The 110,274-nt window shown below is 67.9% G+C and carries 112 protein-coding genes, 1 tRNA gene and 1 pseudogene (1 of these 114 only partly in view); 50 read left to right on the forward strand and 64 right to left on the reverse strand.

Going from position 1 to position 110,274, the window contains the following annotated elements; translation table 11 throughout:
- Nucleotides 1–247: 247 nt before the first annotated feature.
- Genes AC3A6R_RS20250 through cysM form a run of 3 tightly spaced genes read right to left on the reverse strand, consistent with a single transcriptional unit; the run spans nt 248 to nt 1,954 of the window.
- A complete protein-coding gene (locus tag AC3A6R_RS20250; protein WP_487865378.1) occupies nt 248–475 on the reverse strand; it encodes a sulfurtransferase TusA family protein in 228 nt (75 codons plus the stop codon).
- Complete coding sequence (locus tag AC3A6R_RS20255; RefSeq protein ID WP_487858463.1) at nt 465–1,046, reverse strand: NUDIX hydrolase; 582 nt, start codon at nt 1,044–1,046, stop codon at nt 465–467. The genes AC3A6R_RS20250 and AC3A6R_RS20255 overlap by 11 nt, the downstream gene beginning before the upstream one ends.
- A 5-nt stretch (nt 1,047–1,051) precedes the next feature.
- Nucleotides 1,052–1,954: a cysteine synthase CysM gene (cysM, locus tag AC3A6R_RS20260; RefSeq protein WP_487865379.1), complete on the reverse strand. Its 903-nt coding sequence runs from the start codon at nt 1,952–1,954 to the stop codon at nt 1,052–1,054.
- Between the two features lie 41 nt (nt 1,955–1,995).
- On the opposite strand from cysM, the gene AC3A6R_RS20265 reads away from it, so the two are divergent.
- Nucleotides 1,996–2,080: transfer RNA gene (locus tag AC3A6R_RS20265), tRNA-Leu, on the forward strand.
- A gap of 27 nt (nt 2,081–2,107) precedes the next feature.
- Nucleotides 2,108–2,653, forward strand: a complete 546-nt coding sequence (locus AC3A6R_RS20270; RefSeq protein WP_487865380.1) for a DUF1579 domain-containing protein — start codon at nt 2,108–2,110, stop codon at nt 2,651–2,653.
- Here AC3A6R_RS20270 and AC3A6R_RS20275 read toward each other — a convergent pair.
- The gene (locus AC3A6R_RS20275; protein WP_487865381.1) at nt 2,574–3,518 is read right to left on the reverse strand and encodes an NAD-dependent epimerase/dehydratase family protein; all 945 of its coding nucleotides are present in this window, start codon (nt 3,516–3,518) and stop codon (nt 2,574–2,576) included. The genes AC3A6R_RS20270 and AC3A6R_RS20275 overlap by 80 nt on opposite strands.
- 56 nt (nt 3,519–3,574) lie before the next feature.
- Between AC3A6R_RS20275 and AC3A6R_RS20280 the strand changes: the two genes are divergently transcribed.
- Nucleotides 3,575–4,639 (forward strand): CDP-6-deoxy-delta-3,4-glucoseen reductase, encoded by a 1,065-nt coding sequence (locus tag AC3A6R_RS20280; protein WP_487865382.1) that lies wholly within the window; start codon nt 3,575–3,577, stop codon nt 4,637–4,639.
- 62 nt (nt 4,640–4,701) lie between these two features.
- Nucleotides 4,702–5,676, forward strand: a complete 975-nt coding sequence (locus tag AC3A6R_RS20285; RefSeq protein ID WP_487858468.1) for a Bug family tripartite tricarboxylate transporter substrate binding protein — start codon at nt 4,702–4,704, stop codon at nt 5,674–5,676.
- A 52-nt stretch (nt 5,677–5,728) separates the two neighbouring features.
- Here AC3A6R_RS20285 and AC3A6R_RS20290 read toward each other — a convergent pair whose 3' ends face one another.
- The 8 genes from AC3A6R_RS20290 to AC3A6R_RS20325 form a co-directional block, all read right to left on the reverse strand.
- A complete protein-coding gene (locus tag AC3A6R_RS20290) occupies nt 5,729–6,505 on the reverse strand; it encodes an ABC transporter ATP-binding protein (protein ID WP_487858631.1) in 777 nt (258 codons plus the stop codon).
- 19 nt (nt 6,506–6,524) lie between these two features.
- Nucleotides 6,525–7,298: an ABC transporter ATP-binding protein gene (locus AC3A6R_RS20295; protein WP_487858469.1), complete on the reverse strand. Its 774-nt coding sequence runs from the start codon at nt 7,296–7,298 to the stop codon at nt 6,525–6,527.
- A 16-nt stretch (nt 7,299–7,314) separates the two neighbouring features.
- Nucleotides 7,315–8,523 (reverse strand): branched-chain amino acid ABC transporter permease, encoded by a 1,209-nt coding sequence (locus AC3A6R_RS20300; RefSeq protein WP_487865383.1) that lies wholly within the window; start codon nt 8,521–8,523, stop codon nt 7,315–7,317.
- A gap of 13 nt (nt 8,524–8,536) precedes the next feature.
- Nucleotides 8,537–9,466 carry a branched-chain amino acid ABC transporter permease gene (locus AC3A6R_RS20305; RefSeq protein ID WP_487858471.1) on the reverse strand — a complete coding sequence of 310 codons (930 nt, stop codon included), beginning with the start codon at nt 9,464–9,466 and terminating at the stop codon, nt 8,537–8,539.
- 240 nt (nt 9,467–9,706) lie between these two features.
- On the reverse strand, nt 9,707–10,999 hold the full coding sequence (locus tag AC3A6R_RS20310; RefSeq protein WP_487858472.1) for a replication-associated recombination protein A: 1,293 nt from the start codon (nt 10,997–10,999) through the stop codon (nt 9,707–9,709).
- Nucleotides 11,000–11,035: 36 nt separating this feature from the next.
- Nucleotides 11,036–11,668, reverse strand: a complete 633-nt coding sequence (gene lolA, locus AC3A6R_RS20315) for an outer membrane lipoprotein periplasmic chaperone LolA (protein WP_487865384.1) — start codon at nt 11,666–11,668, stop codon at nt 11,036–11,038.
- A gap of 153 nt (nt 11,669–11,821) precedes the next feature.
- Complete coding sequence (locus tag AC3A6R_RS20320; RefSeq protein ID WP_487858474.1) at nt 11,822–14,224, reverse strand: DNA translocase FtsK; 2,403 nt, start codon at nt 14,222–14,224, stop codon at nt 11,822–11,824.
- A gap of 79 nt (nt 14,225–14,303) precedes the next feature.
- Nucleotides 14,304–14,978 carry a Crp/Fnr family transcriptional regulator gene (locus tag AC3A6R_RS20325; protein WP_487865385.1) on the reverse strand — a complete coding sequence of 225 codons (675 nt, stop codon included), beginning with the start codon at nt 14,976–14,978 and terminating at the stop codon, nt 14,304–14,306.
- Between the two features lie 192 nt (nt 14,979–15,170).
- On the opposite strand from AC3A6R_RS20325, the gene trxB reads away from it, so the two are divergent.
- From trxB to rpmG, 3 genes are all read left to right on the forward strand, one after another.
- Nucleotides 15,171–16,130 carry a thioredoxin-disulfide reductase gene (gene trxB / locus AC3A6R_RS20330; RefSeq protein WP_487858476.1) on the forward strand — a complete coding sequence of 320 codons (960 nt, stop codon included), beginning with the start codon at nt 15,171–15,173 and terminating at the stop codon, nt 16,128–16,130.
- A 230-nt stretch (nt 16,131–16,360) separates the two neighbouring features.
- Nucleotides 16,361–16,594, forward strand: a complete 234-nt coding sequence (rpmB, locus tag AC3A6R_RS20335; RefSeq protein WP_487858477.1) for a large ribosomal subunit protein bL28 — start codon at nt 16,361–16,363, stop codon at nt 16,592–16,594.
- Between the two features lie 11 nt (nt 16,595–16,605).
- Nucleotides 16,606–16,779, forward strand: a complete 174-nt coding sequence (rpmG, locus tag AC3A6R_RS20340) for a 50S ribosomal protein L33 (protein ID WP_007830291.1) — start codon at nt 16,606–16,608, stop codon at nt 16,777–16,779.
- A gap of 140 nt (nt 16,780–16,919) precedes the next feature.
- Here rpmG and AC3A6R_RS20345 read toward each other — a convergent pair whose 3' ends face one another.
- Both AC3A6R_RS20345 and AC3A6R_RS20350 read right to left on the reverse strand, forming a co-directional pair.
- Entirely contained in the window at nt 16,920–18,134 is a 1,215-nt protein-coding gene (locus AC3A6R_RS20345) for a DesA family fatty acid desaturase (RefSeq protein WP_487858478.1), read from the reverse strand.
- Nucleotides 18,135–18,267: 133 nt separating this feature from the next.
- Complete coding sequence (locus tag AC3A6R_RS20350) at nt 18,268–19,539, reverse strand: RsmB/NOP family class I SAM-dependent RNA methyltransferase (RefSeq protein WP_487865386.1); 1,272 nt, start codon at nt 19,537–19,539, stop codon at nt 18,268–18,270.
- An 84-nt stretch (nt 19,540–19,623) separates the two neighbouring features.
- Between AC3A6R_RS20350 and AC3A6R_RS20355 the strand changes: the two genes are divergently transcribed.
- Complete coding sequence (locus AC3A6R_RS20355; RefSeq protein ID WP_487865461.1) at nt 19,624–19,860, forward strand: DUF1653 domain-containing protein; 237 nt, start codon at nt 19,624–19,626, stop codon at nt 19,858–19,860.
- 29 nt (nt 19,861–19,889) lie between these two features.
- On the opposite strand, the gene AC3A6R_RS20360 is transcribed toward AC3A6R_RS20355, so the two are convergent.
- Both AC3A6R_RS20360 and purN read right to left on the reverse strand, forming a co-directional pair.
- Nucleotides 19,890–20,204, reverse strand: coding sequence for an I78 family peptidase inhibitor (locus AC3A6R_RS20360; RefSeq protein ID WP_487858480.1), 315 nt, complete (start codon nt 20,202–20,204; stop codon nt 19,890–19,892).
- A gap of 35 nt (nt 20,205–20,239) precedes the next feature.
- Complete coding sequence (gene purN, locus AC3A6R_RS20365) at nt 20,240–20,836, reverse strand: phosphoribosylglycinamide formyltransferase (protein ID WP_487865387.1); 597 nt, start codon at nt 20,834–20,836, stop codon at nt 20,240–20,242.
- A 161-nt stretch (nt 20,837–20,997) separates the two neighbouring features.
- On the opposite strand from purN, the gene AC3A6R_RS20370 reads away from it, so the two are divergent.
- From AC3A6R_RS20370 to AC3A6R_RS20385, 4 genes are all read left to right on the forward strand, one after another.
- Nucleotides 20,998–22,179, forward strand: coding sequence for an acyl-CoA dehydrogenase family protein (locus tag AC3A6R_RS20370; protein ID WP_487865388.1), 1,182 nt, complete (start codon nt 20,998–21,000; stop codon nt 22,177–22,179).
- Nucleotides 22,180–22,191: 12 nt separating this feature from the next.
- The gene (locus AC3A6R_RS20375) at nt 22,192–23,307 is read left to right on the forward strand and encodes an acyl-CoA dehydrogenase family protein (protein WP_487865389.1); all 1,116 of its coding nucleotides are present in this window, start codon (nt 22,192–22,194) and stop codon (nt 23,305–23,307) included.
- 81 nt (nt 23,308–23,388) lie between these two features.
- On the forward strand, nt 23,389–24,741 hold the full coding sequence (locus AC3A6R_RS20380) for an alpha/beta fold hydrolase (protein WP_487865390.1): 1,353 nt from the start codon (nt 23,389–23,391) through the stop codon (nt 24,739–24,741).
- A 16-nt stretch (nt 24,742–24,757) separates the two neighbouring features.
- Nucleotides 24,758–25,552 (forward strand): enoyl-CoA hydratase, encoded by a 795-nt coding sequence (locus AC3A6R_RS20385; protein ID WP_487858485.1) that lies wholly within the window; start codon nt 24,758–24,760, stop codon nt 25,550–25,552.
- Nucleotides 25,553–25,561: 9 nt separating this feature from the next.
- On the opposite strand, the gene AC3A6R_RS20390 is transcribed toward AC3A6R_RS20385, so the two are convergent.
- Nucleotides 25,562–26,122 carry an HNH endonuclease gene (locus AC3A6R_RS20390; protein WP_487858486.1) on the reverse strand — a complete coding sequence of 187 codons (561 nt, stop codon included), beginning with the start codon at nt 26,120–26,122 and terminating at the stop codon, nt 25,562–25,564.
- Nucleotides 26,123–26,288: 166 nt separating this feature from the next.
- Here AC3A6R_RS20390 and AC3A6R_RS20395 point away from each other — a divergent pair, with 166 nt between their 5' ends.
- From AC3A6R_RS20395 to AC3A6R_RS20440, 10 genes are all read left to right on the forward strand, one after another.
- The gene (locus AC3A6R_RS20395) at nt 26,289–27,326 is read left to right on the forward strand and encodes a bifunctional riboflavin kinase/FAD synthetase (RefSeq protein WP_487858487.1); all 1,038 of its coding nucleotides are present in this window, start codon (nt 26,289–26,291) and stop codon (nt 27,324–27,326) included.
- Between the two features lie 121 nt (nt 27,327–27,447).
- Complete coding sequence (gene ileS, locus AC3A6R_RS20400; RefSeq protein WP_487865391.1) at nt 27,448–30,303, forward strand: isoleucine--tRNA ligase; 2,856 nt, start codon at nt 27,448–27,450, stop codon at nt 30,301–30,303.
- A 1-nt stretch (nt 30,304) separates the two neighbouring features.
- Nucleotides 30,305–30,817, forward strand: coding sequence for a signal peptidase II (gene lspA, locus AC3A6R_RS20405; RefSeq protein WP_487865392.1), 513 nt, complete (start codon nt 30,305–30,307; stop codon nt 30,815–30,817).
- A gap of 169 nt (nt 30,818–30,986) precedes the next feature.
- Nucleotides 30,987–31,988 (forward strand): LacI family DNA-binding transcriptional regulator, encoded by a 1,002-nt coding sequence (locus AC3A6R_RS20410; protein WP_487865393.1) that lies wholly within the window; start codon nt 30,987–30,989, stop codon nt 31,986–31,988.
- Nucleotides 31,989–32,026: 38 nt separating this feature from the next.
- The gene (locus AC3A6R_RS20415) at nt 32,027–33,049 is read left to right on the forward strand and encodes an ABC transporter substrate-binding protein (RefSeq protein WP_487858491.1); all 1,023 of its coding nucleotides are present in this window, start codon (nt 32,027–32,029) and stop codon (nt 33,047–33,049) included.
- A 13-nt stretch (nt 33,050–33,062) separates the two neighbouring features.
- On the forward strand, nt 33,063–33,887 hold the full coding sequence (locus tag AC3A6R_RS20420; RefSeq protein ID WP_487865394.1) for an ABC transporter permease: 825 nt from the start codon (nt 33,063–33,065) through the stop codon (nt 33,885–33,887).
- Nucleotides 33,888–33,906: 19 nt separating this feature from the next.
- Nucleotides 33,907–34,707 (forward strand): ABC transporter permease, encoded by an 801-nt coding sequence (locus tag AC3A6R_RS20425; protein WP_487858493.1) that lies wholly within the window; start codon nt 33,907–33,909, stop codon nt 34,705–34,707.
- Nucleotides 34,697–35,758 carry an ABC transporter ATP-binding protein gene (locus tag AC3A6R_RS20430; RefSeq protein WP_487865395.1) on the forward strand — a complete coding sequence of 354 codons (1,062 nt, stop codon included), beginning with the start codon at nt 34,697–34,699 and terminating at the stop codon, nt 35,756–35,758. The genes AC3A6R_RS20425 and AC3A6R_RS20430 overlap by 11 nt, the downstream gene beginning before the upstream one ends.
- Nucleotides 35,755–36,621, forward strand: coding sequence for a phosphodiesterase (locus AC3A6R_RS20435; protein WP_487865396.1), 867 nt, complete (start codon nt 35,755–35,757; stop codon nt 36,619–36,621). Before AC3A6R_RS20430 ends, AC3A6R_RS20435 begins: the two co-directional genes overlap by 4 nt.
- A 330-nt stretch (nt 36,622–36,951) precedes the next feature.
- Nucleotides 36,952–38,592, forward strand: coding sequence for a Na/Pi cotransporter family protein (locus AC3A6R_RS20440; protein ID WP_487858496.1), 1,641 nt, complete (start codon nt 36,952–36,954; stop codon nt 38,590–38,592).
- Nucleotides 38,593–38,605: 13 nt separating this feature from the next.
- On the opposite strand, the gene AC3A6R_RS20445 is transcribed toward AC3A6R_RS20440, so the two are convergent.
- The gene (locus tag AC3A6R_RS20445; RefSeq protein ID WP_487858497.1) at nt 38,606–39,016 is read right to left on the reverse strand and encodes a response regulator; all 411 of its coding nucleotides are present in this window, start codon (nt 39,014–39,016) and stop codon (nt 38,606–38,608) included.
- 109 nt (nt 39,017–39,125) lie between these two features.
- A complete protein-coding gene (locus tag AC3A6R_RS20450; protein ID WP_487858498.1) occupies nt 39,126–40,109 on the reverse strand; it encodes a quinone oxidoreductase family protein in 984 nt (327 codons plus the stop codon).
- Nucleotides 40,110–40,216: 107 nt separating this feature from the next.
- Here AC3A6R_RS20450 and AC3A6R_RS20455 point away from each other — a divergent pair, with 107 nt between their 5' ends.
- Nucleotides 40,217–41,119, forward strand: a complete 903-nt coding sequence (locus tag AC3A6R_RS20455) for a DMT family transporter (protein WP_487865397.1) — start codon at nt 40,217–40,219, stop codon at nt 41,117–41,119.
- A gap of 24 nt (nt 41,120–41,143) precedes the next feature.
- On the opposite strand, the gene AC3A6R_RS20460 is transcribed toward AC3A6R_RS20455, so the two are convergent.
- From AC3A6R_RS20460 to AC3A6R_RS20470, 3 genes and pseudogenes are all read right to left on the reverse strand, one after another.
- Nucleotides 41,144–41,371, reverse strand: coding sequence for a SlyX family protein (locus tag AC3A6R_RS20460; protein WP_487865398.1), 228 nt, complete (start codon nt 41,369–41,371; stop codon nt 41,144–41,146).
- 91 nt (nt 41,372–41,462) lie between these two features.
- Nucleotides 41,463–41,756 (reverse strand): annotated as a pseudogene (locus tag AC3A6R_RS20465) (LysR family transcriptional regulator); the annotation flags it as partial.
- Nucleotides 41,753–44,269, reverse strand: coding sequence for an ABC transporter permease (locus tag AC3A6R_RS20470; protein WP_487865399.1), 2,517 nt, complete (start codon nt 44,267–44,269; stop codon nt 41,753–41,755). The pseudogene AC3A6R_RS20465 and the gene AC3A6R_RS20470, both read right to left, overlap by 4 nt.
- 133 nt (nt 44,270–44,402) lie before the next feature.
- Between AC3A6R_RS20470 and AC3A6R_RS20475 the strand changes: the two genes are divergently transcribed.
- The 6 genes from AC3A6R_RS20475 (at nt 44,403) to AC3A6R_RS20500 (ending at nt 51,262) form a co-directional block, all read left to right on the forward strand.
- Entirely contained in the window at nt 44,403–45,788 is a 1,386-nt protein-coding gene (locus AC3A6R_RS20475; protein WP_487865400.1) for a leucyl aminopeptidase family protein, read from the forward strand.
- Between the two features lie 159 nt (nt 45,789–45,947).
- On the forward strand, nt 45,948–47,546 hold the full coding sequence (locus AC3A6R_RS20480; RefSeq protein WP_487865401.1) for an ABC transporter substrate-binding protein: 1,599 nt from the start codon (nt 45,948–45,950) through the stop codon (nt 47,544–47,546).
- A 38-nt stretch (nt 47,547–47,584) separates the two neighbouring features.
- On the forward strand, nt 47,585–48,634 hold the full coding sequence (locus tag AC3A6R_RS20485; RefSeq protein ID WP_487865402.1) for an ABC transporter permease: 1,050 nt from the start codon (nt 47,585–47,587) through the stop codon (nt 48,632–48,634).
- Complete coding sequence (gene nikC / locus AC3A6R_RS20490) at nt 48,631–49,572, forward strand: nickel transporter permease (RefSeq protein WP_487865403.1); 942 nt, start codon at nt 48,631–48,633, stop codon at nt 49,570–49,572. Before AC3A6R_RS20485 ends, nikC begins: the two co-directional genes overlap by 4 nt.
- Complete coding sequence (locus AC3A6R_RS20495) at nt 49,569–50,429, forward strand: ABC transporter ATP-binding protein (protein WP_487865404.1); 861 nt, start codon at nt 49,569–49,571, stop codon at nt 50,427–50,429. Before nikC ends, AC3A6R_RS20495 begins: the two co-directional genes overlap by 4 nt.
- 8 nt (nt 50,430–50,437) lie before the next feature.
- Complete coding sequence (locus AC3A6R_RS20500; RefSeq protein ID WP_487865462.1) at nt 50,438–51,262, forward strand: ABC transporter ATP-binding protein; 825 nt, start codon at nt 50,438–50,440, stop codon at nt 51,260–51,262.
- Here the strand turns inward: AC3A6R_RS20500 and AC3A6R_RS20505 are convergent.
- The 21 genes from AC3A6R_RS20505 to AC3A6R_RS20605 form a co-directional block, all read right to left on the reverse strand.
- Nucleotides 51,178–52,080 carry a formate dehydrogenase accessory sulfurtransferase FdhD gene (locus AC3A6R_RS20505; RefSeq protein ID WP_487865405.1) on the reverse strand — a complete coding sequence of 301 codons (903 nt, stop codon included), beginning with the start codon at nt 52,078–52,080 and terminating at the stop codon, nt 51,178–51,180. The two genes, AC3A6R_RS20500 and AC3A6R_RS20505, sit on opposite strands and share 85 nt — an antisense overlap.
- Nucleotides 52,077–52,496 (reverse strand): hypothetical protein, encoded by a 420-nt coding sequence (locus AC3A6R_RS20510; protein WP_487865406.1) that lies wholly within the window; start codon nt 52,494–52,496, stop codon nt 52,077–52,079. Before AC3A6R_RS20510 ends, AC3A6R_RS20505 begins: the two co-directional genes overlap by 4 nt.
- Nucleotides 52,493–53,695, reverse strand: coding sequence for a formate dehydrogenase subunit gamma (locus AC3A6R_RS20515; protein WP_487858504.1), 1,203 nt, complete (start codon nt 53,693–53,695; stop codon nt 52,493–52,495). The genes AC3A6R_RS20510 and AC3A6R_RS20515 overlap by 4 nt, the downstream gene beginning before the upstream one ends.
- 11 nt (nt 53,696–53,706) lie before the next feature.
- A complete protein-coding gene (locus AC3A6R_RS20520; RefSeq protein ID WP_487865407.1) occupies nt 53,707–53,964 on the reverse strand; it encodes a hypothetical protein in 258 nt (85 codons plus the stop codon).
- Nucleotides 53,961–54,584 (reverse strand): formate dehydrogenase FDH3 subunit beta, encoded by a 624-nt coding sequence (fdh3B, locus tag AC3A6R_RS20525; RefSeq protein WP_487858506.1) that lies wholly within the window; start codon nt 54,582–54,584, stop codon nt 53,961–53,963. Before fdh3B ends, AC3A6R_RS20520 begins: the two co-directional genes overlap by 4 nt.
- Before the next feature lie 9 nt (nt 54,585–54,593).
- Nucleotides 54,594–57,578: a formate dehydrogenase subunit alpha gene (locus tag AC3A6R_RS20530; protein WP_487865408.1), complete on the reverse strand. Its 2,985-nt coding sequence runs from the start codon at nt 57,576–57,578 to the stop codon at nt 54,594–54,596.
- A 14-nt stretch (nt 57,579–57,592) separates the two neighbouring features.
- Nucleotides 57,593–57,823 (reverse strand): formate dehydrogenase, encoded by a 231-nt coding sequence (locus AC3A6R_RS20535; protein ID WP_487865409.1) that lies wholly within the window; start codon nt 57,821–57,823, stop codon nt 57,593–57,595.
- A gap of 100 nt (nt 57,824–57,923) precedes the next feature.
- Nucleotides 57,924–58,541, reverse strand: coding sequence for a TorD/DmsD family molecular chaperone (locus AC3A6R_RS20540; protein ID WP_487858509.1), 618 nt, complete (start codon nt 58,539–58,541; stop codon nt 57,924–57,926).
- Complete coding sequence (locus tag AC3A6R_RS20545; RefSeq protein WP_487865410.1) at nt 58,538–60,670, reverse strand: 4Fe-4S binding protein; 2,133 nt, start codon at nt 60,668–60,670, stop codon at nt 58,538–58,540. The genes AC3A6R_RS20540 and AC3A6R_RS20545 overlap by 4 nt, the downstream gene beginning before the upstream one ends.
- Complete coding sequence (locus tag AC3A6R_RS20550; RefSeq protein ID WP_487865411.1) at nt 60,594–61,229, reverse strand: DUF3306 domain-containing protein; 636 nt, start codon at nt 61,227–61,229, stop codon at nt 60,594–60,596. The genes AC3A6R_RS20545 and AC3A6R_RS20550 overlap by 77 nt, the downstream gene beginning before the upstream one ends.
- A complete protein-coding gene (locus AC3A6R_RS20555) occupies nt 61,222–61,767 on the reverse strand; it encodes a DUF3305 domain-containing protein (protein WP_487858512.1) in 546 nt (181 codons plus the stop codon). Before AC3A6R_RS20555 ends, AC3A6R_RS20550 begins: the two co-directional genes overlap by 8 nt.
- Nucleotides 61,768–61,813: 46 nt before the next feature.
- The gene (locus AC3A6R_RS20560; RefSeq protein ID WP_487865412.1) at nt 61,814–62,617 is read right to left on the reverse strand and encodes an ABC transporter ATP-binding protein; all 804 of its coding nucleotides are present in this window, start codon (nt 62,615–62,617) and stop codon (nt 61,814–61,816) included.
- Nucleotides 62,614–63,369 carry a molybdate ABC transporter substrate-binding protein gene (modA, locus tag AC3A6R_RS20565; protein WP_487865413.1) on the reverse strand — a complete coding sequence of 252 codons (756 nt, stop codon included), beginning with the start codon at nt 63,367–63,369 and terminating at the stop codon, nt 62,614–62,616. Before modA ends, AC3A6R_RS20560 begins: the two co-directional genes overlap by 4 nt.
- 18 nt (nt 63,370–63,387) lie before the next feature.
- Entirely contained in the window at nt 63,388–64,071 is a 684-nt protein-coding gene (modB, locus tag AC3A6R_RS20570; RefSeq protein ID WP_487858515.1) for a molybdate ABC transporter permease subunit, read from the reverse strand.
- A 124-nt stretch (nt 64,072–64,195) separates the two neighbouring features.
- The gene (locus AC3A6R_RS20575) at nt 64,196–64,546 is read right to left on the reverse strand and encodes a winged helix-turn-helix domain-containing protein (protein WP_487858516.1); all 351 of its coding nucleotides are present in this window, start codon (nt 64,544–64,546) and stop codon (nt 64,196–64,198) included.
- An 88-nt stretch (nt 64,547–64,634) separates the two neighbouring features.
- Complete coding sequence (gene fdhF / locus AC3A6R_RS20580) at nt 64,635–67,505, reverse strand: formate dehydrogenase subunit alpha (protein WP_487865414.1); 2,871 nt, start codon at nt 67,503–67,505, stop codon at nt 64,635–64,637.
- Nucleotides 67,502–69,340: an NAD(P)H-dependent oxidoreductase subunit E gene (locus AC3A6R_RS20585; protein WP_487865415.1), complete on the reverse strand. Its 1,839-nt coding sequence runs from the start codon at nt 69,338–69,340 to the stop codon at nt 67,502–67,504. Before AC3A6R_RS20585 ends, fdhF begins: the two co-directional genes overlap by 4 nt.
- Nucleotides 69,341–69,526: 186 nt before the next feature.
- On the reverse strand, nt 69,527–70,471 hold the full coding sequence (locus AC3A6R_RS20590) for a LysR substrate-binding domain-containing protein (RefSeq protein WP_487858519.1): 945 nt from the start codon (nt 70,469–70,471) through the stop codon (nt 69,527–69,529).
- Between the two features lie 13 nt (nt 70,472–70,484).
- Nucleotides 70,485–71,576, reverse strand: coding sequence for an iron-sulfur cluster carrier protein ApbC (gene apbC / locus AC3A6R_RS20595; protein WP_487858520.1), 1,092 nt, complete (start codon nt 71,574–71,576; stop codon nt 70,485–70,487).
- Between the two features lie 114 nt (nt 71,577–71,690).
- Nucleotides 71,691–72,371, reverse strand: a complete 681-nt coding sequence (locus AC3A6R_RS20600; protein ID WP_487865416.1) for a YceH family protein — start codon at nt 72,369–72,371, stop codon at nt 71,691–71,693.
- Nucleotides 72,372–72,395: 24 nt separating this feature from the next.
- On the reverse strand, nt 72,396–73,430 hold the full coding sequence (locus AC3A6R_RS20605; RefSeq protein WP_487865417.1) for an isocitrate/isopropylmalate dehydrogenase family protein: 1,035 nt from the start codon (nt 73,428–73,430) through the stop codon (nt 72,396–72,398).
- Between the two features lie 170 nt (nt 73,431–73,600).
- On the opposite strand from AC3A6R_RS20605, the gene metG reads away from it, so the two are divergent.
- The 4 genes from metG to AC3A6R_RS20625 all read left to right on the forward strand — a co-directional run bounded on the left by metG (nt 73,601) and on the right by AC3A6R_RS20625 (nt 78,550).
- Nucleotides 73,601–75,730: a methionine--tRNA ligase gene (gene metG, locus AC3A6R_RS20610; RefSeq protein WP_487865418.1), complete on the forward strand. Its 2,130-nt coding sequence runs from the start codon at nt 73,601–73,603 to the stop codon at nt 75,728–75,730.
- Nucleotides 75,731–75,744: 14 nt separating this feature from the next.
- Complete coding sequence (locus AC3A6R_RS20615) at nt 75,745–76,500, forward strand: enoyl-CoA hydratase/isomerase family protein (protein WP_487865419.1); 756 nt, start codon at nt 75,745–75,747, stop codon at nt 76,498–76,500.
- Nucleotides 76,501–76,556: 56 nt separating this feature from the next.
- Nucleotides 76,557–76,781, forward strand: coding sequence for a hypothetical protein (locus AC3A6R_RS20620; RefSeq protein WP_487858525.1), 225 nt, complete (start codon nt 76,557–76,559; stop codon nt 76,779–76,781).
- Nucleotides 76,782–76,846: 65 nt separating this feature from the next.
- Nucleotides 76,847–78,550: a SulP family inorganic anion transporter gene (locus tag AC3A6R_RS20625; RefSeq protein WP_487865420.1), complete on the forward strand. Its 1,704-nt coding sequence runs from the start codon at nt 76,847–76,849 to the stop codon at nt 78,548–78,550.
- An 11-nt stretch (nt 78,551–78,561) separates the two neighbouring features.
- Here AC3A6R_RS20625 and AC3A6R_RS20630 read toward each other — a convergent pair whose 3' ends face one another.
- Complete coding sequence (locus tag AC3A6R_RS20630) at nt 78,562–79,068, reverse strand: outer membrane protein assembly factor BamE (RefSeq protein ID WP_487865421.1); 507 nt, start codon at nt 79,066–79,068, stop codon at nt 78,562–78,564.
- 40 nt (nt 79,069–79,108) lie between these two features.
- Here AC3A6R_RS20630 and AC3A6R_RS20635 point away from each other — a divergent pair, with 40 nt between their 5' ends.
- The 7 genes from AC3A6R_RS20635 (at nt 79,109) to AC3A6R_RS20665 (ending at nt 84,700) form a co-directional block, all read left to right on the forward strand.
- Nucleotides 79,109–79,315 (forward strand): DUF3460 family protein, encoded by a 207-nt coding sequence (locus AC3A6R_RS20635; RefSeq protein WP_487858528.1) that lies wholly within the window; start codon nt 79,109–79,111, stop codon nt 79,313–79,315.
- A gap of 69 nt (nt 79,316–79,384) precedes the next feature.
- Nucleotides 79,385–80,221, forward strand: coding sequence for a segregation and condensation protein A (locus AC3A6R_RS20640; protein WP_487858529.1), 837 nt, complete (start codon nt 79,385–79,387; stop codon nt 80,219–80,221).
- A 33-nt stretch (nt 80,222–80,254) separates the two neighbouring features.
- A complete protein-coding gene (gene nadB / locus AC3A6R_RS20645; protein WP_487865422.1) occupies nt 80,255–81,838 on the forward strand; it encodes an L-aspartate oxidase in 1,584 nt (527 codons plus the stop codon).
- Between the two features lie 73 nt (nt 81,839–81,911).
- Nucleotides 81,912–82,805 carry a 3-methyl-2-oxobutanoate hydroxymethyltransferase gene (gene panB, locus AC3A6R_RS20650; RefSeq protein WP_487865423.1) on the forward strand — a complete coding sequence of 298 codons (894 nt, stop codon included), beginning with the start codon at nt 81,912–81,914 and terminating at the stop codon, nt 82,803–82,805.
- A 19-nt stretch (nt 82,806–82,824) separates the two neighbouring features.
- Nucleotides 82,825–83,670 (forward strand): pantoate--beta-alanine ligase, encoded by an 846-nt coding sequence (gene panC / locus AC3A6R_RS20655; protein WP_487865424.1) that lies wholly within the window; start codon nt 82,825–82,827, stop codon nt 83,668–83,670.
- Entirely contained in the window at nt 83,667–84,305 is a 639-nt protein-coding gene (gene queE / locus AC3A6R_RS20660) for a 7-carboxy-7-deazaguanine synthase (RefSeq protein ID WP_487865425.1), read from the forward strand. Before panC ends, queE begins: the two co-directional genes overlap by 4 nt.
- Nucleotides 84,306–84,337: 32 nt before the next feature.
- Nucleotides 84,338–84,700, forward strand: coding sequence for a 6-pyruvoyl trahydropterin synthase family protein (locus tag AC3A6R_RS20665; RefSeq protein ID WP_487865426.1), 363 nt, complete (start codon nt 84,338–84,340; stop codon nt 84,698–84,700).
- A gap of 124 nt (nt 84,701–84,824) precedes the next feature.
- Here the strand turns inward: AC3A6R_RS20665 and nadA are convergent, their stop codons facing one another.
- From nadA to AC3A6R_RS20695, 6 genes are all read right to left on the reverse strand, one after another.
- Nucleotides 84,825–85,943, reverse strand: coding sequence for a quinolinate synthase NadA (nadA, locus tag AC3A6R_RS20670; protein ID WP_487865427.1), 1,119 nt, complete (start codon nt 85,941–85,943; stop codon nt 84,825–84,827).
- A 7-nt stretch (nt 85,944–85,950) separates the two neighbouring features.
- Nucleotides 85,951–86,901 carry a carboxylating nicotinate-nucleotide diphosphorylase gene (gene nadC, locus AC3A6R_RS20675; protein WP_487865428.1) on the reverse strand — a complete coding sequence of 317 codons (951 nt, stop codon included), beginning with the start codon at nt 86,899–86,901 and terminating at the stop codon, nt 85,951–85,953.
- Nucleotides 86,902–86,966: 65 nt separating this feature from the next.
- Complete coding sequence (locus AC3A6R_RS20680; protein ID WP_487865429.1) at nt 86,967–87,983, reverse strand: NAD(P)H-dependent glycerol-3-phosphate dehydrogenase; 1,017 nt, start codon at nt 87,981–87,983, stop codon at nt 86,967–86,969.
- Nucleotides 87,984–88,007: 24 nt separating this feature from the next.
- Nucleotides 88,008–88,472, reverse strand: coding sequence for a protein-export chaperone SecB (secB, locus tag AC3A6R_RS20685; RefSeq protein WP_487858536.1), 465 nt, complete (start codon nt 88,470–88,472; stop codon nt 88,008–88,010).
- 170 nt (nt 88,473–88,642) lie between these two features.
- Nucleotides 88,643–88,903: a glutaredoxin 3 gene (gene grxC, locus AC3A6R_RS20690; protein WP_487858537.1), complete on the reverse strand. Its 261-nt coding sequence runs from the start codon at nt 88,901–88,903 to the stop codon at nt 88,643–88,645.
- A 70-nt stretch (nt 88,904–88,973) separates the two neighbouring features.
- Complete coding sequence (locus tag AC3A6R_RS20695) at nt 88,974–89,357, reverse strand: rhodanese-like domain-containing protein (RefSeq protein WP_487858633.1); 384 nt, start codon at nt 89,355–89,357, stop codon at nt 88,974–88,976.
- Between the two features lie 105 nt (nt 89,358–89,462).
- Here AC3A6R_RS20695 and gpmA point away from each other — a divergent pair, with 105 nt between their 5' ends.
- From gpmA to AC3A6R_RS20710, 3 genes are all read left to right on the forward strand, one after another.
- Nucleotides 89,463–90,206, forward strand: coding sequence for a 2,3-diphosphoglycerate-dependent phosphoglycerate mutase (gene gpmA / locus AC3A6R_RS20700; protein ID WP_487858538.1), 744 nt, complete (start codon nt 89,463–89,465; stop codon nt 90,204–90,206).
- Nucleotides 90,207–90,309: 103 nt separating this feature from the next.
- Entirely contained in the window at nt 90,310–91,752 is a 1,443-nt protein-coding gene (locus AC3A6R_RS20705) for a S41 family peptidase (RefSeq protein ID WP_487858634.1), read from the forward strand.
- Between the two features lie 35 nt (nt 91,753–91,787).
- Nucleotides 91,788–92,546, forward strand: a complete 759-nt coding sequence (locus tag AC3A6R_RS20710; protein ID WP_487865430.1) for a HesA/MoeB/ThiF family protein — start codon at nt 91,788–91,790, stop codon at nt 92,544–92,546.
- A 3-nt stretch (nt 92,547–92,549) separates the two neighbouring features.
- On the opposite strand, the gene AC3A6R_RS20715 is transcribed toward AC3A6R_RS20710, so the two are convergent.
- Nucleotides 92,550–94,583 (reverse strand): AsmA family protein, encoded by a 2,034-nt coding sequence (locus AC3A6R_RS20715; RefSeq protein ID WP_487865431.1) that lies wholly within the window; start codon nt 94,581–94,583, stop codon nt 92,550–92,552.
- Between the two features lie 238 nt (nt 94,584–94,821).
- Between AC3A6R_RS20715 and AC3A6R_RS20720 the strand changes: the two genes are divergently transcribed.
- A complete protein-coding gene (locus tag AC3A6R_RS20720; protein ID WP_487858541.1) occupies nt 94,822–95,229 on the forward strand; it encodes a response regulator in 408 nt (135 codons plus the stop codon).
- Nucleotides 95,230–95,290: 61 nt separating this feature from the next.
- Here the strand turns inward: AC3A6R_RS20720 and AC3A6R_RS20725 are convergent, their stop codons facing one another.
- Nucleotides 95,291–95,923 (reverse strand): response regulator, encoded by a 633-nt coding sequence (locus AC3A6R_RS20725; protein ID WP_015866882.1) that lies wholly within the window; start codon nt 95,921–95,923, stop codon nt 95,291–95,293.
- 130 nt (nt 95,924–96,053) lie between these two features.
- Between AC3A6R_RS20725 and AC3A6R_RS20730 the strand changes: the two genes are divergently transcribed.
- The 6 genes from AC3A6R_RS20730 (at nt 96,054) to AC3A6R_RS20755 (ending at nt 99,872) form a co-directional block, all read left to right on the forward strand.
- Complete coding sequence (locus tag AC3A6R_RS20730; protein ID WP_487858542.1) at nt 96,054–97,373, forward strand: CHASE3 domain-containing protein; 1,320 nt, start codon at nt 96,054–96,056, stop codon at nt 97,371–97,373.
- A 418-nt stretch (nt 97,374–97,791) separates the two neighbouring features.
- Complete coding sequence (locus AC3A6R_RS20735; protein ID WP_487858543.1) at nt 97,792–97,956, forward strand: DUF1328 domain-containing protein; 165 nt, start codon at nt 97,792–97,794, stop codon at nt 97,954–97,956.
- A gap of 56 nt (nt 97,957–98,012) precedes the next feature.
- Nucleotides 98,013–98,387, forward strand: coding sequence for a hypothetical protein (locus tag AC3A6R_RS20740; RefSeq protein ID WP_487858544.1), 375 nt, complete (start codon nt 98,013–98,015; stop codon nt 98,385–98,387).
- Between the two features lie 39 nt (nt 98,388–98,426).
- Nucleotides 98,427–98,810, forward strand: a complete 384-nt coding sequence (locus tag AC3A6R_RS20745) for a hypothetical protein (protein ID WP_487858545.1) — start codon at nt 98,427–98,429, stop codon at nt 98,808–98,810.
- Nucleotides 98,797–99,312 carry a hypothetical protein gene (locus tag AC3A6R_RS20750; RefSeq protein WP_487865432.1) on the forward strand — a complete coding sequence of 172 codons (516 nt, stop codon included), beginning with the start codon at nt 98,797–98,799 and terminating at the stop codon, nt 99,310–99,312. The genes AC3A6R_RS20745 and AC3A6R_RS20750 overlap by 14 nt, the downstream gene beginning before the upstream one ends.
- A complete protein-coding gene (locus AC3A6R_RS20755; RefSeq protein WP_487865433.1) occupies nt 99,309–99,872 on the forward strand; it encodes a ferritin-like domain-containing protein in 564 nt (187 codons plus the stop codon). The genes AC3A6R_RS20750 and AC3A6R_RS20755 overlap by 4 nt, the downstream gene beginning before the upstream one ends.
- Before the next feature lie 66 nt (nt 99,873–99,938).
- Here AC3A6R_RS20755 and AC3A6R_RS20760 read toward each other — a convergent pair whose 3' ends face one another.
- From AC3A6R_RS20760 to AC3A6R_RS20815, 12 genes are all read right to left on the reverse strand, one after another.
- Complete coding sequence (locus AC3A6R_RS20760; protein WP_487858548.1) at nt 99,939–100,412, reverse strand: BON domain-containing protein; 474 nt, start codon at nt 100,410–100,412, stop codon at nt 99,939–99,941.
- Nucleotides 100,413–100,549: 137 nt separating this feature from the next.
- Nucleotides 100,550–101,374: a DUF429 domain-containing protein gene (locus tag AC3A6R_RS20765; protein ID WP_487865434.1), complete on the reverse strand. Its 825-nt coding sequence runs from the start codon at nt 101,372–101,374 to the stop codon at nt 100,550–100,552.
- A 31-nt stretch (nt 101,375–101,405) separates the two neighbouring features.
- Nucleotides 101,406–101,828 (reverse strand): BLUF domain-containing protein, encoded by a 423-nt coding sequence (locus AC3A6R_RS20770; protein WP_487858550.1) that lies wholly within the window; start codon nt 101,826–101,828, stop codon nt 101,406–101,408.
- A gap of 2 nt (nt 101,829–101,830) precedes the next feature.
- On the reverse strand, nt 101,831–102,562 hold the full coding sequence (gene folE / locus AC3A6R_RS20775; RefSeq protein WP_487865435.1) for a GTP cyclohydrolase I: 732 nt from the start codon (nt 102,560–102,562) through the stop codon (nt 101,831–101,833).
- A gap of 73 nt (nt 102,563–102,635) precedes the next feature.
- The gene (locus AC3A6R_RS20780) at nt 102,636–103,391 is read right to left on the reverse strand and encodes an endonuclease/exonuclease/phosphatase family protein (protein ID WP_487865436.1); all 756 of its coding nucleotides are present in this window, start codon (nt 103,389–103,391) and stop codon (nt 102,636–102,638) included.
- Entirely contained in the window at nt 103,388–103,861 is a 474-nt protein-coding gene (gene nudB / locus AC3A6R_RS20785) for a dihydroneopterin triphosphate diphosphatase (protein WP_487865437.1), read from the reverse strand. Before nudB ends, AC3A6R_RS20780 begins: the two co-directional genes overlap by 4 nt.
- Nucleotides 103,862–103,868: 7 nt before the next feature.
- Nucleotides 103,869–105,677, reverse strand: coding sequence for an aspartate--tRNA ligase (gene aspS, locus AC3A6R_RS20790; protein ID WP_487865438.1), 1,809 nt, complete (start codon nt 105,675–105,677; stop codon nt 103,869–103,871).
- 34 nt (nt 105,678–105,711) lie between these two features.
- Nucleotides 105,712–106,332, reverse strand: a complete 621-nt coding sequence (locus AC3A6R_RS20795) for a DUF502 domain-containing protein (protein ID WP_487858555.1) — start codon at nt 106,330–106,332, stop codon at nt 105,712–105,714.
- 13 nt (nt 106,333–106,345) lie between these two features.
- Complete coding sequence (locus AC3A6R_RS20800; RefSeq protein ID WP_487865439.1) at nt 106,346–106,708, reverse strand: FmdB family zinc ribbon protein; 363 nt, start codon at nt 106,706–106,708, stop codon at nt 106,346–106,348.
- A 92-nt stretch (nt 106,709–106,800) separates the two neighbouring features.
- Complete coding sequence (locus tag AC3A6R_RS20805) at nt 106,801–108,249, reverse strand: high affinity choline transporter 1 (RefSeq protein ID WP_487858557.1); 1,449 nt, start codon at nt 108,247–108,249, stop codon at nt 106,801–106,803.
- A 13-nt stretch (nt 108,250–108,262) separates the two neighbouring features.
- The gene (gene ubiB, locus AC3A6R_RS20810; RefSeq protein WP_487858558.1) at nt 108,263–109,828 is read right to left on the reverse strand and encodes a ubiquinone biosynthesis regulatory protein kinase UbiB; all 1,566 of its coding nucleotides are present in this window, start codon (nt 109,826–109,828) and stop codon (nt 108,263–108,265) included.
- Nucleotides 109,825–110,274 carry the 3' portion of a ubiquinone biosynthesis accessory factor UbiJ gene (locus AC3A6R_RS20815; RefSeq protein WP_487858559.1) on the reverse strand. It continues 102 nt past the right edge of the window, so only the last 450 of its 552 coding nucleotides appear in the window; its start codon lies off the right edge, out of view; it ends in the stop codon at nt 109,825–109,827. The genes ubiB and AC3A6R_RS20815 overlap by 4 nt, the downstream gene beginning before the upstream one ends.

Here is a 110,274-nt window from a genome sequence, read left to right on the forward strand (position 1 = left end):
AAGCCCAGCGCCTTCAGGTCCAGCGCCTGCACCCAGGCGTCCACCACCCGAACCAGTGCTTCCTGACCTACCAGCTCGTCGAGCATCAGTGGGAACAACGTCGCCTGTCCCCGCGCCTGTCCGTGTCGATGTCCCATTGGTCAGCCTCCAATGAAAAATGCCCTCCAGACAACGCCTGGAGGGCACTTCTCGCGGACTCAACGCCGACTATTTACACAGACTGCGCGGGGCCCCTTCTCTTTGGCGGTCAGCGCCGCTTCAGCACGTGGATGAAGTCGCTGCCGACCGACTGCTGCTCGACCAGCTCGTTGCCGGTCTGCCGCGCAAAGGCCTGGAAGTCGCGCAGGGAACCTGGGTCGGTCGACACGACCTTGAGCAACTGGCCGCTCGCCATGTCGTTGAGCGACTTCTTGGCCTTGAGGATGGGCAGCGGGCAGTTCAGGCCCCGCGTGTCGAGTTCGCGATCAATCTGCATGGGTCTTGGGCTCCTCGGGCGGCAGGACGAGGCCGCGCCGCCGCTCTTCGTTCTCGGCCGCGGTAAAAAACACCGGCTCGTGCCCGCGCGTGCGCAGCCAGTCGGCCAGCGCGTAGCCGGTGCCTGCAGGCCAGCACTTGAGCGCCGGCAGGTCGTAGAGGCGGTAGTCCACGAGTTCGGGCGAGAGCTTCACCTCGCCGTCGGCCACCACGTGGTAGGCAATGATGATCTGGTTCATGCGCTGGAAGTCATAGGCGCCCACGAGCTTCGTCGCACTGACGTCGAGGTTGGTTTCTTCCTTGACCTCGCGCGAGATGCCTTCTTCAGGCGTCTCGCCGGCTTCCATGAAGCCCGTGATCAGCGCATACATCTTCGCGGGCCAGGCGGCGTTGCGAGCCAGCAGCACCTGGCCGCGGTACTCGACGATGGCCGCGAGCACCGGCGTCGGGTTGTTCCAGTGCGTGTGGCCGCACGACGGGCAGCGCAGCCGCTCCTTCGGGCCGCCGTCTTCCATCAGCGCGATCCATTCGAGCGGGGTGGCGCAGGCCTGGCAGAACTTGGGGTGGACCATCGGGTTCAGGCCGGGAACACGCCGGTGGACAGATAGCGGTCGCCGCGGTCGCACACCACGAAGACGATGGTGGCGTTCTCGACGGTCTTGGCCACCTCGAGCGCCACCCATAGCGCGCCTGCCGCGGAGATGCCGCCGAAGATGCCCTCCTCGCGCGCGAAGCGCCGGCACAACTCTTCGGCGTTGTCCTGGCTCACGCTGATTTCCTCGTCGACCCGGCTCGCGTCGTAGATCTTGGGCAGGTATTCGGTCGGCCACTTGCGGATGCCCGGAATGCGCGACCCCTCGGCCGGCTGCGCGCCGACGATGCGCACCGCGGGGTTCTTTTCCTTCAGGAAACGGGAGACGCCGGTGATGGTGCCCGTGGTGCCCATCGCGCTCACGAAATGGGTGACCTTGCCCTGGGTGTCGGCCCAGATCTCGGGGCCTGTGGTCTCGTAGTGGATGCGCGGGTTGTCGGGGTTGGCGAACTGGTCGAGCACCCGGCCCTTGCCCTGCGCGACCATCTGCTCGGCGAGGTCGCGCGCGTATTCCATGCCGCCGCTCTTGGGCGTGAGCAGCAGCTCGGCGCCGAACGCCTTCATGGTCTGGGCGCGCTCGACGGAGAGGTCTTCCGGCATGATCAGCACCATGCGATAGCCCTTGATGGCCGCGGCCATGGCCAGCGCGATGCCCGTGTTGCCCGACGTGGCCTCGATCAGCGTGTCGCCGGGCTTGATCTCGCCGCGCTCCTCGGCGCGCTTGATCATCGAGAGGGCCGGACGGTCCTTGACCGACCCTGCGGGGTTGTTGCCTTCGAGCTTGGCGAGAATCACATTGCCGCGCCTGGCGTTCTCGGCCGCGTCGATGCGCTGCAATGCCACCAACGGCGTCTTGCCGATGGCGTCTTCGATCGTCGGATAGTTCATGGCAGGCACTGTGCCATAATTTTGGGCTTCCTTCCGGATGTGCCCGGGTGGTGAAATTGGTAGACGCAGGGGACTCAAAATCCCCCACCGAAAGGTGTGCCGGTTCGATTCCGGCCCCGGGCACCAACCAAGCGAGGTTCCGTGAGCAAGGAAATGTTCGAACGTTCCGCTGCCCCCGGCGGCGTGCACCACCGTCTCGCTGCGATGGTCGGCGAGTGGGAAGGCCGTTTCCGGTTGTGGTACGAGCCCGAAAAGCCGGCCGAGGAATCGGTGCAGCGCGGGCGTATCCGGCTGGTCGGCCGCGGCAGGTTCCTGCTGCACGAATACGAGGGCCATTGCAGTGGCGCGCCTTTCGAGGGCGTCGCACTGTGGGCCTACCATCTCGACGACAACGCCTTCGAGTGCGCCTGGGGCGAGAGCTTCGGCACCGGCACATCGATCATGTTCAGCACTGGCCGCGTCGACGACGAACGGTTTGGCGCGCTGGGCAGCTACGGCGAGGGCCCTGGAGGCCCGCGCTGGGGCTGGCGCACCGAGCTGTCGCAGCCCGACCCGGAGCACCTGAACATCCGCATGTTCAACATCACGCCCGCGGGAGACGAAGCGCTTGCCGTGGAGGTCAACTACACCCGGACGCCCGTGCAATCAGCCCGGTATGCACCGTCGGATGCGCAAGCCGCACCCGCAGCTCGCGCTTGAGCCGCGTGTTGTCGAGCCGGCGCGATTCCCCCATGAAGCTCAAGAGCTGCAACGGCAGCTGCCGTTCGGCCTCGTCGCGCGCCACGCGCGGCGGGCGCGGCAGGCCGTAGAGATCGGCCGCGAGGTCGATGTAGTCGCCCATGCGCAGCTCGGTGTCGTCGGCGGTGTGCACCACGCGCTGCGGCCGGCCACGATAGAGCGCCGCCACACAGGCGCGCGCCAGGTCGTCGGCGTGGATGTGGCTCGTGTAGACGTCGTCCTCGCGCCGCAACACGGGCGTGCCGCGTTCGAGCCGCTGGCGCGGCGTGCCGCCCACGCGGTCGGGCGCATAGATGCCGGGAATGCGCAGGATGCTCGCACGCACGCCCGCACTGCGGCCGAACCAGCGCACGGCCCGTTCGGCGTCCACGCGGCGGTGGGCGCGCGGCGTGTCGGGCTGCACGGCGCGCGTCTCGCTCACGCGGGCGCCGCCGCAGTCGCCATACACGCCGCTGGTGGAACCGTAGACCAGCGCCCGCGGCGTCGTGCGCAGCCGCAGCGCACGCACGAGCGCGGTGGTCCGCAGGTCGCGCCACCAGGCCGCCCCGCCGTCGCGCGCGGGCGGGGCCAAGTGCAGCACACGGGTAGCGATGCCGGCCAGGCGGCGCAGGCTCGCGGGATCGTCGAGGTTGCCCTGCAGCGGTCGAATGCCCGCGGCACGCAGCGCGGGCACCCGGTCGGCCGATGAAGTGAGCGCTACCAGCTGCAGGCGCCCAGCGAGGCGGCCCGCCACGCGCTGGCCCACGTCGCCGCAACCGACGATCAGCAGGCGCTCACGCCGGAAGCGCGCCGGCAGCGCGCCGGAAGGGCTATTGATTGAAGGCAAAATCCGGGTTCCTTTCCCTTTTTCAGACCCAGGCTGAAAGAAGCCGAAGAATACCGATGACTGTTGCAGCGCCGCACGATGCGGGCTTTTCCATCACCGTCGAGCCCAGTGGGCGTCACTTCGTGGTGCATGGCGACGAAACCATTCTCGCTGCGGGCATCCGCCAGGGCATCGGCCTGCCGTATGGCTGCAAGGACGGCGCCTGCGGCTCGTGCAAGTGCCGCAAGCTCTCGGGCGAGGTCGAGCTCGGTCCGCACCAGAGCAAGGCGCTGAGCGCCGAGGAGCAGCTTGCGGGTTACGTGCTGACCTGCTGCGCCCATCCGAAGAGCGACGTGGTGCTCGAGTCGCGCCAGGTCACGGAAGCCGGCGCGCTGCCGATCCGCAAGATGCCGGTGCGGGTGCTCGCGCTCACGCGGCTGTCGCACGACGTGATGAAGCTCCGCCTGCAATTGCCGGCTGGCGAGCCGCTGCAGTTCCATGCCGGCCAGTACGTCGAGTTCATCCTGCGCGACGGCGTGCGCCGCAGCTATTCGATGGCGAATGCCCCGCACACGCTGGCCGAACCCGGCACGGGGATCGAGCTGCACCTGCGGCACCTGCCGGGCGGCAAGTTCACCGACCACGTGTTCAATACGATGAAGGAGAAGGAGATCCTTCGCATCGAAGGCCCCTACGGCAGCTTCTTCCTGCGCGAGGACTCCGACAAGCCGATCGTGCTGCTGGCCTCGGGCACGGGCTTCGCGCCGATCAAGGCGCTGCTCGAGCACATGAAGTTCAAGCGCATCGAGCGGCCCGCCACGCTGTATTGGGGCGGCCGCCGGCCCGAGGACCTCTACATGGACGACTGGATGCGCGCGCAGCTGGCCGAGATGCCGAACCTGCGCTACGTGCCCGTGGTGTCCAATGCGACCCCCGACGACAACTGGACCGGCCGCACCGGCTTCGTCCACCGCGCGGTGCTCGAAGATTTCTCCGACCTGTCGGGCCACCAGGTGTATGCCTGCGGCGCACCGATCGTGGTCGAATCGGCCAAGCACGACTACGTCGGGATGGCCGGCCTCCCCGAGGACGAGTTCTTCGCAGACGCGTTCACCACCGAAGCCGACAAGGCCCTGCCCTGAGCGTCTTCGGCTTGCCCTGCCCTGGTCTGCCGGGGAATTCGAATCATCCGAAACGAGAAAAAATGAAGACGAGACACTTCCTCCTTGCGCTGTGCGCAACCGCCACGCTCCTTGCCGCCGGCCAGTCCACGGCGCAACAGCAGCGCCCCATCCGCCTCGTGGTGCCCTATGCACCGGGCGGCCCGATCGACATCACGGCGCGCGTGCTCGCCGAGCGCGTGAAGGACAGCCTGGGCACGGTCATCATCGACAACAAGCCGGGTGCAGGCGGCAACATCGGCGCCGACGCGGTGGCCAAGGCGGCGCCCGACGGGCTCACGATCGGCATCGCCGCCACGGCCACGCATGCGGTCAACCCGTGGCTCTACAGCAAGATGCCGTTCAATGCGGCGACCGATTTCGCACCGGTCACGCAGATGGTGCGGGTGCCGAACGTGCTGGTGATGAATGCCGACACCGCCAAGCGCCTGAACATCAATTCCGTGGCCGACCTGATCCGCTACGCCAAGGCCAACCCTGCCAAGCTCAACTACGGCAGCGGCGGCAACGGCAGCGCAGGGCACCTCGCGGGCGAGCTGTTCAAGAAGCAGGCCGGCATCTTCGCGCTGCACATCCCTTACAACGGCGGCAATCCGGCGCAGCTGGCGCTGCTCTCGGGACAGGTCGATTTCAACTTCGACAACCTCGCGACGGCGGCACCGAACATCCGCTCGGGCAAGCTCAAGGCCATCGCTGTCACGAGCCTGCAGCGCAGCAGCGCGATGCCCGATGTGCCGCCGGTGTCGGACACGCTCAAGGGCTTCTCGATCGACACCTGGTGGGGCCTGGTCGCACCGGCCGGCACGCCGCAGGATGTGCTCGCCAAGCTCAACCAGGCATTCGTGGCCGCGCTCAATTCGCCCGAGACGAAAACCCGCTTCGCCTCGCTGCTGGCCGAACCGGTCGCCAACACGCCCGAGCAGTTCGGGGCGTTCATGAAGAGCGAACTCTCGAAATACGAAGGCGTCGTGAAGGCAACCGGCGCAAAGGTGGACTGACGCCCCAAAGAAAACGGCCGCCCGGAGGCGGCCGCCTGGCGCTGGAACCGGTCTATTCGCCCAGGTACGCGGCGCGCACGCGCGGGTCGCGCAGCAGCGCCTTGGCATCACCGTCCATGGTGATGAGCCCCGACTCCATCACGTAGCCTCGGTCGGCCAGTTGCAGCGCGCGATTGGCGTTCTGCTCGACCAGCAGGATGGTCACGCCCTGCGCCGAGACGGTCTGCACCACCTCGAAGATCTTGTCGCACATGATCGGCGACAGGCCCATGGTGGGCTCGTCGAGCAGCAGCACCTTGGGCCTGGCCATGAGCGCGCGGCCCATGGCGAGCATCTGCTGCTCGCCGCCCGACATGGTGCCCGCGAGCTGGTCCTTGCGCTCGCGCAGGCGCGGGAAGGTGACGAAGACGCGCTCCATGTCGGCGGCGATCTCGGCCTTGTCGTTGCGGATGTAGGCGCCGATCTGGAGGTTCTCGGTGATCGTCATGCGCGTGAAGACGCCGCGGCCTTCGGGCACCATCACCAGGCCCTCGCCGACCAGGTCCCACGCGCCGCGGCCCTTGATGCTGCGGCCCAGGAACTCGATGCTGCCGGCGCCCGCGGGCAGCGTGCCCGTGATGGCCTTCATGGTCGTGGTCTTGCCGGCGCCGTTCGAGCCGATCAGCGAGACCAGCTCGCCCTCGCGGACTTCGAAGTCGACTCCCTTCACGGCCTGGATGCCGCCGTAGCCCACGCGCAGGCCCGAGACCTTCAGCAGGGTCTTGCCCGCCGCCTTGGCTTGCGCCGCGGCGCTCGTGGTCGAGGGCGTGGTGGTCGTGGCGTCGCTCATGCTTGCAGTCGTGCTCATGTCAGTGGGCTCCCGTCCCGAGATAGGCCTCGATGACCTTTTCGTTCTTCTGCACTTCGTAGGGCGTGCCTTCGGCGATCTGCTTGCCGTAGTCGAGCACGGTGACGCGGTCGCACAGGCCCATGATGAGCTTCACGTCGTGTTCGATGATCAGGATGGTCCGGTCGTCCTTGCGGATGCGGTCGATCAGCTCGCGCAGCAGCACCTTCTCGGTCGAGTTCATGCCGGCGGCCGGTTCGTCGAGCGCGATGAGCTGCGGATCGGTGGCCAGCGCACGTGCAATTTCCAGCCGGCGCTGGTCGCCGTACGACAGCGTACGCGCCTTGTAGTCGGCGAACTTGCCGATGCCGACATAGTCGAGCAGCTGCTGCGCGCGTTCGGCGATGGCCTTTTCCTCGGCCTTGAACGAGCGGGTGCGCAGCATGGCGCCGAACACACCCGAATGGGTGCGGATATGGCGCCCGACCATCACGTTCTCGATCGCCGTCATCTCGGCGAACAGGCGGATGTTCTGGAAGGTGCGCGCAATGCCGGCCTTGGCGACCTCGTGCACCGCCGTGGGCTGGTAGGGCTTGCCGGCCAGCTCGAAGCTGCCGCTGTCGGGCGTGTAGAGCCCGGTGATCACGTTGAAGAAGGTCGTCTTGCCGGCGCCATTGGGACCGATCAGGCCGTAGACCTGGCCGCGCTTGATCGTGATGCCCACGTCCGAAAGCGCCTGCAGGCCGCCGAAGCGCTTGGAGATGCCGCGGACTTCGAGGATGGTGTCTGTCGTCATGTCTTTTCCTCGTCGTTCACGGATTGATCGACATGGGACGCGAAGCATCGCCGGGCACTTCGTCGGCTGGCGTGTCGATGCCGGGTGCGTGCGTCTGGAGCGAGCCGGGGGCCACCGTGGCGTGCGCCGGGTCGACCGGCACGCCGCCCTTCTTCTTCAGCGTCTTGCCGTGCTCGGGCGAGGGCCACAAGCCGCGCGGCCGCACGAGCATGATGCCGATCATCGCGAGCGCGATGAACAGCTGGCGCAGGATGGAGGCATCGAGCCGCCCGTCGGTCATCGTCTGCAGCGGACCGGCCACGTAGCGCAGCACCTCGGGCAGTGCCGCCAGCAGCACCGCGCCGAGGATCACGCCCGGCAGGTGGCCGATGCCGCCCAGCACCACCATGGCGACGATCATCACCGACTCCATGAGGCTGAACGATTCGGGGGAAACGAAGCTCTGGAACGACGCGAACATCGCGCCCGACACGCCACCGAAGCTCGCGCCCATGCCGAAGGCCAGCAGTTTCATGTTGCGGGTGTTGATGCCCATGGCCTTGGCCGCGATCTCGTCCTCGCGGATGGCCATCCAGGCGCGCCCGATGCGCGACACCTGCAACCGATGCGAAATGATCACGGTGGCGACGACCAGGGCCAGGAACAAGTAGTAGTACAGCGTGACCGACGAGATCGTGAAGCCCTCGAACTTCAACGACTTGCCGAGGTCGAGCCCCCAGAACTTGATCGAGTCGATCGAGGTGATGCCCTTCGGGCCGTTGGTGATGTTGACCGGGTGGTCCAGGTTGTTCAGGAACACCCGGATGATCTCGCCGAAACCCAGCGTCACGATGGCAAGGTAGTCGCCGCGCAGCTTCAGCGTGGGCGCACCGAGCAGCACCCCGAGCACGCCGGCCACGAGCAGCGCCAGGGGTATCACGATGAGCAGCGAGGTGTGCAGCCCGTTCGGGAACATGGCCTTGAACCACGGGAAGGTGTCGGACAGGTGGCTCGAGCCCATCAGCGCGAAGAGGTACGCGCCGACCGCAAAAAAGGCGACGTAGCCAAGGTCGAGCAGGCCGGCATAGCCCACCACGATGTTCAGGCCCAGCGCGAGCAGCACGTAGAGCAACGCGATGTCGGCGATGCGCACCCAGGCATTGCCCTGGGTTTGCAGGAGGATCGGCAGTGCGAGCACCGCGACGACGCCCAGGATGTAGAGCGCGAGGTTTTTGCTGTTCTTCATGGTGTGCTGCTCCTCAGGCCCGGTCCGCCACGCGCTCGCCGAGCAGCCCCGAGGGTCGCAGCGTGAGCATGACGATCAACACGATGAAGGCGAAGATGTCGCTGTAGTGGCTGCCGAGCACACCGCCAGTCAGCGTACCGATATAGCCCGAGCCGATGGCTTCGATCAGCCCCAGCAGGATGCCGCCGACGACCGCCCCGGCCAGGTTGCCGATGCCTCCGAACACCGCCGCCGTGAAGGCCTTGAGGCCGGGCAGGAAGCCCATCGAATGCTGTGCAATGCCGTAGTTGGACGCATACATGACGCCCGCGATGGCCGCGAGCACCGCGCCGATGATGAAGGTGGCCGAGATGACCATGTCGGGCCGGATGCCCATGAGCGCCGCGACGCGCGGGTTCTCGGCCGTGGCGCGCATCGCGCGGCCGAGCTTGGTGTAGTTGACGAGCCACATCAGCACCACGAGCGAGAAGGCCGTGACGCTGAGGATCATGACCTGCGTGGGCGAGATCACCGCGCCGCCCACATGGATGGGGTCGGTCGACAGCAGGTTGGGATAGGCCTTGTTGGTGGGCTTCCAGATGATCATTGCCAACGTCTGCAGCAGGATCGACATGCCGATGGCGGTGATCAGCGGCGCGAGCTTGGGGCTGTTGCGAAGCGGTCGGTAGGCGACCTTCTCGATCACGAAATTCAGCGTGGCGGCCACCACGCAGGCGATGACCAGCGCGATGATCAGGACGAGCCAGCCGGGCGCGCCGGGCATCGATTCCTGCATCAGGCCGATGATGGTCCAGCTGGTGAGCGCGCCCACCATCAGCACCTCGCCGTGCGCAAAGTTGATCAGGTTGATGATGCCGTACACCATGGTGTAGCCCAAGGCTATCAAGGCATACATGCTGCCGAGGACCAGACCGTTGATGATCTGCTGCAGCAATATTTCCATAACGCGTTCCCTTTTTGTCGCACCCGTCGCGGATGCAGTTCACCCACCGTGGCACCGGTTGGGCGCCTTGGCCTGATAAGCAAAAAACCAGCCAGCATGTGCCGCTGGCTGATTTGTGGGCGGGATTGTAAGCATCCACCAGCTTCGTTCTGGTGCACGCCGTACGGGGTTTACCCGCTCACGCCATGCTGTATGCGTGTGAAGTCATGCATGGCGCGGCGCGCCGTTGACGAACGCGTATCAGTCTTCGCGCCCGGCGTTGCGCCGGCGCAGTTCGCGCAGCTTTTCTGCGATGCGGATCTCGAGGCCGCGCTCGACGGGCTGGTAGAAGACCTGGCCCTCGAGGCCGTCGGGCAGGTAGCGCTCGCCGGCGGCGAAACCACCCTCCTCGTCATGCGCATAGCGGTAGCCCTTGCCATAGTCGAGCTCTTTCATGAGCTTGGTCGGCGCATTGCGCAGGTGCATCGGCACCGGGCGCGTGCTGTCTTTCTTGACCAGCGCGCGCACCGCGTTGTACGCGCTGTAGACCGCGTTCGACTTGGGCGCGATCGCCAGATAGACCACGCATTCGGCCAGCGCGAGTTCGCCCTCTGGCGTGCCGAGCCGCTCGTAGACCTCGGCCGCGTCGAGCGCCAGCCGGAGCGCGCGCGGGTCGGCCAGGCCTATGTCTTCGCTCGCCATGCGGATCAGCCGCCGCGCCATGTAGCGCGGATCGGCGCCGCCGTCGAGCATGCGCACGAACCAGTAGAGCGAGGCATCGGGATCGCTGCCGCGCACCGACTTGTGCAGCGCGCTGATGGTGTCGTAGAACTGCTCGCCGCCCTTGTCGTAACGCCGCATGCGCTCGCCGAGCACGCGCAACAGCCATTCGTCGTTGATCTGGACCAGTTTCTCGGCGCGCGCCGCTACAGCCAGCGTCTCGAGCGTGTTGAGCAGGCGCCGCGCATCGCCGTCGGCGTAGGCGATCAGCCGGTCGACTGCGGCGTCTTCGATCGCAGGCACCGCCCCGATCGCCTGTGCCTTGCCCACGATCTGCTTGAGGTCGGCCTCCGTCAGCGGCTGCAGCACGTACACCGCGGCGCGCGAAAGCAGTGCCGAGTTGACTTCGAAGGACGGGTTCTCGGTGGTGGCGCCGATGAAGGTGAAAAGGCCCGACTCCACATGCGGCAGGAAGGCGTCTTGCTGGCTCTTGTTGAAGCGGTGCACCTCGTCGACGAAGACGATGGTGCGCCGCTGCTCGAGACCGTCGCGCACCGCCGTGGCGCGATCGACAGCCTCGCGGATGTCCTTGACGCCGCCGAGCACGGCACTGATGCTGAGGAACTGCGCATCGAAGGCGTCGGCCATGAGCCGCGCGATCGTCGTCTTGCCGGTGCCGGGCGGCCCCCAGAGGATGCACGAGTGCGGCTGGCCCGATTCGAACGCAATGCGCAGCGACATGCCTGGGCCGAGCAGGTGCTGCTGGCCGATCACTTCGCCGAGCGTCTTCGGACGCAGGCGCTCGGCGAGGGGTTGGTGCGACGAGGTGGCCAAACCTGCTTGCTGGATCGGTGGGTTGCGCTTCGACTGCTACTGCTTGAGAACGTCGGCCCCCGCGGGCGCCTTGAAGTCGAACACGTTCGCGGCGAGCGCCGGGTTCACCTCGACCTTGCTGAACTTGAGCACCGAACGCTGGCCGAAGCTGTCGAGAATTTCGAGCGCGGCAAGCGCATCGCCCAGGAAGCCGACCTGCACGTGCTGCAGCTGGCCGTCCTTGTTCTTGGGCGTGGCCTTGACCCACTGGAGGCCGTCGCGTTCGGGCGCGGCTTCGAGCGTGAAGTCGGCCTGCAGTGCACGCAGGTCGGGCGCCGCGGCGATCAGCGCAGCGGGCGTGGAGCCCAGCGCCTGCGACTGCGCGCGCTGCGTGACCTGATTGAGGTCGGCGTCGTAGAGCCAGAGCGTCTTGCCGTCGGCCACGATGGTCTGGGCGAAAGGCTTCTGGTAGTCGAACTTGAACTTGCCGGGACGCTGGAATTCGAAGGTGCCGTTCGAGGTCTTGGCGCGGCCCGGCTGGCCGTCGCGCGGCGGTGCGGTGACGGTCTGGGTGAAATCGGCGCGGCCCGATTTCACCGTCTTGACGAAGGTCTCGAGGCTTTCGAGGCCGCCGGCCCAGGCATTGGCGGAACAGAGAAGGCCGATCAACAGCCAGTGACGAATTTTCATTTGGGATTCCTCAGCACGCGAACCGCGTTGGCATGACCATACCCCGCGGCGCGTGGCGCCATGTGCGGGGTTCGATGAAGTTTTGCAACGCTAGCGCGGAGTTTGCAACCGGCATGTCAGCGCGTAACGGCGGGACGAGCAGGCCTTTGCTGGCTATTCGGCGCGCGCCGGCACCAGTATCTCGCGCTGCCCGCTGCCGCTCATTGCGCTCACCAGGCCGGCTTTCTCCATGTCCTCGACGAGCCGCGCGGCGCGGTTGTAGCCGATCTTCAGGTGGCGTTGCACGAGCGAGATGCTGGCCTTGCGGTTCTTCAGCACCACCTCCACCGCCTGGTCGTACATCGGGTCCTTCTCGGCATCGCCGCCGTCGCCGAGCATGTCGCCGTCGCCGTCCACCGTGCCGCCTTCGAGCACACCCTCGATGTAGTCGGGCTCGCCCTGGCTCTTCAGGTAAGCCACGACGCGGTGCACTTCGTCGTCGCTCACGAAGGCGCCATGCACACGAATCGGCAGGCCGGTGCCGCTGGGCATGTAGAGCATGTCGCCCATGCCGAGCAGCGCCTCGGCCCCCATCTGGTCGAGGATGGTGCGGCTGTCGATCTTGCTCGACACTTGAAACGCGATGCGCGTGGGAATGTTCGCCTTGATGAGGCCGGTGATAACGTCCACGCTGGGCCGCTGCGTGGCAAGGATCAGGTGGATGCCCGCCGCGCGTGCCTTTTGCGCCAGCCGGGCAATGAGCTCCTCGATCTTCTTGCCGACGACCATCATCAGGTCGGCCAGCTCGTCGATCACGACCACGATGTGCGGCTCGCGCTTGAGCGGCTCGGGATCGTCGGGCGTGAGGCTGAACGGGTTGTAGATGAACTCCTCGCGCGCCTTGGCCTCGTCGATCTTGGTGTTGTAGCCGGCCAGGTTGCGCACGCCGAGCTTGCTCATGAGCTTGTAGCGGCGCTCCATCTCGGCCACGCACCAGTTGAGGCCGTGGGCGGCCTGGCGCATGTCGGTGACCACGGGCGCGAGCAGGTGCGGAATGCCTTCATAGACCGACATCTCGAGCATCTTCGGGTCGATCATGAGCAGGCGCACGTCGCGCGCCTCGGCCTTGTAGAGCAGCGACAGGATCATCGCGTTGATGCCGACCGACTTGCCCGAACCGGTGGTACCGGCCACGAGCACGTGCGGCATCTTCGCGAGGTCGGCCACCACGGGGTTGCCGATGATGTCCTTGCCGAGGCCCATCGTGAGCATCGACTTGCCTTCGTTGTAGACCTGCGAGCCGAGGATCTCGCTGAGCTTGATCGACTGGCGCTTGGCGTTGGGCAACTCGAGCGCCATGTAGTTCTTGCCGGGGATCGTTTCGACCACGCGGATCGACACCAGCGAGAGCGAACGCGCAAGGTCCTTGGCGAGGCCGAGGATCTGCGAGCCCTTGACGCCCGTGGCGGGCTCGATCTCGTAGCGCGTGATGACGGGGCCCGGCGAGGCCAGCACCACGCGCACCTCGACGCCGAAGTCCTTGAGCTTCTTCTCGATCATGCGCGACGTCATCTCGAGCGTGTCGGCGGACACCGTTTCCTGGCGCACCTGCGCGGCATCGAGCAGGTCGACCTGCGGCAGCTTGCTGTCGGGCAGTTCCTTGAAGAGCGGCTTCTGGCGCTCCTTGGCGACGCGGTCGCTCCTGGGCACCTCGGCGAGCGCGGGTTCGATCTGCACCGGCGGCGAGGCCGCGCGGCGCTTCGGACGCGGCTCGATGCGCAGTTCTTCGTCGCCGACCAGTGGCTCGGGTTCGTCCGCGTCGGAGCCCGTGCGCGAGAACGGCAGGTCTTCGGCCTCTTCGCGTTCGCGCGCGGCCCGCTTGCCCATCGCGATGTCGGCAGCGAGCTCGCGCTTCTCGCGGCGCCACTCGAAAAGCGAATAGGCCCGCGCGCCGATGCGCTCGGCGATCTGGGTCCAGGAGAAGCGGAACACCAGCGCCGAGCCGATCACGCCCGCCGCGATGGCCACCAGCGCCGAGCCGGTGAAACCCATCCAGCGCACGCTGGTGGGCCCGACGAGGTAGCCGAGCACGCCGCCGCCCGACCCCGGAAGATGGGATTCGAGCCGGTACAGCCGCGACCATTCGAGCACCGCGCTCGCGGACAGCAGCAGCAGCAGGCCAAACCAGAACGCGATGCGGCTGCGGTTGAAGCGGCCGCGCACCGGCTGGTCGCCGGCTGCGGGTTCACCGCCCCGCAGCCAATGGGCCAGCGACGACAGCCATGCGCGAAGGCCTGCCGCAAGACACCACCAGACCGAATACCCCGCGAGGAAGTAGCTGCCATCGGCCAGCCAGGCACCGATGCGGCCGCCCCAGTTCTTGACCTCGCCCCCCGTGCCCGATGTGGACCAGGCTGCATCGGACGGCGTGAAGCTCAGCATCGCCAGCAGCCAGAACAGCAACGCGGCGAAGCCCGCGACCAGCGTGATCTCGTGTGCGAAGCGCAGGGCGCGCATGCGCACGGGTTGCCCTTCGTCGGCGGAAGAAGATTGAAGCGTATTGAGCGAATAGGTCATGAAAAACGCGGCACCCGGCCCGACAAGCGGCAGCTGGATGCCTGAACACTACAACAAAAGGCCCCGGCCGGGCCGCGGCTCACGCCAGCGACAGCAGCCGCTCCTTGACGATCATGGATCCGTCGTCCTGGGTCTGGACGAAGCCGCGCTCCTCCAGGTCCTTCATCACGCGGCTCACCATCTCGCGCGAGGCACCCACCATTTTCGCGAGATCCTGGCGCGAGATCTTGTCGCGCACCTTGAGATTGCCGGCGCCGTCTGCCGTGGCGAACTCGAGCAGCGACCGTGCCACGCGTCCGTAGACATCCATGAGCGCCAGCGACTCGATCTTGCGGTCGGCATGGCGCAGGCGCTGCACCAGCCCGCGCATGATGTTGTAGGCCATCGAGGAGTTCTCGGGCAGGCAGCGTGCGAAGGCCTCCCGGTCGAGCATGAGCACGTCGCACTGGATCTCGGCACGCACCGTGGCCGAATGCGGCTCGTCGTCGATCAGGCTCATCTCGCCGATGTGGTCGCCGGTGTGCAGCGTCGCGAGAATGACTTCCCGGCCGCGGTTGTCGGCGCTGGTCACGCGCGCGCGACCCGTCAGGATGATGTAGAGCGCATCGGACTTCTTGCCCTGCTCAACGATCATCTCCGCGCGCTTGAAGCGCTTCTTGATGATCGTGTCCGCAATGCTCGCTGACTGTGAAGGTGTCAGCGAAGCGAACAGCGGAACGCGTCTGAGCAGCTCAAGATTGGACAGCATTGACATCGATCGATCCCTGATACGGCGCCTGCAGCCCCATCGCTATTTGTGAGATTGATGGATTACTACAATCGCGCCCATTGAAAACACCGTGCACCCGGTGTTGAACCGGGCGGTGATACTCCCTACCTAACGGTACCACCCTGAAAATGTACACGCTGACGCAGCGCAAATCCTAGGTTTTCTACTCATCACCCTATGTCCGCCACCCAACACGCCAAGGTCCTGATCCTGGGCTCCGGCCCTGCCGGCTACACCGCCGCGGTCTACGCAGCACGCGCGAACCTGCAGCCCCTTCTCATCACGGGCATCGCCCAGGGCGGCCAGCTGATGACCACCACCGAGGTCGACAACTGGCCGGCCGACGTGCACGGCGTGCAGGGCCCCGAGCTGATGCAGCGCTTCCTGGAGCATGCCGAACGCTTCAAGACGCAGATCGTCTTCGACCACATCAACAAGGTCGACCTGAGCAAGCGCCCCTTTACCCTCACGGGCGACAGCGGCACCTACACCTGCGACTCGCTGATCATCGCCACGGGCGCCTCGGCGAAGTACCTGGGCCTCGAATCAGAGCAGAAGTTCATGGGCCGCGGGGTTTCCGCCTGCGCCACCTGCGACGGCTTCTTCTACCGCGAGCAGGAGGTCTGCGTGATCGGCGGCGGCAACACGGCCGTCGAAGAGGCGCTGTACCTCGCCAACATCGCAAACAAGGTCACGCTCGTGCATCGCCGCGACAAGTTCCGCGCCGAGCCGATCCTGATCGACAAGGTCAAGGAAAAGGTTGCCGAAGGCAAGATCGTGCTCAAGCTGCACAGCGAACTCGACCAGGTGCTCGGCGACGACTCGGGCGTGACGGGCATCCGCATCAAGAACACGCAGACCGGGGCGACCGAGCAGATCGACCTCAAGGGCTGCTTCATCGCGATCGGGCACCACCCCAACACCGACATCTTCCAGGGCCAGCTGGAAATGAAGGACAACTACATCCTGACCCGCTCCGGCCTGCAGGGCTTTGCCACGATGACCAGCATCCCCGGCGTCTTCGCCGCTGGCGACGTGCAGGACAACATCTACCGCCAGGCCATCACCAGCGCCGGCACGGGCTGCATGGCCGCGCTCGACGCCCAGCGCTTCCTGGAGCAGGACGGCACGCTCTGAGAGCGGTGCCGTGCGCCGCGCTGGTGGCGCTGAGCCCAAAAGGGCTATAATCCAAGGCTTTGCCGAATCAGGCCCACAGTCTCCCGGAAGGGGCTGTTGTGGGCCTGTAGTGATTTTTACGGCAAGCCGGGGTACCGCCACCCGTTTCTGGCGAGGTCAAGCTGCAAAACACCTGAGTCTGCAATCGCCCTGATTGCGCCGGTGCCAGCTGTTCAAGAAAGAGTGTCCTCATGGCACGCGTATGCGATATCACGGGCAAGGGCCCGATGGTCGGAAACAACGTTTCCCACGCCAACAACAAAACCAAGCGCCGGTTCCTGCCGAACCTGCAATACCGCCGTTTCTGGGTCGAGACTGAAAACCGCTGGGTTCGCCTGCGTGTTTCGAGCGCCGCGCTGCGCCTGATCGACAAGAACGGCATCGACGCCGTGCTCGCAGACCTGCGTGCACGCGGCCAAGCTTAAGGAGCTGAATCATGGCAACGAGCAAAGGCGGACGCGAAAAGATCAAGCTGGAATCCACCGCGGGTACCGGCCACTTCTACACGACCAGCAAGAACAAGAAGACGATGCCTGAAAAGATGTCGATCATGAAGTTCGACCCGAAGGCACGCAAGCACGTCGAATACAAGGAAATCAAGCTGAAGTAATTCGGCCTGGTCTCCCCTCACGAAGAACCCGCTGCTCACCCAGCGGGTTTTTTGTTGCCTGTGTGTGCTGCGGGCGCAAAAAAAGCCGACCCAAGGTCGGCTTCTTTGATCAACGGCGGTATCGAAACCGTGCCGCGCGATCAGGCGTGCGCAGAGCGCAGACGGGTCGAGAACTCGCGCAAGCCCGCGATCCCGCTGGCTTCGGCCCTGTGACACCAGGCTGCCAGGTCGGCCGCCAGTTGCTCGCGCGACTGCGAGGTGTTGAGCCACAGCTGGCGCAGCTCTTCGCGCATCGTGACCATCTTGTCGATCACCGGGTGGGCGGCGCGCGCCTGGACCAGGTGGGTGCGGGCTGACGGCGGCACCTTGTCGTCGTCGCGATGGAGCCAGTTCTTGGCCGCCTTGAGCACCGAGATGTCGCCGCCCTTGGTCTTGAGCGCCGCGAGTTCGGCCTTGGTCACACGGCGCATTTCACGCGCATAGCCGGCCATCACTTCGTAGCGGTTGGCGATGACCGCCTCGAGCGTCTTCTCGTCGGCCACGGGGCGGATATCGCCGAGCTGCATTTTCGGCGGCAGCTTCTTGACCTTGGCCCAGCCGATCGCCTGCATCATCTGGATGTAGACCCAGCCGATGTCGAACTCGTACTTCTTGACCGAGAACTTGGCCGCGGTGGGATAGGTGTGGTGATTGTTGTGCAGCTCTTCGCCGCCGATGATCACGCCCCACGGGAACACGTTGCGGCTGGCGTCGGGCGCCTCGAAGTTGCGGTAGCCCCAGTAGTGGCCGATGCCGTTGATGATGCCGGCCGCAGTGATCGGGATCCAGAGCATCTGGACGGCCCAGACGGACAGGCCCACCACGCCGAACAGCGCCAAGTTGAGCACGAGCATCAGGCCGACACCCTGCCAGCTGTAGCGCGTATAGAGGTTGCGCTCGATCCAGTCATCGGGCGTGCCGTGGCCGTAGCGCTCGACCGTGTCCTTGTTCTTCGATTCGGCACGGTACAGCTCGGCGCCGCGCCAGAGCACTTCGTCGATGCCCTTGACCTGCGGGCTGTGGGGATCGTCCACGGTCTCGCACTTGGCGTGGTGCTTGCGGTGGATGGCCACCCACTGCTTGGTCACCATGCCGGTGCCGAGCCACAGCCAGAAGCGGAAGAAATGCGAAGGGATCGGCCCCAGGTCCATGGCCCGGTGGGTCTGCGTGCGGTGCAGGAAGATCGTGACCGCGGCGATCGTGATGTGCGTGGTGACGAGCGTGTACAACACGATCTGCCACCATGTCAGGTTCCACAAGCCGTGTCCGAGCCAGTCGATGGCCGCGCTCACAACGGCAGAGTCAGGAATCCACATTGAGTTTGGTGCTCCATGGCCGCACGAAGGTGCCGCCTATTCAGTTAAACGCAATTTTAAGGCGCCAGGGCCAAAACGAGGCCTTTTGTCCTTCTGCAATTGCGCAGATTTACCCTGATTTGGAGTGCAACACCTATTTACGGTTCCATACGGCGGCAAAAAAACCGTCGGTGGCGTGGCGGTGGGGCCACAGTCGAAGGTACCGATGGCCGTCGGGCCCGCCGGCGCAGAGGCCCTCGGCCCCTTCGACCTTCAATCCCTGCAGCAGCGTGGCGGCGTCCTGGGGCACGAAATCGGGATTGGCGGCACCGAAAGCCTCGGCAATGGCCTCGTTTTCCTCGGGCAGCACGCTGCAGGTCGCGTAGACCAGCCGCCCGCCGGGTTTCACGAGGCGGGCGGCGCTCTGCAGGATGGCGGTCTGCTTGGCCGTCAGTTCCTCGACCGATTTTGGCGACTGGCGCCATTTCAGGTCGGGATTGCGGCGCAGCGTGCCAAGCCCCGAGCAGGGCGCATCCACCAGCACGCGGTCGATCTTGCCTGCCAAGCGCTTGACACGGTCGTCGCGCTCGTGGGCGATGGCGGCGGGGTGCACGTTGGACAGCTTGCTGCGCGCCAGCCGGGGCTTGAGTGCGTCGAGCCGGTGGGCCGAGGTGTCGAAAGCATAGAGCCGGCCGGTGCTGCGCATCGTGGCGCCGATCGCCAGCGTCTTGCCGCCCGCGCCGGCGCAGAAGTCGACCACCATCTCGCCGCGCTTGGCGTCGAGCAGCAGTGCCAGCAGCTGGGATCCTTCGTCCTGCACCTCGATGGCGCCGCGGGCAAAGGCCTCCAGCTTGGTCAGGGCCGGCTTGCCGTCGATGCGCAGCCCCCAGGGAGAGAACGGCGTGGCCTGCGAGGGAACGCCGGCCTTGGCCAGTTCCGCCTTCACCTCCGCGCGCTTGTCGGTCAGGGCGTTGACCCGCAGGTCGAGCGGCGCGGGCTGCTGCAGGCTTTCGGCCAACGCCCAGAAGCCGTCGCCGGCCTGGGCCTTGAGCGGCGCGACCAGCCATTCGGGCAGGTTGTGGCGGTGGCGCTCGAGCAGGTCGTCGGGCTTGACGGTGTCGCAGTTGTCGAGCCAGCGCTTCTCGACCTCGTTGAGCGCGCTTTTCACGAAATCGCGCGGGCCATGGAAACCCAGGATCGCCATGCGGCGCTCCTTCGAGCCGCTGCCCGAAGGCGAGAGGTGGTCGAACAGGAGCTTCTTGCGCAGCACCGTGTAAACCGTCTCAGCGAGCGTGGCGCGCTCGCGCGGGCCGAGTTCGCGGTGGTCGCGGAAGAAGCGCGAGACGACCTGGTCGGCGGGGTGATCGAATTTCAGGACGAGGCCCACCAGATCGGCGGCGGCCTCTAACAGGGCTTTGGGGTGCATGCCTCCATTGTCTCAGCCGCGCCGTCGAAAGCCGGCCGAGTGCCATGGAGAATCGCCCACCATCCGAAGAAAGAAAGCAACGCAGTGACCCACGACGACAACCTGCCCCCGCTGATCGAGACGCCTCCGGGCCGCTACCGCCACTACAAGGGCGGCGAATACGAGGTGCTGGGCACCGTCCGGCACAGCGAGACACTGGAGCCGATGACGCTCTACCGTGCACTCTATGGTGCCGGCGGGCTCTGGGTCCGGCCCGCGGCGATGTTCGGCGAGACCGTCGAAATCGACGGTGTCCGCCGCCCCCGCTTCGCCCCCGCCTAAGTGGCTCGGCCCCGGAGCGCTGCGCTGCTTCAGCCGCAGCGAACGTCGGTCACGCGGCCGCGCGCATCCACATCGAGGTTGAGGCGTCCGCCGTTGAGTTCCATCGTCACCACCTCACCCGGCTTCAGCGCCCGCGAGGTGCCGGCACCGGCGCGCACACGGGCCGCGGCTTCCAGTTGGGGCGACAGCTGCTGGCCCACCGCAAAGCGGGCCCCGTCGGCGTTGCATTGAAAGACCGGCTCGGGTGGTGCTGCGGACGCAGGCGCCGTCGCAGAGCCGGGCGCGGCGCAGGCGGTGAGCAGAATGGCGCCCGTGGCGGCCAGCAGTAGCGATGGAGTTTTCAAGTGGGGCTCCCGAAAACCGCGAATATAAACAATTCTTAACGAATGCGTCTCGATGTATCTGCCAGCCACCCGGCAATGGCGCGTGGATACAACTGATGCTCCTGGGCCAGAACGCGGTCTGCCAGATCGCCGGCGGTGTCGCCGGGCAACACCGGCACCGCCGCCTGCGCCAGGATCGGGCCGTGGTCGAGTTCGCTCGTGACCTGGTGCACCGTCACGCCCGCCACCTTGCAGCCGGCATCGATCGCGCGCTGGTGCGTGTTGAGCCCCGGAAACGCCGGCAGCAGCGAGGGATGGATGTTGACCAGCCGGCCGGCATAGCGGTCGACGAAGCCCGGCGTCAGGATGCGCATGAAGCCCGCGAGCACCACCAGCGCCGGCGAATGCGCATCGACCTCACTGGCCAGGGCCGCGTCGAAAGCCTCGCGGCTGGCGAATGCCTGGTGCGGCACGACGGCAGTGGCGATGCCGTGCGCCCGGGCAAGCGCGAGCCCGCCCGCATCGGCCTTGTTGCTCACGACCGCCGCCACGCGGGCGCCGAAGCGTTCGGTCCAGCGGTCGCGTTCCGCGGCGCGCGCGATGGCCGCCATGTTGGAGCCGCCGCCGGAGATCAGGATCACGATGTTCTTCATGGGAGGGCGGGATTATCTGTGTTCGGCGCTCACCGCCCGCGGCACACAACTTGTCGCCGCGCGGACACCAGTTCACAGCACGACCGTGCTAAAACTCCGGGTTCCGGAGACAGGCCGCCATCGCCGCGATGGCGCCGACCGTTCAACACAGCGAGGCACGCATGGATTTGAGCTTCACGCCCGAAGAACAGAAGTTCCGCGAAGAAATTCGCGCATGGGTCAAAGAGAACCTTCCCAAAGAGATTTCGCACAAGGTGCACAACGCGCTCGAACTCACGCGCGACGATCTGCAGGGCTGGGCCAAGATCCTCGGCAAGAAGGGCTGGCTCGGCTACGGCTGGCCGAAGGAATTCGGCGGCCCGGGCTGGACCGCCATCCAGCGCCACCTGTTCGAGGAAGAAACCGCGCTGGCCGGCGCGCCGCGCATCATCCCGTTCGGCCCCGTCATGGTGGCGCCCGTCATCATGGCTTTCGGCAATGCCGAGCAGCAGAAGCGCTTTTTGCCCGGCATCGCCAGCGGCGAGGTCTGGTGGAGCCAGGGCTACAGCGAGCCGGGCTCGGGCTCCGACCTCGCCTCGGTCAAGACCAAGGCCGAGCGCCAGGGCGACAAGTACATCGTCAATGGACAAAAGACCTGGACAACGCTAGGTCAGTACGGCGACTGGATGTTCAACCTCGTGCGCACCAGCAACGAGGGCAAGCCCCAGACCGGCATCAGCTTCCTGCTGCTCGACATGAAGTCGCCCGGCGTGACGGTGCGACCGATCAAGCTGATCGACGGCAGCCACGAAGTGAACGAGGTGTTCTTCGACAACGTCGAGGTGCCCGCGGAGAACCTGATCGGCGAGGAGAACAAGGGCTGGACCTATGCCAAGCACCTGCTCTCGCACGAGCGCACCAACATCGCCGACGTGAACCGCGCCAAGCGCGAACTCGAGCGCCTGAAGCGGATCGCCAAGAGCGAAGGCGTCTACGACGACATGCGCTTCCGCGACGAGATCGCCAAGCTCGAAGTGGACATCGTCGCGCTCGAGATGATGGTGCTGCGTGTGCTGTCGGCCGCCACGTCGGGCAAGAACTCGCTCGACGTCGCGGGCCTGCTCAAGATCCGCGGCAGCGAGATCCAGCAGCGCTACAGCGAATTGATGATGCTCGCGGGCGGCGCCTACTCGCTGCCGCTGATCCGAGAGGCGATGGAGGCCGGCTGGCAGGGCGACTTCCCCGGCGGCAACCCGGCCCTGGCGCCGCTCGCATCGACCTTCTTCAACATGCGCAAGACCACCATCTACGGCGGTTCCAACGAAGTTCAGCGCAACATCGTCGCCCAGACGGTGCTGGGCTGAGGAGACAAGAATATGGACTTCAATTTCACCGACGACCAGGAACAACTGCGCGACGCCGTTCGCAAGTGGGTCGACAAGGGCTACGACTTCGAACGCCGCCGCGGCATCGAGGCCAAGGGCGGCTTCTCGCGCGAGGCCTGGGACGAACTCGCCGAGCTGGGCCTCGGCGGCCTCTACATCCCCGAAGACGACGGCGGCCTGGGCATGGGCCCGGTGGCCGGCATGGTGGTGATGGAAGAACTGGGCCGCGGCATCGTGCTGGAGCCCTTCGTGCAGACGCTGATCGCCGGCGCCGTGCTCGGCGGCCACGCCCCAGCGGAGCTCAAGGACAACTGGCTGCCGCGCATCGCCGGCGGCCAGGCCATCGTGGTGCTGGCCTACCAGGAGCGCAAGGCGCGCTACCGCCTCGACGTGTGCGAGACCAAGGCCGTGAAGGCCGGCGACGGCTGGTCGCTGAGCGGCGCCAAGAGCGTGGTGCCCGTGGGCGACGAAGCCGACGCCTACATCGTGCCGGCGCAGGCCGACGGTCGCATCGCCCTGTTCCTGGTCGAGCGCAGCGCAAGCGGCGTCGAAGCGCGCGGCTACGGCACGCAGGACGGCAGCCGCGCCGCCGAAGTGGTGTTCGACAAGGCCGATGCCACGCTGATCGCGGCCGATGGCCTGCCGGTGCTCGAATACGCGGTCGATGTCGGCATCGCCGCCACCTGCGCGGAAGCGGTTGGCATCATGGACAAGACCGTGGCGCTCACGGTCGAATACATGAACCAGCGCAAGCAGTTCGGCGTCGTCATCGCGAGCTTCCAGGCGCTGCGCCACCGGCTGGCCGACATGAAGATGCAGCTCGAGCTCGCACGCTCCATGAGCTACTACGCCACGCTCAAGCTCGAAGCCCCAGCCGACGAGCGCCGGCAGGCGATGGCGCGCGCGAAGTACCAGCTCGGTGTGTCGATGCGCTTCGTGGCGGCCAATGCGGTGCAGCTGCATGGCGGTATCGGCGTGACCGACGAATACATCGGCAGCCACTACTTCCGCAAGCTCACCCAGCTCGAGATGACCTTCGGCGACTCGCTGCACCACTTGGGCGAAGTCTCCGCGCGCATGCAGGACACGGCCGGGGTCTTCGCCTGAAGGTATTTCTCTCATAGCATCGACGCCCGCCCGCCCTGCGCCGGCGGGCGTTTTCACTTGGACCTGCCAGGAACGCAAAACATGCCATCCCGCCGCACCCTCCTTGCCCTCGGGCTCGTCGCCACTGCCATGCTGACCGCCTGCGCCACTACGCCCTCGCCTTCGCATGCCGAACGCCCACCGATCGTCTTCATGCACGGCAACGGCGACTCGGCCGCGCTGTGGCAGACCACCCTCTGGCGCTTCGAATCGAACGGCTGGCCGCGCGAGCGCCTCTTTGCGCTCGACCAGCCCTACCCCCTCGCGCGCGACGACGATGCCGTGGCGCAGCCGGGCCGCAGTTCGACCACCGATTCGGCCACCTTCCTCAAGGCCCAGGTCGAGCGGGTCCTGAAAGCCACCGGCGCGGCCAAGGTGGTGTTGATCGGCAATTCGCGCGGCGGCAACACCATCCGCAACTACGTGCAGAACGGCGGCGGCGCAGCCGTGGTGAGCCACGTGGTGCTCGGCGGCAATCCCGCGCACGGAATCTGGGCCGTGAAGGGCCTGCGCGAGAACAACGAGTTCTCGGGACTCTCGGGCTTCATGCAGCAGCTCAATGCGCCGAAGGGGCCGAACGGAGAAGAGGTCACGCCGGGCGTCCAGTGGCTCACGCTGCGCTCCGACAACAACGACAAATACGCGCAGCCCGATGGCCTCTGGATCGGCGCGCCGGGCCAGCCGACGAACATCGGCTTCGATGGTCCCGCGCTCAAGGGCGCGACCAACGTGGTGCTGCCGCGCGTCGATCACCGCGAAACCTCGTTCTCGCCGGCGGCCTTCGCGGCCACTTGGCAGTTTCTTACCGGCGAGGCGCCGCGCAGCACGGCGGTGGCGCCTGAGGCGCAGGTCGTGCTCGACGGCCGCGCCATCGGGGCGGAGAACATCGCGCTCAACGGCGCGCAGGTCACGGTGCATGCCGTCGATCCGGCCACGGGCGCACGGCGCGGCGAGGCCGTGCACAGCAAGAACATCGGCGCCGACGGCCGCTGGGGCCCTTTCAGGGCGCGCGGCGACACGGCCTACGAGTTCGTTCTCGCAGCACCGGGCTACGGCACCACGCACATCTACCGCAGTCCGTTCCCGCGCAGCAGCCTGGTCGTGAACCTGCGCCCGGAGCGCCTCACGCCGGCCGATTCCAACGCCAAGGCGGTCGTGGTCTTCACGCGGCCTCGCGGCTATTTCGACGCCCAGCGCGACACCATGCGCTTCGACGGCCAGAGCCCGCCACCGGGCGTGCCGCCCCGAGGTTCGGGCGTGTCGTCGTCGAGACTGCGGCTCGCCGCGGCCGAGCCCCAGCGCGCCGTGACCGGCGAGTTCAATGGCGAGCGCATCACCGGCCTCAGCTGGCCCGCCGCGCAGGCGCATGTGACCGTGCTCGAGTTGACCTATTGAGACGAGGCACGAGGCCATGAACGACATCACCGCTCCCTCCCCCTGCGTGCTCAGCGTGCGCGATGCGCGCGGCGTGGTCACGCTGACGCTCAACCGGCCGGCGGCGTTCAACGCGCTGTCCGAAGATATGCTCGCAGCACTCGAGCAGGCGATCGCCGCCACCGCGGCCGACGACACCGTGCGCGCCGTGGTGATCGCGGCCACCGGCAAGGCCTTCTGTGCCGGCCACGACCTGAAGGAAATGCGCGCCGAACCTTCGCTCGGCTACTACGAGCGGCTCTTCGCGCGCTGCGGCGCCATGATGCTGTCGCTGCAGCGGCTTCCGGTGCCCGTGATCGCACGCGTGCATGGCATCGCGACGGCCGCCGGCTGCCAGCTGGTGGCGGTGTGCGATCTGGCGGTGGCCTCGAGCGAGGCGCGCTTCGCAGTCAGCGGCGTCAACGTGGGCCTGTTCTGCGCCACGCCGAGCGTCACGCTGTCGCGCAACCTCGGGCGCAAGGAAGCCTTCGAGATGCTCGTGACCGGCGAGTTCATCGGTGCCGACGAGGCGCGCGACAAGGGTCTCGTCAACCGCGTCGCGGCCCCAACGGAGTTGGACGCGGCGGTCGAGGCGCTGGTGGCCAGCATCGTCGCCAAGCCGCGCCGGGCGCTGGCGCTCGGCAAGGCCCTGTTCTATCGGCAGCTCGAGACCGGCATCGAGGCCGCGCTGGCCGATGCGAGCCAGACCATGGCCTGCAACATGATGGACGAGAGCGCGCTCGAAGGGGTGCAGGCGTTCATCGAGAAGCGGCCGCCCGGCTGGAAGCGTTGAAGCGCCGGCTCAGCTGTCGTGCAACCGGGAGGACTGTGGCAGGTGCGCCATCAGGAACTCCATCTGGTCCGTCAGGATGCGCCGGTTGCGCAGGATGAAGTCTTCCCAGAGGCTCGGCACATAGGGCGCGTACAGCAGCGGCATGTTCGCCTGCTCGGGCGTGCGGCTGCTCTTGCGGTGGTTGCAGGGCTTGCAGGCCGTGACCACGTTCATCCAGTTGTCGATGCCCTTCTGGGCGAACGGGATGATGTGCTCGCGCGTGAGCTCGTCCTCGTGGAAATGGCCGCCGCAATAGGCGCAGACGTTGCGGTCGCGCGCAAACAGCTTGCTGTTGGTCAGGCCCGGGCGCTGGTGGAAGGGGTTGATGCGCGGCACGCCCTTGGTGCCGATGATGCTGTTGATCGCGATCTGCGACTGCTCGCCGGTGATGGCGTTGTGCCCGCCACGGAACACAGCGACCTGCGCGCCCACCTCCCAGCGGACTTCGTCCGCCGCATAGTGGATCACCGCCTGTTCGAGCGATATCCATGACTGGGGCAGCCCCTGGGCCGACAGCTTCAAGACCTTCACCACACGCCTCCTCGAAAACGAAAGAAACACGGAAAAAGACCAGCGACACGGAGCGGGTCGGAGACCCTTGCGGCGACGCACTGAGTCACAATATACCGGCTTTGTGACAAAACGGCCTGATCCGCCCATTCGACGGGCAAAAGGCGCTATCAAAAAGATACTACAGATGCAGGTTTTCCGCGGCTTCCGGCATCCGGGCGTGGCTCCGGCCTGCGCCCTCACGATCGGCAATTTCGACGGCGTCCACCGCGGCCACCAGGCCATGCTGGCGCTGCTGCAGACTGAGGCGCGCCAGCGCGGCCTGCCGAGCTGCGTGCTCACTTTCGAGCCGCATCCGCGCGACTATTTCGCCGCGCTGACCAAGAAGCCCGAACTGGCGCCGGCGCGCATCGGCACCTTGCGCGACAAGCTTGGTGAGCTCGCCGCCTGCGGCGTTACGCAGACCATCGTGCTGCCCTTCGACCAGCGGCTCGCGAGCCAGTCGCCCGAGGAATTCATCCAGAACGTGCTGGTCGACGGTCTGGGCGCGCGCTATGTGCTGGTGGGCGACGACTTCCGCTTCGGCGCCAAACGGGCGGGCGACTACGCCATGCTCGATGCGGCCGGCGAGGCGCGCGGCTTCGACGTCGCGCGCATGAACAGCTACGAGGTGCACGGCCTGCGGGTCTCGAGTTCGGCCGTGCGCGATGCACTGGCCGAAGGCCGCATGGCCGACGCCCAGATGCTGCTCGGTCGCCCCTACGCGATCTCGGGCCACGTGGTCCACGGCCGCAAGCTCGGCCGCGCGCTCGGCGCCTCGGCCCCGGGCCAGGACGACGGCTTTCGCACGCTCAACATGCGCTTCAAGCACTGGAAACCGGCCGCCAGCGGCATCTTCGCGGTGCTGGTCCACGGACTGGCCGACCGGCCGCTGCCCGGCGTGGCCAACCTCGGCGTGCGCCCCTCGCTCGACGCCAACGACGTCAACGCGGGCCGGGTGCTGCTCGAGACGCACTGCCTCGAGTGGCCCTCGCATCTGGGGTCCGAAGGGGCCTACGGTAAAATCGTGCGCGTGGAACTGCTGCACAAACTGCACGACGAATTGCGCTACACCAGCCTCGAGGCCCTGACTGCGGGCATCGCCAAGGATGGGCGCGACGCACGTGCGTTCTTCGCATCGACCCACGCCGAAACCCACCGCCAGACCACGCGCGACCGAATTTAGCCCTGCACGCACCGTGCTGCCGCCCTTCGACAAGCTCAGGGCGAACGGCTTTTCTTCCGCACCGACCGCTTCGTGCAGTTCGGGCTGAGCCTGTCGAAGCCCCTCTGTTTCGCACCCCAACATGTCTGACGCTGCCGCTCCCTCCCCCACCGACTACCGCGCCACCCTCAACCTGCCCGACACCCCCTTCCCGATGCGCGGCGACCTGCCCAAGCGCGAGCCGGGCTGGGTCAAGGAATGGAACGACGAAGGTCGCTACCATCGCCTGCGCGACGCGCGTCACGGCGCGCCCAAGTTCATCCTGCACGACGGCCCGCCCTATGCCAACGGCCAGATCCACATGGGCCACGCGGTCAACAAGATCCTGAAGGACATGATCACCAAGGCGCGCCAGCTCGAGGGCTACGACGCGCTCTACGTGCCGGGCTGGGACTGCCACGGCCTGCCGATCGAGAACGCCATCGAGAAGCAGTTCGGCCGCAACCTGAGCCGCGACGAGATGCAGGCCAAGAGCCGCGCCTACGCCACGGAACAGATCGCCCAGCAGATGGCCGACTTCCAGCGCCTCGGCGTGCTGGGCGAATGGGACCATCCCTACAAGACGATGGATTTCGCCAACGAGGCCGGCGAGCTGCGCGCCTTCAAGCGCGTGATCGAGCGCGGCTTCGTCTATCGCGGCCTGAAGCCCGTGTACTGGTGCTTCGACTGCGGCTCGTCGCTGGCCGAGTTCGAGATCGAGTACGCCGACAAGAAGAGCCAGACCCTCGATGTCGCCTTCAAGGCGCACGACCGCGCGAAGGTGCTCGCGGCCTTCGAAACCGACCACCAGATCCTCGGCGACATCTTCGCCGTGATCTGGACCACCACTGCGTGGACGATCCCGGCCAACCAGGCGATCAACCTGAACCCCGAGATCGAGTATTCGCTCGTCGACACCGAGCGCGGCCTGCTGATCCTCGCCAACTCGCTGGTCGAGATGTGCATGACGCGCTATGCGCTCGACGGCAAGGTGCTGGCCACGGTCAAGGGCGAGAAGCTCGGCGGGCTCGAATTCGAGCACCCGCTGTACGACGTGGATGCGGGCTACCAGCGCCTGTCGCCCGTGTACCTGGCCGACTACGCCACGGCCACCGACGGCACGGGCCTCGTGCACTCGTCGCCTGCCTACGGCGTGGACGACTTCAACTCCTGCATTGCACACGGCGTGGCGTACGACGACATCCTGAACCCGGTGCAGGGCAACGGCAGCTACGCGCCCGACTTCCCGCTGTTCGGCGGCCAGAACATCTGGAAGGCCGTGCCGGTGATCATCGCCGCGCTGCGCGATGCCAACCGCCTGCTGACCACCGAGACCATCACCCACAGCTACCCGCACTGCTGGCGCCACAAGACGCCGGTGATCTACCGCGCGGCCGCGCAGTGGTTCGTGCGCATGGACGAAGGCGAAGGCGTGTTCACCAAGGACAAGGCGCCCAAGACGCTGCGCCAGACGGCGCTCGAAGCCATCGAACAGACCAGCTTCTACCCCGAGAACGGCAAGGCGCGGCTGCACGACATGATCGCCAATCGTCCCGACTGGTGCATCAGCCGCCAGCGCAGCTGGGGCGTGCCGATCCCGTTCTTCCTGCACAAGGATTCGGGCGAGCTGCATCCGCGCACCATGGATATCCTCGACCAGGCCGCCGACATCGTCGAGAAAGGCGGCATCGAGGCCTGGAGCCGCGTCACCGTCGAAGAGATCCTGGGCGCCGAGGACGCGCCGCACTACACCAAGAGCACCGACATCCTCGAGGTGTGGTTCGACTCGGGCTCGACCTTCTCGCACGTGCTGCGCGGCACGCACCCCAACGTGCACCACGAGACCGGGCCCGAGGCCGACCTGTACCTCGAGGGCCACGACCAGCACCGCGGGTGGTTCCACTCGTCGCTGCTGATCGCCTGCATGCTCGAAGACCGGGCGCCGTACAAGGGCCTGCTCACGCACGGCTTCACGGTCGATGCCAAGGGCATCAAGATGAGCAAGTCGCTCAAGAACGGCATCGACCCGCAAGAGATCAGCAGCAAGCTTGGCTCCGAGATCATCCGGCTGTGGGTGGCCGCGAGCGACTACTCGGGCGACATCGCGGGCGACGACAAGATCCTCGCGCGCGTCGTCGATTCGTACCGCCGCATCCGCAATACGCTGCGCTTCCTTCTTGCGAACACCAGCGACTTCGACATCGCGAAGGACGCGGTGCCGCTCGGCGAGCTGCTCGAGATCGACCGCTACGCGCTCTCGCGCGCGGCGCAGTTCCAGGCCGAGATCCTCGCGCACTACAAGGTGTACGAGTTCCATCCGGTGGTGGCCAAGCTGCAGATCTACTGCTCGGAAGACCTCGGCGGCTTCTACCTCGACATCCTGAAGGACCGTCTCTACACCACCGCGCCCGGTTCTCGCGCGCGCCGCAGCGCGCAGACCGCGCTGTGGCACATCTCGCAGGCGATGCTGCGCTGGATGGCGCCGTTCCTGAGCTTCACGGCCGAGGAAGCCTGGAAGTTCGTGAGCACCGGCCAGCCGGGCGAGTCGATCTTTGCGCAGACCTACAGCCGCTTCGATGCACCCGACGAGGCCCTGCTCACCAAGTGGGGCCGCATCCGCGAGATCCGCGACGGGGTGAACAAGGACATCGAGGCCGTGCGTGCCGAAGGCAAGGTCGGCTCGTCGCTGCAGGCGAACCTGAAGCTCAGCGCACCGTCCGACGACCATGCGCTGCTGGCGTCGCTGGGCAACGACCTGAAGTTCGTCTTCATCGCCTCGGCGATCGAGCTCGCCGCGAGCGATGCGCTCTCCACGCAGGTCGTGCCGAGCAGCGCGCCCAAATGCGAACGCTGCTGGCACTACCGCGACGATGTCGGTCACGATGCCGCGCATCCGACCATCTGCGGGCGTTGCACGAGCAACCTGTTCGGCGCCGGCGAGTCGCGGAGCTTTGCCTGAGATGGCGGCCGCACGCTCCATGACCGCATCGCCCTCGCGCAGCGGCAGCATCTGGCCGTGGCTCGCGCTCGCGACCGCCATCCTGGCCATCGACCAGATCACCAAGACGCTGATCCTGGGCGCCTACAAGCTCGGCGACGCAACCTACGTGACGAGCTTCTTCAACGTGGTGCGGGCCCACAACACGGGCGCCGCGTTCTCGTTCCTGGCCGACCACTCCGGCTGGCAGCGCTGGTTCTTCACGGCGATCGGCATTGCCGCCGCGGTGTTCATCGTGTGGATGCTGAGGTCGCACGCGGGGCAGAAGCTCTTCTCGTTCGCCATGGCCTGCATCCTCGGCGGTGCGGTCGGCAACGTGATCGACCGGCTGATGCACGGCTACGTGGTGGACTTCCTGAGCTTCCACATGAACAACTGGTATTTTCCGGCGTTCAACGTGGCCGACAGCGCGATCACGCTCGGCGCGATCTGCCTGATCCTCGACGAGATCCGGCGGGTCAGGCGCGCCAAATAGCCGCGCCCCCGGTCCAGGCCGCCCGCCCTGCGCGCGCGGCCTGAGGCTCCGCAAAGCAATTCAATAGTCAACGAAAAGGAGAGGGTTACTCCCCTCTTCGCGCGCTGTCACGGCGGGGTCATACTGGCGCGGTGAAATGTAATCGATTACATCGCATCAGCCGCCACCCATGAGCATCCAAGCCGTCGCCGCCAAAGCCGGGGTCTCCGTCGCCACCGTCTCGCGCGTCTTCAACTTTCCCGACAAGGTCACGCCGGCCACACGGGCGCTGGTGGAGCGCGTGGCGCACGAACTCGACTACTTGCCGAATGCCAGCGCACGCACCCTGCGCACGCAGCGCAGCCGCGCCCTCGGCGTGGTGCTTCCCACGCTGCTGAACCCCACCTTCGCCGAATGCCTTCAGGGCATCGCACGCGCGTCGATCGCGGGCGGCTACGCCATCGTTCCCATCACCACCGGCTACCGGTTCGAGGAAGAAGAGCGTGCGGTGCAGTTGCTGCTCGCGGGCAACGTCGACGGGCTGATCCTGGTGGTCTCCAATCCGTCGACGTCGGCCGCGCTCGCGCGGCTGCGCGGCGTCGGCACGCCCTATGTGCTCGCCTACAACCGCCACGCCGACCATCCCTGCGTGACGGTCGATGGCGAGGCGGCCGTGGCCGACGCGGTGGCGCGGCTCGTGCTGCTCGGCCATCGCCGCATCGCCATGGTGAGCGGCACGCTGGCCGCCTCCGACCGGGCACAGCAGCGCTTTCGCGGCTATCGCCAGGGCATGCGCGATGCCGGCCTCAAGGCGCTGCCGCTGATCGAGGTGCCCTTCGTCGAAAGCGCGGTGGATGCGCTCGCGCGCGTGCTGCAGGCGGGCGACAGGCCCTCCGCACTGGTCTGCTCGAACGACCTGCTCGCGATCCGCAGCATCCGCGCCGCGCACCTCAGTGGCCTTCGCGTGCCCGAGGCGCTCAGCGTGGTCGGCTTCGACGGCATTGCGCTCGGCGAAGACCTCACGCCGGCCCTGAGCACCATCGAGCAGCCCAACAGCGACATCGGCCGCCACAGCGTCGAGCTGCTGATCCAGGCCATCGCCGGCGGGGCGCCGCTCGGGCCCGATGCAAGCCTGCTGCTGCCCCACGTCTTTCGCGACGGCGAATCGTGCGCCGCCGCGGCCATTTCCTGATCCCTTCGTTCCCGACCCATCCCACAAGGAGTTCCTGCATGTTGTCCTTCCAGACCTTCCGCTTCTCGCGCCTCGCGCGCCTGGGCCTGCTCGCCGCCGCACTGGCCGGCGGCAGCGCCATGGCCCAGAACGCCATCTGCTACAACTGCCCCACCGAATGGGCCGACTGGGGCACCCAGCTCAAGGCCATCAAGGCCAAGACCGGCATCACGGTTCCGGCCGACAACAAGAACTCGGGCCAGTCCCTCGCGCAGCTCGTCGCCGAAAAGGGCAGCCCCGTCGCCGACGTCACCTACCTCGGCGTGACCTTCGCCGTGCAGGCGCAGAAGGAAGGCGTGGTCCAGCCCTACAAGCCGGCCGCCTGGAACGACATTCCCGACGGCCTCAAGGACCCGGCCGGCAACTGGTTCACCATCCATTCGGGCACGCTCGGCTTCATGGTCAACGTCGACGCGCTCAAGGGCAAGCCGATCCCGAAGTCGTGGGCCGATCTGCTCAAGCCTGAATACAAGGGCCTCATCGGCTATCTCGATCCCGCATCGGCCTTCGTCGGCTACGTCGGCGCGGTGGCGGTGAACGAGGCGCGCGGCGGCACGCTCGACAACTTCGGCCCGGCCATCGACTACTTCAAGGCGCTGCAGAAGAACGAGCCGATCGTGCCCAAGCAGACCTCGTACGCACGCGTGCTGTCGGGCGAGATCGCGATCCTGCTCGACTACGACTTCAACGCCTACCGCGCCAAGTACAAGGACAAGGCCAACGTCGCCTTCGTGATCCCGAGCGAAGGCACGCTCGCCGTGCCCTACGTGATGAGCCTGGTCGCCAAGGCACCGCATGCCGCCGAGGGCAAGAAGGTGCTCGACTTCGTGCTGTCCGACGAAGGCCAGGCGATCTGGGCCAAGGCCTACCTGCGGCCGGTGCGCGCCAAGGCAATGCCCAAGGACATCGAGGCGCAGTTCCTGCCGGCGAGCGAATACGCGCGCGCCAAGAGCGTCGACTACGCCCGCATGGCCGAAGGCCAGCGCGCATTCTCCGACCGCTATCTCAAGGAAGTGCGCTGAACGCGCGGCCGCGATGAGCGCCAAGGCCACCGCCTGGACCCCTCGCTGGCGCTTGCTCGCCTGCGCCGCACCGGCGGCCGCATTCTTTGCGGCCTTCTGGCTGCTGCCGGTGGTGCGCCTGCTCGCACTGCCGGCCGACAAGGGCTGGCGCACCTACTTCGCGGTGCTGACCGATTCGCGCTATCTGGAAAGCATGGTCAACACCGTGGCGCTGTCGATCACGGTGACGCTCGTCACACTGGTGCTCGGCGCGGCCGTGGGCATCTACCTGGCGCGCCATGCCTTCATCGGCCGGCGCATGCTGCTGTCGCTGCTGACGCTGCCGCTCTCGTTTCCGGGCGTGATCATCGGCTTCTTCGTGATTCTGCTGGGCGGGCGGCAGGGTGTGGTGGCCGACATCGGCGACAGCCTGTTCGGCCAGCGCATCACCTTCGCCTACGGCCTGGTCGGGTTGTTCCTCGCCTACCTGTACTTCTCGCTGCCGCGCGCCATTGCCACCTATGCGGCCGCGGCCGAGGCGATGAACGTGCAGCTGGAGGAAGCCGCGCGCTCGCTCGGCGCATCGCGCCTGCGCGTCGCACGCGACGTGTGGCTGCCCGAACTCGCCCCGACCACCCTGGCCTGCGGCGCGATCCTGTTCGCGACGTCGATGGGCGCGTTCGGCACCGCCTTCACGCTCGCGAGCAAGTTCGAGGTGATACCCATCACCATCTACAACGAGTTCACCAACTATGCCAACTTCGCGCTCGCCGCCTCGCTGTCGATCGCGCTCGGCATGGTGACATGGCTGGTGCTGTTCGTCGCGCGGCGCTTCGGGGCCAACCCGGTCGCGCGCTGAAAGCAGGAAGAAAGACGCCATGCGAAAGAACTCCGGATCGAAGGCCCCGTTCCTGCTGACCATCACCGTGCTGACCAGCATTTTCATGATCGCGCCGATGCTGCTGTCGGTGATGGCGGGCCTGGTCAACAACTACAGCGTCGGACTGAAGAGCGGGCTCACGCTGCGCTGGCTCGGCGAGGTGTGGGAGAACTACGGCGGCACCGTCGGCTGGTCGCTCGCGCTGGCCACCGCCTGCGTCGTCGGCACCGTGCTGCTCGGAGTGCCCTGCGCCTATGCGTTGGCGCGCAGCCGCTCGCGCGCTGCCGGCATCTTCGAGGAACTGCTGACGCTGCCGGTGGCGGTGCCCGGGCTGGCGACCGCGCTCGCGCTGATCCTCGCCTACGGACAGCTCACGGCATTTCGCCAGAGCTTCGCCTTCATCCTCGTGGGCCACATCGTGTTCACGCTGCCGTTCATGGTGCGCACCGTGAGCTCGGCCTTCCAGCGCAACGACCTGCTCGCGCTCGAAGAGGCCGCGCGCACGCTCGGCGCCAGCTTCTGGCAGCGCTTCATGGGCATCCTGGTGCCGGCCGTTTTTCCTGCCATCGTGGCGGGCAGCCTGATGGTGTTCACGCTCTCGGTGGGCGAGTTCAACCTCACCTGGATGCTGCACACGCCGCTCACGCGCACGCTGCCGGTGGGCCTGGCCGACAGCTATGCCTCCATGCGCATCGAGATCGGATCGGCCTACACGCTGATCTTCTTCGCCGTGATCCTCCCGGTGCTGTGGGGCCTGCAGTACCTTGCCAACCTGATTCAGAAACGCCATGGAACTTGAACGCATCCCCATCGACGTCGCACACTGCGCCAAGACCTACGCCGACGGCACGCGCGGCCTGCTGCCCACCGACCTGCATGTGGAGGCCGGCGAGGTGCTTGCGCTGCTCGGTCCGTCGGGCTGCGGCAAGACCACTCTGCTGCGGCTGATCGCGGGGCTGGAGTCGCCCGACGAGGGCAGCCGCATCGTGTTCGGCGACCAGGACGTGACGCACCGGCCGGTGGAGCAGCGCGGCGTGGGCATGGTGTTCCAGAGCTACGCCCTGTTCCCGCAGATGACGGTGGCGGCCAACATCGGCTACGGGCTGCGCATCCGCGGCGTGTCGGCCGAAGAAGAGAAGCGCGCGGTCGGCGAACTGATCGACCTGACGCGGCTCGGCGGGCTCGAGAACAAGCGCCCGGCCGAGCTCTCTGGCGGACAGCGGCAGCGCGTGGCGCTCGCGCGCGCCGTGGCGGTGCGCCCGCGCGTGCTGCTGCTCGACGAACCGCTGGCCGCGCTCGACGCCAAGCTCAAGGAGTCGCTGCGCGACGAGCTGGCCGAGTTGCTGCGGAGGCTGCACATCACGGCCGTGCACGTCACGCACGACCAGCAGGAGGCGATGGCCATTGCCGACCGGCTCGCGGTGATGAGCGCAGGGCGCATCGTGCAGATCGGCCGCGGCGAAGACCTCTACCGCGCGCCGGCCCATCCGTTCGTGGCGGAGTTCCTGGGCCGGGTCAACCGGCTCGAGCGCGCGGCCGATGCGATGGCGCAGGGCGTTGTCCGACTCGGCGCATGCACCCTGCCCTGCCCGAGCGCCCTGCTCGGCCATGCCATGCTCCTGGTGCGACCCGAAGACATCGAAGTGAGCGCACCGCAGCCCGGCTGGGGCAGCGCAACGGTCGAGCGCCGCACCTTCCTCGGCGACCGCGTGCAGCTGCAATTGCAGACGGAAGACCAGCCCCTGCTCGTCGCCGACCTGGGCCGCGACGCGCCCTTCGGACCCGGCGACCGGGTCGGCCTTCGTATTTCGCCCGACCGCCTGATGCCGTCGCAGGAAAGCAGCGCATGACGACCACGACCGACAACCTCCTCGACACCACCTTCCTGGTCCAGCTCACGGACCTGCACATTCGCGAGCCCGGCCGCCTGGCCTATGGCCGCATCGACACCGCTCCGTACCTGCAGCGCGCCGTGGCCTCGGTGCTGCGGCTGCCGCAGCGGCCCGACGCGGTGGTGATCACGGGCGACCTCAGCGACTTCGGCCGCGCGGCCGAGTACGCGCATCTGGCGCGCCTGCTGGCACCGCTCGACATGCCGGTCTACCTGATGCCCGGCAACCACGACGACCGCGACCAGCTGCGCCGCAGCTTCCCGGGCCACGCCTACATGGCGCAGGGCGTGGGATCGGGCGGCTTCGTCCAGTACGCGGTGCGCGTGGGGCCGCTGCACCTGCTCACGCTCGACACCTGCGTGCCCGGCGCCAGCCATGGCGCGCTCTGCCGCGAGCGGCTCGCCTGGCTCGAGGCGGCACTCGACGACCGCCGCGGCGAGCCCGTGGTGATCGCGCTGCACCATCCCCCGTTCCGTACGCTGATCGGCCACATGGACGAGATCGGCCTGCGCGAGGGCGCCGAAGCGCTCGAGGCGCTGGTCGCGCGCCATTCCAACGTCGAGCGCCTGATCTGCGGCCACTTGCACCGTGCGATCGACGTGCGCTTCGGCGGCACCATCGCCTCGACCTCGCCGGCGCCCGCGCACCAGGTCTGCCTCGACCTTTCGCCCGATGGGGCCTCGGCATGGACGCTGGAGCCGCCCGGGTTCCGCGTGCACGCCTGGTCGGCCGGCGAACAGCGGCTGGTGACCCACCTGGCCGCATCGGGCAGCTTCGAAGGGCCTTTTCCATTCCACGACAACGGCGCCCTGATCGATTAGGGCCTGTTCACACTATTTACGGGGTCGCGAAGGCATGCCAAAGCGGACAAATCAAGGCGCACGACGCAGTATGTGCGTCGGCACACACAAGGCGTGCAACGCGGAGTTGGCCGCTTTGGCATGCCTTCCCTCCGGGTTGGCCCGCATTGGGGCCGTCTGCGGCGTTGCCCGCGCTTGCAATGCTTCAGCATTGCTGCGCACGGGCGCCTTGCAGCCAGCCCCAATGCGGGCCAACGCGATCCCCGTAAATAGGGTGAACAGGCCCTAGCCGTTCCTGTGGACAATGGAGCCGAAAACGAAAAAGAACGAAAAGGATAGAAACCACAACCCATGAAGCATCTTCTGGACTTGCTTGCCGCAGTCGCACTGCTGGTGTGGGGCACGCACCTCGTGCGCACGGGGGTGCTGCGCGTGTTCGGCGCCAACCTGCGAAAGATCCTGGTCCAGAGCATGCGCAACCGCTTCACGGCTGCGTTGTCGGGCATCGGCGTCACGGCGCTGGTGCAGTCGAGCACCGCCACGTCGCTCATGACCTCGTCCTTCGTCGGGCAGGGCCTGATCACGCTGCCCGCCGCGCTCGCGGTGATGCGCGGGGCCGACATCGGCACCGCGCTGATCTCGGTGCTGTTCTCGGCCGACCTGTCGTGGCTCTCGCCGATGTTCATCTTCGTGGGCGTGGTGCTGTTCATTTCGCGCTCTGCCACGGTGGCGGGGCGGGTGGGCCGGGTGCTCATCGGGCTCGGCCTGATGCTGCTCGCGCTGCAGCTCGTGGTGGCGGCGACCGAACCGCTCTTCTCCGCGCCGGCCGTGCGCGTGCTGCTGGCTTCGCTCACGAGCGACGTGCTGCTCGAGATCACCATTGGCGCCGCGCTCGCGATCGTGGCGTATTCGAGCCTTGCCGTGGTGCTGCTGGTGGCGGCCATGGCGAGCTCCAACGTGGTGCCGCTCGACGTCGCACTCGGGCTGGTGCTCGGCGCCAACCTCGGCAGCGGCCTGCTGGCCGTGCTGACCACGGCGAAGTCGGCGATGCCGGTGCGGCAGGTCACGGTCGGCAACCTGCTCTTCAAGGTGCTCGGCGTGGCGGTGGTCGCGCCGTTCGTCGGCCTGTGGCTGCGCTACGTGCAGCCGCAGATACCGAACCCCACCCACGGCGTGGTGCTGTTCCATCTCGCCTTCAACGTGGTGATCAGCGTCGGGTTCATCGGCCTCACGCAATGGGTCGCCAAGCTGGTCACGCGAATGCTGCCGGTGCCGACGCCGTCGACCGCGTCGATGCGGCCGCACCACCTCGACCCCTCGGCGCTGTCGACGCCCTCGCTCGCCATCTCGAATGCCGCGCGCGAGGCACTGCACCAGGCCGACGTGGTGGAGACCATGCTCATCGGCATGCTCGACGTGATCCGCAACAACGACCTGCGCCTAGCGCAGGAGCTGCGGCAGCTCGACGACACGGTGGACGAGCTGTATTCGGCCATCAAGTACTACATGACGCGCATCTCGCGCGAGGCGCTGGGCGAAGAGGAAAGCCGGCGCTGGACCGACATCATCAGCTTCACCATCAACATGGAGCAGATCGGCGACATCGTCGAGCGTGTGATCATCGACATCGAGGACAAGAAGATCAAGCCGCAGCGCAACTTTTCCGAAGCCGGTATGGCGGAGATCGTCGAACTGCACGGCCGGCTCATTGCGAACCTGCGGCTCAGCATGAGCGTGTTCCTCAACGGCAATGTGCGCGATGCGCAGAAGCTGCTCGAGGAGAAGGCCCGATTCCGCGACCTCGAGCGGGCCTACGCGTCGACCCACCTCGACCGGCTCTCCGACCGCACCACGTTGAGCATGGAAACGAGCTCGCTGCACATCGACCTCATCAGCGACCTGAAGCGCATCAACTCGCACATCTGCTCGATTGCCTATCCGATCCTCGAGTCGGCTGGCGCGCTTGCACCGAGCCGCTTGAAGCAGGTTTAGACGCCCCCCGAAGTCAGTGCGTTGCCGCGGAGGTGACGGAGTGGAACAGCGCCTGTCGGCGGCGCAGGCAGAAGTCGATCAGGTCGTCGACTTCGGTCGCCTTGTCGAAGGCGGCGTCGGCGCCGAGCTGGGCACACTTGCGCCGCATCTCGGGCGTGAGGTGGTTGCTGAGCACCACCATCTTCTGCGCCGGTGCGCGGTTGCGGCAGGCTTCGAGTACGCTGAAGCCGGTGCCGTCCTTCAGGAACAGGTCGACGATGGCCAGATCCCATTGCGAGGGATTGGCGGTGAGCCAGCGCATCCCGTCGCGCTGCGAGGCCGTCTCACCCACGGGATCGACGCGGGCCACTTCACGCAGCGTGCCGACCAGGTTTTCGCGGATGACGGCGTTGTCCTCGACGATGAAGGTTCTGACGGTGTCCATGGCACGGGGCATGTCTTGCTGAGTTTCACCCAGGCTACAAAATGCGTCGCGCCGAAAACGAAGGCATGGCGCCCCGCCGCAAGTAGGACACCGCCTGCGCGGCCGTGGCTCAGAGCGTCAGGACCGTGCACCCGGTGGTCTTGCGTGCCTCGAGGTCGCGGTGCGCCTGCTGCACGTCGGCCAGGGCGTAGCGCTGGTCGATCGGGATCTTCACCGCGCCGCTTTGCACGATGGCGAACAGGTCGTCGGCCATGGCCTGGGTGCCCTCGCGCGTGGCGATGTGCGTGAAGAGCGTCGGCCGCGTCACATAGAGCGAGCCCTTCGACGCCAGCGTGCCGAAGCCGATCGGCGGCACCGGGCCCGAGCCGTTGCCGAACACCGCGAGCAGGCCGAAGGGCCGCAGGCAGTCGATCGAGCCTTCCCAGGTGTCCTTGCCGACCGAGTCGTACACCACCTTCACGCCCTTGCCGCCAGTGATCTCCTTCACCCGTGCCGTGAAGTTCTCGGTGCTGTAGTTGATGGCATGCGCCGCGCCGTGCGAAAGCGCGAGCTGGCACTTGGCGTCGCTGCCGGCCGTGCCGATCAGCTGCAGGCCGAGCGCCTTGGCCCACTGGCAGGCGATCAGCCCGACGCCGCCGGCGGCCGCATGGAAGACGATGAAGTCGCCGGGCTGCAGACCTTCGGCAGGCAGCGTCTTCTTGAGCAGGTACTGCGCCGTGAGGCCCTTGAGCATCATGGCTGCGCCGGTCTCGAAGGAGATGTCGTCGGGCAGCTTGCAGACGCACTTGGCCGGCATGACGCGCAGCTCGCAGTAGGCACCGGGCGGCTGGCTCGCATAGGCGGCGCGGTCGCCGGCTTTCAGATGCGACACGCCCTCGCCCACGGCTTCGACGATACCCGCGGCCTCCATGCCCAGCTGCAGCGGCATCTGGAACGGATAGAGCCCGCTGCGCTGGTAGGTGTCGATGAAGTTCAGGCCCACGGCCTTGTGGCGTATGCGGATCTCGCCGGGGCCGGGCTCGCCAACCTCGACGTCGACGATTTTCAGTTCCTCGGGCCCGCCATGGCGGTCGATACGGACGGCTTTGCTCATCATCTCTCCAGTCTCCAGGCAACACGGTAAAAAGTCGGAAGCGCGCATCGTGCCACGTTTGCCCCCAGCGCGGCGGCCCCCGGTTTTGCCCGGTAGAGTCGGCGGCCATGCAGACGCCGCGCCTTTCGCCCTCGACCATTCTTCTACTGACCGTGCCGCCCCTGCTGTGGGCCGGCAATGCCGTGGTCGGGCGGCTGGTGCGCGACCTGGTGTCGCCGCTTACGCTGAACTTCGTGCGCTGGATCATCGCCTTCGTGCTGCTGCTGCCACTCGCCTGGCCGGTCCTGCGCCGCAGCAGCCCGTTGTGGGCGCACTGGAAGCGCTACGCGGTGCTGGGGCTGCTCGGCATCGGCTGCTACAACGCGTTCCAGTACCTGGCGCTGCAGACTTCGTCGCCGATCAACGTCACGCTCGTGGGTTCGAGCCTGCCGCTGTGGATGCTGGCGACGGGCGCGATGTTCTTCGGCGCGCGCGTGAGCGGGCGCGAGATCGCCGGCGCGCTGCTCTCGATGCTCGGCGTGCTGCTGGTGCTGAGCCGCGGCGAATGGGGGCAGCTGCTCGCGCTGCGGCTGGTGGCGGGCGACCTCTACATGATCCTGGGCACCATCGCCTGGGCGTTCTACAGCTGGTTCCTGGTGCGCACGCAGGAACCGCAGGGCGTGCGGCGGGACTGGGCCGCGTTCCTGATGGCGCAGCTGGTGTTCGGCCTCGGATGGTCGGGCGCGCTGGCCGCGGGCGAATGGGCCGCGGCCGCGGCGCATGTCGAGCTCGGCTGGCCGCTCGTCGCGGCCATGCTTTTCATCGGCATCGGGCCCGCCGTGGTGGCCTACCGCTGCTGGGGCACGGGCGTGCAGCGCGCGGGGCCGCAGGCGGCGAGCATCTTCATGAACCTCACGCCGCTGTTCGCGGCCATGCTTTCGGCGGCCTTCCTGCGCGAGCCGCCGCACTGGTACCACGGGGTGGCGTTCCTGCTGATCGTGGGCGGGATCGTGGTGTCGTCTCGGCGCTGACGGCACCGCGGCTGCGCGACGCGCTCAGTAGTGCGGCGGCAGCTCGTCGGCCGGGCTGCGCGCCGCGCCGTCCTGCGCCGCGTTGCGGCTTTGCTCGCGCAGCTGCACGACTTGCTCGACCAGCCGGTCGATCTGCTGCTGATGGCGATAGATCGTCATGTTGAGCTGATCGAGCAGGTCGTCGGCGTAGGCGGCCTTGATCTCAAGCTCGGTCAGGCGTTCGACGAGTTCCCTGGGTGCGTTGTTGTCCATGCCGCTATTGGACAGGAAGACCGCCGCGCTTTCATGACGGCCCCGCCACCGCGCGGGTTACGGGCTGACCGGCGCCGCACGCGACCGCGTCGGCCGCGTCCCTGCCAGAGCGTGGTGTCCTCGTCGTTCTCGCGGATGCAGATTCGCGCAAGCCCTCGATCTGCGCCAGCAGCGCCGCCGCCTCGCGGCCGAAGCGCTCGCCCTCCGGCGTGAGGCTCAGGCGGCGCGCGGTGCGGCTGGCGAGCGACAGGCCCAGCGCGGCCTCGAGCCTGCGCAGCCGCATCGACAAGGCCGGCGGCGTGACGTTGAGCGCGCGCGCTGCGGCGCTCAGCGAGGGCTCGCGCAGCAGCGTGGCGGCAAGCTGCAGGTCGTCGACCTGGATCATTCCGCCGCGCGGCGCAGCGTGTCGACCACGGGCCGGCGCAGCACGTCGCGCAGCCCCCACCAGCCCGCGGCCAGCGCCAGCACCGCACCGGCGGCGGCGCCGCCGAGCGGCACCAGCGGCGACGCGGTCCAGGTGAAGTCGAACACATAGCGCGCCAGGCCCCAGCCGATGACAGAAGCCACCATGCTCGCAAGAAAGCCTGCGAGCAGGCCCACGCCGGCGAGTTCTGCACGCTGCACCTGGCGCAGCAAGCTGGCGCGCGCGCCCACTGCACGCATCACCGCGAATTCGCGCGCGCGCTCCTCGCGCGTGGCCGTGACCGCGGCGAACAGCACCACGAGCCCCGCGGCGAGCGTGAAGCCGAACAGGAATTCCACCGCACGCACCACCTGGTCGAGCACGCGCTGCACCTGGTTGATGGTCGCGCTCATGTCGACGTTGGTCACGTTGGGAAAGCTGCGCACCAGCGCGTTGTCGAAACCCCGCGTCTCGGGCGCTCGGAAGGCACCCATGTAGGTGACCGGCACCTCGGGCAACGCGCTCACCGTGTACATCACGAAGAAGTTGGCATGCAGCGAGCCCCAGTCGACCTTGCGCAGCGAGGTGATGCGCGCCTCGTTCTGCATGCCGCCGATGTCGAAGCGCATCGTGTCGCCGAGTCGAAGGCCCAGCGTCTCGGCCAGGCCCTCTTCCACGCTCACCTCGCCCGCCGCCCCGGGCGTCCATGCGCCAGCGACGATGCTGTTGTGCGGCGGCGCTTCGGCGCTGTTGCTCAGATTGAATTCGCGATCGACGAGACGCTTGGCTCGGTCCTCGGCGTAGTCGTCGGGCGAGACCGGCTTGCCGTTCACGGCCAGCAGCCGGCCGCGGATCATCGGATACCAGTCGAACTTGCCAACGCCGGCGTCGCGCAGGGTCTGCTGGAATGCGTCGCTCTGGTCGGGCATCACGTTGATCACGAAGCGGTTCGGCGCATCGGCCGGCGTGGCCTGGCGCCAACTCGCCACGAGGTCGGTGCGCAGCAGCACCAGCAGCACCAGCGCGAGCAGGCCCACGGCGAGCGCGCTGACCTGCACCACCGCATAGGCCGGCCGCGCCGAGATCTGGCGCGTGGCCAGCACCAGCCAGCGCGGCGCGGTGCTTTCGTTGACGCTGCGGCGGAGGATCTTCACCGCGAGCCAGCTCAGGAGCGCGAACAGCGCCACCGCGCCCGCGAAGCCGCCCACCGCGATCAGGCCCAGCTTCAGGTCGCTGCTGGCCGCGACCAGCAGCGCCGCGAAGCCGGCCACGCCGACGCCGAGCACTGCGAGCGACGCCGGCTTCAAGCCGCCCACGTCGCGCCGGATCACGCGCAGCGGCGGCACCTTGGCGAGCTGCAGCACCGGCGGCAGGCCGAAGGCGAACAGCAGCGTCAGGCCCATGCCGAGGCCGAACACGGCCGGCCACAACGTGGCGGCCGGCAGTGTGGTCTCGACCAGACCGGAGAGCAGCACCACGAAGACGTAGTGCACGCCGAAGCCGATCGCCACGCCGAGGCCGCTGGCCACGATGCCGACGATCGCGAACTCGAAGGCATAGGCCAGCGCGATGGTGCGCTGGCTCTGGCCCAGCACGCGCAGCATCGCGCAGTCGTCGAGGTGGTTGGCCGCGAAGCCGCGTGCCGCCAGCGCCACCGCCACGGCCGAGAGCAGCGCCGCGAGCAGTGCGACCAGGCTCAGGAATTTCTCGGCGCGGTCGAGTGTCTGGCGCATTTCGGGGCGTCCGCCCTCGAAGGAATCGAGCCGCACGCCGCGCAGCTCGCCCTGCTTGATGAGCGCCTCGGTCCAATCGGAAAAGCGCTTCACGGCGGCGTCCTCGCCCGCCACCGCATAGCGATAGCTCACGCGGCTCGCGGGCTGCACGAGGCCGGTACGCGGCACGTCGGCCTGGTTGAGCATCACGCGCGGCGAAAAGCTCATGAAGCCCGCGCCCCGGTCGGGCTCGAGCGTGATCACGCGGCCGATGCGAAGCCCCGCATCGCCGAGCAGCAGCGTGTCGCCCATCGCGAGCCCGAGCGAATCGAGCAGCGAGGCGTCGACCCAGGCTTCGCCCGGCGGGGGAATGTCGCGCGTGACGGCGCCGGCCCCATCGACAGCGTTCGCGGTCTGCAGGTTGCCGCGCAGCGGATAGCCCGGTGCCACGGCCTTCAGCGCCACCAGCTTGCTCGCGCCGCCCTGCGCCTCGCCGGCCCGCGCCATGGTCGGGAAGCCGTAGGTTCCCGTGCCTTCGAGGCCGAAGGCGCGGGCCTGGGCGATGAAGTTCTCGGGCGTGGGGTTGTCGCTCACCACCACCGCATCGCCGCCGAGCAGTTGCCGCGCATCACGCTGCAGGCCGCCCTGCAGCCGGTCGGCAAAGAAGCCGACCGCCGTGAGTGCGGCCACGGCCAGCAGCACGGCAACGATCAAGAGGCGCAGTTCGCCGGCGCGCAGATCGCGCCGGAGGGTGCGCCAGCCAAGGCGGAGGGAGGCAGTCATGGGCGAGACGATAGCCGACGCGGGGGCGCCCGCCGCGTTCTGGGGACTTGCCCTCGGCGCGCCCGAATTAGGATCGGGCCGTGAAGCGTGCACAGACAACGCATGCCGCATACAAGGAAAGGGAGTTCATTCGATGTCGATTCAATTCAAGAAACCGGGCGCGGGCGCCGTGCCCATCCACGTCGTCGACCGCGCCGGCCTCGCCGCGGCGATGCAGCGCACCGACGAGGGCGCGCGCCGCTGGCTGGCCGTCCAGGGGTTCGAGGGCAAGGCCCACAGCGCCGTGCTGGTGCCCGATGCCCGTTCGGGCATCGGCAGTGTCTGGGCCGGCGTGGCGGCGCTCGACCATCCGCATGCGCTGGCCGCATTGCCGCGCAGCCTGCCGCCCGGGAACTACCGGCTCGGCGACCAGGGCCAGGCGCTGGACCCGCAGGCCGCGGCACTGTCCTGGCGCCTGGGCGCCTACCATTTCGACCGCTACAAGACCCAGGCAGCGCCGCCGGGTCCCACGCTGCAGCTGGCGCCCAGCGCCGCGGGCCGGCACGGCGCACGCCTGGCCGACGCGTTCTGCCTGGTGCGCGACCTGGTCAACACGCCGGCCGAAGACCTGGGTCCGGCCGAACTTGGCGAAGCCGTGCGCACGCTGGCGCAGGCGCACGGCGGGCGCTGCCGCCAGATCGTCGGCGACGGGCTGCTGCGTGCGGGCTTTCCGACGGTCCATGCGGTGGGCCGGGCCTCCACGCGCGCGCCGCGCCTGATCGAGATGACCTGGGGCCCGCCACGCGCGCGTGCGCTCACGATCGTGGGCAAGGGCGTGTGCTTCGACACCGGCGGGCTGGACCTGAAGAGCGCCGACGGCATGCGCATGATGAAGAAGGACATGGGCGGCGCCGCCCACGCGCTGGCGCTGGCGCAGCTGGTGATGGCGATGGAACTGCCGGTGCGCTTGCGGCTTTTGATTCCGGCCGTGGACAACGCGGTCGCCGGCAACGCCATGCGCCCGGGCGACGTGATCCGCACGCGCACCGGACGCACGGTGGAAGTGGGCAACACCGATGCCGAGGGCCGCCTCGTGCTGTGCGATGCGCTGGCCTACGGCGCCGAGCACCGGCCCGAACTCATGATCGACCTGGCGACCCTGACCGGCGCGGCCCGCGTGGCGCTGGGTCCGCGGCTGCCCGGCCTGTACTGCCGCGACATGGCGCTCGCGCGCCAGCTCGTGGACCTGGGCCTGTCGCTGCACGATCCGCTGTGGCACCTGCCGCTGTGGCAGGACTATCACGGCTACCTCGACAGCGACGTGGCCGATGTCGCCAACGTGGGGCGCGGCCCGTTCGCGGGTTCGATCCTCGCGGCGCTGTTCCTCGGCGACTTCGTGAGCCCCGGCATTGACTGGCTGCACCTCGACATCTATGCGTGGAATGAACTGAAGCGACCGGGATGTCCGGTCGGTGGCGAGGCCCAAGGGCTCATGACGCTGCTGGCCTATCTGGAGCAGCGTTTTCGAGCTGGCGCATGACTGAACCCGTTGTTTAGAGACTCTGAAGGATTCACCGAGTGAAATTGAACTTTCGTTCTCATTTTTTCCCCTAGCATGGCCGAACGGAACCGAAATGCCCTTGGCCATGCAAGCGGTGTTTCGGCACATGTCAGTCCGTTGAAACCATCAGGGAGACTTATGAGCCGTTCGTTCGCACGCAATGCCGTGGCCGCAGGCCTGGCCGGATTTTTCGCCATGCAGGCGCCCGCGCTGGCCGCCACGCCCAAGGACACGCTCGTGGTGGCCTGGGCACTGGACCAGATCATCACGATGGACCCGGGCGAGACCTTCGAGGTCACGGCCGGCGAGTTCAGCGGCAATGGCTACGACCGGCTGGTGCGGACCCAACCCGGCGACCTGTCGTCGCTCAGGGGCGATGCGGCCAAGTCGTGGAGCATCAGCGACGACGGCAAGACCTATTCGTTCGAGCTGAAGCCGAATCTCAAGTTCGCCTCGGGCAATCCCATGACGGCGGAAGACGTGGTGTTCTCGCTGCAGCGTGCCGTGCTGATGGACAAGTCGCCCGCCTTCATCCTGCGCCAGTTCGGCCTGACCAAGGACACGGTGCGCGACAAGATCCGCCAGACCGGCCCGCTCACGCTGACCATGGAGGTCGACAAGCCCTACGCGCCCACGCTGGTGCTGAACTGCCTCACCTCCAACGTCGCCGCGATCGTCGACAAGAAACTGGTGCTGGCGCACGAGAAGGACGGCGACCTGGGCAACGGGTGGCTGCGCACCAACTTCGCCGGCTCGGGCCCGTACAAGCTGCGCGACTACCGGCCCAACGAGATCGCCGTGTTCGAGCGCAACGACCACTACACGCTCGGCCCCAAGGCCAAGCTCGCGCGCGTGATCTACCGCCACGTGAAGGAGCCCGCCACGCAGCGCCTGCTGCTCGAGAAGGGCGACGTGGACATCGCGCGCAACCTCCAGCCGCAGGACCTGGAGGCCGTCGCCGCCGACAAGCGCCTGAAGACCACGTCCACGCCGCGCGGCACGGTGGTGTACATCGGCCTGAACCAGAAGAACCCGAACCTGGCCAAGCCCGAGGTGCGCGAGGCGCTGAAATGGCTGGTGGACTACGACAGCATCGGCAAGGTGCTGCTCAAGGACATCGGCGTGATCCACCAGAACTTCCTGCCGGTGGGCCTGCTCGGCGCCAGCACCGAGAAGCCCTACAAGTTCGACGTCGAAAAGGCCAAGGCGCTGCTGCAGAAGGCCGGCCTGGCCGACGGCTTCAAGGTGACCATCGACATGCGCACCACGCAGCCGATCCAGGGCATCACCGAGAACTTCCAGCAGACCGCCAAGCGCGCCGGCATCGACATCGAGGTGATCCCGGGCGACGGCAAGCAGACCATGACCAAGTACCGTGCGCGCCAGCACGACATGTACATCGGCGCATGGGGCGCGGACTATTGGGACCCGCACACCAATGCCAGCACCTTCGCCCGCAATCCTGACAACTCCGACGATGCCAAGGTCAAGCCGCTCGCATGGCGCAACGCCTGGGACATTCCCGAGCTGACTCAGCAGGCCGAAGCCGCGGCGCTGGAGCGCGATCCCGAGAAGCGCAAGGCCATCTACGAGAAGCTCCAGGCCGAGGTGCGCGCCCGCAGTCCCTACGTCATCCTCTACCAGCAGATCGACACCGCGGGCCTGCGCAGCAACGTGCAGGGCTATCGGTTGGGCGAGACCTCCGGCCTGACCCGGCTGTCGCTGGTCAGCAAGTGACCTGAGCCGCGCGACCTGCACGACACGGGGGTACCTTCGTGAGCAACACCACCGATTCCACGGCGGTCCGGCTGCGCGGCCGCGCGGCGGCGGTGCTGCGCTTCGCCGCCGTGGTCCTGGTCACCTACCTCGGCCTGCTGGCCGTGACCTTCTTCATCGGCCGGGTGATCCCGGTCGATCCGGTGCTGGCACTGGTCGGCGACCAGGCGCCGGATGACGTGATCGAGCGCACCCGCGAGGAGCTCGGCCTCAACAAGCCGCTCATCGAGCAGTTCGTCGTCTACCTGGGCAAGGCCGTGGGGGGCGACTTCGGCACCTCCATACTCACCTCCAACCCGGTGTTGACCGACATCGCGCAGACCTTTCCGGCCACCATCGAACTCGCCACGCTGGGCATCCTGATCGGTGCCGGCATCGGCATCCCGATCGGCGTGTGGGCGGCGGTGCGGCAAGGCGGCATGGTCGACCATGTGGTGCGCGTGGTCGGACTGGTCGGCTACTCGGTGCCGATCTTCTGGCTCGGCTTGATGGCGCTGGTGCTGTTCTATGCCAAGCTCGACTGGGTCCCCGGGCCCGGGCGAATCGACGTGATCTACCAGTATTCGATCACGCCGCAAAGCGGCTTCCTGCTGCTGGACACCGCGCGCCAGGGCGAGTGGGAGGCGTTCCGCAACGCGCTCTCGCACCTGGTGCTGCCGGCCTCGCTGCTGGGCTATTTCTCGCTGGCCTATATCAGCCGCATGACACGCTCGTTCATGCTCGCCGAACTGGCGCAGGAGTACGTGGTGGCCGCGCGTGCCAAGGGCCTGAGCGAGACGCGCATCATCTGGCGCCATGCGCTGCGCAATGCGATGGTGCCGCTGGTCACGGTGGTCACGCTGTCATACGCCGGCCTGCTCGAAGGCTCGGTGCTGACCGAGACCGTGTTCGCGTGGCCGGGCCTGGGCCTGTACATCACGAATTCGCTGCAGAACGCGGACATGAACGCGGTGCTGGGCGGCACGCTGGTGGTCGGCTCGGTGTTCATCGGCCTGAACCTTCTGTCAGACCTGCTGTACCGCCAGCTCGATCCACGGACGCGACGATGAAACCATCTTCTTCCGCACCGGCGCCATCGGGCCGCGCCGCCCGCCTGCACGACTGGCTGATGTCCGACCGGCCGCAGTCGCGCCGGCAGGCCGGACTGGGGCGCGCCTATGGCGCATGGCGCATCTTTGCGCGCAACCGGCTGGCGATGACCGGCCTGGCGATCGTGCTCGCACTGATCGCCGTGGCGGTGCTGGCCGATTGGCTGGCGCCCTATTCGCCCTACATCGGCGACCTGCAGACGCAGCGCCTGCTGCCGCCTTCGGCCGCGCACTGGCTCGGCACCGACGGCCAGGGCCGGGACATCCTCTCGCGCATCATCCATGGCTCGCGCATCACGCTGTTCGTGGTGGTGCTGGTGGCGGTGCTGGCCGCTCCCATCGGCCTGGTGGTGGGCACAGCGGCGGGCTATGCGGGCGGTTGGCTGGACGTGGTGCTGATGCGCATCACCGACATCTTCCTGGCTTTCCCGCGCCTGATCCTGGCGCTGGCCTTCGTGGCCGCGCTCGGCCCCGGCATCGAGAACGCCGTGATCGCGATCGCCCTCACATCGTGGCCTCCCTATGCGCGCATCGCGCGTGCCGAAACGCTGACCATCCGCCAGGCCGACTACATCAGTGCCGTGCGGTTGATTGGCGCAACGCCGCAGCGCATCGTGCTGCGCCACGTGCTGCCGCTGTGCCTGCCCTCGGTGATCGTGCGCGTGACGCTGGACATGGCCGGCATCATCCTGGCTGCGGCCGGCCTCGGCTTTCTCGGCCTGGGAGCGCAGCCGCCGATGCCCGAATGGGGCGCGCTGATTGCGGACGGCCGCCAGTTCGTGCTCGACCACTGGTGGGTGGCGGCAGCCCCGGGCGCAGCGATCTGCATCGTCAGCCTGGCCTTCAACCTGCTGGGCGACGGCCTGCGCGACGCGCTCGACCCAAAGGCCAACGCATGACCGGCTCCTCCATGAACCCATCGAACCCGGTGCTCGACGTGCAGGACCTGCGGGTCGCGTTTCCCGCGCGAGGCGGCGGCATGACCGAGGCCGTGCGCGGCGTCTCGTTCACGCTCGGGCGCGAGCGCCTGGGCATCGTCGGCGAATCGGGCTCGGGCAAATCGCAGACCGGCCGCGCCATCCTTGGCCTGACCGCGCCGGGCGGCCGGGTCGCGGCCGAGCGCCTGGCGTTTCGCGGCACGGACCTGCTGCGCTGCACGCCGCGCGAGCGCCGGGCGATGCGCGGCGGGCGCATCGGCATGGTGCTGCAGGACCCGAAGTTCTCACTCAACCCGGTGATGACGATCGGTGCGCAGATCGTCGAGGCGCTGCGGGCGCACAAGCAGGTGTCGGCGAGCGAGGCGCGCGAGCGCGCGCTCGAAGCGCTGGCCGCGGTGCAGATCGACGATGCCGAACGCGTGTTCCGGCTCTATCCGCACGAGGTCTCCGGCGGCATGGGCCAGCGCGCGATGATCGCGATGATGCTGATCGCCGAGCCCGAGCTGCTGATCGCCGACGAACCGACCTCGGCCCTGGACGTGACGGTGCAGCTGCAGGTGCTCGCCATCCTGGACCGGCTGGTGTCCGAGCGCGGCATGGGGCTGATCTTCATCTCCCACGATCTGCGTCTGGTCTCCACGTTCTGCGACCGCGTCCTCGTGATGTATGCCGGCCGCGTGGTCGAGGAACTCCCCGCGGGCGGCATGGCCGAGGCCCGGCATCCCTACACGCGCGGTCTCCTCGAGTGCCTGCCGCAGCTCGGGGCCGACCGCCATCCGCTGCCGGTGCTCGACCGCCAGCCGGAGTGGGCACTGTGACGAACAGCCTGAACCTCCAGGCGGCGCCGCCGCGCCGGCAGATCGGCATTTCGGTCGACCGCCTGCACGTCGAGTTCGACGGCTTCGTCGCAGTGCACGACACCAGCTTCGTGGTGGCGCCCGGCGAGAGCTTCGGCATCGTCGGCGAATCGGGTTCCGGCAAGTCCACGGTGCTGCGCGCCATGTGCGGCCTGGCGCCGCGCACTTCGGGCACCGTGGCCCTCGTCGGTCCGGCAGGCAGCGCCGAGCCGTTGCCGGCGCCCGGCAGCAAGGCCTTTCGCCGCAGCGTGCAGATGGTGTTCCAGGACCCGTACGGATCACTGCACCCACGCCAGACCGTGGACCGGATCCTGGCCGAGCCGCTGGCGATCCACGGCATCGGCGATGCCGAGGCACGCATCGAGCGCGCGCTCGACGAGGTGGGACTGGGCAGCGGCTTCCGGTTTCGCTATCCGCACCAGCTCTCCGGCGGCCAGCGCCAGCGCATCGCGGTGGCGCGCGCGCTGACGCTGGAGCCCGAGGTGCTGCTGCTCGACGAACCCACCTCGGCGCTCGACGCCTCGGTGCAGGCCGAAGTGCTGAACCTGCTCGAAGCCCTGCGCGCGAAGCGTGGCCTGAGCTTCATCATGGTGAGCCACGACCTGGCGGTGGTCACGCACATGTGCGAGCGCCTGATGGTGATGCAGCGCGGCCGCACCGTCGAAATGCTCGCGGCCGAAGACCTGGCGGCCCACCGCGTGCGCGAGGACTACACGCGCGAGCTCATGGCGGCGTCGGCCGGATTCCGACGCGCGAGTTCCGGCTGCAGCACCAGCCGTTCCACGCCGGCGTAGCACACGAAGTGCCGGTTGGTCGCGCGGCCGATCGCGCACAGGCCGACGCGCGTGGCCACCTCGTGGCCCATCTGCGTGATGCCGCTGCGCGAGACCACGATCGGCACGCCCATCTGCGCCGACTTGATGACCATCTCGCTCGTGAGCCGGCCGGTGGTGTAGAACACGCGGTCGCCCGCGAGCGCCCCCGGCGGCTGCATGGCGCACCAGCCTGCGATGGTGTCGATCGCGTTGTGGCGGCCCACGTCTTCCACGAAGCAGTGCATCGTGGCCCCGGCCGCGTCGGCGTCGAGCGTGAAGAGCGCGCAGCCATGCACGGAGCCCGCCGACTTGTAGGTGCTCTCCTGGAGCCGGATCGCATTGACCAGCGCATAGAGCTGCGCCTGCGTCATGCGCGTGGGCGGCAGCTGGAGCTTGTCGATGTCGCCCATCAGGTCGCCGAACACGCTGCCCTGGCCGCAGCCGGTGGTCACCACCTTTTTCGCCGTGCGCTCCTCGATGCGGTCGATGCCGGTATGCGTGCGGACGGCGGCCGCGCCGACCTCCCAATCGACCGTGACCGACTCCACGTCGCTGGCCGATTCAATGAGGCGCTGGTTCAGCAGATAACCCAGCACGAGCAGCTCGGGCTGGGCGCCGAGCGTCATGAGCGTGACGAGTTCGCGCCGGTCGACATAGACCGTGAGGTCGCGCTCGGCGGGGATGGACACCGTGCCGCGCGCGCCATGCTCATCGACGACCTCGACCTCACGCGTCAGCGCGGCGCGGGCCTGGGTGAGACGCGGCAGCGGGGGCACCGGCGAAGCCGCTGCGCTCACTGCGCCTTCGTCGTGGGATTGGTGACCGCGGCCGGCTGCACGGTGCTGGGCGGCGAGGCAGCCGTGTCGGCCGGCGAATGCGCGCCCGAGACTTCGAGGGGCTTGGCTTCCTGCGGCGGCGCATAGGCGAACGCACCCGGGTCGGCGCAGGGCGGCAGCGCGGCGGGCGCGGCAGGCACGGTCTTGCCGGCCGTCGCCGCGCTCGCGCGGTACGCCGCCGCGACGCGGTCCTGGGCCAGGCAGAGCTTGTAGGAATCGACCTTGGCGCTCCAGGCGGTCTTGGCGGCGGCTTCGGCTGCCTTGGCCTTGGCTTCGGGCGTGTCCGGCGGCGCAGGCAGCTTGGCCCAGGCCAGCGGCGCGGCGAGCGCAAGCACCAGCACGCAAAGATTCAAGGGCGAGAACTGCTTCTTCTTCATGAGGGCCTTCCTTCGGCGGGCTGCGGCGCCCGGACTGGGGCTGTGGTGGCGACCGTGCCGGAGGGCTGCGAACGCTGCCTCGGGATTTTGCCCGCCGCCACGTCGTCGTACCAGAGTTCGTGGTGCTCCTTGGCCCAGGTCTCGTCGACATAGCCGGTGCGCATGGCCTTGTAGGCGCCCTTCATGCCGAGTGTGCCGATGTAGATGTGGCCCATGATCACGGCCATCATCAGCATCGTCGCGACGCCATGGACCATGTGCGCCACCTGCATCTGGCCGCGCGTATAGACGAAGCCCGGCAACAGCTTGTCGAGGAACAGCCCCGAACCGATGATGAACAGGCCGAGGAACAGCACGCCGCCCCAGAACACGAGCTTCTCGCCGGCGTTGAAGCGGTGCGACGGCGCTTCCTTGCCGCCGAACAGGCCGCCGGCACTTTTCAGCCACTTCCAATCGACCGCGCGCGGCAGGTTGTCGCGGATGAAGGTGACGACCATGAACAGCGTGGTGACCACGAACAGCGGCCCGACGAAGTTGTGCACGTTCTTGAGCGCATAGGCGATCCATCCGAAGAGCGTGCTGCCCATCCACGGCATCAGGAAGAACTGGCCGAAGGCCATCACGATGCCCGAGAGCGCGAGGATCACGAAGGCGGTTGCGTTCGACCAGTGCGTGGCCCGCTCGAACGGCGTGAAGCGCTCGATGCGGCGGCCGGTTTCCTTGCCGTGCAGGCGGATCGGCCCCTTGGTGAAGTAATAGATCGCCAGCGCCAGCAGCGTCACGAACAGCAGCGCCGCGCCGTAAGGAATGATCCAGTCGTTGCGCACCTGCCGCCAGGCCTCGCCGGCGGTGGTGAGGCGCGAGCCCGGGTACTGCACCTGCGGCTGGATCAGGTTACCGGCCTCGGGCGCCTGGCTCGCCGGCAGGCTGCTGTAGCCCGTCACGCCCTGCCCGACCTGGCGCCACATCGGCGCGTTGTTGCCGGGCTGCACCTTCATGCGCTCGCCGTTGGTCTGGTTCGCGTAGTTGGGATCGGCGCTCGCTTCGGGCTTGACCTCGAAGATGTTCTGGCTGCGGATGCCGCCTGCACCCGGCGCGGCCGGCGCGGACGTCGTGCCGGGCGCCGCGGGCGGCTGCGCCTGCGCGAAGGCCGAACCCAGCGCGGCGAAAAGAACGAGAGCGGTCAGCGCTTGCTTCATGGGCTCTCCGATCAGTTTTCTTTGTTGTATTCGTTCTGCCCGTTTTGCGTGCGGGTCTTGAGCTGCTGCTGCCAGGCGGTCTTGTCGCCCACCTTCCAGTCCGGCGCGGTGAACACCGTGCCGGTGTTCTCCTGCGTGCCGGTGCCGCTCCAGGGCACGGCATCGTGCTTCACGCCCTGCGCATTGGTCTGCGGCTTTTCGCCGCAGCCTGCCAGGAACCCCGCGGCCAGTGCCACGGCCGCAGCGAACGCAAGGCCCTGCCGCTTCATTTCTGGCCTCCGTTGGCGGGCGGCGTGCCGGCCTGCTGCGAGCCGTAGGCGGTGCCCCAGCCCCAGACCTCGGCACCCTTGCCGCGCTGAACCACGCGGGTGCGGAAGATGTCGGCCACCACGTCGCCATCACCGGCCAAGAGCGCCTTGGTCGAGCACATCTCGGCGCAGGCCGGAAGCTTGCCTTCGGCAAGCCGGTTGCGGCCGTACTTCTCGAATTCGGCCTCGGAGCCGTTGGCTTCGGGACCGCCAGCGCAGAAGGTGCACTTGTCCATCTTGCCGCGCACGCCGAAGGTGCCCTGCGACGGGAACTGCGGCGCACCGAAGGGGCAGGCGTACGAGCAGTAGCCGCAGCCGATGCACACGTCCTTGTCGTGCAGCACCACGCCTTCGTCGGTGCGATAGAAACACTGCACCGGGCACACCGCCATGCAGGGTGCGTCGGAGCAATGCATGCAGGCGACCGAGATCGACTTCTCGCCCGGGACGCCGTCGTTGAGCGTGACCACGCGGCGGCGGTTCACGCCCCAGGGCACCTCGTTCTCGTTCTTGCAGGCCGTGACGCAGCCGTTGCATTCGATGCAACGCTCGGCGTCGCAGACAAATTTCATTCGTGCCATGGTGCTTCCTTATGCCTTTTCCACGTTGCAGATCGTGGTCTTCGTCTCTTGCATCATGGTCACGCTGTCGTAACCGTAGGTCGTGGCGGTGTTGATCGCCTCGCCGCGCACCACCGGGGCGGCGCCCGTCGGGTAGTAGGCAATCATGTCGGCGCCCTGCCAGTGTCCCGAGAAGTGGAACGGCATGAACACGGTGTCGGGCCCGACGCGCTCGGTCACGAGCGCCTGCACGTTGAGCTTGGCGCCCGTGGGCGTGTGCACCCAGGCACGCTCGCCGTTGCGGATGCCCTTCTCGGCCGCGACCTTCGGATTGATCTCGATGAACATCTCCTGCTGCAGTTCGGCCAGCCAGGGGTTCGAGCGCGTTTCCTCGCCGCCGCCCTCGTACTCGACCAGGCGACCCGAGGTCATGATGTACGGGAACTTCTCGGCCACCTTGTCGGCGATGTTCTTCTGCTGCACGGTCTTGTAGAGCGTAGGCAGACGCCAGAACGCCATCTTGTCGTCGTGCGTCGGGTACTTGGCCATCAGGTCGGGCCGCGTGCCGTAGAGCGGCTCTCGGTGCTGCGGGATCGCGTCGGGGAAGTTCCAGACCACCGCCCGCGCCTTGGCGTTGCCGAAGGGATGGCAGCCGTGGTTCTTCATGAACACGCGGATCATGCCGCCGGAGTTGTCGGTCTTCCAGTTCTTGCCCTCGGCCTTCTGCTTCTCGGGCTCGGAGAGTTCGTCCCACCAGCCGAGCTTCTTGAGCAGCACATGGTCGAGCTCGGGGTATCCGGTGGTGATGTCGGCGCCGAGCGAGTGCGAGCCGTCCTCGGCCAGCAGGTTCTGTCCGTCGCGCTCCACGCCGAAGTTCGCGCGGAAATTGCCGCCGCCGTCCATCACATGCTTCGAGGTGTCGTACAGGTTGGCCGAGCCCGGGTGCTTGAGCTCGGGTGTGCCGAAGCAGGGCCACGGCAGGCCGAAGTAGTCGCCCGTGAGGTCGTAGCCGTTGACCTTGTCCTTCACGCCGCCCTTGGCCTTGAGCGTGCGCACGTCGAAGGCGCCCATGTTGCGCATGTGGGCCTGCAGCCGCTCCGGGCTCTGGCCCGTGTAGCCGATGGTCCACACGCACTTGTTGATCTCGCGCAGGATGTCGTCGGGAATGGGCTCGTCCATGCCCTTGACCTTCTGCATCTTGTAGTTCTTGCTGAGCTCCTTGCCGAAGCCCAGGCGGTCGGCGAACTGCTGCATGATCATGTGGTCGCTGCGGCTTTCCCACAGCGGCTCGATGACCTTTTCGCGCCACTGCAGCGAGCGGTTCGAGGCGGTGACGGAGCCGCTGGTCTCGAACTGGGTGCAAGCGGGCAGCAGGTAGACGGCGCGATTCGGATTCTGGTCTTCGGGCCGGCCGGGCATGGCCGCCATGGCGGCCGTCGCTGAAGGGTACGGGTCGACCACCACGAGCAGGTCGAGCTTGTCCATCGCGCGCTTCATCTCGAGGCCGCGCGTCTGCGAATTGGGGGCGTGGCCCCAATAGAACACGCCGCGCAGGTTCGAGTCCTGATCGATGAGCTCGTTCTTCTCGAGCACACCGTCGATCCAGCGCGACACCGTGATGCCGGGCTTGCTCATCATCGCGGGCGACGAGAAGCGGCTCTTGATCCACTCGAAGTCGACGCCCCAAGCGGTGGCGAAGTGCTTCCACGATCCTTCGACGATGCCGTAGTAGCCGGGCAGCGAATCGGGGTTCGGGCCCACGTCGGTGGCGCCCTGCACGTTGTCATGGCCGCGGAAGATGTTGGTGCCGCCACCCGACTTGCCGACATTGCCGAGCGCGAGCTGCAGGATGCACGAGGCACGCACCATGGCGTTGCCGATGGAGTGCTGGGTCTGGCCCATGCACCAGACGATGGTGCCGGGGCGGTTCTCGTTGAGCCAGGTCGCAACCTTGAGCACCTGCGCCTCGGGGACGCCACAGGCCTCCTCGACCTTGTCGGGCGTCCACTTGGCGAGCACGTCCTCGCGCACCTTGTCCATGCCGAACACACGGTCGTTGATGTAGCGCTTGTCTTCCCAGCCGTTCTTGAAGATGTGGTGCAGCACGCCGAACAGGAACGGAATGTCCGAGCCCGAGCGGATGCGCACGTACTCGTCGGCCTTGGCCGCCGTGCGCGTGAAGCGCGGGTCGACCACGATCATCTTGCAGCCATGCTCCTTGGCATGGAGCATGTGCAGCATGCTGACCGGGTGCGCCTCGGCCGCGTTCGAGCCGATGTACAGCGCGACCTTGGCATTGCGCATGTCGTTGTACGAATTGGTCATGGCGCCGTAGCCCCATGTGTTCGCGACGCCGGCCACGGTGGTCGAGTGGCAGATGCGCGCCTGGTGGTCGCAGTTGTTGCTGCCCCAGAAGCTCACGAACTTGCGCATCAGGTACGACTGTTCGTTGCTGTGCTTGGACGAGCCGATCCAGTAGACCGAGTCGGGCCCGCTCGCCTGGCGAAGGTCCTTCAGCCGCGCTGTGATCTCGTCGAGCGCGGTGTCCCAGCTGATGCGCTCGTACTTGCCGTTGACCAGCTTCATCGGGTAGCGCAGCCGGTACTCGCCGTGGCCATGCTCGCGCAGGGCCGCGCCCTTGGCGCAGTGTGCGCCGAGGTTGAGCGGCGAGTCGAACACCGGCTCCTGGCGCACCCAGACGCCGTTCTCGACCACCGCGTCGGAGGCGCAGCCGACCGAGCAGTGCGAGCACACGGTGCGCTTGATCTCGACCTTGCCGGCGCCGATGGCCGTGGGCCGCGCCTCGCCAGCCGCCTCGGCCTTGCGCATCAGCGTGAGCTGGCCCGCGGCCAGCCCGACGCCAACACCGAGGCCCGAGCGCCGCAGGAACGCACGCCGGTCCATGGTCGGCAGCGCGCCCGACAGGCCGCGCTGGAGGCTGTGGATGAAAGCGGAAGACCCGCGTTCGCCTTGCCGCACGGAATGCGCAGCGTTCGTTTTCTTGGTCAGCAGCATCGTGGGTATCCGCTTCAGGCCGAAGCGGTCCTGTAGTAGTGCTTGACGTGTTCGCTGAGCGAATAGCCGCCGCCGTTTTCAGGCGCGGGCTTCAGCGCCGGGGTGGCGGCCTCGAGGGCCGGGGGGGCCGGCGTGACCTTGGGCAGCACGGAAACCGCTGCAACCGCGGCGCCCGCACTGGCGGCACCTAGAAAGAAACCTCGACGCGAGGCCGGCTTGTTACCGACCGATTGGCTGTCCTGCATGTGATCTCCAGGAGTGGCTTTGGGGGCAAACCAGATATGAACCGATTTACATACATACGGATACTAGTCGAGACCCTTATCCCGACCAGACGACTCATCCTTACCCGAGCATGTCGAAGCCCTGGACCTCGACCTCGGCAAAGGCCCGCGTGAAACCCGCGAGCGACGCATAGAAGCGTGCCTTGGGGTGCTGCGCGACCGCATCACACATGGCGGGCAGCCACGGCTGCAGGTGGGTCGCGAAGAAGGTTTGCTGCTGCGCCAGGTTGGCCACCGCCGCGTCGTCGCCCGCGATCAGGTAGCGCATGACCTCGAACAGGCAGGCCGCGTGATCCTCGCTTTCAGACACGGCCACGTCCCGGGTCAGTCCCAGCCGGGCGAGGTCGGTGCGCAGGTGCGCGAGCGGCTTGTCGTTGAGAAAACCGCTCAGGTAGTGCGAACCGAACAGATACACCTCCGGCTTGCCCATGCCGCCGAAGAGCGCGTCGTATTCGGCATGCGCGGCGGCGGGGTCGGTGGCGCGTGCCGCGCCGACCAGCTGGCGCCAGGGCTCCTCGAGGAAGGCACCGGCCGCAGGCGCCTCGGTGGGCGCCACGTCGAAGGCGGCGAGCAGCTCGGCATCGGGCGCGCAATACCAGAGGCGCGAGAGAAGGCCGTAGACCTCGGCGCGCGCGATCTCCTCGTCGAGGGCGGAGGTCGCGAAGGGGGAATCGCTCATAGCTGCGTGATCTTCATTTCGTTCTGCGCGCTGTACAGGTCGATCACCCGGCAGTCGCTGCACATCTTGAGCCGCTCGAGCGCCTCGCCCTGGAACATCGCATGGCCCGCGAGCTTGCCGAGCATCGACTCGATGGCCTTGTGGGTGCCGAACGGCTTGCTGCAGCGGATGCAGGCCCAAGGCTTGGCTTCGTTGAGCACCACCGGCTGCTTGCGTTCGGGTGCGGTCAGGAGTCGCGGCACGAGCGTGATCGCATTCTCGGGGCAGGTGGTTTCGCAGAGACCGCACTGCACGCAGTTCTTCTCGATGAAGCGCAGCTGCGGCGCGTTCTGGTTGTCCTGCAGCGCGCTGGCGGGACAGGCGCTCACGCAGGCCAGGCACAGCGTGCAGCTGTTCTTGTCGACGGCGACCGCGCCGAATGGTGCGCCGGCGGGCAGCGGGATCGCGAGCGGCTCGGCGGCCGAGGGCGCGGCCAGCGCCGGTGCCTGCGCCATCAGGTGGTCGAGCGTCATCTCGAGCGTGCCGCGCTTCTCGGCCCCGGCGGCAAAGCGCGCGGCGGTCGCGGGCACCCGCTGGCGCGTCGCGCGCAGGCCCGCGAGCGCCGCATCGAGGGCGGCCGGCTCGGCGGCCTCGATCAGGTGGAAATGAGTGCCGGTGTAACCGAGCCCGGTGACGAGCGCCTGCGCCACGGCCATCTGCTGCCTCAGCGCCGCGATGTATGCCGGCGCTTCCTCGCCGGTGGCCAGCACCGCCACCTGGGCGGCGCCGAAGGCGATGGCCGCGAGCCAGAGGTCGATGCCGGTGCTGGCGGCATGCCGCAGCGCCACCGGCAGCACATGCGCCGGCACGCCGGCAGGCCCGCCCGCACGGCCGCGCCCGAGCTGGGCCGCGCGGCCGAGCTGTTCGACCAGCGTCTGGCCGCCCTCCTCGCCATGGAGCAGCACTGCGGCATCGCGGCCACCCGCCGCGGCATAGGCGGCCAGCAGCGTGCGGAGCTTGCGGCCCTGGTCGGTGGTGCGCGGGTAGGTGTAGCCCAAGGCGCCCGTGGGGCACACCGTGGTGCAGGCGCCGCAGCCGACGCAGAGCTGGGGATTGACGACGATGCGCTGGCGCGCCTTGTCGCTCGAGATCGCGTGCGCCGAGCAGACCTCGACGCAGGCATTGCAGCCGACCACTTCGTTGCGGCTGTGGGCGCAGAGCTTCTGCTTGTAGTCGAAGAACTTGGGCTTCTCGAACTCGCCCACGAGTTCGCGCAGGCGCAGCAGCGTGGCCAGGCCTTCGGCGTGCGCGAGCCCGCCCGCCAGATGGAAGTAGCCCTGCGGCGGCGCATGCCAGTCGATCAGCGCCTTTGCGCCGAGGTCGAGCACAAGGTCGAACTCGGCATCGAGTGCTTCGGGTGCGCGGTCGAAGCGGATCGCGCCGGCCACGGTGCAGGCCGCCTCGCAGTCGCGGTGCGTGCCGCATTTCGCGAGGTCGACCTGGTAGTCGAGCCCGATCGCCTGCTCGGGGCAGGCAGCGACGCAGGCGTTGCAGCGCGTGCACAGGTCGAGGTCGATCGGGTTGTCGCGCGTCCAGCGCAGCGAGAACGCGCCGAGCCAGCCCTGTAGCGCCTCGAGGCGCCCGGCCATCACGGGCCAGCGGCGCTCCTGTGCACCGCCGGCAACGCCCGGGCCGGTCGAGAAGATGGAGACCTGCAGGCTGTCGGCCACGAGCGCCGCAGCCTTCTCGGCCTGGTCGAGCGGACCGACGATCAGCAGGCGGCCCTGGCTCGCATAGCTCACTGTCGACACCGGATCGGGTTCGGGCAGGCGGGCCAGCGCCAGCAGCGCGGCGATCTTGGGACTCGCGTTCTTCGCGTCGCGGCTCCAGCCGCCGGTCTCACGGATGTTGACGAAGCGGATCGGGGAGGTGGCGCCTTCGGTCTGCGCAGCCAGTTCGGAAAAAAGCCGCCGCTCCTGGGTGCAGGCCACGACGACGTCGTCGCCCGAACGAATGGCGCGCTGGAAAGCGGGCGCCTCGCGGCGGCACAGGGCGGAATGCAGGGGCAGCGTCTCAGCCAGCGCCGCCCCGAGCGTCTTCGGCTCGAGCGGCATCGTCTGGTTGCAGTCGCAGATCAGCGTGGTGGTCATCGGTTGTCTGGCTTGCCGGCTGCGCATCGGCAACCGGCTGGCTGGAGGGATCTCCCGGAGGTTCGGACTGTGCCACGTCCGGCGTCGCAGTGCCGTTTTTCAGGGCTTCTTCGGCCTCGGCTTCTTCCTTTTCCTCCCGCTCGAAGAGGTTGAGGAACTTGGCGCTGGCCATCTGGCGCAGCACGCTGTGGGGGATCGGCGTCGACTGGGAATAGTCGTCGATGTAGACGTCCATGCGGTCCATCACATTGAACTGCGGATCGGCAAAGAGCTTGCGGAAGGCCGTGTTCTTGACCTCGGGCGCCACGTTCCTGGCCACGAAGGGGCGGAAGTCGGATTCGGACGTGAGCGCCTGGGCGTCCTCGAGCGTGGGCTGCGGCGGTTCGGCGGGCGCCTCGGCGGCTGCATGCGCGGGCACCGGAGCGGCCGGCATCGGCACCTCGGCCTCCGGCACCGGGATGGCCGCCATCTCGGGCTCGTCGACGCGTGCCGGCGGCGGCGGCTCTTCGCGCGCCTCCTGCTTGCGCCGCGACCAGCGGCCGAGGAAATTCTCAGACATCGCCTGCCCCCCGTCCGCGCTTCTTCTCGGTTGTGACGCTCGCCGCATTGCCGAAGCGGTCGACCAGCGGCCGGAAGCTCTCGGGGCGCTTGCGTCGCTTGGGTTCCATCGCGTAGTGCGCTTGCACGAAACCGCGCATCCACTCGACGACTTCCTCGGGTGCGGGCACCTGCTCGACGGTTTCCTGCGCGTCGAGCCAGCGGCCGGCCTCGTTGTAGCTCAGGCTCACCACCACGGGCCGGGCGATCGGCTCGTCGACCACGGTGGGCGCCTCTTCCATGCGCCACAGCACGAACCAGCAGGGCGCGGGCGTGGTGGCATTGAGGTGGTAGCCCTCGGCCTCGTCGCGGAACAGCGCGGTCTGCAAACCAGGGTGCAGCCAGCGCTGCACGTCCTCGGTGGCGTCGAGCAGGCGGGGCTCGGTGCCCGCGCCGGGCTGGTCGGGACCGACGCTCTCGAGAATCCAGCGCCAGGATTGCCAGCGGCTGTTGACGCGCTCGCGGCGCATCACGACGGCCACATCGATGGAAGGATTCATGCGGCCATCGTAGCGCCGCCGCAATCCGGCTTCGGGCCGAGGGTCATCAGGGGCGGCCGGCGGGCGCGGCAGGTGCCGCCATCAGCATGTCGCGCAGCCGGCGCTGCAGCGGGGTGGCCTCGGCGTCGGGCACGCGGCCGGCTTCGCGCAGCGCGATGTCTCGGCTCTGGCCGTCGTGCAGGTCGATCTCGCGCACCACCTGCCCCTGGTGGTAGACGAAAGCCGTGTCGGCCAGCGCGAGCACGTCGTCGATGTCGTGCGTGATCATCAGCACCGGAATGCCCCACTGGCGCCGGACCTGGGCCAGTTCGGTGCGCAGTTCGTGCCGCAGCATCGGGTTGAGCGCGGCGAAAGGTTCGTCGAGCAGCAGCAGCTGCGGCTCGCAGGCGAGCGCGCGCGCCAGGGCCACGCGCTGCTGCTGGCCGCCCGAGAGCTTGCCCGGCCGGCTGTCGGCCAGGGCCGCGAGGCCGAAGCCTTCGAGCAGCGCCTGCACGCGCTCGGCATCGCGCGGCGGCAGCCGGCGCCGGTGCCAGGCGGTGAGCCCGAACGCCACGTTCTCGCGCACCGACAGGTGCGGAAACAGCGCGTAGTGCTGGAACAGGTAGCCGATGCGCCGCGCCGGCGCCGGCAGGTCGATGCCGCGTGCCGCGTCGTAGAGCGTGCGCCCGCCGATCCGCACATGGCCCGCCGACGGACGCTGCAGCCCGGCGATCGCCTGCAGCGTGAGCGTCTTGCCCGCGCCCGACGGGCCGTAGAGCGCGGCAAAAGGCACGTCGGTCGCGAAGCGCGCCGCGAGTTCGAAGCGCCGCGCACCGTCGGTCACCGCGAGTTGGAGGTCGACGTCGATCATGGCGCGCCGAAGCCGTGGCGTGCGAGCACCTCGCGCGCCGCGTCGCTCGAAAGAAAGGCGACGAAGTCGCCCGCGAGCGCTTTCTGCCGGCTGTCGGCCACCACCGCCACCGGGTAGCGCACCGGCGCACCGCCGCCGGGCGCGAGCACCACGCGGAGCTTCGCGGCCTGCGCGGCGGCGTCGGTGCGGTAGACGAAGCCCGCCTCGACCTCGCCGCGCGCCACATAGTCGAGCACCTGGCGCACGCTGTCCGCCTGCACGAACTTCGGCTCGAGCACGGCCCAGAGCCCCGCCGCCTCGAGCACCTGCCGCGTGTAGCGGCCGACCGGCACGGTGGCAGTCTTGCCGACCGCGATGCGGTGGACGCCGGGGCCCGCCAGGTCGGCCAGCGTGCGCAGGCCGGCGCCGCCCTGCAGCGGCTCGACCAGCACCAGCGCATTGCGCGCGAAGTCGCGGCGTGTGGCAACTTCGATGCGCTTCTGCGCGGCGCCGCGGTCCATCGTCTCCTGGTCGGCGCTCGCGAACACATCGACCGGTGCGCCCTGCGCGATCTGCTGCAGCAGCACGCCCGAGGCCGCGAAATTGAAGCGCACCGTGGCGCCGGGCTTCGCGGCCTCGAACGTCGGCCCGAGTTCCTTGAACGCATCGGTCAGGCTCGCGGCCGCCGAGACGGTGAGCTGCTGCGCCGCCGCCAGCCCGGGCATCAGCGCCACCGCGAGAAGAAGGATCGACAGGAAACGCCAGGGTCGCATGGAAAGATGCCTCGGGGTTCAGCGCAATGAGAAGAAGCGGTTCGACAGCACCAGCACCGTGATCGACAGCAGCGAGGTCACCACCACGAGCAGCAACGCCAGATCGTCATGGCCGGCCTGCGCGGCGTCGTAGATCGCCATCGAGAGCGTCTGGGTCTGGCCGGGAATGGAGCCGGCCACCATCAACGATGCGCCGAACTCGCCCATGGCCCGTGCGAAAGCCAGCAGCGTGCCGGCCAGGATGCCGGGCCAGGCCAGCGGCAGCGTGATGCGCAGGAACACCGAGAACCTCGACTGGCGCAGCGTGCTCGCGGCATCCTCGAGCGAGCGGTCCACGCCCGCGAAGGCCGCGCTGGCCGACTTGAGCACCAGCGGCAGCGCCACGACGGCCGACGCCACCACGGCGCCGTGCCAGCTGAAGATGATCGTGTAGTCGAAGTGCGTGCGCAGCCACTCGCCGAGTGGGCTGCGGCGCCCCGCGGCGACGAGGATCGCGTAGCCGATGACGGTGGGCGGCAGCACCAGCGGCAGCATGCACACCGCCTCCAGCACCGTGCGCCCCGGAAAGCGCTTGCGCGCGAACACCCAGCCCAGCGCCACGCCGGCCACGAGCGCGAGCAGGGTCGCGGCCGCAGCCACCTTGAGCGACAACACCAGCGGGAACCAGTCGGTCGAGGCGATGAGGGATGTCGTCGTATTCATGGCGATACAGCGCAATTGTTGCACAGCCGCCTGCTGGCCCCCACAGCGGGAAAGGTGCGGTAGAGCTCGACAACGCCGATATCCCGCGGAATACAGCGCGGGCAGGCTCAGGAGGCGTACGGGGTCAGGGCGCCAGAAGCCGCGTCAGCGCGCGCACGTCGGCCGCCGTGGCAAGGCGGGCTGCGCTCTCGATGGCGCGGTAGTGCTTGACGATCTCTTCGCCGACCGGCGTGAGCGCCGTGCCGCCGCCGCGCGAGCCGCCGGCCGCTGTGTTCACGGCCGGCGAGGCCAGCGCCTTGTTCATCTCGTCGATCAGCAGCCAGGCACGCCGGTACGACATGCCGAGCTGGCGCGCCGCGGCAGAGATGGAGCCGGTTTCTGCCACTGCCTCCAGCACGGCGATCTTGCCGGGGCCGATGGCGATGCTGTCGTCCCGGTAGATGCGCAGGCGGAACTGGACGCGGGTGGGGGTCATGCCGGTGGGATGAACGGTGCAAAAGGAAAGACGGGCGCAGAGGTTAAACCATGCGCCCGCCCCTCCCTCGCCGCCCGTGCGGCGGCGATCAGTCGACCGTCGCGGCCACGGCGCCGGAGCCGTAGCCGGCCGCCGCCATCGGCTGGCCGCCGCGCGTGACCCGCACCGCGCAGTACTTGAACTCCGGGATCTTGCCGAGCGGATCGAGCGCGGCATTGGTCATGAGGTTGGCCGCCGCCTCGTAGTAGGCGAACGGAACGAAGACCGCGCCGGTCGGCGTGCCGTCGTCGCGCCGCACGTGAATCGCCACCTCGCCGCGGCGCGACTGCACGGTGATCACGTCGCCGGCCTCGAGGCCGAGTGCCTGCAGGTCGCCCTGGTTCATCGAGGCGGTGGCCATCGGCTCGAGCGCGTCGAGCACGCTGGCGCGCCGCGTCATGCTGCCGGTGTGCCAGTGCTCGAGCTGGCGGCCCGTGATGAGCACGAACGGATACTCGGCGTCGGGCCGCTCGTCGGCCGGAATGATGTCCGCAGGCACCAGCTTCACGCGGCCGTCGGCGGTCGGGAAGTCGTCGATGAACACGGTCGGCTGGCCCGGGTCTTCCTCGCTCAGGCAGGGGTAGGTCACGCTCGAATCGCGCTGCAGCCGCTCCCAGCTGATGCCGCTGATCACCGCATGCATGGCCTGGCGCATCTCCTCGTACACCGCGGCCACGCCGGCTTCCTCGCCTTCGTAGTTCCACTGCAGGCCCATGCCCTGGGCGATCTGCTGGATGATCCAGAGGTCGCCGCGCGCGTCGCCCGGTGGGTTGAGCGCGCGCTTGCCGAGCTGCACCATCCGGTCGGTGTTGCTCACCGTGCCGGTCTTCTCGGGCCAGGCGCTCGCGGGCAGCACCACGTCGGCGAGCCACGCGGTCTCGGTCATGAAGATGTCCTGCACCACCAGGTGCTCCAGGCTGGCCAGCGCATGCCGCGCATGGTTCAGGTCGGGGTCGCTCATGGCCGGGTTCTCGCCCATGATGTACATGCCGCGCACCTTGTGCGGATCGGTGTCGGGCGCGAGCGCCTTGTGCATGATCTCGACCACGGTGTAGCCCGGCGTCGCGTCGAGCGGCATGCCCCAGAAGTTCTCGAACCACGCATGCACCGCGGGGTTGTCCACGCGCTGGTAGTTCGGGAACATCATCGGGATGAGGCCCGCGTCGCTCGCGCCCTGCACGTTGTTCTGGCCGCGCAGCGGATGCAGACCCGAACCGGGCTTGCCGATCTGCCCGGTCACCGTGGCCAGCGCGATCAGGCAGCGCGCGTTGTCGGTGCCGTGCACGTGCTGGCTCACGCCCATGCCCCAGAGGATCATCGCGCCCTTGGCGGTGGCAAAGGCGCGCGCAACCTCGCGCAGCGTCTCGGCCGGCACGCCGCAGATCGGCGCCATCGCCTCGGGGCTGTAGCCCTTGACGTTCTCGCGCAGCGCCTCGTAGTTGCTGGCGCGCATGCGCACGAAGGCTTCGTCGACCAGCCCCTCGTCGATCACCGCATGGATCAGCGCGTTGAGCATGGCCACGTCGGTGTCGGCCTTGAACTGCAGCGTGCGCCAGGCATGGCGGCTGATGTCGGTGCGGCGCGGGTCGGCCAGCACGATCTTCGCGCCGCGCTGGGCCGCGTTCTTCATCCAGGTGGCAGCCACGGGATGGTTGGCCGTGGGGTTGGAGCCGATCACGAAGATGAGCTCGGCATGCTCCACGTCGTTGACCTGGTTGCTCACCGCGCCCGAACCCACGCCTTCGAGTAACGCGGCCACGCTGGAGGCGTGGCACAGCCGGGTGCAGTGGTCGATGTTGTTGCTGCCGAAGCCGGTGCGCACCAGCTTCTGGAACAGGTAGGCCTCCTCGTTGCTGCCCTTGGCCGAGCCGAAGCCCGCGAGCGACTTGGGCCCGTAGGTGTCTCGCAGGCCCGAAAGGCTGCCCGTGGTGAAGGCCAGCGCCTCTTCCCAGGTGGCTTCGCGGAAGTACTCGCTCCAGTCGCCGGGCCGCGGCGCGTCGCCGAAGTCCTTCGGCATGCCGGGCTTGCGGATCAGCGGCTTGGTCAGGCGCTGCGGATGGTGGGCGTAGTCGAAACCGAAGCGGCCCTTCACGCACAGGCGGTTGTGGTTGGCCGGGCCGTCGCGGCCGTCGACGCTGACGATCTTTTCGTCCTTGACGTTGTAGGTGACCAGGCAGCCCACGCCGCAGAACGGGCACACCGAATCGACCTTGCGGTCGACCTGCTGCGAGCCGATGTGGCTCTTGGGCATCAGCGCGCCGGTGGGACAGGCCTGCACGCACTCGCCGCAGGCCACGCAGGTGCTGTCGCCCATCGGGTCGTCGAGGTCGAACACGATCTTGCTGTCCGCGCCGCGCATGGCGTAGCCGATGACGTCGTTGACCTGCTCCTCGCGGCATGCGCGCACGCAGCGGTTGCACTGGATGCAGGCATCGAGGTTGACCGCCATCGCGGGGTGCGAGATATCGGTCTTCGGCTGCTCGCGGCGCAGCGCCTTGAGCTCGGGCCGCACCGCGATGTCGAGCTTGCCGGCCCATTCGCTGAGCTCGCCGTGCTGGCGGGTGGCGTCGTCGCCGATCCACTTGTAGCCCTGGTCGGGCATGTCGGACAGCAGCATCTCGACGACCATCTTCTGGCTCTTGAGTGCGCGTTCGCTGGTGGCCTGCACTTCCATGCCGGCCGTCACGTTGCGGCAGCAGCTGGGCGCGAGCACGCGCTCGCCCTTGATCTCGACCACGCACGCGCGGCAGTTGCCGTCGGCGCGGTAGCCGTCCTTGTAGCAAAGGTGCGGAATCTCCACGCCATGGCGCTCGGCCGCCTTGTAGATGGTCTCGCCATCGAAGGCCTGGATGGCTTTGCCGTCGAGCGTGAATTCGATGGTTTGCGGCATCAGCTCCGCGAGCTTCGACGGGGCGTTCATGCCACCTCCTCCGGAAAGTACTGTTGAATGCAACGGATGGGGTTGGGGGCGGCCTGGCCGAGGCCGCAGATGGACGCATCGCCCATGACCTGGGCCAGGTCCTCGAGCGTGGCGCTGTCCCACACCGGCGCCTCCATCAGCGCGGCCGCCTTGGCGGTGCCGACGCGGCACGGCGTGCACTGGCCGCAGCTCTCGTGCTCGAAGAAGCGCATCACGTTGAGCGCGGCGTCGCGCGCGCGGTCGTGCTGACTCAGCACCATCACCGCCGCCGAGCCGATGAAGCAGCCGTGCGGCTGCAGCGTGTCGAAGTCGAGCGGGATGTCGTTCATGCGCGCCGGCAGGATGCCGCCCGAGGCGCCGCCCGGCAGGTAGGCATAGAGCGTGTGGCCGTCGAGCATGCCGCCGCAGTACTCGTCGATGAGTTCCTGCACCGTGATGCCCGCGGGCGCGAGCTTGACGCCCGGGTGCTTCACGCGCCCGCTGACGCTGAAGCTGCGCAGGCCCTTGCGGCCATGGCGGCCGAAGCCGCTGAACCAGTCCGCGCCCTTCTGCACGATGTCACGCACCCAGTAGAGGGTCTCGAAGTTGTGCTCGAGCGTCGGCCGGCCGAACAGGCCGACCTGCGCGATGTAGGGCGGGCGCATGCGCGGTTCGCCGCGCTTGCCTTCGATGCTCTCGATCATGGCCGACTCTTCGCCGCAGATGTAGGCACCCGCGCCGCGGCGCAGTTCGATGCGCAGCAGCGCGCACGGCGGGTCGGCCTGGAGCCGGGCCAGTTCGGCCTGCAGCAGCGCGCGGCAGTCGTGGTATTCGTCGCGCAGGTAGATGTAGCACTGCTCGATGCCGACGATCTGCGCCGCCACCAGCAGGCCTTCGAGAAAGCGATGCGGATCGCGTTCGAGGTAGGTGCGGTCCTTGAAGGTGCCGGGCTCGCCCTCGTCGATGTTGACCGCCATGACCCGCGGCGCCGGCTGGTCGCGCACGATGCGCCACTTGCGCCCGGCCGGAAAGCCCGCGCCGCCGAGACCGCGCAGGCCCGAGTCTTCCATCGCCTTGAGCACCGCCTCGGCGTCGTGTTCGCCGTTCACCAGCGCAGCGGCCAGCGCATAGCCGCCGTTCGCGCGGTAGGTCGCGTAGTCGGTGAAGGCCGGCATGCGCTCGATGGCGCCGGGCAGCGGCGAGATGCTCTTCTCGGCGAACTGCGCGGCGTCGAAGTAGGCCACCACGGCCTGTTCGCCGGGGCCGGATGTCAGCGCCTGCAGCACCCGGGCCTCGGTGGCCAGCGGCACCGCCTGCTGGTCGACCACCGCCACCGGCGCCTGCTCGCAGCGCCCGACGCAGGGCGCCGCGATCACGCGCACTTCTTCGCCGTCCACGGCGCCGAGCAGCGCGGGCAGCCGCGCGAGCAGGTCCTTCGCGCCGGCCAGTTCGCAGGCCAGGCCATCGCACACGCGCACCGTGAGCCCGGGCGCGGCCTCGTCGCCGCGCACCACTTCGAAGTGGTGGTAGAAGGTCGCGACCTCGTAGACCTCGGCCATCGGAACGTTCATCTCGCGCGCCAGCGCCACCAGGTGGCGGTCGTGCAGACAGCGGAACGCGTCGTTGAGCTTGTGCAGGTGCTCGATGAGCAGGTCGCGCCGGTGGCCCTCGGGCGGGCGCGCGCCGATCAGTGCGCGTACCTCGACGAGCGCGGCCTCCTCGGGCTGGCGGCCCTTGAGCTTGCTCTTGCGGCGGATGCGCTCGCGCATCTCGTCGGGCGTGGCGAGCGGCACGATCGTGTGCGTGCTGCGGGGGGTCGCTGTTGTCTCGCGGGACGGGGCTGGGTGGTTGTTCACTGCCTGGGCCTTTTTTTCGCTTTGCTTCGATGTCTCTGGCTAGCCCCCTTCGGCAATCGCTTTCACAGGGGTCGGCCGAGTGTGTGGGCCGCTCCCGGGCGCGTCAAATTCGATCGGAACATCGATCGATTCAATAACTAAATGGCTATGGATGGCCGGCGTCGCCCTTAGGCGCCGGCGAAGGCGCTATTCGCCGAGCGCGCCGCTGTGCAGCCGCACCTGCTCGCGCCAGGCCGGCGTCTGCAGGAACACCAGCGCGGCGTCGAGCGCCCGCGAGGGCCGCACGCCCGTCTGGGTCATGAAACCCAGCGGCGTCTTGACCTCGGGCGCCACGAGCGGCAGCGCCTCGAGCTCGCGGTAGCTGCGCACCGCCGCCACCATCGAACCCGGCAGCACGCTGCTGACCGAGCCCGCGAGCACCGCCAGGGCAAGGGTAAGTACCGAGTTGGTCTCGATCGCGGGCGCCAGCGCGACGCCGGCCTCGCGCAGCGCCTGGTCGATGATCGAGCGGTTGTGCATGTCGGGCGTGAGCAGGCACAGCGGCAGCTGGCCGGCCTCGGCCCAGGACACCGGCTGGCCAATGCGCAGCTGGTCCTTGGAGGGACGCGCCGCACGCCGCAGCAGGTAATAGTGCTCGACGCTCTGCGGCCAGGCCGTGAGCTTGATGCCGGGCAGGTGCATGCGCTCGATGTAGCCGAGCGCGAGGTCGATGGTCAGGCTCTCGAGGCCCGTTTCGAGGTCTTGCGAGCTCATCGACAGCACCGCGGGCACGATGCCGGAGTGCAGCTCCTGCAGCATGGCGGCGAAGCGCGACAGCATCGGAATGGCCGTAGGCACCGCGGCCATGCGCAGCTTTCCGCGCGGGTGGCCTTCCTCGCTGCGCAGTTCCTGCTGCAGCACCTCGTTGTCGCGCAGCATGCGCTGGGCGGTGGCCAGCACCCGCTCGCCCTCATGCGTGAGGCCCACGTACACGCGCGCCCGCTTGACGATGACCACGCCGAACTCGGCCTCCAGCGAGCGCAGCGCGTTCGACAGCGCCGGCTGCGTGATGTGGCAGGCCTGCGCCGCGCGCCCGAAATGCTTGTGCTCGCTGAGTGCGACCAGGTAGCGCATGGACGCGAGGAGGTTCACGCCGCGCTGCCGGTCAGGTGTTCTTGCTGACCGTGATGGTCGGGAACTTGGCCGAGAAATCCTTCGCCTTCTCTGCGATGCCCACGGCAACGCGGCGCGCCACGGCCTTGTAGATGCCGGCCACTTCGCCGTCGGGATCGGCCACCACGGTCGGCTTGCCGCTGTCGGCCTGCAGCCGGATCTGGATGTCGAGCGGCAGCGCGCCCAGGTATTCCATCTGGTACTGCTCGGCCATCTTCTTGCCGCCTTCGGAACCGAAGATGTGCTCGACGTGGCCGCAGTTCGAGCAGATGTGCACCGCCATGTTCTCCACGATGCCCAGGATCGGCACGCCGACCTTCTCGAACATCTTGATGCCCTTCTTCGCGTCGAGCAGCGCGATGTCCTGCGGCGTGGTGACGATCACCGCGCCGGTCATCGGCACGCGCTGCGACAGCGTCAGCTGGATGTCGCCGGTGCCGGGTGGCATGTCGACGATCAGGTAGTCCAGGTCCTTCCAGTTGGTCTGGCGCAGCAGCTGCTCCAGCGCCTGGGTGGCCATCGGACCGCGCCAGATCATGGCCTCGTCCTGGTCGACCAGGAAGCCGATCGACATCACCTGCACGCCGTGGTTCTCGAGCGGCTCCATGGTCTTGCCGTCCTCGCTCTCGGGGCGGCCTTCGATGCCCAGCATCATCGGCTGGCTCGGGCCGTAGATATCGGCGTCGAGCAGCCCGACCGAGGCCCCTTCGGACGCCAGCGCGAGCGCCAGGTTGGCGGCCGTGGTGCTCTTGCCCACGCCGCCCTTGCCCGAGGCCACGGCAATGATGTTCTTGACGTTGGGCATCAGCTGCACGCCGCGCTGCACAGCGTGGCTGATGACCTTGGTGACGATGTTGACCGACACGTTCTCCACGCCGGGCAGTGCCTTGGCGGCGGCCACCAGCGCCTTGCGCATTGCCGCGTGCTGGCTCTTGGCCGGATAGCCGAGCTCGAGGTCGAAGGACACGTCCCCCTCGGAAATCTGAACGTTCTTGAGCGACCGGGTTGCCGTGAAGGCCTTGCCGGTGTTCGGGTCCTGAGCGCTCTGCAGGGCGCCCATCAGCGCCTCTTGGGTGATAGCCATTGATCTAACTCCTGAATGGCGGGTAGTCTAGTGGCTTGCTCCGGGAGCGTATGGGCCGGCCCCGTTCGCCTTGGCCCCGCTGGGGACAACGCGGCCGGCACCGATGCCGCCGCTTCACCCCGCCTCTGAAATCCCGAGCTCCGAACACACGCGCGCGAGCAGCGTCTTGAGCGAAGCCACCTCGCCTTCGAGCCGAGCCACGTTGGCCTTGAGCGCAGCCATTTCCCCGAGCGGATCGTCGTGCGCGGCGCGCGGCGCATCGGCCGGCCCCGCGGCCTCCTCGGCAGGCGCACCGCTCAGCAGGTGCGCCCAGCGGCTTTCGCGCGCGCCGGGCAGGCGCGCCAGCTTGACCACGAGCGCCCCGGCCGGGCGTTCGGCCATCTCTTCGAGGAAGCCCTCGACCGAGGAGATGTCGGCGAAGTTGTGCATGCGGTCGCAGGCGATGCGCAGTTCGCCGGCGGTCTGCGGTCCGCGCAGCATCAGCACCGTCAGCAGGGCCACCGATTGCGAGGGAATGCGCAGCACGCGGTCGATGTTGTGCTCGTAGCGGAAGCTGCGCCCGCCGCTGGTTTCCGCCACCAGGCTGTAGCCCTTGAGACTGTCGAGGGCGGCCTGCACCTGCGCCTCGCTCAGCTCGAGCACCGGGTTGCGGCTGGTCTTCTGGTTGCAGCCGGAGATCAGCGAATTGAGCGTCAGCGGGTAGCTGTCGGGCACCGTGCGCTGCTTTTCGGCCAGCACGCCGAGCACGCGGGTTTCGAGCAGCGACAGAACCGGCACGGGGGGCAACGAAGACATGGCGCGAGGTTTCCTTGTTTTGCGTCAGCCGCCGTGGATGCGGGCCACCAGCGCCTTCGTGAAGGCCTCGGTGTTCGCGCTGCCGCCGAGGTCGCCGGTGCGCACCTTGTCGATGTTGAGGGTGTCGTCGATCGCCTGGCGCAGGCGCGCGGCGAGGTCGGTGCGCTTGACGTGGTCGAGCATCAGCGCGGCGGCCAACAGCAGTGCGGTCGGGTTGGCGATGCCCTTGCCCGCGATGTCGGGCGCCGAGCCGTGCACCGCCTCGAAGATCGCCGCATCGGCGCCGATGTTCGCGCCGGGCGCCATGCCCAGGCCGCCGACCAGCCCCGCCACCAGGTCGGACAGGATGTCGCCGAACAGGTTGGTCGTTACCAGCATGTCGAACTGCCACGGGTTCAGCACCAGCTTCATCGCACAGGCGTCGACGATGATGGTGTCGAGCTCGAACCGGCCCTTGTACTTGCGCTCGTAGAGGTCGAGCCCGGTCTCGAGGAACAGGCCGGTCAGCACCTTCATGATGTTGGCCTTGTGCACCAGCGTGACCTTCTTGCGGCCGGTGGTGATGGCCGTCTCGAACGCGTATTCGAGCAGGCGCAGGCAGCCCTGGCGCGTGTTGATGCCGGTGGCCATGCCCACGGCATGCGGATCGCCGTCGATGCGCACATAGTGCTCGTGGCCGATGTAGAGGCCCTCGAGGTTCTCGCGCACGACCATCAGGTCGACCTTGTCGAAGCGCCCGCCCGGAATGATGGTGCGCGCGGGGCGCAGGTTGGCATAGAGCTGGAATTCCTCGCGCAGCCGCACGTTCGACGAGCGGTAGCCGCCGCCCGACGGCGTCTCGAGCGGGCCCTTCAGGGCGAGGCGGGTGCGGCGGATGCTGTCGAGCGTGGCCTGGGGCAGCGGATCGCCCGCGGCCTGGACGCCGCCGAGGCCTGCGATCTGGGTGTCCCAGGTGAAAGGCGCCTTCAGCGCGTCGAGTGCGGCGAGCGTGGCATCGACGATTTCGGGGCCGATGCCATCGCCGGGGATCAGGGTTGCGGGAATGGGGGTGGAAGTCATCGGCGCGGTCTCGCTGTGTGTATCGAACCCCGAAGCATACGTCGCGTGCGGGACAGGCCCGGGTGACCCCACGCCACGCGCAGCGTCGGCCCGCTCCGGCGGCGCGTGCCCGGCGGCGGCACCTAAAATGACGGGTTCCTCCCGCCAGCCACTCCCGAAAGCGCCCTCCGATGTCCGCCCCGCGCAAGCTCTTCGTCACCACCGCCCTGCCCTATGCCAACGGCAAGTTCCATATCGGCCACATGATGGAATACATCCAGGCCGACATCTGGGTGCGGAACCAGCGGATGAACGGCGCCGAGGTCAATTTCGTCTGCGCCGACGACGCGCACGGCGCGGCCATCACCATCGCTGCCGACAAGGCCGGCGTGACGCCGCAGGCCTTCGTGGCCGAGATCGCGGCAGGCCGCAAGCCCTACCTCGACGGCTACTACATCTCGTTCGACAACTGGCACTCGACCGACGCGCCCGAGAACCACCAGCTCGCGCAGGACATCTACCGGGACCTGCGCAAGAACGGGCTCATCGCCACCAAGAGCGTCGAGCAGTTCTACGATCCGGCCAAGGGCTTGTTCCTGGCCGACCGCTTCATCAAGGGCGAATGCCCGAACTGCCACGCGAAGGACCAGTACGGCGACAACTGCGAGGTCTGCGGCGCGGTCTACGCACCGACCGAGTTGATCGAGCCGTATTCGGCGCTCTCGGGCGTCAAGCCCGAGCTGCGCAGCTCGGAACACTTCTTCTTCAAGCTGTCGGACCCACGCTGCGAGGCCTTCCTGAAGGACTGGACCGCCGCGCCCGGCCACGTGCAATCCGAGGTGCAGAACAAGATTCGCGAGTGGCTCTACAAGGACGACGAGGGCAAGGGCGGCCTGGGCGACTGGGACATCAGCCGCGACGCGCCCTACTTCGGCATCGAGATCCCCGACGCGCCGGGCAAGTACTTCTACGTGTGGCTCGACGCGCCCGTGGGCTACCTGGCCTCGCTCAAGAACCTGCTCGACAAGCGCTGCATCGAACTGGGCGGCGACGGCATCTCCTACACCGAGTACATGGCCGACCCCGACCTTGAGCAGGTGCACTTCATCGGCAAGGACATCATCACCTTCCACACGCTCTTCTGGCCCGCGATGCTGCATTTCAGCGGCCGCAAGGCGCCCGACGCGGTGTACGTGCACGGCCACCTCACGGTGAGCGGCGAGAAGATGAGCAAGAGCCGCGGCACCGGCATCGACCCGCTGCGCTACCTGTCGATCGGCCTCGACCCCGAGTGGCTGCGCTACTACATCGCGGCCAAGCTCAATGGGCGCAACGAGGACATCGACTTCAATCCCGAGGACTTCGTCGCGCGCGTCAACAGCGACCTCGTGGGCAAGTACATCAACATCGCGAGCCGTGCGGCCGGCTTCATCGGCAAGCGCTTCGGCGGCAAGCTCGGCGAGGTGTCGGCCGACGGCGATGCGCTGCTGTTCGCGCTGCGCGACGCGGCACCGCAGCTGCATTCGCTCTACGACGGGCGCGACTACGCCCGCGCGCTACGCGAGACGATGGCGCTCGCCGACAAAGTGAACGAGTACGTCGACCAGAACAAGCCCTGGGAACTCGCCAAGAAGGAAGGCCAGGAGGGGCGGCTGCACGACGTGTGCACCGTCTGCATCGAGGCCTTCCGCATGCTCACGCTGTATCTGAAGCCGGTACTGCCTGCGCTCGCGACGAAGGTCGAGGCCTTCCTCGGGATTGCCCCGTTGACCTGGGCCGACGCCGCCCAGGCGCTGCCCGTGGGCCATGCCATCGGCGAATACAAGCACCTGATGCAGCGCGCCGACGCCAAGATGGTCGACAAGCTGTTCGACGCGCCCGAGCCGGCAGCAGCAGCAGCAGCAGCGCCGGCCACCGCCGCCGATGCCCAGGCGCTGCCGGGCGGCGAAGCGCTGGCGCCGACCATCACGATCGACGACTTCGCGAAGATCGACCTGCGCATCGCCAAGATCGTGGCCTGCGAGAAGGTCGAGGGCTCGACCAAGCTGCTGCGGCTGACGCTCGACGCGGGCGAAGGAACCGACCCGCAGGGGAGTCCAGTGCTGCGCAACGTGTTCAGCGGCATCGCCTCTGCCTACCAGCCCGAGCAGCTCGTGGGCAAGCTCACGGTGCTGGTCGCCAACCTCGCGCCACGCAAGATGAAGTTCGGCGTCAGCGAGGGCATGGTGCTGGCCGCGAGCCACGCCGACGAGAAAGCCCAGCCCGGCATCCACGTGCTCGAACCCTGGCCCGGCGCGACGGCCGGCATGCGGGTGCGCTGAAGCACGCCGCGCCCATGCTGCCCACCCTCGAGATCGACGGCCACGTCGCCACCCTCGCGCTGCGCCGTCCGCAGGCCGCCAACAAGCTGACGCCCGAAGACCTGCCCGAACTCGTTCGCCATGTGGAGACGGTGAACGGCTCACCCGAGGTGCTGGTGCTGGTCGTCCGCTCCGAAGGCAAGCACTTCTGCAGCGGCTACGACATCTCGGAGGTGGCCGCCAGCAGCCAGACCGAAGGCCGCAGCTTCGGAGAGATGGTCGATGCGCTGGAGAACTGCCGCGCCGTCACCATCGCGGCGGTGCATGGCGGCGTCTATGGCGGCGCCACCGACTTGGTGCTGGCCTGCGACTTCCGCGTGGGCGTGCGCAGCGCCGAGATGTTCATGCCGGCCGCGCGGCTCGGCCTGCACTACTATCAGAGCGGCATGGAGCGCTATGTCTCGCGGCTCGGGCTGGACATGGCCAAGCGGCTCTTCCTGACCGCCGAGAAGCTCGACGGCAGCGCGATGCGTGACTGCGGATTTTTCACGCACCTGGCCGACGACGCCGCGGCACTCGACGTGCAGGTGCAGCAGCTTCGCACCACGCTGGCCGGCATGGCGCCGCTGGCGCTGCTGGGCATGAAGAAGCACCTGAACCGGATCGCGCGCGGCACGGCCGATGCCGCCTCGATCCAGCGCGAGGTGCAGCGCACCGTCGCCTCCGAAGACCTGGCCGAGGGCGGCCGCGCCTGGCGCGAGAAGCGCCCACCGGTCTTCAAGGGGCGCTGAGCGGCCTTTCCTCGCCCGGCTGGCGCCACAGCGGGCCGGCGGTGCAAAATCCGCCGATGCAAAGCCATCGCCCCCGCTTCCGACTTTTCGTTCTCGCGGCGCTCGGCCTCGCAAGCGCCCTGCTGCTGGGCGGTTGCGCGGTGGTCGCCGTGGCCGGCACCGCGGTGAGCGTGGGCGCGGGTGCGGTGGGCCTTGCGGCCGATGCGGCCATCGGCACCGCGCGCATCACGGGCAAGGCGGTGGGCGCAGCCGCCGACGCGGTGATTCCCGACAGCGACTGACCGGTGCTGCGCCCGGCCGGCGTGCCGTCTTCGCGGCACGGGCGGCGGGTCACAATGGGCGCCACATGCAGTCACCGCTGACCCTCACCCGCTTTCGCCCGCGCCTGCTCGACGCCCTGGCGGACTACAACCGCACGCGCTTCTTCAAAGACCTCGGCGCCGGGGCCACCGTGGGCATCGTGGCGCTGCCGCTGGCCATGGCCTTCGCCATCGCCTCCGGGCTGCCGCCAGAGGCCGGCATCTGGACCGCGATCATCGCGGGCTTCCTGATCTCGCTCCTGGGCGGCTCGGCGGTGCAGATCGGCGGGCCGGCCGGCGCCTTCATCGTGATCGTCTACGGCATCGTCGAACGCTATGGCGTGGCGAACCTGCTGATATCGACCGCCTGCGCCGGCGTGCTGCTGTTCGCCGCCGGCCTGTTCGGGCTGGGGCGGCTCGTGCGCTTCGTGCCGCTGTCGATCGTGGTCGGCTTCACCAACGGCATCGCGGTGCTGATCCTGCTGTCGCAGCTCAAGGACCTGCTCGGGCTCTCGGTCGAAAAGATGCCGGCCGACGTGTTCTCGCAGCTGCATGCGATGGCGCTGCAGATCGGCACCTTCAACCCGTATGCCTTCGCGCTCGGTCTGGCTTGCGTGATCGGCTTGCTGGTCTGGCCGCTGCTGCTGCGTGAGGACTCGAAGCTCGGCCAATCGGTGCTCCGCATCGGCGGGCGCGTGGCGCGCACGCGCCTGGTCCAGGCCGGCGCACGACTGCCCGGCCCGATCGTCGCGCTGGTCACCCTGACGCTGGTGGCATGGGGTTTCGGCCTGCCGGTGGAAACCATCGGCAGCCGCTTCGGCGGCATTCCCGAGGGCCTGCCGGCGTTCGCGCTGCCCGATTTTTCGTGGGAAACCGTCAAGCAATTGGTCACGCCGACGCTCACCATCGCGCTGCTCGGCGCCATCGAGTCGCTGCTGTGCGCGCGCGTGGCCGACCAACTCGGCGACCAGCCGCGCCACGATCCGAACCAGGAACTGATGGCGCAGGGCATCGCCAACGTGGTCGCGCCCTTCTTCGGCGGCATGCCGGCCACCGGCACCATCGCACGCACCGTGACCAACATCCGCTCGGGCGGCACTTCGCCGGTCGCGGGCATGGTGCATGCGCTCACGCTGATGGTGGTCGTGCTGCTGGCCGCGCCGCTCGCGCGCCATGTGCCGCTGGCAGTGCTCGCGGGCATCCTGGTGTTCGTGGGCCTCAACATGGGCGAATGGCGCGAGTTCACGCCCGGGCAGTTGCGGCACTTCAGCCGCCACTACCGGCTGCTGATGCTCGGCACCTTCTTTCTCACCGTGGTGTTCGACCTCACGGTGGCGGTGCAGGTGGGCATCGTGCTGGCCTGCGCGCTGTTCATCCGGCGCATGAGTGGGCTGTTCAACGTTGAACTCGTCACGCTGCAGCCGCCGGTGCTGACCTACCGGCTCTACGGCGCGCTGTTCTTCGGCGCGGCAGCCAAGCTCGACGAGGCGGTCAATGCGGCCGAGAGCGCGCCGCGCGGCATGACGGTGGTGATCGACGCCACCTACCTGATCTACCTGGACGCCTCGGGTGTCGATGCGCTGCGCCAGCTGCACCGGGCGGTGCTGGCGCGCGGCGGGCTGCTGCGGCTCGAGTCGCTGCAGCCGCAGCCGCTTGAGGTGATCGTGCGCTCGGGATTTTCCGAAGAGCTGTTGACCGGTCAGCCGCGCGAGCCGGAGGCCGAAGGCCCCGGATCGCTGCACCGGTCCTAGGGCGGCCGAAGCTAGTTCGCCTCGGTGCTCCGGTCCGGCGAGGAGCCGCTGCGCACCACGCGCTGGTCGTCGTTGAGCACCGCGGTGAAGACCATCGGCGAATTGGGCGGCTGCACCCAGCGCCATTCCCATTCGTATTCGCGCCGCAGCGCGTAAGGCGTCACCTTGGCGGGCTTGCCGAGCAGCTTGCGCAGGTCTTCCATCGCCATGCCGGGCCGCACCCTGGCGAAGTTCTCGGGCGTGAGCACCTGGCGCAGCGCGCTCATCTTGCCGTCGGCGCCGATGGTGATCATGTAGTTCTTCTGGCCCTGCGGCTGCCGGTTGAATTCGAGCACGCGCCCGCCGGGCGCGTCCCAGACGTTCTCTGGCTCGCCGAACCGGGCGCGCACGTCGGCCTCTGTGGAAACGCCTTCCTCGAGTTCGCTGATGCGCTGCGGATCGCAGCCGGAAAGCCCGACCAACGCAGCCGCCGCCAGTGCCATTGCCGCGCCGATCCGGCGCCCGTGTCCTTGCTTCATGCCATCCCCGGTAAAATTCGCCGCTACAAAGGTCCAGTCTATGTCCATCTTCCGCCGCCCCCACTACACCTCCGAGATCACCAGCTTCATCGAGGAGATGAAAGCCAAGAAGCCGACGCTGGAGGCCGAACAGCGCGCCGGCCGCGCCCTGCTCTGGGACAAGCACCTCGACCGCAGCCTGCTCGAGGAATACAAGGAAGCCAACGTGCCGCAGCAGCCCTACGTCTACCAGACGAGCGGCAAGTGATGGCGCCTTGCGGTATCCGCGGTCCGTTGCGCAGCGCCCGACGCTATTAATTTGATAGCGCGCGCCCGCATGAAGGACAACGAGGACAACGACAAGCCCCTGGCCGGCATGCCCGAGGTGGTCGACCAGGTGGCGCTCGCACGGCTCTACGGCGAGCCGTTGTTCGCGATGCCGAAGGACCTGTACATCCCGCCCGAGGCGCTGCAGGTCTTCCTCGAGGCCTTCGAAGGCCCGCTGGACCTGCTGCTCTACCTCATCCGCAAGCAGAACTTCAACATCCTCGACATCCCGATGGCGGGGCTCACGCGGCAGTACCTGAGCTACGTCGACGAGATCCGCCAGACCAACCTCGAACTCGCGGCCGAGTACCTGCTGATGGCGGCGATGCTGATCGAGATCAAGTCGCGCATGCTGCTGCCGCCCAAGAAGGTGGCCGACGGCGAAGAGGCCGAAGACCCGCGCGCCGAACTCGTGCGCCGCCTGCTCGAGTACGAGCAGACCAAGCTCCAGGCCGCCGCCATCAATGCGCTGCCGACGTACGGCCGCGATTTCTGGAAGGGACAGGTCTACATCGAGCAGTCGCTCAAACCCCGCTTTCCCGATGTGAACGTGGTCGAGCTGCGCGACGCGTGGGCCGACATCATGAAGCGCGCCAAGCTCGTTCAGCACCACAAGATCTCGCGCGAGGAGCTCAGCGTGCGCGAGCACATGAGCATCGTGCTGCGCCACCTGCAGGGGCAGCGCTTCGTCGAGTTCGAGAAGCTGTTCGACGTGACCCGCGGCACGCCGGTGCTGATCGTCACCTTCATCGCGATGCTCGAGCTCGCCAAAGAGACGCTGATCGACATCACGCAGGCCGAGGCCTTCGCTCCGATCTACGTGCGCCTGGCGTATTCGCCGGCCTGAAAAGCCGGTCGCCGCTCTCGGACCGGCCCAGCCATGCGCGACTTCGACGTTCTCATCGTGGGCAGCGGCCTGGCCGGCCTGTCGGCGGCGCTGCACCTGGCGCCCACGCACCGCGTGGCGGTGCTGACCAAGCGCGCCTTGAGCGATGGCGCCAGTGCCTGGGCGCAGGGCGGCATCGCGGCCGTGCAGGCCGAGGGCGACAGCTTCGACGCCCACGTGGAAGACACGCTCGTCGCCGGCGCGGGCCTGTGCGACCCCGCGGCCACCCGCTTCGTGGTCGAGCATGCGCCCGAGGCCATCGGCTGGCTGCGCGCGCTCGGCGTGCCGTTCTCCGAGGAAGACGGCGCCCTTCACCTGACGCGCGAGGGCGGCCACAGCCAGCGCCGCATCGTGCACGCGACCGATGCCACCGGCGCGGCCGTGCAGCAGACGCTGATCGAGCGGGTGCGCCGCACGCCGAACATCGCGCTGTTCGAGCACCACATGCTGGTCGACCTGATCACGCAACCGGCGCCCGGGCGCGGCCGGCCGGTCTGCCGGGGCCTCTATGCGCTCGACGACGCCACCGGCGAGGTGCAGGCCTTCGCTGCGCCCCACACCCTGCTTGCGACGGGCGGCGCGGGCAAGGTATACCTCTACACCACCAATCCCGACACGGCCACGGGCGACGGCATCGCCGCGGCGTGGCGCGCGGGCTGCCGGGTGTCGAACATGGAATTCATCCAGTTCCACCCGACCTGCCTCTACCATCCGCACGCCAAGTCGTTCCTCATCAGCGAGGCCGTGCGCGGCGAAGGCGGCCTGCTGAAGCTTCCCGCATCGGCCGGCGGTGCGCGCTTCATGCCCCGCCACGACGAGCGCGCCGAACTCGCGCCGCGCGACGTGGTGGCGCGCGCCATCGACTTCGAGATGAAGAAGCACGGTCTCGACTGCGTGCACCTCGACATCTCGCACCAGCCCGCCGCCTTTCTCGAGGCGCACTTTCCCAACATCCTCGCGCGCTGCGCAGCGCTCGGCATCGACATCACGCGCGACCCGATTCCCGTGGTGCCGGCGGCGCACTACACCTGCGGCGGCGTGCAGACCGATCTTGCAGGGCGCACCGACGTCGCCGGCCTCTACGCGATCGGCGAGACCGCCTGCACCGGGCTGCACGGCGCGAACCGGCTGGCGAGCAATTCGCTCGTCGAGTGCATGGTGTTCGCCCGCGCCGCGGCCGACGCCATCGCGCGCGCACCGGCCAACAGCCCACGCGTCGAACTGCCCGCCTGGGACGCCAGCCGCGTGACCGATGCCGACGAGGCGGTCGTCATTTCGCACAACTGGGACGAGCTGCGCCGCTTCATGTGGGACTACGTGGGCATCGTGCGCACCGACAAGCGCCTGGAGCGCGCGAGCCACCGCATCGCGCTGCTGCAGTCCGAGATCCAGGAGTTCTACGCGAACTTCCACGTCACGCGCGACCTGCTCGAACTGCGCAACCTGGTGCAGGTGGCCGAGCTAATCGTGCGCTCCGCGCAGGCCCGGCACGAGAGCCGCGGTCTGCATTTCAGCCGCGACCATCCATCGCTGGCCGAGCACGCCGCGCCCACGGTGCTGGTGCCCCCGGCCGACTGATCGACCCACCGTTTTTTTGTTCTCTTCATCCAAGGATGCCCGGCCACCGACGCCCGCAGGGAGAAACCCAACCATGTCGAACCTCACCATGCCCGCAGACACCTCGCCCGCCTCGCCCTACGGCTCGCTGCCGCCCGCCTCGCCACCCGCCTCGCGCAAGCCCGTGAGCCTGCCGCGCCTCGCCGACATGCATGCGCGCGGCGAGAAGATCGCGATGCTGACGGCCTACGACGCCACCTTCGCCGCCATGGCCGACCGGGCAGGCGTGGACTGCCTGCTGGTCGGCGACTCGCTCGGCATGGTGTGCCAGGGCCTCGAGAGCACGGTGGGCGTGAGCCTGGAGGCGATGCGCTATCACACCGACAGCGTCGCGGGCGGCCTGCGCCGCGTGCAGGGCACGGCCTGGCTGATCGCCGACCTGCCCTTCGGCAGCTACCAGCAGTCGCGCGAGCAGGCGCTCGCGAGCGCCACGGTGCTGATGCAGGCGGGTGCGCACATGGTCAAGCTCGAAGGCGGCGGATGGACCACCGAGACCGTGCGCTTCCTCGTCGAACGCGGCATTCCGGTGTGCGCGCACCTCGGGCTCACGCCGCAGACCGTGCATGCGCTGGGCGGCTACCGCGTGCAGGGCAAGGGCGACGCGGCCGCGACGCTGCTGAAGCAGCAGGCGCATGCGCTCCAGGACGCGGGCGCGGCCATGCTGGTGCTCGAGATGGTGCCGGCCGCGCTCTCGGCCGAACTCACGACCGAGCTGACGCACTGCGCCACCATCGGCATCGGTGCCGGCAAGGCCACCGCCGGACAGGTTCTGGTGCTGCACGACATGCTGGGCATGAACCTCGGGAAGATGCCGAAGTTCGTGCGCAACTTCATGGCCGACGCGCCGGGCATCGCCGATGCGCTCGCGGCCTATGTGCGCGCCGTGAAGGACGGCAGCTTCCCCGACGACCAGCGCCACGCCTGGTAAGCAAGAAAGGACTTTTCCGATGAAGATCGCACGCACCCTCTCCGAACTTCGCGAGCACCTGGCCGCCTTCGAGCGACCCGCCTTCGTTCCCACCATGGGCAACCTGCACGACGGCCACCTGGCGCTCGTGAAGCAGGCGATCCCCCTCGGCGACGTGACGGTGGCGAGCATCTTCGTCAACCGCCTGCAGTTTTTGCCGCACGAGGATTTCGACACCTACCCGCGCACTTGGGAGAGCGACTGCGAGAAGCTGCGCACGGCCGGCTGCAACGTGCTGTTCGCACCCGACGAACGCGCGCTCTACCCCGAGCCCCAGACCTGCAAGGTGCATCCGGACCCGGCGCTCGCCGACATCCTCGAAGGCCATTTCCGCCCCGGCTTCTTCGTGGGCGTGTGCACGGTCGTGATGAAGCTGTTCCAGTGCGTGCAGCCCCGCATGGCGGTGTTCGGCAAGAAAGACTACCAGCAGCTCATGATGATCCGCCACATGGTGCGGCAGTTCGCGATGCCGATCGAGATCGTCGGCAGCGAGACCTTCCGCGCGGCCGACGGCCTGGCGCTGTCGTCGCGCAACGGCTACCTGAGCGAAACCGAGCGCGCCGAAGCGGTGCAGCTGTCGAAGGCGCTCCAAGCCATGGCGGGCGCCGTGCGCGCGGGCGAGCGCGACCTCGCCGCCATCGAGGCGCGCGCGATGCAGACGCTCGCGGCGCGCGGCTGGCAGCCCGACTACATGGTGCTGCGGCGCCGTTCCGACCTGCAGGCACCCGCCGCCGCGGGCGAGCCGCTCGTCGCGCTGGCCGCGGCGCACCTGGGCGCCACGCGGCTGATCGACAACGTCGAGATCGACGCACCCGCCGGCCCATGAGCTATAGCGTCAAGGAAATCTTCTACACGCTGCAGGGCGAAGGCGGCCAGGCCGGCATGCCGGCGGTGTTCTGCCGCTTCGCGGGTTGCAACTTCTGGACCGGACGCGAGGAAGACCGCGCCACGGCCGTCTGCCGCTTCTGCGACACCGATTTCGTCGGCACCGACGGCACGCTCGGCGGCAAGTTCCGGGACGCGGCCCTGCTGGCCGACACCATCGCCGCGCAATGGCCGGCCGACGACGCCGAGCGCCGCCTGGTGGTGCTGACCGGTGGCGAGCCGCTGCTGCAGGTGGACGCTGCACTGGTCGAGGCCCTGCATGCGCGGGGCTTTCGCATTGCCGTGGAAAGCAACGGCACGATCGCGGCGCCCGAGGGCATCGACTGGCTCTGCATCAGCCCGAAGGCCGGCGCGCCGTGGCTGCAGCAGCGCGGCCAGGAACTGAAGCTGGTGTGGCCCCAGCCCGGCTTCGATCTCGACGCGATGGCACGGGCCGGCGAGTTCACGCACCGCTTCCTGCAGCCGATGGACGGCCCCGACCAGGCGGCGAACACGCGGCTGTGCATCGCCGAGTGCATGCGCCGGCCCGCCTGGCGCCTGAGCGTGCAGACCCACAAGATCACGGGCATCCGTTAGGCAGGACATCCGTTAGGCAGGACTTTTCTTTCATGCGATTCACGATCAGCCAACGCTTCTTCTTCGATGCCGCACACACGCTCCGGCGCGAGATCGAGGCCGAGGGCAGCCGCCGCATACACGGCCACACCTACCACGCCGAAGTGTGGCTGGCCGGCGAGCGCGATCCGGTGACGGGCATGGTGATCGACCTGGGCCTGCTGCGGCGCAGGCTCGGCGAGGTGCGCGAGCAGCTCGACCACCGGCTGCTCGACGAGGTGGCGGGGCTGCATCCGCCGACACTCGAGAACCTCTGCCTGTTCATCGCAGACGCGCTGCCCGAACTGCGGCCCTCGCTCGCGCGCGTTCGCGTGTGGCGCGAGGCGCTGGGCGACAGCTGTACGCTGGAGTTCTGAATCTTGCCCCCTCTCCCCTCGGGGAGAGGGTTGGGGTGAGGGTGAGCGGCAGCGAAGGCCGCGCGATGTTGTGAGGCCCAGGCCCTCACCCTGGCCCTCTCCCGGAGGGAGAGGGAATAAAACGTCAGGCCGCGCCGATGCCCGCGACCAAGCTGCCCGCCGCCTTGCCGTTCTTGAGCCCCGCCGTGAACGCCAGCATGCGGTCGATCGGCACCCGCGCGCGCCGGCCGAGCGCCGGGTCGACATGGACCTCGCCCGCGCCGGTCTCGAGCGCGTTTGCAAGCTCGGCCAGCCCGTTCATCGCCATCCACGGGCAATGCGCGCAGCTCTTGCAGGTGCCGCCGTTGCCGGCGGTGGGGGCTTCTATGAAGGTCTTGCCGGGGTTCAGCGTGCGCAGCTTGTGCAGCATGCCGATGTCGGTCGCCACGATGAATTCGGCCGCGTCCATGCGCTGCGCCGCATTCAGGATGGCGGAGGTCGAGCCCACCGCATCGGCCAGCGCGATCACGTCGGCCGGCGATTCGGGGTGCACCAGCACCTTGGCTTTCGGGTGTTCTTTCTTGAGCAGTTCGAGCTCGAGCGCCTTGAACTCGTCGTGCACGATGCAGGCGCCATTCCAGCTCACCATGTCGGCGCCGGTCTGGCGCTGGATGTAGTCCCCCAGGTGGCGATCTGGGCCCCACAGGATCTTCTGCCCGGCGGCATGCAGCGCGCCCACCACGTCGAGTGCACAGCTCGAGGTGACGAGCCAGTCGGCACGCGCCTTCACCGCCGCGCTGGTGTTGGCGTAGACCACGACGGTGCGGTCCGGATGCTGGTCGCAGAAGGCGCTGAACGCCTCGACCGGGCAGCCGAGATCGAGCGAGCAGTTCGCGTCGAGGTCGGGCATCAGCACGCGCTTCTCGGGCGATAGGATTTTCGAGGTCTCGCCCATGAAGCGCACGCCCGAGACCACGAGCGTGGTCGCTGCATGGTCGCGGCCGAAGCGCGCCATCTCGAGCGAATCGCTCACGATGCCGCCGGTCTCCTCGGCCAGGTCCTGCAGGTCGGGATGCACGTAGAAGTGCGACACCATGACCGCATTGCGCTCGTGCAACAGGCGGCGAATGCGCGCCTTGAGCGCCGTGCGCTCGCTGGCCGACGGCTCGGGCGGCACGCGCGCCCAGGCGTGGCGCGTGTCGCACACGGCCGTGTCCGCGCGCGCGGGCTCTTCGTAGTCGACGTCGATGAGCGGGGACGGCATGGGCGGCTCAGCTTTCCTCGAAGCGCATGGAGTAGTCGACGGCCTTCACGTCCTTCGTCAGGGCGCCGATGGAGATCCGGTCGACGCCGGTCTCGGCCAGTGCGCGCAGGCCGTCGAGCGTCACGCCGCCCGAGATCTCGAGCACGGCCTTGCGCGCTTCGCCGGCCGCCTCGTTGATGCGCACGGCCTCGCGCAGCGTGGGCAGGTCCATGTTGTCGAGCAGCACCATGCGCGCGCCGGCGTCGAGCGCCTCGCGCAGCTGGGCCAGCGTCTCGACCTCGACCTCGACGAAGGCGGCGCGCGCCGCGACAGGCGCCACCGCCCGCAGCGCTGCGGCCACGCCGCCGGCCGCGGCAATGTGGTTTTCCTTGATGAGCACCGCGTCGTAGAGGCCGATGCGGTGGTTCAGGCCGCCGCCCGTGCGCACGGCGTACTTCTGGGCCAGGCGCAGGCCCGGCAGGGTCTTGCGCGTGTCGACGATGCGCGCGCGCGTGCCGCGGACCGCGTCGGCGTATTGCGCCGTCTTGGTGGCCACGGCACTCAGCAGCTGCAGGAAGTTGAGCGCGGTGCGCTCGGCAGTCAGCAGCGCGCGCGCGGCGCCTTCGACCTCGAGCACGACCTGGTCGGCCGCACAGTGCTCGCCCTCGCCGCAATGCCACTGGATGCGGGCTTCGGGATCGAGCTGCCGCAGCGTGGCTTCGACCCACGGCGCGCCGCAAACGACGGCCGACTCGCGCGCCAGCACGCGGGCGCGGGCGCGGCGGGCCGGGTCGACCAACGAGGCGGTCAGGTCGCCGTCGGCCACGTCCTCCTGCAGGGCGCGGCGGGCCGGGTCGACCAACGAGGCGGTCAGGTCGCCGTCGGCCACGTCCTCCTGCAGGGCGCGTGCCGCGTCGGCCTCGGCCAGTGCGCGCACTTCGGGCGCCGAAAAATCAAAGCGATGGCTCTTGGCAGTCATTGTCTTGTTGTCTCGTTCTCTTTTTGTCTTTTTGCCTGTCGCGCCGTCGAAGAAGAAGCCGTTCGTCAGGAATCGGGTCGAACCGATTCGGGCACCGGATCGCGGCCGGTCAGCGAGGCGACGGCCTCCTTCGGGCCGAGCCGGCCGTCGAGCAGCGCGACCACGCTTTCGGCGATCGGCATCTCGATGCCCAGGCTGCGCGCGCGCTGCACCACGGTGCGGGCGCAATAGACGCCTTCGGCCACATGGCCCAGCGATGCCACCGCCTGGGCCAGGGTCTGACCCTGCGCGAGCAGCAGGCCCACCTTGCGGTTGCGTGAGAGGTCGCCTGTGGCCGTGAGCACCAGGTCGCCGAGCCCTGAAAGCCCCATGAAGGTCTCGGCACGTGCACCGAGCGCGAGCCCGAAGCGCGTCATTTCGGCCAGGCCGCGTGTGATGAGCGCGGCGCGCGCGTTGAGGCCCAGCGCGAGACCGTCGCACAGGCCCGTGGCGATGGCCAGCACGTTCTTGACGGCGCCGCCGACCTCGACGCCGACGATGTCGTCGTTCGCATAGACGCGCAGCGCGGGACCGTGGAAGGCATCGACCAGCGCGTCGCGCACCTCGGCGTGCGGGCTCGCCGCCACCAGTGCGGTGGGACGGCCCTCGGCGACTTCCTGGGCGAAGCTCGGCCCGCTGAGCACGCCGGCCTTCAGCGCGGGCGCGACCTGGGCCCAGATCTCGTGGGCCAGCAGGCCGAACGAGGCGGCGTCGCCGCCGAGCGCCGGCTCCACGCCCTTGCAGAGCCAGGCCACCGGCGCGCGCGTACCGCGCAAGGCGATGAGCTGCTGGCGCAGTGCGGCCATGGGGGTGGCGACGATGACGAGTTCGGCGCCGGCCTGCGCCTCGCGCAGGTCACCGGCGCGCACGGCGAGCCCCGGCGGCAGCACCAGGCCCGGCAGGTAGCGGCGGTTTTCACGCGACTTCGAGATCGCGTCGGCCTGGGCCGCATCGCGCGCCCAGAGCGTGACCTCATGGCGGCCGGCCGCATTGACAGCGAGCGCCGTGCCCCAGGCTCCGGCGCCATGAACGCAGATCTTCATCGGCGTCGCGGCGCTGTGCAGCGCTTACTGCGTGACGATCGGCGAGGGCTGGCCGGCGGCCTGCGCCTGCTGCTGCTCGTACATGGCCTGGAAGTTGATCTCGGCCAGGTGCACGGGCGGGAAGCCGCCGCGCTGGATCACGTCGGCCACGTTGCCGCGCAGGTACGGATATACGATCTGCGGGCAGGCGATGCCGAGGATCGGGCCCATCTGGTCTTCGGGCAGGTTGCGGATCTCGAAGATGCCGGCCTGCTTGGCTTCGACCAGGAACACGGTCTTGTCGCCGATCTTGGTCTGCACGGTAGCGGAGACCGAGACTTCAAAGATGCCGTCGGCGACGGGCTGGGCGTCCACGCCGAGCTGGATGTCGACCGTGGGCTGCTCCTGCTCGAGCAGGATGCCGGGGGAATTGGGTTGTTCGAGCGACAGATCCTTGAGGTAGACGCGCTGGATCTGGAACACGGGATCTTGGGCTTGCTGGTCGGCCATGGCTGGACTTTCGAGAATCAAAACAATGCCCGCTGGGGCGGGTAACCCGCAGCGGGCTGCAGATGCGAGAACGGAAGATTATGGCCCGGCACAAAGGCCGGTTCGTGAAACACGCCAAAGGCAGGTTTGGGACGGCGGGCGAAATGCACGCTTCCCCGGGGGAAGCTCGATCAGCTGCCTTGCAGCAGCGGCACCAGCCCGCCGCGGCTGTCGAGCGCCATCAGGTCGTCGCAACCGCCCACGTGGGTGTCGCCGATGAAGATCTGCGGCACGGTGCGCCGCTGGGTGATTTCCATCATGGTGTCGCGGGCCTGCGGATCGCTGTCGATGCGAATCTCCTCGATCTCGTCGACGCCCTTGGATTTGAGGATCTGCTTCGCCCGCACGCAGTACGGGCAGAAGGCGGTGGTGTACATCTTGACTGCTTGCATGGTCTGTACCTCGGGAGATCTTTCAGTTTTTCAACCCGGCCGGCGCCAGGGGGAAACCCCCGCCCGCCGATCAGGCCTTCTCGACCGGCAGATTAGCCTCTTTCCACGCCTTGAGTCCGCCCGAGACGGCTTGGGCCTGCTCGTAGCCGAGTTTCTTGGCCGTGGCCACGGCGCGCTGGGCGCGGGCACCGGTGGCGCAGACCAGCAGCAGCGGCACGTTCTTGTTCTTGACCGCGCCGGTCAGCTTTTCCTCGATCTGGTTCAAAGGCACGTTCTTGGCGCCGATCATGTGGCCGGCGGCGAACTCCTCGGGCTCCCGCACGTCGACCAGCACCGCGCGCTCGCGGTTGATGAGCTGCACCGCCCCCTGCGCCGTGAGGGTGCCACCGCCGGCCCCACGAAGCTTCGGCCAGGCGAGCATGCCACCCGCGCTGAGTGCGAGCAGCACCAGCATCCAGTTCGCGGTGACGAATTCGATCAATTTCACGGGGGTTCCTTGGATGGCAAACCCGAGATTTTAGAATGCTGGTTTTCCAAAGCGCTGCCAAAGGCCTCCCACATGCACAAACTGGTACTGATCCGCCACGGCGAATCGACCTGGAATCTCGAAAATCGCTTCACCGGATGGACCGACGTCGACCTCACCGAGACCGGCATCGAACAGGCCAAGCAGGCCGGACGGCTGCTCAAGGCCGAGGGCTACGACTTCGACGTGGCCTACACCAGCGTGCTCAAGCGTGCCACGCGCACGCTCTGGCACACCCTCGACGAACTCGACCGCACCTGGCTGCCGGTGGTGCATTCGTGGCGCCTCAACGAGCGCCACTACGGCGGCCTGCAAGGCCTGAACAAGGCCGAGACCGCCAAGAAGTACGGTGACGAGCAGGTGCTGATCTGGCGCCGCAGCTACAGCACGCCGCCGCCGCCGCTCGACGCCGACGACCCGCGCAGCGAGCGCGGCGACGTGCGCTACGCGAAGCTCTCGCCCGAGCAGATCCCGCTGACCGAATGCCTGAAGGACACGGTGGCCCGCGTGCTGCCGTTCTGGAACGAATCGATGGCCCCCGCGATCCGCACCGGCCGCCGGCTGGTGGTGGCGGCGCATGGCAATTCGATCCGGGCGCTCGTGAAGTACCTCGACGGCATCTCGGACGACGCCATCGTCGGCCTGAACATCCCGAACGGCATCCCGCTGGTCTACGAACTCGACGACGACCTCAAGCCGCTGCGCCACTACTACCTCGGCGACGCTGCCGCGGCCGAAAAGGCAGCGGCAGCGGTGGCCTCCCAGGGCAAGGGCTGAAAAAGAAAGGCCCCGGGCGGCGGTCCCCCGTGGAACCCCGGCAGGCAATTTGCTTCCAAGCTGTGTATATTGGTTCGACAGCCGACAAGGACAATCACTCATGATGGGCCAGAAATTGAAGATTACCGGCTGGGTCGCCGCTGGCGCCGTGGCCGGCGTCCTGACCACCGTCTCGCTGCAGACGGTCGCACGCGGCTCGCTCGCGCCGCTCCCGCTCGAAGAACTGCAGCAGCTCGCCGCAGTGTTCGGCATGGTCAAGAGCGACTATGTCGAGCCGGTCGACGAGAAAAAGCTCATCTCCGATGCCATCTCGGGCATGGTCGCGGGGCTCGATCCGCATTCGCAGTACTTCGACAAGAAGTCCTTCAAGGAATTCCGCGAGGGCACGACGGGCCGCTTCGTCGGCGTCGGCATCGAGATCTCGCAGGAAGACGGCCTGATCAAGGTGGTGTCGCCGATCGAGGGCTCGCCCGCTTTCCGCGCGGGCCTGAAGCCCAACGACCTGATCACCAAGATCGACGACACGGCCGTGCGCGGCCTGTCGCTCAACGAGGCCGTCAAGCGCATGCGCGGCGAGGCCAACACCAAGGTGCTGCTGACGATCTTCCGCAAGGACGAGAGCCGCACCTTCCCGGTCACGATCACGCGCGAGGAAATCCGCACCCAGTCGGTGCGCGGCAAGGTCATCGAGCCGGGCTATGGCTGGATCCGCGTGTCGCAGTTCCAGGAGCGCACGGTCGACGACTTCGTGAAGAAGGTCGACGAGATCTACCGCGAGCAACCCAACCTCAAGGGCCTCGTGCTCGACCTGCGCAACGATCCCGGCGGCCTGCTCGATGCGGCGGTGGCCATTTCGGCGGCCTTCCTGCCCGAGAACGTCACGGTGGTCACGACCGACGGCCAGCTCGCCGAGAGCAAGTCGGTCTACAAGGCGGCGCCCGAGTTCTACCAGCGCCGTTCGGGCAGCGACCCGCTGCGCAACCTGCCTGCGGCCCTGAAGACCGTGCCGCTCGTGGTGCTGGTCAATGAAGGCTCGGCCTCGGCGAGCGAGATCGTGGCCGGCGCGCTGCAGGACCACAAGCGCGCCACCATCATGGGCAGCCAGACCTTCGGCAAGGGCTCGGTGCAGACGGTGCGCCCGCTCGGCCCCGACACCGGCCTGAAGATCACCACCGCGCGTTACTACACGCCGAGCGGCACGTCGATCCAGGCCAAGGGCATCGTGCCCAACGTGCTGGTCGATGAAAGCGCCGAGGGCAGCCCGTTCGCCGCGCTGCGGATGCGCGAAGCCGACCTCGAAAAGCACCTGGCAAGCGGCCAGGGCCCTGAGGTCAAGGACCCCGAGCGCGAGAAGGCCCGCGACGAGGCCCGCAAGCGCCTCGAGGAAGAAGCCAAGAAGCCGCCGCAGGACCGCAAGGTGCCCGAATTCGGCAGCGACAAGGACTTCCCGCTGGTTCAGGCGCTCAATCGCCTGAAGGGCCAGCCGGTGCTGGTCAGCAAGACCCAGGTCATCGTCGACAACAAGGAAGAGAAGAAGGAAAACTGAGGCCGACCGCCGGCTTGGTGAGTAAGTACGCGCGCATGGAAGACAGCGAACTCCTGCGCTATTCGCGCCACATCCTTCTCGAGGAATTCGGCATCGACGGGCAGGCGCGGGTCAGCGCCGGCCGGGTGTTGGTCATCGGCGCGGGCGGCCTCGGCTCGCCCGTGGCGCTGTACCTTGCTGCGGCGGGCGTTGGCCACGTCGTGCTGGTCGACGACGACGAGGTCGACCTCACCAACCTTCAGCGCCAGGTCGCCCACACGAACGCCCGCGTCGGTCGGCCCAAGGTCGAGTCGGCCGCCGAGGCCATGCGCGCCATCAACCCCGGCATCGCCATAGAGACGCATGCCGTGCGCGCCGACGAGGCGCTGCTCGCACGGCTCGTTGCGGCGGCGGACGTGGTGGTCGACTGCTGCGACAACTTCGCGACCCGCCATGCGGTGAACCGCGCCTGCGTGGCGCATGGCAAGCCGCTGGTCGCGGGCGCGGCGATCCGCTTCGACGGCCAGCTGAGCGTCTACGACACCCGCGACGACGCCTCGCCCTGTTACGCCTGCCTCTTTCCGCCCGATGCAGCCTTCGAGGAGACGCTCTGCGCGGTGCTCGGGGTCTTCGGGCCAGTGGTCGGCACCATCGGCACGCTGCAGGCCAGCGAAGCGCTCAAGCTGCTCGCGGACATCGGACCGTCGCTCGCCGGCAGGCTCCTGATGTTCGACGGACGCCGCAGCGCCTTCGACACGCTGCAGGTCGCGCGCGACCCCCACTGCAGCGTATGCGCCACGCGCCCGGGGCACTGACGCTCAACGCTGCGTCGCCGGCGCACCGTTCGTCTTTGCGCCCTTCGCCTTCGCGGCGCCGGCCGCTGCAGGGCCCGCCGAGGGCTTGTTGGCGTCCGACAGCACGCTCTTGCAATCGGCATCCTCGCCGGGGCCGGTCTCGATGGTCGCCGCCAGCGCGAGCAGCGGGTTGATCGCCCCGAGTGCCAGCGCGACCAGGCCGCGTTCCGCCAGTGGCATCGCCTGGACGCCACCCGAGGGCGAGCCAAAGGTGCCGCCGATGACCAGCGGCGTGCGCAGCGAGAGGATGCTCGCGTCCTTGGGCTGCGGCCGCACCACGAAGTCGAGCTTCTCGGTCGCGAGGTTGGCCTCGCCGGTGACGTAGAAAACGGTGTCTTCGGTGTCGAGCACCATGCTGCGGCTGCGCATGACGCCCTTGTCGACGTCGAAGGCCACCGCCGCGCAGCGCAGTTCGACGTTGCGGTCGCCGCCCAGCAGAAACTTGATGATCTCGCCGCCATCGAGCCCCATGAACTCGAGCAGCAGGTTGCTGAAGCGCCCGCGTCCGGTCAGTGCCGCCACATCGCCCGAGGCGGCACCGAGCCAGCCGGCCACCGAGTTGCCGCGACCCGACAGGTTGACCCGGCCATCGAGCCTGCTGAAGCTGCTCCGCATGGTCTCGACCTTCGGGATCAGCCGGTTGAGCTGCACGTTTCGCAGATCGAGCGAAGCGCGGATATCCGCGGGATTCTGGGTCGCGTCGATGCGGATCGCGCCCGCCAGCTTGCCGCCGCCAATGCCCAGGTCGAGCGGTTCAAGCGCCAGCACGCCGTCCTTGAGCTTGACCTGCACGCTGCCGCGGTCGAGCGGAACGTCGCGCACGTTGCGGATGCGGTCCGCCGTGTACTTGACGTCGGCATTCATCGCGCGCAGGCGTTCGAAGTCGAGCGGGGCCGTGGGCAGCACCTTGGCGCCCGAGGCGCGCCGGTCCTGGATCGTCGGTGGCGGCGCCACGCCCTCCACGGCCTTGGCCGAGCGCTCGGTGGGCCGCAGGCCGATCAGCGGCCCCAGGTCGTCCATGTCCATCACCTTCGAGCGCAGCTCGCCCGAGAGTTGCGACACGGCAGCGCCCTGGTCGAAGCGCATGTCGCCGCCGATATCCGACAGGCCGAGCCGGCCCTTGAGCCCGGCCACTTCCCACAGCGTGCCGCGCTTGCGCAGATCGCCGCTCAGCGCATAGGGCGAGGTCTCGGGCAGCGCAATGCCCAGCAGCGGGAACAGCGCACCGAGCGTCTGGCCCTTGAGATCGAATTTGGCCTCGATGCCGTCCAGGTCGGCAAACTGGCCCACGGTGCCAGCGGCCTTGAGCCGCGTCTGTCCGGCCTTCGCGTCGATCTCGAGCGGAAACGGCGGCTGCCCGGCGGCGTTGAGCTGCAGCACGTTGCCGGTGCGGCCGTCGGCGGTCAGCGGCTGGCCCTTGTAGCGCCCCTTGATCTTGTAGGCCAGCGGCAGGTCGCCGCGGCTGGTGTCGTAGCTCACGTCCGCATGCACGTCCACGCCCAGGTGCTTGGCCAGGAAATCGATGGCGCCGCCGTCGACCTGCACCGACCCGATGACCGGCACCGTACCCGCGTCGGAGGTGTCCTTGCCGAACGCCCAGGTGCGGCGCCCGTCGGCCTCCATCTGCAGCCCGACCGTGGGCGAGGCCAGTGCAAGGCGCGGGATCACGACCTGCTGCCGCAGCAGCAGCGGCCAGAGCCGGATGTCGAACTCGGCGTGCTCGGCCTTCAGCAGGTACGGATCGCGCGCCCAGGGCGGATTGGCGAACTCGATCCCGTCGGCCTTCACGGTCGCGCCGCGCAGCCCGATGCCTACGTCGAGCCGGCGCGTGATCTCGAACTTGCGGCCGGTCTTCTCGCTGACGTAGCGGTTCACGGGTTCACGCAGGGTGTCCCACGGAAAGAACGCCAGCAGGAGCATGAGTGCCGCAAGAAGCAGCACGAAGCCGGCCAGCAGCTTGAGCCACAGCGGCCGGGTGCGAAAGACGTTCGTTGCCATGGTGTCCTGGATATACCTTCGTTGCGGTGTTTCGGGTCGGCAGTCGACCGCATGCATCGTGAGCCAATGCCTACGGCAGAGGGCAGCACAAAGGCGGTCGTCGGAACCCGCCTACAACACGCTTCCTCCGAACCCTGCATGATGCTCGTCGGCGGAGCCCCACCCTTCGATGCCCAGGCAGTCGCCAGCAGGCGTTGCGCGGCGACGCCTGCCAACGTGAGAGGAAGCGCGGTTCGGCATGGACACCAGATTGCAGACCTACATCGTCGAAGACAACCTCACGATCCGTGAAAACCTCATTGGCACCCTGGAAGAGCTCACCTGCACGACGGTGGTTGGCTTCGCAGAAACCGAAGTCCACGCAAGACAGTGGCTGCAGTCGCACGGCGACGAATGGGATCTTGCCGTGGTCGACCTCTTCCTCAAGCAGGGCAGCGGCCTCGGCGTGCTCCAGGCCTGCGCCGCGCGCAAGGCGCACCAGAAGGTGGTGGTGCTCAGCAACTATGCGACGCCCGACATCCGGCGGCGCTGCGCGGAATTCGGCGTCGACGCCGTGTTCGACAAGTCGAACGAGATCGATGCCCTGGTCGACTTCTGCATCCTCGAGGCGGTGGCGCACCGCCCCGCGAGCGGCACCACCGACTGACGGAGGACAAGACGAAGAAAAGGCCGCACCGGGCGGCCTCGTACTCCAGGTCGGGGGCTGCTCAATCGATCAGCTTGTTCTTCAGAGCGTAATAGGTGAGGTCGCTGTTGGACGACAGGTTCATCTTTTCCATCAGGCGCGTGCGGTAGGTGCTCACGGTTTTGACCGACAGCGACAGCGTCTTGGCGATGTCGCCTGCGGTTTCGCCCTTGGCGAGCTTCAGGAAAACCTGGAACTCGCGCTCCGACAGTTGCTCGTGGGGCGCCGCGTCGTCCTTGCGGTCGAGCTGGCGTGCGAGCAGTTCGGCGACGGCCGGCGTGATGTAGCGGCGGCCGAGCGAGATGGTGCGGATCGCATTGACGATCTCCATCGGGTCGCATTCCTTGTTGAGGTAGCCGCTCGCCCCCTGGCGGATGAGGTTCATCGCGTAGTGCTCTTCGGGGTACCCGCTGAGGATGAGGATGCCCACGTCCGGCGCCTTGGCGCGGATCATCGCCAGCGCGTCGATGCCGCTCTGCCCCGGCATGGAGAGGTCCATCACCAGCACGTCGAGCTCGGTGGTGCGCACCAGCTCGATCGCCTCGCGTCCGCTGGCGGCTTCGCCGGCGACGCGAAGGTCGACATGCTCGGAGAAGAACTGCCGGAGGCCGGACCTCACGATAGCGTGGTCATCCACAATTCCAATTTTGATCATCTGTTACTTTCGTCGTTGTGTCGCGAGCGCGGAAGCCGCAACATGCCGGTCCCTGCTTGTTGTCAATTATTCACGAACTTGTGTTGAACGTACCCGCTAAAGTTTCATGCACTGGTTAGCCCCCCCAAAAATGGCCGTAAGCCTGCTGCTCGCGGCGCTGGCTGCGCTGGCCCTCGTCGGCATCAACGAGGCGGGCTACCGCCAGTCGAGCCAGGCCCTCGCCAACATCGGCGAGGCGCAAAAGGTACGCAGCACGCTCAACCAGCTGCTGCAGAACATGCTCGACGCCGAGACCGGACAGCGAGGGTACCTGCTCACCGGCGAAGCGAGCTACCGACAACCCTACGACTCGGCGGTGAAGCAGGTCGACGGGCATCTCGCCGCGCTGCGCCAACTCTACGCCGACCAGCCGGCCGAACGCGCCCGCCTGACCGAATTGTCGAAGCACGTGCTGCGCAAGATTGCCGAAATGGACATGAGCGTGCGGCTACGCAAGGATGGCCAGGAAGACGCATGGAAGTTCGTCATCACGACCGACGTCGGCCGCGAGGAGATGGACGCCATCCGCAAGACCGCGAGCGAGCTGATCGAGGCCAGCAACCGGACCCTGCACGACGCCCAGGTCCAGGTGATGAAGTCGCTGCGGCTCGCTCGCATCGGTACCGCCATCGTGGCGCTCGCCGCCCTGCTGGCCTTCTTCCTGTACCTGCGGCAGTCGCATGCGCTGCGCTCGGTCGGCGAGCGCCAGCAAGAGGCGCTGCAGCGCGAGCGCAACGCGCTCGAGGACGAGGTGCGCGAGCGCACCGCCTCGCTGGCCGAGTTGGCCACCCACCTGCAGGACGTGCGCGAGACCGAGCGCGGCTACCTCGCACGCGAGCTGCACGACGAGCTCGGCTCGCTGCTGACCGCGGCCAAGCTCGATGTGGCGCGGCTCAAGTCGAGGTTGCTCGACACCCCTGACGCCAGCCAGCGGCTGCAGCACCTGACCGAGCTCCTCAACAGCGGCATCGCGCTCAAGCGTCGCATCATCGAGGACCTGCGCCCTTCGTCGCTGTCCAACCTCGGGCTGGTGGCTTCGCTCGAGATCCTCGGGCGCGAGTTCGCCGAACGCTCGGGCATTCCGGTGCAGATGGCACTCGAACCGGTGACGATGGACGAGTCGCGCCAGCTCACCATCTACCGCATGGTGCAGGAAAGCCTGACCAACATCGGCAAGTACGCCGAGGCCACCGAAGCGACGATCGTGCTGAAGAACTACGAGAACCACGTGATCGTGGAAGTGGCCGACAACGGCAAGGGTTTCGACCCGCTGCGCATGCGCCCATCGACGCATGGGCTCGCGGGGATGCGCCACCGTGTCGAGGCGGCGCGCGGCAAGCTCACGATCACCTCGACGCCGGGGCGCGGCACGCGCCTGAGCGCCATGCTGCCCGTGGCCAAGCTGCCTTGATCTAGGAGGCTGTCGGGCTTGGGCATGGCCCCGCGCCGTTTGCTGGGACTGCCAGGCAAGGCGCGGGTGAGGCCGTGTGGCGAGCCACACAACGAGCCCGCAACGCAGCATGGCAGTCCCAGCAAACGGCCCGAAGGGTTGCACGAGACAGGGCGCATGCGGCGTTGCCAATGCTCGCTGGACATCAGTCCAGCTTGCGCTTGGCGCCTTGCCTGCGCCCTGTCTCGCACAACGCGGGGCCATGCCCAAGCCCGACAGCCTCCTGGGAACTCGGCCATCTCCTACGCTCCCCGCGCCCTGGCGCTGACAACCCTTTGCGAGGCCACCACTTAAGGTTGCACCACGCTGCCATTTCCCACACATGACGCGGGCCGTGGCAGCATTTGCCAACAACGAGCGAAGTCTCGAAGGAGTCCACATGTTGCATTACGCAGTGGTGTTTCTGGTCATCGCGCTGATCGCCGCCGTGCTCGGTTTCGGCGGCATCGCAGCCAGCGCGGCAGGCATCGCCAAGATCCTGTTCGTGATCTTCGTGGTGCTCGCCATTGCCAGCTTCCTGGCCGGCTTGCTACGACGCAAGTAGCGTAGGTACCATCCTCAGGCTCCCGCATTTCATCTCCCCGGAAAGGAAACTCCCCCATGAACACGACAAAGACCCCCTCGCAACTCGCCGATGACGCACGCCAGACCGCCAATGAAGCGGTCGAAAGCACGCGCGCCTATGCGCAGAACGCGGTGAACGCAGCCGGCGAAAAGGTCCGCGAACTGCGTCGCGACGTGGAACCCGGGGTCGAGCAACTTGCAGCGCGCGTTCAGCAAGCGGTGCAGCGCGGCCTCGATGCGGCGTCGACCACCAGCGCACGCGCGCAGCGCCGCCTGGAACAGGCAGCCGACGTGACCGGGCGCTACATCTCCGACCAGCCCGTGCGCTCGGTGCTGATTGCCGCCGCAGCCGGCGCCGCCATCACCGCACTGATCGTGCTGGCCAGCCGCGGCCGCAGCGACGACTACTGATCCCTCTGACCACAGGTTGACGCTCGGATCCCGCGCACCATGCTCCATCCGATCTTTTCCACGGTGCTCGGGCATCCGGAACTCATCGCCGAACATGCGGCGAACTATGCGGCACTGGTACGGCAGGAGGCCTCGGAAGCAGGTCGCAGCCTGCTGGCCCGCATGCTCGCTGGCATCTTCGCGGCGGCCAGCGCGATGCTGGCGCTGGGTCTGATCGGCGTCGCGGTGCTGCTCGGCGTGCTGCACGGGAGCTTCCACTGGGTTCTGGTTGCGGTCCCCGGGGTGGCGCTGGCCGTGGCCGGCCTGTGCACCTGGATTGCGACTCGGCCCTTCCCGGGCCACGGATTCGACGATCTTCGGGCCCAGGTCGATGCCGACCTGCGGGCATTGCACGAAGCAGGAGCCCGCGATGGACGACGTTGAACGCAGCCTCCTCACGCCGCAGGAGCGGCTGGCACTGTCGCGCCGCGCGCTGGTGCGGCAACTGAACGGCGGCCGCGACGAGCCCCGATACGACGAGGCCGGATACGATCAAACCGACGACCGCTGGCACGGCGAACCGCACACGCAGGCGGCCGCCATGCGAGGTGCTGCACAGTCGCCCGACGCCGAGCGCGCTGCAGGCGCCTCGCTGCCCTGGTTCTCGATGGCGCGCAGCATGACCGAGCGCTGGTGGCGCCGCCACCCCGCCCATGCGATGGGCCAGCTGGCACGCCCGGTGCTCGAGCGCTACGCGCGCAAGGAACCGGCCAAGCTCATGGCCGTGGCCGCGGCGACGGGGGCCGTTCTGGTGCTCGTCAAGCCGTGGCGGCTGCTTTCTTTCACGGCGGTGCTGGCGGCAGTGCTCAAGACATCCGATGTGGCTGACGTCGTCAACACGCTGATGCAGCAGAAAAACACAAGCCCACGAAAGGACCCCCGATGAATGCCCCCGTTTCCCAAGCCGACGCCCGTCCCGCCGAACACCAGCGCCTAGTGCTCGACGAAGCGGCGATCGGCGCCGCCGCCAGGAGCCTCGACGAAGGCGCGGTCACACCGAGCTATGGCCCGTGGCGCGACGACGTCGTCAAGCTCCTGAACGATGCCCTGGCGACCGAACTGGTGTGCGTGTTGCGCTACAAGCGGCACTATTTCACGGCCAGCGGCGTTTCCTCGCCCGCGATCGCCGACGAGTTCCTCGTGCATGCGAACGAGGAGTCGGCCCATGCCGACCGCATTGCCGAGCGCATCGTGCAGCTCGGCGGCGAACCCGATTTCGCCCCGAACCACTTGCTCGACCGCAGCCATGCGAGTTACGACGAATCGACCGACCTTCAGGCCATGGTGCGCGCCAACCTCATCGCCGAGCGCATCGCGGTCGAGACCTACCGCCAGATGATCCACCTGATCGGCGACAAGGACCCGACCACGCGGCGCATGCTCGAGGACATCCTGTCGGACGAGGAAGAGCACGCCGACGAGCTCAGCGACTGGCTCGGCCACTGACTTAGCGGCCGCCCATGAAAAAGCCCGGATCTGCCGGGCTTTTTCATGCAGTGCGTCCAAGCTGCCTCAGTTGCGGACCTCGAGCAGGTTGTTCACCGAGCTCACGCCCTGCACGCTCTTGGCGATTTCTTCGGCGCGGGCCTTGGCAGCCGCGGTGGGCGCCGGGCCCTTCAGACTCACCACGCCGGATTTCGTGTCGACGTCAATCTTGATCGCGCTCAGGTCCGGGTCCTTGGCAAGCCCGGCGGACACCGAGGCCGTGATCGCGGCGTCGTCCACGGTGGCGCTCATGGCAGTGCCGGCGTCCTTGGCTGCATCCTTCACCTCTGCGGTGGTGCCCGAGGCATCGATCTTGTCCTTGGCGTCCTTCAGCGCTTCCGCGGTCTTGGCGGCCGCGGTCTCGGCGGCCTGCTCGGTCTTGGCAATCGCGCTGTCGAGTTGCTGCCCGGCGGTTTTGTTGTCGGCGTTGTCGCAGGCCGCCAGGGCTAGAGCCGCGCCGGCCAGTAGCACGGCAGTGATGGAACGATGTGTTGTGTTCATTGGAAATCCTCCGTTGGCTCGCAGGGAGCAGGGAAAGCGCAAAAAGTGCGGCCCGAAGTGGGCCACACTTCAATCTAGTTTCTCGCGCACGCCCGTCGGGCTGGCCGACCCCGCAAAACCTTGTAGGACAACAAGGCTCAGGCCGTGACGATCCAGCCCTCGAGCGGATCGATTGCTTCGGGTAGCCCGTAGCCCGGCCCCGGCATGGACGTGCGTTCCGCGCCCCAGGCCGCCTGGACGAAGCACAGCACGGCGTCGAGATGATCGCCCTGAGCATCCCCGAGCAGGTCGGCGCGGTGCGCGGCGTCGAGCCCCAGCCGCAAGCTCAGGCGCGAGGTGCCTGCCTCGAGCGCGGCGACCAAGTCGGTGCGCGCCGCAAGCCGCTCGGGCGTCTGCTTCGCGCGGTCGTCGTTCTTGTAGCTGCGCCGGCCGATCAGCTCGCGCGCGAGCAGGCCCGGATAGGCTTCGAGCGCGATGCGGTCGGCGTGGTTGCCGACGTGCAGCCCCGGCAGGCTGGCCCCGGCGGCCAGCAGCGGCGACACGCCGGCGTGGAGCATGAACGCCACCGGCGGATTGACCCACTTCATAGAGGTGCTCGACCCGGCCGGCGCGTCGGTCGCCCGGTGCGCGAACTTGCCGCCCACGGGGCGGGTCGCGCAAAAGGCCGCGAAGGTTTTGCGGATCTCGGCGCGGCTCAGGCCCGCGTAGTGGCGCATGAGCGCCTCCCACTCGAGTGGCCACCGCAGGTGCTGCACCAGCTCGCGCGGCAGACCGAACGGAAAATCGAAGCCGCCGATCCATGCCGGCTCGGTGCCAAGCCATTCGGCCCAGCCCTCGAGCGTGCTGAAGCGCAGCAGGCGGGTCAGCGCCAGGGCGCCCGTGCCGCTCGCCTCGCCGGTCGCGACCACGATCGGCTTGCGCGCCGTGGGCGCGCAGGAGAAGTCGCATCCGAAAAGCAGCATCGTCGGCCTGCCCCTCGCCCGAGGGACAGGATCAGTGGCGCCCGACGATGGCCGCGGTGGCCATCAGCTCTTCGAGCAGCGCCAGCGACACTTTCCCGGAAACGGCATACGGATTGAGTTCGGGCTTTTCCGAATACTTGAGCAACGTCGAGGCGTTGAGCTTCGACAGGTTGACCTGCCCCATGGTCCAGCCGCCGAAGCGCCGCTCGGAGATCTCTTCGTAGTGCAGCAGCACCACGTCCTTGTGGCGCGCATCGCGCTGGATGTGGCCGTAGAGCTCGCTGATCGCTTCGCGCCCGCCCTCGATCGCCTGCAGGAAGGTGCCGCCGCCGTAGCAGAGGATGCCGGTGATGCCCGAGGCCGGGTTGTGGGAGCGCGACTGCGCGAGGATGGCGTCGATCGCCTCGGGGCTCGTGTCGACGGCGCGGCTGGCGTAGAGAAGTCGAACCAGCATGGTCAGTTTTTCCTTGGCAGCAGGGACAAGAATTCGCGACGCAGGCTCGGGTCCTTGAGGAACACGCCGCGCATGACGGAATTGATCATCTTGCTGTCCATTTCCTTCACGCCGCGCCAGGCCATGCAGAAGTGCTCGGCCTCCATGACGAGCGCCAGCCCGTCGGGCTGCGTCTTCTCCTGGATCAGGTCGGCCAGCTGCACCACGGCTTCTTCCTGGATCTGCGGCCGGCCCATCACCCATTCGGCGAGCCGCGCGTATTTGGACAGGCCAATGACGTTGGTGTGCTCGTTCGGCATGACGCCGATCCACAGCTTGCCGATGATTGGGCAGAAGTGGTGTGAACAGGCGCTGCGCACGGTGATCGGGCCGACGATCATCAGTTCGTTCAGGTGCTCGGCATTGGGAAACTCGGTGAGCGCGGGCGGCGCCACGTAGCGGCCCCTGAACACTTCGTTCAGGTACATCTTGGCGACGCGGCGCGCGGTGTTGCCGGTGTTGTGGTCGTTGTCGAGATCGATCACCAGGCTCTCGAGCACGCCCTTCATCTTGACCTCGACCTCGTCGAGCAAGGACTCGAGCTCGCCCGGCTCGATGAACTCGGCGATGTTGTCGTTGGCATTGAAGCGCTTGCGCGCAGCCTGCAGGCGTTCGCGGATCTTCACGGAGACGGGGGTGCCCTCGTCGTCATTGTGTCCATCAGGGCGCGGTTCCACGTCGGTTTTCCTCAGCATCCGGGCATCGTACCAGCGAATGGCTTTGAGCTCTTCAGCCCTGCACCGCCCGTGGCTTCTGCGACAACTGCTATCAATTCGGAAGCGTGAAGTCGGCTACCAACGGCAGATGGTCCGACATCCGCGCCCAGATCGGCCCGCGCGGCACCGAGCAGGCCACCGGTTCCAGCCGCCGCCCGTAGACGAAATCGAGCTGCGCCACCGGCAGGCGCGACGGGTAGGTGAGCGTGCGCGGCCCGCGCAGGTCGCTGGTGTCGCGCAGGCCCATCGCGTTCATCGCGTAGCGCATGCGCGCGCCCCAGTCGTTGAAATCGCCCGCGACCACCACGGCCTCGTCGGGCGGCACCTCGGTGTCGATGAACTCGCGCAGCCGCGCCACCTGCCGCACGCGGCTGCCCCTGATGAGCCCCAGGTGCACCACGATCGCATGCACCGGCCGGCCCTCGACCTCGATCACCACATGCAGCAGCCCGCGCTGCTCGAAGCGATGGTCGGAAATGTCGCGGTGGCCGGTGCGGATGACGGGCCAGCGCGTCAGCAGCGCATTGCCGTGCTCGCCATGGCGCGTGATGGCGTTGGTTTCGTAGACCGCGGTGTAGCCCTCGGGGGCCAGAAAATCGGCCTGCGGCAGCTCCGGCCAGCGCGCGAACCGCGCCTCGCCCTGCCGGTTCATCTTGCGCACTTCCTGCAGGCAGACGATGTCGGCGTCGAGTTGTTCGATGGCGTGGCCGAGGTTGTGGATCTCCAGCCGCCGTGCCGGACCGATGCCCTGCACGCCCTTGTGGATGTTGTAGGTGGCGACGCGAAGCGTCTGTGCCGGCAGGTTCATCGCATAAATTCTGGCAGCAACAGAATGGCTTCGGCGTTCGATGGGGAAAAGCAGGCGTCGGCGGCCTCGCGATAGGGCAGCCACTTCCAGTCGTCGTGTTCGCGCGGCGCGAGCACCGGCGTCAGGCGCTCGGGCACGCACAGGCCGAACAGGTGCTCGGTGTTGTGCGTGACCTCGGGTGCGTAGCGCGCGCGCCAGGCCGGATAGATCTCGTAGACGTTTTGCAGCTGCCAGTCGACCAGCCGCGCAGCGAGCGGACTGCCCTCGCCGCACAGGATGCCGGTTTCCTCGGCCACCTCGCGTGCCGCGGTGAGCGCGAGCGGCTCGTCGGTCACGTCCTTGCTGCCGGTCACCGATTGCCAGAATTCGCGGGTGTCGGCGCGGCGGATCAGCAGGACCTCGAGCGCGGGCGTATGGATGACGACCAACACCGACTCCGGAATCTTCCAGGGCCGGGCGGGCGTCGTCATGCCTGCGTCAGGCCGCGGGCTGCTGAGTGTTGCGCAGCCGGATGTGCAGCTCGCGCAGCTGCTTCTCGTCGACCGGGCTCGGCGCCTGCGTGAGCAGGTCTTGCGCGCGCTGGGTCTTGGGGAAGGCGATCACGTCACGGATCGACTCGGCGCCCGTCATGAGCATGACGAGGCGGTCCAGGCCGATCGCGATGCCGCCGTGCGGCGGTGCGCCGTACTGCAGCGCATCGAGCAGGAAGCCGAACTTGGCCTGCGCGTCCTCGGCGTTGATCTTGAGCGCGCGGAACACCTTGCTCTGCACTTCCTCGCGGTGGATACGCACCGAGCCGCCACCCATCTCGATGCCGTTGAGCACCATGTCGTAGGCCTTGGCGATGCACTTCTCGGGCGCGGTGTCCATGAGGTCTTCGTGGCCGTCCTTGGGTGCGGTGAACGGATGGTGCACGGCGCTCCAGCGCTGGCCTTCCTCGTCGAACTCGAACATAGGGAAATCGACCACCCACAACGGCGCCCAGCGGTCCTCGAACAGGCCCGCCTTGCGGCCGAAGGGGCTGTGGCCGATCTTCACGCGCAGCGCGCCCATGGCGTCGTTGACGACCTTTTCCTTGTCGGCGCCGAAGAACAGGATGTCGCCATTGACCGCGCCCGTGCGCGCGATGATCTCGGCCAGCGCCGCATCGTCGAGGTTCTTGACGATCGGGCTCTGCAGGCCGTCACGGCCCGCGGCGGCGTCGTTGACCTTGATGTAGGCCAGGCCCTTGGCGCCGTAGATCTTGACGAACTCCTGGTAGGCGTCGATCTCGCCGCGCGAGAGGCCGCCTTCGGCACCGCCGCCCGGCACCTTCAGCGCGACCACGCGGCCGCCCTTCATGGTGGCGGCGTTCGAGAACACCTTGAACTCGACGCGCTTCATGGTCTCGGTGAGTTCGGTGAACTCGAGCTTCACGCGCAGGTCGGGCTTGTCGGAGCCGTACTTGAACATCGCGTCGGCATAGCTCATGGTCGGGAACACCGGCAGGTCGATGCCCGCGGCGTTGCGGAACACGTTGCGGATCATGCCTTCGAACATTTCGCGGATCTCCTCCTCGGCGAGGAACGAGGTCTCGATGTCGATCTGGGTGAATTCGGGCTGGCGGTCGGCGCGCAGGTCCTCGTCGCGGAAGCACTTCACGATCTGGTAGTAGCGGTCGTAGCCGGCCACCATCAGCAACTGCTTGAAGAGCTGCGGCGACTGCGGCAGCGCGAAGAAGCTGCCGTCGTGCACCCGGCTCGGCACGAGATAGTCGCGCGCGCCTTCGGGCGTGGACTTGCCGAGCATCGGCGTCTCGATGTCGATGAAGCCGTTGGCGTCGAGGAACTTGCGCGTCTCCATCGTCACCTTGTAGCGCAGCATCAGGTTGCGCTGCATCGCGGGGCGGCGCAGGTCGAGCACGCGGTGCGTGAGGCGCGTGGTTTCCGAGAGGTTGTCGTCGTCGAGCAGGAACGGCGGCGTGACCGACGGGTTCAGCACCTTGAGCTCATGGCACAGCACTTCGATCTTGCCGCTCTTGAGCTGGTCGTTGGTGGTGCCTTCGGGGCGGGCACGCACCAGGCCGGTGATCTGCACGCAGAACTCGTTGCGCAGATTCTCGGCCACGGCGAAGGTGGCGGCGCGGTCGGGGTCGCACACCACCTGCACATAGCCTTCGCGGTCGCGCACGTCGATGAAGATCACGCCGCCGTGGTCGCGCCGGCGGTTAACCCAGCCGCACAGGGTGACGGTTTCGCCCATCAGGGCATCGGTCACAAGACCGCAATAGTGAGTACGCATGGCCATGGTTGGATTCCGGCGCCGCAAAGGCGCATTGGTATTACTTGCTCGCGATGGACGAAGGGCCGCCGGGGACGACCACGCCCATCGAGACGATGTACTTGAGCGCTTCGTCCACGCTCATCTTGAGTTCGATGCAGTCGCTGCGCTTGAGCATCACGAAATAGCCGCCCGTGGGATTGGGCGTGGTCGGGACGTAGACGCCCAGGTAGTCGCCGCCGCCGAGATGCCCGACCACCTCGGGGCCGGGCGTGCCGGTCACGAAGGCAATGGTCCAGAGGCCTTCGCGCGGCCACTGCACCAGCACGGCCGTGCGGAAGGCATTGCCGTTCTCGGAGAACAGCGTGTCCGACACCTGCTTGACGCTGGAGTAGATCGAGCGCACCACCGGGATGCGCCGCACCACCGCGTCGCCCCATCCGAGCAGGCGTTTGCCCACGAAATTGCTCGCTACCGCGCCGACCACCAGCAGGATGGCGAGCGTGAGCAGCACGCCGAGCCCGCGCACGTTGTTCTCGTGCAGCCAGTTCTGCCACGCGAGCGGCAGCACCCAGAGGGTCTGGTCCAGCGTGTCGATGATCCACTTCAACACCGCCAGGGTGATGAACAGCGGAACGATCACCAGCAGGCCGGAGAACAGCCATTTGCGCAGGGCGTGCATGGGGCGTGGCGTCTCAGTCGCTCTTGGCGGCCGCGGCAGGCGCCGGGGCGGGGCTGGAGGCCGGCGCAGGTGCAGGCGCAGGCGCAGGCGCAGGCGCAGGGCTGGAGGAAGCATCCGCCGCCGGGGCCGTGCCCGCAGGCGCGGCGGCCGCATCGCCGTTCTTGGCCGTGGCGGCCTCGGGCTTCTTGCCGCCGCCATCGCGGAAATCGGTCACGTACCAGCCGGACCCCTTGAGCTGGAAGCCGGCAGCAGTGACTTGCTTCTCGAATGCGCTCGCGCCGCACGCCGGGCACACCGTGAGCGGCGCGTCGGACATTTTCTGCAGGGCGTCCTTGGCAAAGCCGCAGGCGCTGCACTTGTAGGCGTAGATGGGCATGGAATTGAGTGAGGAAAAAGCGGCGCCAGAACGCTGGCGCGAACCGCTCGCAAAGCCCTCGATTATAAGGGCCGGCCCCTGCCAGCGCCCGCTCAGACCGCTTCGGTGACCAGCATCCGGTGCGGCGTGCGGGTGTCGGTCACCCACTGCGGCAGCAGCGATCCGGCGAGGATGCCGCCGAACGAGGCGAGCACGCCGGCCAGCTGGGCCGGGAATTCCTCGCCCCAGGGGGTGTACAGGAAGAGCAGCCACACGCCGATGCCCGCGGCGATGGCCGCCAGCGCGCCCTGCGTTGTCGCGCGGCGCCAGTAGAGGCCACACACCAGCGGCACGAAGGCGCCGACCAGCGGCACCTGGTAGGCGCCCGAGACCAGTTCGTAGATCGGCGTGCCCTGCATGCGGATCGCATAGGCGAGCACCGCCGCACTGAACACCAGCACCGTGATACGCATGGTCCTGAGGTTCTGCCGGTCGGTGCCCGCGGGCCGGAACTGGCGCCAGATGTTTTCGGTGAAGGTGACGCTCGGCGCCAGCAGCGTGGCCGACGCGGTCGACTTGATGGCCGACAGCAGCGCCCCGAAGAACAGCACCTGCATGACAAACGGCATCTTCTCGAGCACCAGCGTCGGCAGCACCTTCTGCGGATCGTCCTTCAGCAGAGCGGCGGTCTGCTCCGGCATGATCAGCAAGGCGCTCGCCACCAGGAACATCGGCACGGCCGCGAACAAGATGTAGGCGATGCCGCCGATCACCGGACCGCGCGTCGCGCCCTTGACGCTGTTGGCCGACATCACGCGCTGGAACACGTCCTGCTGCGGAATGGAGCCGAGCATCATGGTGATGGCGGCAGCGAAGAAGAAGACCATGTCGTGCCAGTTCGGCTCGGGCCAGAACCTGAAGAGGTCCTTGCTCACGGCGAAGGCCAGCACCTTGTCGGCGCCGCCGGCCATCTGGCCGGCGAACACCGCGATGATCGCGAGGCCCGCGACCAGGATGATCATCTGGAGGAAATCGGTCACGGCCACCGACCACATGCCGCCGAACAGCGTGTAGGCCAGGATGGAAAGCACGCCGATCACCATGCCGGCCGCTATGCCGATGGCGCCGCCCGAGAGCACGTTGAAAACCAGCCCGAGCGCCGTGACCTGCGCCGAAACCCAGCCGAGATAGCTCAGCATGATGATCAGCGAACACGCCACCTCCACGCCGCGGCCATAGCGCTCGCGGTAGTAGTCGCTGATCGTGAGCAGCGTCATGCGGTAGAGCTTGCCCGCGAAGAACAGCCCCACGAGGATCAGGCAGGTGCCGGCGCCAAAGGGGTCTTCGATCACGCCGTTCAGGCCGCTCTCGATGAACTTGGCGGGAATGCCGAGCACCGTTTCCGAGCCGAACCAGGTGGCGAACGTGGTCGTCACGATCATGAACAGCGGCAGGTGCCGCCCGGCGATCGCGAAGTCGGTGGTGTTCTTCACCCGCTTTGCGGCATAGAGCCCGATGGCGATGGTGACCAGCAGATAGATGACAACCAGCGTCAGCAGCACGAGACTCTCTCCTCTAGAACAATTTCACGCGCACCAGCACCTGCATGGCGAGCAACCCCAATACAAATCCCATGCCACCGTAGATGATGGCCTGCAGCAGCCGGTTGGTGCGCTTCTGCGCGGCCAGCAGTTCGAGCAGCTCGCGGCGATGGTCGGGCGCCCGATTCTCGAGGTACTCGTGCAGCAGGCGCGGCAGCTGCGGCAGCAGTTTCGCGTAGCGCGGCGCCTCGGCCCGCAGCTGCTGGAACAGCTTCTTCGGCCCGATCTGGTCGACCATCCACTTCTCGAGAAAGGGCTTGGCGGTGTGCCAAAGGTCGAGTTCGGGGTCGAGCTGGCGGCCCAGCCCCTCGATGTTGAGCAGCGTCTTCTGCAGCAGCACCAGCTGCGGCTGGATCTCGACGTGGAACCGGCGCGAAGTCTGGAACAGCCGCATCAGAACCATGCCGAGGGATATCTCTTTCAGCGGGCGGTCGAAGTACGGCTCGCAGACGGTGCGGATCGCCGCCTCGAGTTCATCGATGCGCGTGCCTTCGGGCACCCAGCCGCTTTCGAGGTGCAGTTCGGCCACGCGCTTGTAGTCGCGCCGGAAGAAGGCCACGAAGTTCTGCGCGAGGTATTCCTTGTCCGACTCCGTCAGCGTGCCGATGATCCCGAAGTCGAGCGAGATGTAGCGGCCGAAGGTCTCGGGCGCCAGGCTCACCTGGATGTTGCCCGGGTGCATGTCGGCGTGGAAGAAGCCGTCGCGGAACACCTGGGTGAAGAAGATGGTGACGCCGTCGCGCGCGAGCTTGGGAATGTCGACGCCGGCCGCGCGCAGGCGGTCGAGCTGGGCGATCGGCACGCCGTTCATGCGCTCCATCACGATCACCTCGGGATGGCAGAAGTCCCAGAACATCTCGGGGATCAGCACCAGCTCGAGCGAGGCCATGTTGCGCCGCAGCTGGGCGGCATTGGCCGCCTCGCGCACCAGGTCGAGCTCGTCGTGCAGGTACTTGTCGAACTCGGCCACCACCTCGCGCGGCTTCAGCCGCTTGCCGTCGGCCGACAGGCCCTCGACCCAGCCGGCCATCATGGCCATGAGGGCGAGGTCCTTCTCGATCACGCCCTGCATGCTGGGACGCAGCACCTTGACGGCCACCTCGCGCACCTCGCCGGTGCTGGTTCGGATGGTGGCGAAATGCACCTGCGCGATCGACGCGCTCGCCACCGGCGTCTCGTCGAACTGCACGAACACGTCGCTCACCGGCCGGCGGAAGGCCCGCTCGATTGTGGCAATGGCCACCGACGACGGGAACGGCGGCACCCGGTCCTGGAGAAAGGCGAGTTCGTCGGCGATGTCGGGCGGCAGCAGGTCGCGGCGGGTCGACAACACCTGGCCGAACTTGACGAAGATCGGGCCCAGCCGCTCGAGCGCCTCGCGCAGCCGCTGGCCGCGCGGCGCATCGAGGTTGCGGCCGATCGAGACCACGCGCGCCACGACGCGCAGCCACGGCTTCTGGAAGCTCGTGAGCACGAGCTCGTCGAGGCCGTAGCGCAGCGCGACCCAGACGATGACGAAACCGCGATAGAAGCGCCTCATTCGGCCTTGCCCGCCTGCGGGCCGGGGCGTGCGCCCGAGGCGAACTGGCGCAGCGCGCCGGCGACGCGGCGTGCGCCCTCGGCCACGGTGTGCGCCGGCACGTCGCCGATCACGCGGGCGAGATCGTCTTCGACGTCCCAGCGCACGTGGTCGACCAGCCAGTTGACCTCGGCCGCGAGCTGCACGTCACCGACGATCTGCACCGCGGGCTTGTCGCCGCGCAGCGTGGCACGGGCCAGGTCGAACGGGGATTCGTCGGTGACGGTGAGCGTGAGCTCGGGCACCGAGCCCGGCGGCGCGAGGTCGAGCAGGCCGGCCGGCGTGGCCACCAGCTCCATGGTCACGAAGCGCCACTGGAAGCGCACCACGCGCCCCTGCTGCCGCAGCAGCCGCTGCTGGGCTTCGGGCTCCTGCTGCAGCACATGATTGAGAAACAGCACCGCGCG

Source organism: Variovorax sp. Soil_C_19 (assembly GCF_057657255.1).

Excerpts from the sequence above, each read along its gene's own strand:
- AC3A6R_RS20250 (WP_487865378.1), bottom strand. The coding sequence starts at position 475 with ATGCAGATTGATCGCGAACTCGACACGCGGGGCCTGAACTGCCCGCTG.
- AC3A6R_RS20255 (WP_487858463.1), bottom strand. The coding sequence starts at position 1,046 with ATGGTCCACCCCAAGTTCTGCCAGGCCTGCGCCACCCCGCTCGAATGG.
- cysM (WP_487865379.1), bottom strand. The coding sequence starts at position 1,954 with ATGAACTATCCGACGATCGAAGACGCCATCGGCAAGACGCCGTTGGTG.
- AC3A6R_RS20270 (WP_487865380.1), top strand. The coding sequence starts at position 2,108 with ATGTTCGAACGTTCCGCTGCCCCCGGCGGCGTGCACCACCGTCTCGCT.
- AC3A6R_RS20280 (WP_487865382.1), top strand. The coding sequence starts at position 3,575 with ATGACTGTTGCAGCGCCGCACGATGCGGGCTTTTCCATCACCGTCGAG.
- AC3A6R_RS20285 (WP_487858468.1), top strand. The coding sequence starts at position 4,702 with ATGAAGACGAGACACTTCCTCCTTGCGCTGTGCGCAACCGCCACGCTC.
- AC3A6R_RS20290 (WP_487858631.1), bottom strand. The coding sequence starts at position 6,505 with ATGAGCGACGCCACGACCACCACGCCCTCGACCACGAGCGCCGCGGCG.
- AC3A6R_RS20295 (WP_487858469.1), bottom strand. The coding sequence starts at position 7,298 with ATGACGACAGACACCATCCTCGAAGTCCGCGGCATCTCCAAGCGCTTC.
- AC3A6R_RS20300 (WP_487865383.1), bottom strand. The coding sequence starts at position 8,523 with ATGAAGAACAGCAAAAACCTCGCGCTCTACATCCTGGGCGTCGTCGCG.
- AC3A6R_RS20305 (WP_487858471.1), bottom strand. The coding sequence starts at position 9,466 with ATGGAAATATTGCTGCAGCAGATCATCAACGGTCTGGTCCTCGGCAGC.
- lolA (WP_487865384.1), bottom strand. The coding sequence starts at position 11,668 with ATGAAAATTCGTCACTGGCTGTTGATCGGCCTTCTCTGTTCCGCCAAT.
- AC3A6R_RS20320 (WP_487858474.1), bottom strand. The coding sequence starts at position 14,224 with ATGACCTATTCGCTCAATACGCTTCAATCTTCTTCCGCCGACGAAGGG.
- AC3A6R_RS20325 (WP_487865385.1), bottom strand. The coding sequence starts at position 14,978 with ATGTCAATGCTGTCCAATCTTGAGCTGCTCAGACGCGTTCCGCTGTTC.
- trxB (WP_487858476.1), top strand. The coding sequence starts at position 15,171 with ATGTCCGCCACCCAACACGCCAAGGTCCTGATCCTGGGCTCCGGCCCT.
- rpmB (WP_487858477.1), top strand. The coding sequence starts at position 16,361 with ATGGCACGCGTATGCGATATCACGGGCAAGGGCCCGATGGTCGGAAAC.
- rpmG (WP_007830291.1), top strand. The coding sequence starts at position 16,606 with ATGGCAACGAGCAAAGGCGGACGCGAAAAGATCAAGCTGGAATCCACC.
- AC3A6R_RS20345 (WP_487858478.1), bottom strand. The coding sequence starts at position 18,134 with ATGTGGATTCCTGACTCTGCCGTTGTGAGCGCGGCCATCGACTGGCTC.
- AC3A6R_RS20350 (WP_487865386.1), bottom strand. The coding sequence starts at position 19,539 with ATGCACCCCAAAGCCCTGTTAGAGGCCGCCGCCGATCTGGTGGGCCTC.
- purN (WP_487865387.1), bottom strand. The coding sequence starts at position 20,836 with ATGAAGAACATCGTGATCCTGATCTCCGGCGGCGGCTCCAACATGGCG.
- AC3A6R_RS20370 (WP_487865388.1), top strand. The coding sequence starts at position 20,998 with ATGGATTTGAGCTTCACGCCCGAAGAACAGAAGTTCCGCGAAGAAATT.
- AC3A6R_RS20375 (WP_487865389.1), top strand. The coding sequence starts at position 22,192 with ATGGACTTCAATTTCACCGACGACCAGGAACAACTGCGCGACGCCGTT.
- AC3A6R_RS20380 (WP_487865390.1), top strand. The coding sequence starts at position 23,389 with ATGCCATCCCGCCGCACCCTCCTTGCCCTCGGGCTCGTCGCCACTGCC.
- AC3A6R_RS20385 (WP_487858485.1), top strand. The coding sequence starts at position 24,758 with ATGAACGACATCACCGCTCCCTCCCCCTGCGTGCTCAGCGTGCGCGAT.
- AC3A6R_RS20395 (WP_487858487.1), top strand. The coding sequence starts at position 26,289 with ATGCAGGTTTTCCGCGGCTTCCGGCATCCGGGCGTGGCTCCGGCCTGC.
- ileS (WP_487865391.1), top strand. The coding sequence starts at position 27,448 with ATGTCTGACGCTGCCGCTCCCTCCCCCACCGACTACCGCGCCACCCTC.
- lspA (WP_487865392.1), top strand. The coding sequence starts at position 30,305 with ATGGCGGCCGCACGCTCCATGACCGCATCGCCCTCGCGCAGCGGCAGC.
- AC3A6R_RS20410 (WP_487865393.1), top strand. The coding sequence starts at position 30,987 with ATGAGCATCCAAGCCGTCGCCGCCAAAGCCGGGGTCTCCGTCGCCACC.
- AC3A6R_RS20415 (WP_487858491.1), top strand. The coding sequence starts at position 32,027 with ATGTTGTCCTTCCAGACCTTCCGCTTCTCGCGCCTCGCGCGCCTGGGC.
- AC3A6R_RS20420 (WP_487865394.1), top strand. The coding sequence starts at position 33,063 with ATGAGCGCCAAGGCCACCGCCTGGACCCCTCGCTGGCGCTTGCTCGCC.
- AC3A6R_RS20425 (WP_487858493.1), top strand. The coding sequence starts at position 33,907 with ATGCGAAAGAACTCCGGATCGAAGGCCCCGTTCCTGCTGACCATCACC.
- AC3A6R_RS20430 (WP_487865395.1), top strand. The coding sequence starts at position 34,697 with ATGGAACTTGAACGCATCCCCATCGACGTCGCACACTGCGCCAAGACC.
- AC3A6R_RS20435 (WP_487865396.1), top strand. The coding sequence starts at position 35,755 with ATGACGACCACGACCGACAACCTCCTCGACACCACCTTCCTGGTCCAG.
- AC3A6R_RS20440 (WP_487858496.1), top strand. The coding sequence starts at position 36,952 with ATGAAGCATCTTCTGGACTTGCTTGCCGCAGTCGCACTGCTGGTGTGG.
- AC3A6R_RS20445 (WP_487858497.1), bottom strand. The coding sequence starts at position 39,016 with ATGGACACCGTCAGAACCTTCATCGTCGAGGACAACGCCGTCATCCGC.
- AC3A6R_RS20450 (WP_487858498.1), bottom strand. The coding sequence starts at position 40,109 with ATGAGCAAAGCCGTCCGTATCGACCGCCATGGCGGGCCCGAGGAACTG.
- AC3A6R_RS20455 (WP_487865397.1), top strand. The coding sequence starts at position 40,217 with ATGCAGACGCCGCGCCTTTCGCCCTCGACCATTCTTCTACTGACCGTG.
- AC3A6R_RS20460 (WP_487865398.1), bottom strand. The coding sequence starts at position 41,371 with ATGGACAACAACGCACCCAGGGAACTCGTCGAACGCCTGACCGAGCTT.
- AC3A6R_RS20470 (WP_487865399.1), bottom strand. The coding sequence starts at position 44,269 with ATGACTGCCTCCCTCCGCCTTGGCTGGCGCACCCTCCGGCGCGATCTG.
- AC3A6R_RS20475 (WP_487865400.1), top strand. The coding sequence starts at position 44,403 with ATGTCGATTCAATTCAAGAAACCGGGCGCGGGCGCCGTGCCCATCCAC.
- AC3A6R_RS20480 (WP_487865401.1), top strand. The coding sequence starts at position 45,948 with ATGAGCCGTTCGTTCGCACGCAATGCCGTGGCCGCAGGCCTGGCCGGA.
- nikC (WP_487865403.1), top strand. The coding sequence starts at position 48,631 with ATGAAACCATCTTCTTCCGCACCGGCGCCATCGGGCCGCGCCGCCCGC.
- AC3A6R_RS20495 (WP_487865404.1), top strand. The coding sequence starts at position 49,569 with ATGACCGGCTCCTCCATGAACCCATCGAACCCGGTGCTCGACGTGCAG.
- AC3A6R_RS20510 (WP_487865406.1), bottom strand. The coding sequence starts at position 52,496 with ATGAAGAAGAAGCAGTTCTCGCCCTTGAATCTTTGCGTGCTGGTGCTT.
- AC3A6R_RS20515 (WP_487858504.1), bottom strand. The coding sequence starts at position 53,695 with ATGAAGCAAGCGCTGACCGCTCTCGTTCTTTTCGCCGCGCTGGGTTCG.
- AC3A6R_RS20520 (WP_487865407.1), bottom strand. The coding sequence starts at position 53,964 with ATGAAGCGGCAGGGCCTTGCGTTCGCTGCGGCCGTGGCACTGGCCGCG.
- fdh3B (WP_487858506.1), bottom strand. The coding sequence starts at position 54,584 with ATGGCACGAATGAAATTTGTCTGCGACGCCGAGCGTTGCATCGAATGC.
- AC3A6R_RS20530 (WP_487865408.1), bottom strand. The coding sequence starts at position 57,578 with ATGCTGCTGACCAAGAAAACGAACGCTGCGCATTCCGTGCGGCAAGGC.
- AC3A6R_RS20535 (WP_487865409.1), bottom strand. The coding sequence starts at position 57,823 with ATGCAGGACAGCCAATCGGTCGGTAACAAGCCGGCCTCGCGTCGAGGT.
- AC3A6R_RS20540 (WP_487858509.1), bottom strand. The coding sequence starts at position 58,541 with ATGAGCGATTCCCCCTTCGCGACCTCCGCCCTCGACGAGGAGATCGCG.
- AC3A6R_RS20545 (WP_487865410.1), bottom strand. The coding sequence starts at position 60,670 with ATGACCACCACGCTGATCTGCGACTGCAACCAGACGATGCCGCTCGAG.
- AC3A6R_RS20550 (WP_487865411.1), bottom strand. The coding sequence starts at position 61,229 with ATGTCTGAGAATTTCCTCGGCCGCTGGTCGCGGCGCAAGCAGGAGGCG.
- AC3A6R_RS20555 (WP_487858512.1), bottom strand. The coding sequence starts at position 61,767 with ATGAATCCTTCCATCGATGTGGCCGTCGTGATGCGCCGCGAGCGCGTC.
- AC3A6R_RS20560 (WP_487865412.1), bottom strand. The coding sequence starts at position 62,617 with ATGATCGACGTCGACCTCCAACTCGCGGTGACCGACGGTGCGCGGCGC.
- modA (WP_487865413.1), bottom strand. The coding sequence starts at position 63,369 with ATGCGACCCTGGCGTTTCCTGTCGATCCTTCTTCTCGCGGTGGCGCTG.
- modB (WP_487858515.1), bottom strand. The coding sequence starts at position 64,071 with ATGAATACGACGACATCCCTCATCGCCTCGACCGACTGGTTCCCGCTG.
- AC3A6R_RS20575 (WP_487858516.1), bottom strand. The coding sequence starts at position 64,546 with ATGACCCCCACCCGCGTCCAGTTCCGCCTGCGCATCTACCGGGACGAC.
- fdhF (WP_487865414.1), bottom strand. The coding sequence starts at position 67,505 with ATGAACGCCCCGTCGAAGCTCGCGGAGCTGATGCCGCAAACCATCGAA.
- apbC (WP_487858520.1), bottom strand. The coding sequence starts at position 71,576 with ATGGCTATCACCCAAGAGGCGCTGATGGGCGCCCTGCAGAGCGCTCAG.
- AC3A6R_RS20600 (WP_487865416.1), bottom strand. The coding sequence starts at position 72,371 with ATGTCTTCGTTGCCCCCCGTGCCGGTTCTGTCGCTGCTCGAAACCCGC.
- AC3A6R_RS20605 (WP_487865417.1), bottom strand. The coding sequence starts at position 73,430 with ATGACTTCCACCCCCATTCCCGCAACCCTGATCCCCGGCGATGGCATC.
- metG (WP_487865418.1), top strand. The coding sequence starts at position 73,601 with ATGTCCGCCCCGCGCAAGCTCTTCGTCACCACCGCCCTGCCCTATGCC.
- AC3A6R_RS20615 (WP_487865419.1), top strand. The coding sequence starts at position 75,745 with ATGCTGCCCACCCTCGAGATCGACGGCCACGTCGCCACCCTCGCGCTG.
- AC3A6R_RS20620 (WP_487858525.1), top strand. The coding sequence starts at position 76,557 with ATGCAAAGCCATCGCCCCCGCTTCCGACTTTTCGTTCTCGCGGCGCTC.
- AC3A6R_RS20625 (WP_487865420.1), top strand. The coding sequence starts at position 76,847 with ATGCAGTCACCGCTGACCCTCACCCGCTTTCGCCCGCGCCTGCTCGAC.
- AC3A6R_RS20630 (WP_487865421.1), bottom strand. The coding sequence starts at position 79,068 with ATGAAGCAAGGACACGGGCGCCGGATCGGCGCGGCAATGGCACTGGCG.
- AC3A6R_RS20635 (WP_487858528.1), top strand. The coding sequence starts at position 79,109 with ATGTCCATCTTCCGCCGCCCCCACTACACCTCCGAGATCACCAGCTTC.
- AC3A6R_RS20640 (WP_487858529.1), top strand. The coding sequence starts at position 79,385 with ATGAAGGACAACGAGGACAACGACAAGCCCCTGGCCGGCATGCCCGAG.
- nadB (WP_487865422.1), top strand. The coding sequence starts at position 80,255 with ATGCGCGACTTCGACGTTCTCATCGTGGGCAGCGGCCTGGCCGGCCTG.
- panB (WP_487865423.1), top strand. The coding sequence starts at position 81,912 with ATGTCGAACCTCACCATGCCCGCAGACACCTCGCCCGCCTCGCCCTAC.
- panC (WP_487865424.1), top strand. The coding sequence starts at position 82,825 with ATGAAGATCGCACGCACCCTCTCCGAACTTCGCGAGCACCTGGCCGCC.
- queE (WP_487865425.1), top strand. The coding sequence starts at position 83,667 with ATGAGCTATAGCGTCAAGGAAATCTTCTACACGCTGCAGGGCGAAGGC.
- AC3A6R_RS20665 (WP_487865426.1), top strand. The coding sequence starts at position 84,338 with ATGCGATTCACGATCAGCCAACGCTTCTTCTTCGATGCCGCACACACG.
- nadA (WP_487865427.1), bottom strand. The coding sequence starts at position 85,943 with ATGCCGTCCCCGCTCATCGACGTCGACTACGAAGAGCCCGCGCGCGCG.
- nadC (WP_487865428.1), bottom strand. The coding sequence starts at position 86,901 with ATGACTGCCAAGAGCCATCGCTTTGATTTTTCGGCGCCCGAAGTGCGC.
- AC3A6R_RS20680 (WP_487865429.1), bottom strand. The coding sequence starts at position 87,983 with ATGAAGATCTGCGTTCATGGCGCCGGAGCCTGGGGCACGGCGCTCGCT.
- secB (WP_487858536.1), bottom strand. The coding sequence starts at position 88,472 with ATGGCCGACCAGCAAGCCCAAGATCCCGTGTTCCAGATCCAGCGCGTC.
- grxC (WP_487858537.1), bottom strand. The coding sequence starts at position 88,903 with ATGCAAGCAGTCAAGATGTACACCACCGCCTTCTGCCCGTACTGCGTG.
- AC3A6R_RS20695 (WP_487858633.1), bottom strand. The coding sequence starts at position 89,357 with ATGCTGGTGCTGCTCGCACTCAGCGCGGGTGGCATGCTCGCCTGGCCG.
- gpmA (WP_487858538.1), top strand. The coding sequence starts at position 89,463 with ATGCACAAACTGGTACTGATCCGCCACGGCGAATCGACCTGGAATCTC.
- AC3A6R_RS20705 (WP_487858634.1), top strand. The coding sequence starts at position 90,310 with ATGGGCCAGAAATTGAAGATTACCGGCTGGGTCGCCGCTGGCGCCGTG.
- AC3A6R_RS20710 (WP_487865430.1), top strand. The coding sequence starts at position 91,788 with ATGGAAGACAGCGAACTCCTGCGCTATTCGCGCCACATCCTTCTCGAG.
- AC3A6R_RS20715 (WP_487865431.1), bottom strand. The coding sequence starts at position 94,583 with ATGGCAACGAACGTCTTTCGCACCCGGCCGCTGTGGCTCAAGCTGCTG.
- AC3A6R_RS20720 (WP_487858541.1), top strand. The coding sequence starts at position 94,822 with ATGGACACCAGATTGCAGACCTACATCGTCGAAGACAACCTCACGATC.
- AC3A6R_RS20725 (WP_015866882.1), bottom strand. The coding sequence starts at position 95,923 with ATGATCAAAATTGGAATTGTGGATGACCACGCTATCGTGAGGTCCGGC.
- AC3A6R_RS20730 (WP_487858542.1), top strand. The coding sequence starts at position 96,054 with ATGGCCGTAAGCCTGCTGCTCGCGGCGCTGGCTGCGCTGGCCCTCGTC.
- AC3A6R_RS20735 (WP_487858543.1), top strand. The coding sequence starts at position 97,792 with ATGTTGCATTACGCAGTGGTGTTTCTGGTCATCGCGCTGATCGCCGCC.
- AC3A6R_RS20740 (WP_487858544.1), top strand. The coding sequence starts at position 98,013 with ATGAACACGACAAAGACCCCCTCGCAACTCGCCGATGACGCACGCCAG.
- AC3A6R_RS20745 (WP_487858545.1), top strand. The coding sequence starts at position 98,427 with ATGCTCCATCCGATCTTTTCCACGGTGCTCGGGCATCCGGAACTCATC.
- AC3A6R_RS20750 (WP_487865432.1), top strand. The coding sequence starts at position 98,797 with ATGGACGACGTTGAACGCAGCCTCCTCACGCCGCAGGAGCGGCTGGCA.
- AC3A6R_RS20755 (WP_487865433.1), top strand. The coding sequence starts at position 99,309 with ATGAATGCCCCCGTTTCCCAAGCCGACGCCCGTCCCGCCGAACACCAG.
- AC3A6R_RS20760 (WP_487858548.1), bottom strand. The coding sequence starts at position 100,412 with ATGAACACAACACATCGTTCCATCACTGCCGTGCTACTGGCCGGCGCG.
- AC3A6R_RS20765 (WP_487865434.1), bottom strand. The coding sequence starts at position 101,374 with ATGCTGCTTTTCGGATGCGACTTCTCCTGCGCGCCCACGGCGCGCAAG.
- AC3A6R_RS20770 (WP_487858550.1), bottom strand. The coding sequence starts at position 101,828 with ATGCTGGTTCGACTTCTCTACGCCAGCCGCGCCGTCGACACGAGCCCC.
- folE (WP_487865435.1), bottom strand. The coding sequence starts at position 102,562 with ATGCTGAGGAAAACCGACGTGGAACCGCGCCCTGATGGACACAATGAC.
- AC3A6R_RS20780 (WP_487865436.1), bottom strand. The coding sequence starts at position 103,391 with ATGAACCTGCCGGCACAGACGCTTCGCGTCGCCACCTACAACATCCAC.
- nudB (WP_487865437.1), bottom strand. The coding sequence starts at position 103,861 with ATGACGACGCCCGCCCGGCCCTGGAAGATTCCGGAGTCGGTGTTGGTC.
- aspS (WP_487865438.1), bottom strand. The coding sequence starts at position 105,677 with ATGGCCATGCGTACTCACTATTGCGGTCTTGTGACCGATGCCCTGATG.
- AC3A6R_RS20795 (WP_487858555.1), bottom strand. The coding sequence starts at position 106,332 with ATGCACGCCCTGCGCAAATGGCTGTTCTCCGGCCTGCTGGTGATCGTT.
- AC3A6R_RS20800 (WP_487865439.1), bottom strand. The coding sequence starts at position 106,708 with ATGCCCATCTACGCCTACAAGTGCAGCGCCTGCGGCTTTGCCAAGGAC.
- ubiB (WP_487858558.1), bottom strand. The coding sequence starts at position 109,828 with ATGAGGCGCTTCTATCGCGGTTTCGTCATCGTCTGGGTCGCGCTGCGC.